The sequence below is a fragment of the Pantoea sp. Mb-10 genome (assembly GCF_021272205.1).
GTDB lineage: Bacteria > Pseudomonadota > Gammaproteobacteria > Enterobacterales > Enterobacteriaceae > Pantoea.
The window spans coordinates 56,974-172,316 of sequence record NZ_JAJSDX010000008.1 but is presented as its reverse complement, the minus strand read 5'-3'; the positions used below and the strand labels follow the sequence as shown (position 1 = coordinate 172,316).

The window sequence follows — 115,343 nt, the reverse complement described above, 5'->3', positions numbered from 1 at the left end:
GCACCTTGCGATTGCGCAAAATGATTTTATTGGTGATATTGCCTAGCGCCCACGAGAGCGCGGCGGCCAGCGTCAGCATCATGGTGGTCAGCGTTATTCCCGCGGTGCCTTGGCCCTCCATGCCGGAAGTCGCCAGCAAAAACATGCCGAGCGTGGCGATGAGGATGCCCGCAATGTGATTCCAGCGCAGCTTTTCTGCCAGCAGCAGTGCGCCCAGCAGCAGCGTAAAGAAGGCCTGCGCCTGAAGCACCAGCGAAGCCAGCCCGGCGGGCATCCCCAATTTAATGGCGAGAAACAAAAAGGCAAACTGGCCAAAGCTGATGGTGATGCCGTACACCACTAGCCAGCGCAGCGGAATGTGCGGGCGTTTCACCAACAAGATCGCGGGAAACGCCACCAGCGTGAAGCGCAATCCGGCCAGCAGAAACGGCGGCATGCCGTGAAGTCCCAGTTTAATCACCACAAAATTGACGCCCCACGCCACCACCACGCACAGCGCTAACAACATATCTTTTACAGGCATACATAATCCTTGAGCGGTTTCACGCCGCTGCCGTCATTGGCGTCGCAATGTCTGCACAGCACGCATCACCCACAATGCGGAAGAAATCCGCCACGTCCAGCGCCACAGAGCGATCCAGCGTACCGGCGTTAAACCACAGCGTGCCAACATCGCGCAGGCGCGCATCCACGCGCAGCGCCAGTCGGTCATCAAAACTCAACGGCGGCACTGCGCCCATCACGCATTGCGTTAGCGTCTGCGCGGTTTCCGCATCGGCAAAACTCGATTTCTTGCCGCCAATGGCTCGCGCCGCGCTTTTGAAATTAATCTTGCAGTCACCGGGCACAATCGCCAGCAGGTAACGCGTCCCGGCACCTTCCGGCAGCGTCACGTCAAGCACCATTGCTTTGGCGGCTTGATGCAGCGCATTGCCGCGTATGGCGCTAATCACGTCGGTTTGGCCGACGGCTTCATGTTCCACCACCTGATATCGGGCGTGGTGTTCATCCAGCAGGGCAATCACTTTCTCAAAGGTGGTCATCACGGTTTCCTCGTTTAAAGCCGGGCACTAGCTCCAGGCAATGGCGTGTTTCATTTTTTTGTCGGTCAGGCCAAAAAAGAAGCCCATGGTGATGCGCGTGTCGCCGTGCACGCGATCGATCTCGTGATAAAACGCCGGGTTGAAAAGATAGATATCGCCGCTGCGCGGTGAGAAGGTGCAGATTTCGCTGTTTTCAACCACCGCTTGCTGATAGCCGAGCTCGCCGGGCGTTTTGAAGGCTTCATCCTCTGGCTGCCATTTTTTGTTGTAAATACGCAGCGCCCCGCCCGTATTGCACTCTTGCAGGCATACCACGCAGCTCAGCTGATGCAGAATTTGCGTAACCGCCAGGCCACTGCCGGCGGCATCGCGCACGATGCTGTCGTTATGCAGCGGATTCGCCACGCCGTCGGCATGAAAACGCACGATCGATCCGGCATAGCTGCCCAGCGTCGGTTCATTGGCAACGTGCAGGCTATCGAGACGCAAGGCGTGCTCGACCCAACCGTAGACCTGAGCGCGTAGCGCATCCAGCGAGGGCGGCAGCGCCGGTTGCAGATCGCGCAGCGCCGTAAAATAGTTTTCCGGCGCCGCCGTGTGCTTGGCCAAATAGGGCCCAAGGGTCGTCAGCGCGCCGTTGGGATAGTGCGAAACGCGCACCTGATCACGGCAGCGTTGTAAATCGGCGACCACGGTCTCACGCGTTTCGCGCGTCAGGAAGTTTCGCAATACCAGCAGCGGCACCCGTGCGGTGACGATGTCATCCAGCCATGTGCTTTCTACAAACATGGACGGATTAATAACGCGTATCTGATTGAAAATGGCCATGCTGGTCACTCCTCAAGCGAGATTTCATGAAGTTCATGGTTATGCATTCGGCACCAGTCAGGTGCCGAACCGAGCGCGGTAATGGGTTCAGAGGAGATAAACGTGGCGTTGTGGCGCTGATAGCGATGCAGCGTGAAATACTCAGGATAGGGCGTGTCTTCTGGATGCCACTGCCACGCCCACGCTTTCTCTCGCGTGACGAAAATGGCATTGCCGGCGCTGCCGCCCGGCGCCACGCGCGCCATTTTGTTGCGCAGATAGTCGCGGGTAAAGTCAGCGGGCGTGACGTGATCCACTAAGTATTCAAGGTATTCGGCGGAATCAAAGCGTGAGGCTGTCATGCCCAACTGGGCATACACCGTGGGCAGAAAACCGTTATGCATCATGTACCAGTGCGTGCCGCCGCTGGCGCGCCACAGCGGATGTGAAAATTCCATGCCCTGATTTTTACTCAGCGTGGCGTGACGTACGTGCACCGCTAACAGCGGACTGTTCCGCATGGCATCGCTGTCAATGCCCGGCAGCGCGTCCGCAAAAGTGCCGGTACCGTGCAGCGTGTGAATACGCCCGCGCTCCCACCATAGGCAGCCCCAGCCGTTGGGATGGGCCTTGATCGGACCTTCATGGTTGGCGGTTTCGCCACAGCTCATGGCGCGCGCAGCGTCCAGCACCTTCACTGCATCAAACTGGCCGTGCGCCAGAATCATCCTGCACATAGGAGATCTCTCCGGGAGGTGAATGACGGAACGTCGAGAATGTGGTGAAAAATCGCCAGCACTTCTTCGCAACTGGCTGCCGTCAGGCTGAAGGTGGCCAGAATACCGGCGTGGCGCGTCAAATCGGCATACAGCGACGAACGCGGCGCGACCTCCAGCGCAGGGAGGCTGAGCGGCGGCAACAGTTCGCCGCGCTGCTGTGCGGCAATCCAGCGCGCGGCGGCATCCTGATGCCGAGGCTGACGCAGGCGCAAGCGGCCCACCGCCTGGCGCTGCGGTGGAAAATGCAGCGCGGGCATACCGTGACCTGCTTCAATGTGAAAAGCGATCTCGGCCCAGTTCAGGCCAGTGACCTCTTCCACTAAATTCACGATACCCATACCGGAGAGGCGGAAGCCCATTTCAAGGAACCAGGCGTTACCGTTCACCATAATGAAGTCGATATGGAAAGCGCCCTGGCGATAACCAAAGGTATTGCAACAAAGGTGCATCAGACGCGCGTAAGCGGGCGGAAGCTGCGCGGCTGCCATCGCGACGTGGCCGGATTCGTAGAAGCTGATACAGCCATCTTCCGTGGTCTGTCGCTCAATCACTTTTTGACAGCAGGTCAGCGCCACCGCCTGGCCATTATTCACCACGCCTTGCAGCGAATATTCGTCACCGTTAAGCCAGCTTTCCACAATAAAACCGGTAAACCCGCGACCGCCATAATTGACCGTTTCTTGCAGCTTGCTGATGACATTATCCAGCTGATGCGCGGCCTCAACCAGCCAGACGCCCAGCCCGCCACCGCCGTCTACCGGCTTAATGACGCAAGGGTAGAGCAGCGCGTCACGCGCATCCCGGATACTGAGCGGCGAGGCGAAAAAACGAAACGCAGGCTGCGGCAAATGCGGTGAGATTTTATGCAGCGCCATACGCTGCGCATACTTGTCCGGCGGGATAAAGCCGGGACCGGCATCGGGCCCGGCCAGCAGTTCACGCACGCGTCCGGCGCTGGTGTTATAGGCTTCAAAACCTGCCAGCACCACCTGCGGATGTTCCAGCATGCCGGCATGCAGATACGCTTGCAGCACGTCCCACGGGTTTTCTGGTCGGTCAAGGCGCACGATCAGATCGAACGGCAGCGAAAGGCTCAGACTTTGATAGTCGATAAAATCGCTCATCTCCGCCAGTACTGTGAAATAGCCTTCACGCTTGGCCACGGCACAGTAGGGATTTTGTCCGTCGCGCGTGGCGCCGATTTGCAGAAAAATCTTTTTCATCGTGTCGCCTTACCGGGTTAGCGCCCGGAGATCACTTCAGTGACGATGTCTTGTAAGGCACCGTTGTGGACCTGAATCACCGCTTTGTGCGGGTCGAAACGCAGCACGCGCGACAGCGCGTCGCCGCGCCCGCCTTCCAGCAGAGAGCTGACCTGCGCGCTACGCCAGCAGTGACGCATCTGCGCCACGGTCAGGCCGGAGAGCGCGGTCAGGCGGTGCGCCAGCGCTGGGTCGTCGCTCTCGCCGCCCAGCAGCGCGCGCACCGCCGCTTCATCAGGGGCGTTGTCCAGCTGCTGCAGCCAGCGGGCAAGCTGTTGGCCTTCGGCCACAAAGGGTGAAAAGATCATGCACACCAGCTGCGTTTCATTCAGCTCAAAGGCCTGCAAGGCAAAACGCTCGGCCCGCTGGCGCGCCTGGGCGATCGCCGCATCATCTTGATAGCGTGCCGCCATTTCATCGATAAGCGGGGGCGGAAAATCTTTCTGCACCATCAGGCCAAGCGCGAAGCGCACATACTCGCGGATCCCTTCGGCATAGCTGCGCTGCAGCAGGGTTTCCGCCCGCAGACCGCGCAGATGGGCCATCAGCGTAGGATTGCCGCAGTCCGACTCAGAGAAGCTGAACATCAGCTCATCAAACTGAAAATGCATAAATTCCGTGAGTAACGCCCAGTGCGCGCCGGCTTCATAGGCGGTGTCTTGATAGATATTGAAAAAGCGCGGATCGCGCGCCAGTTGCCAGGTGATACGGTGCGCAGGGGCCACCGGATCGGTGCCGTAAACGTCGGCGGCGTACCGCTCGGCAACGCCATCCAGCGTCTGTAAAAAGCCGCTGAAGCCGCGTGACTTATCGGCGGTAGGCGCGTTAAACAGTCGGGAAAGATGGCGCGCCCACGCGAGATAGGCGGTCTGCTCCTGCGGCGAATCGCCGGTGATGATCACATCCACGCCGCCGTCGTAGTGTGCCGTCAGCCCAAATGCATTGACCATGCTGAGGTTGCAGGCATTGCAGAACGTTGAGCGCGCATCGGCGCGGAAGCGGTGACCATTCATCAGCACATCACAGCGGTTTTGCTGCCGCACGCTGTCTGGCAGGAGAAGATCGCGTGCGAAAGGACGAATTTGCAGGCCGTCAGTCACCAGGCATTCGGTGCACGCATCGCCGTGAATGCGGAGTGCGTGATAGACGCGATCGATGTTAGCCATCACGCTATCGTTCATGGCGGCGTGGCGGTTAGTGGCGATGCGCAGCTGGAAGGTGCTGCCGTGCTGCTGCCAAATCAAGCCCTGAAGGTAGCGCACGTAGGCCACCATATAGCTGCTGTCCTTGCCGCCGCCATAGGCCAGCAAAACGCGGTTTTCCTCCGGCCGATGGGGGGAGGGCAGTGTGGCCAGCAGGCGTTGCGCACAGCGCTGCGCAGAAGCGATGATCTGGGGGGTAAGATACCCTTCAATGTCGGCCATCATGACGGACAGATTATGCATTTTTCACTTCATCCTTTGGCGAATAACAGCGCTGTCGAGGGTTAACAGGACGCGGGCTACAGCAGGGAAACGTGAAGCTGAATTAACAGATGCAGCTTAAAGTACTTTGAATGTAATCTGATGAATACGCACAGATGTGTACGATATGGGGTGGAACAGATGGCGGGTGAGACCGTAGAACAGGAGAGTCAGGGTAGCCGTTACCGTCACATTGCGGAGCAAATTAAACAGGCGATTCACAGCGGATCGCTGCCGCCCGACACGCGGTTGCCCTCGGTGCGCACGCTGGCCGCACAGTACGGCGTGAGCATGACCACCGCGCTAAAAACCCTGCGTACCCTGGAGGACGAGCGCTACGCCGTGGCGCGCCCGAAATCGGGCTTTTTTGTTGCACCGCGCGGCACGCAGCTGGCGCAGCCCGCTGTCATCAGCGTGGAACAGCCACGAGAAGTGGCGCCACTGGACGAACAAACTGAACTGCATCTGGCGATGCTCGGCTCCGATTGTCGCGTGCGGCTGGATTTGGCGAATGGCGATATCTCGCTCTATCCGGTCAAGAAGATTGGCCTGCTCATGCGGCAAATGGGCTACAGCAAACCGGCGCTGCTGGGCAACACCGTTAAAGGCACCGGTTATGCGCCACTCAAAGCGGAAATCGCGCGCCGCGCGGTGGATTATGGCTGCACCATCAGCGCCGACGACATTTTGATCACCAACGGGTGTATTGAGGCTATCTCGCTGGCGCTGCGCGCCACCACCCGACCCGGTGATATCGTGGCGGTGGAATCGCCCTGTTATTTTGTGCTGCTGCAGATGCTGCATAACCTCAACCTGCGGGTAATTGAGGTGGAAGCGGGGGCAGAGGGCTACGTGAACGTCGAGAAGCTCACGGCGCTGTTTCAGCGCAAAGCGGTGCAGGCCTATCTCACCATTAACAACATCAACAATCCGCTGGGCAAAAGTATTCCCAACGAGCAAAAAGCCTATATCGCGCGCCAGGCGGATGAAAACGATGTGGTGATCATTGAAGACGATATCTTCGGTGACACGGCTTTCGGCGATCGCCGTCCCTTTCCCATGCGGGCGTTCAGCCCAAACGCGATTTTGTGCAGCGGCTTCTCCAAAACCGTTGCGCCCGGCATACGTATTGGCTGGGTACACAGCAGCAACTACATGCGCAAACTGGCTTCGCTGAAATACACCACCAGCATGGGCACGTCGGTGCTGTCGCAGGCGGCGATTGCCGAACTGTTACGCAGCGGTGGCTACGACGCCCACCTGCGTAAACTGCGGCGTGAATTGAAAAGCCAGATACAGCATATGCGCCAGGCGGTGCTGCGCTATTTTCCCGCCGGCACGCGCGTCTCTAACCCGGAAGGCGGCTACGTGCTCTGGGTGGAAATGCCGCGCCAGTCGTTGAATGTGCGCGCGCTGTTTCTCAAGGCGCGCAACGCGGGCATCGGCATCGCGCCGGGCCATATTTTTGCTACCGATCACCGCTACGACCACTGTTTCCGGCTCAACGCGGGGTTTGGCTGGAACGCCGAAGTTGAACAGGCGATCAAGCAGCTGGCCCAGTGGTGTCAGCATTCGTTATTAACGTGAGTGTTACGCGCGTTTTTTGTTATGTCTCTCGCAAAAAGAAATGTTGCCGCGGTCATAACAGGAGACGATCTTTTTGCCGTTAACCCGCATGAATGTATTTGTTAGTTTTTGATTTTTCTCGTTATTTAAAGTTTTAACCCTCACCCGTCATGCACGATATTGAGGTGCTTCATGCCTTTCAATTAGCGGCCTCGCTAATTTTTTCTGTGTGGTTACTGGTTATAGTGGCCACCTGTTCATCACGGACAATGAGCACGCGCAACTAAGCGCGTTACGTCATCCGGGCTGGCAGCGCAGCGCATCCTGAAGGACGTCTTTTACGCCGTGTCTCACGTCACATAAAAGAAAACCGCCCGGCACGAAGCGGGGCGGTTTTTCATTAATGCAGATGGCTAACGCGTAAACCGACGCTTAGGGTACCGCGTTGAGCGCATCCAGCTCCTCAGCCAGAATCTGAGCCGCTCGCTCAATTTGCGCCGCATCAGGGACATAATTCATACGCATACATTGATGCGTATGCGGCCAATCCTGGTCCAGACCGGGAAAGAAAAAGTGGCCGGGTACCATTAAAACGCCGCGCGCTTTCAGGCGCTGATAGAGCGTTTCCGTGCCCACGGTTAACTCGCGGAACCACAGCCAGAGGAAAATGGCCCCTTCCGGCTTGTGAATCAAACAGCGATCTTCCGGCAGATAGCGGCGGAGGATCGCGATGGTTTCACTGACTTTGGCCTGGTAAAACGGCTTAATCACCTGCTCCGACAGGCGCAGCAGATCGCCACGCGCCACCATTTCATTGGCGATGGCCGGTCCGATGCTGCCGGGGGCGAGGCTGATAATGCCATTCATGTTGCCCAACGCGGCGATAGTGCTTTCCTCTGCAATCACGATGCCACAGCGCGCGCCCGGCAGGCCGAGCTTGGAGAGGCTCATACAGAGAATCGTGTTGGGATTCCACAGCGGCCGCGCGTCACTAAAAATAATGCCGGGGAACGGCACGCCGTAGGCGTTATCAATCAGCAAGGGAATACCGTGCTGCTGCGCCAGCGCATCAAGTTGCAGTAGCTCGCTATCCGTAATCACGTTGCCGGTGGGATTGGTGGGGCGCGACACACAAATCAGACCGATATCGTCATGCAGCGGCAAATGGTCGAAATCCACGTGATATTTGAATTGCCCCTCAGGCAGCAGTTCGATATTGGGCCTGGCGGAGACAAACAGATCGGCTTCCAGACCGGCATCGGCATAGCCTAAATATTCCGGAGCCAGCGGAAAGAGCACGCGTTTTTTACTGCCGTCGGCGCGCCGTCCGGCAAACAGGTTAAACAGATAAAAGAACGCGCTCTGGCTACCGTTGGTCAACGCGATATTTTTGGCGCTAATCGGCCAGTCCAGCGTCTCGCGCAGCATCGCTGCCAGCGCGTCAAGCAGCAGTGCTTTACCGCGTGGACCGTCGTAGTTGCACAGGGCTTCGCTGAGCTTGCCTGTTTGATGCATCTCCAGCAGCAGCTGATTAAAGTAATCCGTCATGGCGGGGATCTGCGCGGGATTGCCGCCGCCCAGCATAAGGGTGCCGGGTGTGCGCAGGCCTTCCCCCATGTCCTCCATCAGACGTGAGATACCGGTAGGCTGCGTAAATTTGTCGCCGAACTGAGAAAAGGACATAGGACGTTAATACATTGTGAAAGCGAATGAGGGGGATCACCATAGCGCCCGCTGCGGGCAGGCGCAATGGCAAAAGCGGCAGAATTAGGCTTGAATTTGCGGATTCACGCAGTTTTTTTCCACCTTGCCGCTGAGCGCGGCGATCAGGTTGTCCACCGCGTCGCGCGCCATACCGTAGCGGGTTTCGTGGGTGGCGGAACCGATGTGCGGCAGCGTGACCACGTTAGGAAGCGTGAGCAGTTCGGCATCTGCGGCAAGCGGTTCTTTTTCAAACACGTCAAGCCCGGCGGCCAGAATCGTGCCCTCTTTCAGCGCGGCGGTGAGCGCCTGCTCATCCACCACGGGGCCGCGTCCTGCATTGATCAGAATCGCGCTTGGCTTCATGAGCTGGAGCTGGCGGGGCCCGATCAGATGGTGTGTCTCCTCGGTCAGCGGCAGGGTGATACAGACAAAATCACTCTCTTTCAGCAGTGTCTCCAGATCGCAGGCGCGTGCGCCGAAGCGCGTCTCCGCTTCCTGATGCTGACGGCGGGCGTTGTAAAGAATGTTCATGCCAAAGCCAAAATGCGCGCGCTGCGCCAGCGCTAGCCCAATGCGGCCCATGCCGAGAATACCCAGCGTTTTATGGTGCACATCAACGCCAAACTTCGCCGGGCCGATGCTCTTTTTCCACTCGCCCGCTTTGACCCATTTATCCAGCTCGGGAATGCGGCGTGCCGTGCTGAGCACCAGCGCCATCAGGGTATCCGCCACGGTTTCGGTGAGCACGGTTGGCGTGTGCATCAGCAGCACGCGGCGCGCGCTGAGGGCCGGAACGTCAAAATTATCGAAGCCCACCGACACGGTGGAACAGGCGCGCAGCGCCGGCATCTTTTCCAGCAGGGTCGCATCGACCTTACCGCCGGAGCCAATCATGCCTTGCGCCTCGGCAAACTGCGCGGCGTGCTGCTGCACGGTTTCCGGCGTCACGTCTTTTACTTCCGTCACGGTGAAATGGGTATCCAGCCTGGCGCGCAGGTCATCGGGCAGGCTTTTGTAAAGGATCACAGCAGGTTTCATCGTTTGCTCCCTGTAGAACGTGTGACGGGCGACTGACGTCGCCCGGAAAAAATTATCGCTTACGCTTTCAGGCGTGCCTGGCACCGTGCACCGGCGTCGCTGTGTTCTCCGCCGGTTTCACAATCAGGGTGAGCCACACCGACACCAGCAGCGCCGCGCCCATGAAAATATAGGAGGCGGCAGGGCTGCCGGTCGCACCATTCAGGTAGCCGACGATCCATGAGCCGATGAACGAGCCCAGCGCACCCATGCTGTTGATCAGCGCCATGGCGCCACCGGAGACGTTGCGCGGCAGCATTTCTGGAATGATAGCGAAGAAGGGGCCGTAAGGCGCGTACATGGCACCGCCCGCGATCACTAGCAGCGCATAAGAGAGCCAGAAGTTATTGGTGCCCACCAGATAAGAGCCCAGGAAGGCCAGCGCGCCAATCAGCAGCAGCGGCCAGACAAACAGCTTGCGGTTCTGCGTCTTGTCCGACGCCCACGACACCACCACCATGGCGATGGTCGCCACCAGATACGGCACCGCCGACAGCCAGCCCGCTTCTACCATGCCCATCTGCGTGCCGTTACGCAGAATCGAAGGCAGCCACAGCACGAAGCCGTATACGCCGATGCTCCAGGCGAAGTACTGCATGCAGAGAATAATCACGTTGCGGTTGCGGAAGGCTTCACTGTAGTTGCGTACCGCCTTGATATTCTCCTGCTCTTTTTGCAGCTGTGCCTGCAGCACGGCTTTCTCTTCGTCGCTCATCCACTTGGCCTGCGCGGGCTTGTCCTGCACCAGGAACCACCATGCAACGGCCCAGATCACCGCGGGAAAGCCTTCAATGATGAACATCTCGCGCCAGCCAAACGCGTTGATCAGGTAGCCGGAAACCACCGACATCCACAGCACGGTCACGGGATTGCCCAGAATCAGGAAGGTATTGGCGCGCGAGCGTTCAGACTTGGTAAACCAGTTACTGATGTAAATCAGCATCGCGGGCATTACCGCCGCTTCGACCACGCCCAGCACAAAGCGGATGGCGGCCAGCATCGGAATATTACTGACGATACCGGTCAGCGAGGCGCAGCCGCCCCACAGAATCAGGCACCAAAAAATCAGTTTCTTCACGCTGCGGCGTTCGGCGTAGACCGCCCCTGGGATTTGGAAAAAGAAGTAGCCGAGGAAGAACAGGGCGCCCAGCAGCGATGACATGCCCTTGGTGATACCCAAGTCGTCATTGATCCCGGCCGCAGAGGCGAAACTGAAGTTTGCCCGGTCCAGATACGCCAGACTGTAGGTGATAAACACGATGGGCATGATAAACCACCAGCGTTTTGGCGCGATTGTCTGCGATTTCATGGTTAACTCCTCTGGTTTGAGGCGGGCGCATTTCGTGGATGCGCCTCGGTGTTGTAGGGTTGCAGAAGCAGCGTCGTTGCGGCCGCGCCGATCGCATCGGCTAACCGCGCGTATGCGGATTAATAGTCACCCAGTGCCGCACGCACCGGCAGTCCTTCGCTGTCACCCGCCACCTGAATCGCCAGCGAGCCGATTTTATTGCCGCGCAGGATCGCCTGCGGTAACGCTTTCCCCTCCAGCAGCGCGCTGATCACCCCGACCGCAAAGCCATCGCCTGCGCCCACGGTGTCCACCACGTTCTCGACGCGGATTGGCGCCACCTGGCCTTTTTCGCCGTCGGCGGTTTTATACCAGGCGCCATCGCAGCCGGTTTTAATGATTACCGCTTTCACGCCTTTGTCGAGGTAGAAGTCGGCAATGGCTTCTGGCTGCTGATAGCCAGTGAGGATCAGCCCCTCTTTTTCGCCGGGCAGCACCCAGTCCGCGTATTCGGCCAGCAGATTGAGCTGCTTACGCATCTCGTCCGTGCTGCGCCACAGCACCGGACGCAGGTTGGGATCGAACGAGATGGTTTTACCGCGCGCGCGCATCTCTTTCGCGGCGTGCTGGCACAGCGCCAGAGAACTGTCGGACAGCGCCGCCGCCACGCCGCTCAGGTGCAAATGGCGGGCCGCACCAAAATAGTCGGCGTCAAAGTCATCGGGCGACAGGTAACTGGCCGCCGAGCCTTTGCGGAAATACTCCACTTCGGGATCGGAGCCGTCATCGACGCTCGCTTTAAGCTGAAAACCGGTACGGTAGCGGGCATCGGTGGTGACGCAGTGGTGATCAATGCCCTCTTTTGCCAGCTGCTGCAGCGTAAACCGCCCAAAGCTGTCGTCGCCAACACGGCTGACCCAGCCCACCTGCAGGCCGAGGCGCGACAGGCCAATCGCCACGTTCAGTTCCGCGCCCGCAATGCGTTTGATAAAGCGGTCCGCCGCAGCCAGATCGCCGGTCTGCTGCGCAATGAACATCGCCATCGCTTCGCCAACAGTGACCACATCAAGTTGCTTCATGGTAATTCCTTATGCCGCACGTAATAAGTCGACGTAATGGCGCGTGACCGCCACGAGGTCGGCGCCTTCCAGCGGAAATTCAATGCCGCGCGGCGCGTCAGCAGGCAGCGCCTGCAGCAGCGTCCGCCAGCTGCCGTCGCTCTCATCCAGTGCGATAGCGCGGAAGCTTGCCTGGTGCGGCACCGCGGCCTTGACGTGAATGTAGCTCACGTAGCGGCTGAGCTGCGCTGCGGCGTGCAGGGCGTCTTCGCCGGTCCACAGCCAGTTGCCCATATCAAAAGTCATGTCCAGCGGCAGCGCGGCATCGCAGGCGCGATGGAAAAAGGTCTGCAGGGCAGCCAGCGAACTGCTGGGGGTTTGATCGTTCTCAATCACCAGCGTTACCGAGGTGTTCGCCAGTATGTGCGCCAGCTCACCGTTATCCAGCGCCACAAAGTGGCCCAGCGCCAACTTGAGACGCTGCGCGCCAATCTGCTCCGCTTCCAGCAGGAACTGCGACAGACGAGGGTTGAGTGTGCCGTCCTCCAGCCACAGCGCTTCCGGCACCGAATAACTGGCGCGTAGTGCGTGCTGAGACAGGGCATCCGCCAGCGTATGTAGCTGCACAAACTCGTCGGCACTGAAAAGCTCGCGCCGGATTTCAACGCCATCAGCACCCGCTTGCTTAATAAGGGGGATCAGGGCTCGCTGGCCGCCAAGCTGTGCGACCTGGTGCGCGCCGTAAGCGGCTGTCACGACGATGATTTCAGGTGTAGCCATAATTCCTCCGCAGACGCCAGCGCCACATTTGGGCGATTACTGACGCGTTTTACCGTCCAGTTACCTTAAAAAAGCTAAATGGAACCGGTTCCAAAGGAAAGTGGCATAACTGGAAATTATGATCGTGCTCACGAAGTGAGCCTGCGTTTGAGAATTACCTTAGAGGCTGACTGGAGCCGCGTTCTATCAGTTCCCCTGAAAAGACGTGCTCGCACACCGCGTCGTCACTGCCTTCAATGCGGGCAATGACCCGCTCCAGCGCGGCGTAACCAATCTGCCAGGTGGGCTGCTTGAGCGTGGTGATGCCGACGCCCGCCAGCGCGGCCCACTCCAGCTCATCAAAGCCCAGCAGACCGATCTCTTCGCCCCAGCGTAACGCCAGCGACTGCAGAGCGCGCGCCACCTGGAGCGTAAGCGCACCGTTGGCGGCAATCACCGCACAGCGTTTGTCGCGATGGCGCTGGTAAAAATCACGCAGGCGCGCCGCCAGCAGCGGGGCGTCGTGCAGGGGCACTTCGACATTTTCCGCGCTCACCTGCGGGTAACGCTCGCAGCAGGCGCGGAACGCGGCGAGGCGCTCGCGACGGGTGTTCACGCTGCCGAGCGGTTCACTCACAAACAGCAGCGCGTCGTAGCCGTTATCCAGCAGATGCTGCGTCGCGTTTTGCGACGCTTCAGGGTTATTCAGGCCCACCACATCGCAGGCAAAATCGGGAATTTTTCGGTCAATCAGCACCATCGGCAGCATGGACTGCTGCAGACGGTTGAGCACTTCTTCGTGCATGCCCACCGCATTGACCACAATGCCTTCGACCTGATAGCTGCTCAGCAGCTGCAAATAATACTGCTCACGATCCACTTCGTTATTGGTGTTACACATCAATAGCGTAAAACCGCGGGCGCGGCAGGCGGCTTCGATCCCGCTGAGCACATCCACTGAATAAGGATTGGTGATATCGGCAATGATCAGGCCAATCAGCCGGGTACGGCCGCGCTTAAGGCCGCGCGCCATTTGGCTGGGGCGGTAGTTAAGTTCGGCGATTGCCTGCTCAATGCGGGCTTTGAGGTCGGGCGAGAGTACATTCACTTCGCCATTCAAATAGCGGGAAACGCTGGTTTTGCCGGTTTTTGCCGCGCGGGCAACGTCACTGATTGTGGCTCGTGGCGGCCTTGTTTTCATTACTTACACCTGATTGATTTGCGCTGGCGAAGACTATCACAGCGAGCTTCGTACGCAATCATTGCGCGTCAGAGGTCAGCTGCAGTCGAGGCTGCCACAGCGTTTGCAGCTCGCCCGGCGGCACGTCATTCAGCAGCTGCAGCACCATTTCCGCAACCCGCTCGCCGAGGCGCTGCTGCGTTAACTGCAAAATGGCATTAACCGGATGGTCGATAATCGAATCATGCGGCAGCCCGTCGTAAACAAACAGCGGAATGGCCTGAGGACCCTGGAGATAACCGGCCTGCGAAAGCGCAATTGCCGCGCCTTCGCCCAGCGGGGCGCAGTCGGTCACAATCGCCTGCGGCGGCTGCGCCTCCGCCAGCCAGGCCAGCGTTTGCTGATACCCTGAACGGCGGGTAGGCGGCAACGCTGCCATGCGATCCGGGTTCTGCGGCGTGTGATGCTGCGCCAGCGCGTCAATAAAGCCCTGGCGGCGATCGAGGATATAGGTGCTGGCCTCGCAGCCGCCGAGATAGGCGAGCCGCGTCAGCCCCCGCTGCAGGCAGTGCTCAGCAGCCAGCAGCGTGCCCGCGTGATTGTCGTAGTCGAACCACGCGTAGGGCTGCGGCAGCTGGCTACGGCCCAGCGTGAGAAAGCGATAGCCTTTTTGCTGAAGCCGCACCAGCCGCAGATCGTAAGGGGTTGTGTGGGTCATGATCAGCGCGTCCAGCGCGCCGCTGCGCAGCATACGCATCGGCGGGCGCAGCTGATCCTGCGGCTTCTCCGGCAGAATCATTAAATCAATGTCGTGCTGGGCAAGGCGCTGATCGAGCGTGAGCAGCATGTCGCTGTAATAGCTGTCGTTAAGCGAGGCGGTGCTGACGGGAAACACTAAACCCACCGCGTTGGCGCGCCCGGTTTTCAGGCGGCGCGCAGCGGCATTGGGCCGATAGCCACGCAGCGCGGCTTCATGTTCAACGCGTTTCCGCGTGACATCTGCCACATCGTCATAGCCATTCAGCGCACGACTCACCGTCGTGACCGAAAGGCCGAGAGCAGCAGCAATGGCTTTAAGCGACATAGGGAGGTGTCCGACCAGCTAATTTTTCTCACGCTAGCACAAAGTGTTCGTATGCTCTATGCGTTGGAAATATTCGTGCGATCTGGGGTGAAAATCGCGTAAGGGACGAGATAAAACGCGATAAAAAGCCGAACTGCTAGCACAGTTCGGCTGTCTGCGGTTAGCCCAGCGGGCTCAGCGTGATCTCTACGCGGCGGTTTTGCGCTTTGCCGGCTTCGGTGCTGTTGGTGGCGATAGGGTTATCCGGACCCATGCCCTGCGTGCGCAGGCGATTCTGCGCCACGCCCTGCGTAATCAGGGCGCTGGCCACGCTGTCCGCGCGCTGCTGCGACAGGCGCATATTCAGCGCACGCGAGCCGGTGCTGTCGGTATAACCCAGCACGTTAACGGCGGTTTTCGGATACTCTTTCAGCACCATGGCGACGCCGGTCAAGGTGTTGGCACCTGCAGGCTTGAGGTTGCTGCTGCTGCTGTCAAAGGTGACGTTATTTGGCATGTTGAGCACGATGTTGTCGCCCTGGCGCGTGACGCTGACGCCGGTACCGCGCATTTTGTCGCGCAGTTTCGCTTCCTGCACGTCCATGTAATATCCCACGCCGCCGCCCAGTGCGGCACCCGACGCGGCGCCAATCAGCGCGCCTTTGCCGCGATCTTTTTTCGACGACGACAGCACGCCCACTCCAGCCCCCACCAGCGCACCCAAACCGGCACCCATGCCCGATTTACCGGCCTGCGATTCGCCGGTGTAAGGGTTGGTGGTACAGCCTGACAGCGCCAGGCTGCCGCTCACTAACAAGGACAGCGCGAACATACGCTTTTTCATGATAATTCCTCACAACGGAAAAAGGGGCGAACGCCCAAAACGCCGCTATTATGCCGTTCAATATTGAGGAAATTCGTGAGGCCAATTCTTAAAGTGTAAATTATTGCCTTAAAGATTATCGGGATGGCAGAAACAGGTGGTTTGATGATCGTTAATTAAGCCGCAGGCCTGTAAAAATGCGTGGCAGATTGTGGGACCGACGAATTTAAAACCACGCTGCTTGAGCGCCTTTGAGAGCGCAATAGCGGGAGCCGAGGTGGTCGGCGCCAGTGCATAGTCGGCATAACGGTGCAAAATAGGCTGGTTATCCACAAACGACCAGATAAAGCGTGAAAAGTCTTCTCCGGTCGCTTCCAGCGCCAGCACCGCTTGGGCGTTAGTGATTATCGCCGCGAGCTTGCCCCGATGGCGAATCAGTCCGGCGTCCTGTAACAGCCGTGCGAGATCCGCCTCATCCATTAACGCGACCTGCTGCGGGTCAAAATGATGAAACGCGCGCCGATAGTGCTCACGCTTTTTGAGCACGGTGATCCACGACAAGCCCGCCTGCTGTCCCTCAAGGCACAACATTTCAAATAAGATGCGCTTATCTGTTTGCGGAATGCCCCACTCCTTGTCGTGGTAGGCAATATAAAGCGGATCCTGCGTGACCCAACCACATCTCTGCATTGGTGCGCTCCTGATATCAGAGGAAAACCGTATCGGTCCCTTGACGTATTGTGGAATAGATTAATAGTTAAGCAACGTGTGCCGATATCTCTCATTATACGTTTAGGTGTCACTCCTTTCAGTGCGTCAGGAGCGTCTCATGGTGCAGAAAAGTCAGCGTTCAGGCCAGCGTATTTACGCGTGGCTTGTGGGGGGCGGGTGGCTGCTTTTCGCGGCCGGGCATGCTTGTGCGCAAGATTATCCGGTCTCGCTCGCCCCGCTAGATTACAACGCGCTACTGGCTGAAAAGCTGTCCGTTAGCCCTCCGGTATGGCGTGAAAATAGCGATGGCAGCCTGATGGATGCGGTGCTCAGCGCGGCGAGCGATCGCACGATGATCTATAGCGAAACCGCCAGCGTAGGCAGTGCACCGCTGGTCAACCGCTATTCGGCAGGCTGGCCGATCCCCGTCAGCACCACGGTACGTACCGGTCCGGTGGCGCAGTTCGCCGTGGATGACTCCACGCTGAGCTGCCCGAGATGCGCATGGGTGGACAGCAACAACGCCGGACATATCGCCTCGTTGGGTTGGCGCATCGACGCGGCACAGGGCTGGATCACGCCGTGGGCGCAGGTGAGCTATAGCCATCAGCTCACGGAGGAGAATCCCACGCTGGTGCGCGATCGTCCCGCCAGCAGCGACGACCGCGATACGCGCTGGGTGGATGTTAGCGTGGGGGCGACGCTGCCGTTTGGGCCGCACCTCGCCGCCTTTGCTTCCTTTTCGCAATCGGGTGCGGTGACGGACGGCGAGCCGTTTATTTACAGCCTGGGCGTCAGCGCCAGTTTCTGACGCGGCATGAAATGAGAAGTGAGGAACAGTAAGGAACTTATACTAAGCGCGCTAATTATTATTAAGGTTACATGATGCGCGAAAATCTTCTTATTATCGGCCGCGAAGCCGCGGCTTTTCTCACCAGCGGCCTCATCCTGCTTTTCTGTATGGCGATGGTCTATATCGACGTCAACTGGATGAACAATGCGTTACACGAAAACTCGTTCACCGAAATCACTCAAGAGCTGGTGCTGGCGCTGATCGCGGCGCTGTTCTTTACTGCCGCCTGGCAGCGCCCCGCACAACGCAGTGCCCTGACGCTGGTGGGCGGCTTTTTCAGCTGCATGCTGATCCGCGAAATGGATTTCCTGTTTGACCCGATCGAGCACGGCGCCTGGCTGACCTTTGCGCTCGCCACCGCGGCGGCGTCGCTGGCCATTGCGCTGCGCACGCCGCGCCAGATTCTCTCTGGCCTGGCGGCGCTGCTGCAGCATCGCCAGTGGCAAACCATGGCGGCAGGCTTGCTGGCGGTTCTGGTGTTTTCTCGCCTGTTTGGCATGCATCAGCTTTGGCAGCAGCTGATGCTGGATGGCTATCACCGTGTGGTGAAAAACATGGCGGAAGAGGTCACGGAGCTGTTTGGCTACAGCCTGTGTCTGACGGCTTCTGTGCGCTACCTCTGGCACACCCGACCCGCACGGGTCGCCCAGCGCCAGGCGCAGGCGCACTACGCGGCGCAGTCGTCTCCGCTCTCATCACACCGCTCGACCTTTTAGGCGATCCCTGCCGTTAAAACAGGTACACTTGTTCTCCTGCGCCGGGCAAACCGGCGCACCGGATTGAACAACGTCAGGTTTCTTCATGTCAGTTAAAATCTTATCTTCAACGCTGGTGGGGCTGGATGGCTTTTGCCAGGCGCCGCTTGCCGCACTGCAGCAGGCAGAAAACGGTACGCTCGCGGTGCTGCAGCACAATGCGCCCGCCTTTTATGCGCTGACGCCGCAGCGTCTGGCGCAGTTGCTGGCGCTGGAAGCCGCGGCGCAGCAGCCGAGCGACGTCACGCTGGATGACAGCCTGTTCCAGACCGATCGCCCGCCGGTGGCGGTGCCTGCCGGAAAATTTGCCATGTATCCCGACTGGCAGCCAGATGCTGATTTTCAGCGTCAGGCCGCCATTTGGGGCGTGGCGTTAAGTGAACCGGTGACAGCGGCTGAACTGGCCGCCTTTGTGGCCTACTGGCAGGCAGAGGGGCGCCTGTTTCACCATGTGCAGTGGCAGCAGAAGCTGGCGCGCAGCGTGCAGATGAACCGCGCGGCCAACGGCGGTCAGCCCAAGCGCGATAGTACGCAGGTCAGCAATACTGATTACGATATTCCCGATGGATTCCGAGGTGAGTAATGAAAACGCCGAACGATCTTTTCAGTCGCCTGAAAAAAATGATGCCGTCCGATGTGCAGCCGAAATTTAAAAACGGCGCGGAACTGCTGGCCTGGAATCAGGAGCAGGGTCGACTGCGCTCGGAAGCGATTGTGCGTGAAAATCGCGCCATGAAGATGCAGCGCATTATGGGGCGCTCCGGTATCCGCGAGCTGCACATGAACTGCTCGTTCGACAATTACCGCGTGGAGAATGACGGCCAGCGCAAAGCGCTGGCGCTGGCGCGGGAATATGCCGCCGAATTTGAAAACAGCATCGCCAGCTTTGTGTTTTCAGGCCGCCCTGGCACCGGTAAAAACCATTTGGCCGCGGCCATAGGCAATGATCTGATTCTGCGCGGCAAAAGCGTGTTGATTGTGACGGTTGCCGACCTGATGTCGAGTATGAAAGGCACCTTCAGCGGCGGCAGCGATCTCACTGAGGAGCGTCTGCTGCAGGATCTGAGTCTGGTGGATCTGCTGGTGATCGATGAGATCGGCATGCAGAGCGAGTCGCGCTATGAAAAAGTGATCATCAACCAAATTGTTGATCGCCGCTCGTCATCTAAACGGCCTACCGGGATGCTGTCTAACCTCGATCCGGCGGGCATGAATGCGCTGCTGGGCGAACGCGTGATGGACCGCATGCGATTGGGCAAGAGTCTGTGGGTGCGCTTTGATTGGGATAGTTACCGCAGCCGCGTGCGCGGCGACGAATATTAGCTCAGACGACGTCTGCTGATTCGCGCTGACTGCTACACTGCAAACGTCAATCATTTGCAGATGAGCGCGCGATGAGAACAGCCGGCAAAGGCCCTGCATTACTCCGACTCAACAACCTCAAGCGGGTGATGGCACAGCTGCGCACCGCCCGCATCACCTCCCGCCAGGATCTGGCGCTGGCGCTCGATCTGAACAAGAATACCGTCTCGCTGATTGTGGACGATTTGCTGGCGCAGGGCCTGATCCAGGCGCTGGGCCCGGTGAGCGTGGCAGCGGCGGGACGCCCCAAAATCGAGATCGCCCTGCGACCAGAAAAGCTGAAAACCGTCGGTATCATGGTGGAACGCAACGCCGTGCATTGGCGGGTGGCCGACTACTTTTCTCAGGTGCTCGCTGAACAGACCTGGCAAACCGATACGCGCGACCCGCACGCGCTGATGCATGAGTTGAAAGAAGTGTGCCAGACGCTGCACGCAGCCCATCCAGAGCTGCTGGGGATTGGGGTGGGCTTTCCCGGGATCATCGACCCGCAGCGCGGTCGGGTACACTTTTCCGCCCAGCTCGGTTGGCAGGAAGTGGATGTGCTCACGCCGCTGCGCAATGCCGTACCGCTGCCGCTCTACGTGATGAATAACGTCAAAGCGGCGGCGCTGCTGGCGGTGCAGCAACGTGGCCTGCGGCAATCCCACAGCCACTTTTATTTGCGCATTGGGGAAGGGCTGGGCGGGGCGCTGGTGGAGCAAGGCTCAGTGTTGACCGGCAGTAGCTGGACCGCTGGCGAGATTGGGCATATGCAGGCGCAGCCGAACGGACTGCGCTGTGACTGTGGCCTGCATGGCTGTCTGGAAACGCTGCTCAGCCTGCCGGCCATTCGCCAGCAGCTGGGTAAGCGCAAAGCGGGGCTGACGCTGCGCAACCTCGACTCCGCGCCCGCCATCGTGCAGGACGTGATGCAGACTGCGGGCAGTCACTTAGGGCAAGCGTTGAGTCAGGTGATGCAGCTGATGAATCCGACCAGCATCATCGTGGATGGCCCGTGGAATGCCTATCCGGCTTTTACTCAGGCGGTGCGCGATGCCGCGCGCGCCAGCACGTTGGCTTATACCTTCAACCATACCGCGCTGCACTTTTTGCCCGAGCGTATCGATCCGGCCAATGGCCTGGCGCTGGCAGTGATTACGCAGTATGAAAAAACCGAAGCCTGACGAGGGTGCCGTTTCATTTTTCAGGCCGCGCCGGGCATAATACGTTGATTACAGGCCTTCTTTGCGGATACCGCCGTGAAAACGCAGCGCATTACTCTCGACGACATTGCCACCCTGGCGGGCGTGACCAAAATGACGGTAAGCCGCTATTTGCGCACCCCGGAAAAGGTCAAACGTGAAACCGCCGAGCGCATCGCCAGCGTTATCGCTGAGATTGGCTACGTGGCCGATCTCAGCACCGCCAGTCCTCCCCAGCCGCAGCCGCGAATTGGGGTGCTGATCCCCTCGTTTAATAACCAAATTTTCGCTGACCTGTTGGCGGGTATCGAATCGGTGACCAGCGCACACGGCTACCAGACGCTGGTGGTGAATTACGACTACAACGCGCAGCGCGAGGAGGAGCAGATCGCCACCGTGCTGGCATTTAACGTAAAAGCGCTGATTCTCACCGAGTCAGCGCATACGCTGCGGGCGGAAAAGTACCTGAATGCCGCAGCCATTCCCGTGGCAGAAGTGATGGGGTTAACGGAGAACCGCGGGCGTATCAACGTCGGCTTTGATAACTACCGCGCGGGATTTGATATGACGCAGCTGCTGTTGGCCAGCGGCAAGCAGCGGGTCATCTATTTTGGCTCAATGTCCGATCGGCGCGATGAGCAGCGCTACGCGGGCTATTGTGACGCCGTACAGGCCGCGGGCTTGCCCGCAGGCCGCATCGTGCCCAATAAAGTCTCTTCGGTGTCCATCGGCACCGGCATGATGACGCTGGCGCGTCAGCTCTATCCGGATATGGATGCCATTCTCTGCACCAATGACGATTTAGCGGTAGGGGTGTTACAGGAGTGTCAGGCGGCGGGCATCGCCGTGCCGCAGTCTATGGCGATCGCCGGTTTTCACGGATTGGACATCGGCCAGGTCACGACGCCGCGCCTGGCCAGCGTGATTACGCCGCGCTTTGAAATGGGCAAAATCGCCACGGAGATTGTGCTGAAAAAGCTGCATCAGCAGCCCACCATTGAGCAGGTCAATCTGCACTATCAGCTCTCGATGGGCGCCACCATCTAAAATAAAAAGCCCCCTGTTTCCGGGGGGCTCAGTGTGTGCGTTAGTCGCGTGCGGCGGTCGGCGGCGCAATCGACGGCTGCGCATGGTGCGTGCGCTTCAGGAAGCGACTCTCCAGCAGGTTCCACGAGGTGTAAGCCAGCGCCAGCGTGATTGCAATCGTCAGCCCCAGGCCCAGGAACGCATTGGCGTCGAACACGCCAAAATGTTGCAGCACCTGAATAATCGGCCAGTGATACAGGTACATGCCATAAGAGAGGTCGCCGTACTGGCTGATTTTAATCTCTTTGCACAGATTGGTGCAGAACAAGATCACCACTGACGAGAAGGCAACCGGCTCAATCACAAAGGCGTAATCGGTATTTTTAAACAGCAAGAACACCACCAGCGACACAATGGCGATCTCTTTCAGGCGCTCAAACGCGGGCTGATGCACTGCCAGCAGGCTGCCGAAGAAGAAGTAGGACGAGAGCGACACAAACTGCTTAGCCAGCGTATCGGCTTTCGCACCGGTGTAGACCATGGTGAAGTAGAAGAACCAGGCGCAGGCGATAACGTAGATGGCGCCCCACACTTTCAGCGGGCTCTTCTTCAGCATCGGCACGACAAACGGCAGCAGCACATAGAGCGTCAGCTCGGCTTTGATGGTCCACAGTGAGCCGTCCAGCGGCTGGTTGGGGTTATCGGTAAACACGCCGGGCAGCGATGCCTGAATGAAGTTCAGGAACGAGAAGTTGGCGATCAGGTACTTGATGGTCTCTTTATGTTTCAGGAAGTCCATCAGCGGCAGGGTGGTTAAACACATGCCAATGACAAAACAAAGAATAATGACGAATATATAGGCGGGCAAAATACGCTGCGCACGCTTAATAAAATAAGATTTAAGCGATTTACTTCTTAAGTAACTTTTTGCAATAAGAAATCCGCTTATTGCGAAAAATCCTTTTACAGCGAAATCACTATTGAGAAAGTGTGCCAAAAAGCGAATATCAGCGTTTCTCGTCACTTCGGCGGCATGCACCAGCATGACGATAAAGGCGAGCGAGAATCGGACGATATCAAAATTATTTTTTTCGTTCATGTTAGCATTCTTTCAATGAGTGACGAGTCACCAGGGAAAGCCGTAAAAGACTTTACGTCGGCGTTAGGAATATTCTGAGCAACTGCGGAGGCAGATGTCCACCTATTAGATGTGCTCCGATATCAAAAATCAAGCAATGCACCGGGCACTCAAGATATTCAGACTTTCCTCAGGGATCTATCAGTCTTATCTTAGAAATAAAAAAGCGCTAACTGACGTTAGCGCTCTGGCATTTAGTTGAACATTTTAAAGGTTTGCGAAACCTCGTAGCCGGTGATCGATTGTTTGCTGGCGACGGTGTTGTAGTAGAGGTAATAAAGCACCATTAAAATGGTAACCGCAACGGCAGCCATTTTTTTCACCTTTTTGGTTTCCCAAATACACAGGGAAATCAGCACCGGTTCCACCTGTAATAAATAGTTCGCAAGACGACCACCCGACGCGTAATCCTGTAGCGCCATCCTTAAGCCCGCACCAATGGCGAAAGTGATAACCATAATATAATAGGTATTGAATTTAACCGGATCGGCATTTTTAATTTTATCGGCTAGCAGCATAAAGCTAAAAATAAACACGAAGCCGATGTTCTTCAGGTTGGACAGCGTAACGATACCCTGTTCCTGCGCCGAATCCTGATTGGCGTAACCCATGGCGCGGTCGCCCAGCCCGCCCAGATGGCTGGAGACCAGGGCAATCAGCGCCGAACTGCCCATAAAGGCCAGCGGCAAGCTGACCAGCACGATAGCGATCGGGATGTACTTATTCTTTCTGACAATCATCGCCAGCGGAATCAAAATCGCGACAATGGCCGTGGCGTGGCTGATAAAGGAGAGTATAAAAGTGGTGAACATGCCGGACTTACTGCGCCGCGACATATGGTAAACAAAGCCCATCAGGAAGGCGGAGCACAAGCCAAAGCGGATCTGGTTCATGTCCTTGTTAATGAACAGGTGCGCAGAATAGACCGCCAGCGCCACAATCGGCAGCGGCGTCAGCTTGCGGAAATACCACGCGTTGACGCCCACGGCGATGACCGCGAACACAAAGATAAAGATATCCGGGTTGGCAGTGAAGATGCGCGTAAAGCCTGCGATGGCGAAAATACCGGGTTCATAGCGGAACTCTTCGACGGTACGCCAGAATCCTTCAATAACGATTTTATCAACAAAGTGAACAAAGAAATCGCGATACTGGAAATCATCAAGGCCGGTACCTAAGCCACGAATGCCGCCGAAAGTAAAAAGTACGACAACGGCAATAAAATAAACATACGATCTAATTTGCGCTGTGTTCTCATTTTTACTTAACATGACTTCGACGATGGCCACGAAAGTCAGGCTAAGACTTATGATCCAGTAAATTCCCATGGTCACATATTCTTATAGTTTAAAATTTACTTATAACATATGGCCTTGTTAACGTAAACATGAGAAAAGTCTAATTTTTCCTGGTCCGATATTATATTGCTGCCGGGAAAGATAATAGTTTGCTATCCTGGTTAAATAATACGTTTACATTTTTTGGCCTGTTCATTATCTCTTGGGTAAGTATTGTGTTGTGGCGCTAATGTTTTTTACGCAATTTCACAGTTTATCACTGTTTTTACTCAGGTTATGGAGCCCGTGAGATGAAGTTTTCTACACTGTTTTCGCTGGTTGTTGCGCTGTATCTGCCGGCTGCTTTTGCCAATCAGGAAATTCCGATCTGGCCAAAAGAAAATGCCGGTAATAATAAATTCGTTAATTTTAGTAAGCGCTCGAATAATAACAATCGCGCGGTTACAAATGTTAATAATCCCGAAATGATTTACGTGCCTGCTGCTGAAAAAAATAATCACGCCGCCGTGCTTATCATTCCAGGCGGGGGCTTTTCTTATATTATGCAGGACGCTGAGGGGCTGGATGTGGCGCAGCAGCTGAGTCAAAAAGGCTATGCCTCATTCGTACTGCTTTATCGCATGCCGCACGGCGGCACCGAGGAGAACCGCACCCACGCCTTTGCCGACGTGCAGCGCGCGATGCGTCTGATTCGCGGCAACGCCGCGCAGTACCACATTGCGCCCAACCAAATTGGCGTGATGGGCTTCTCGGCGGGTGCGTATCTCGCCGCCAACCTCAGTAACGATCCCAACGCCGCCAACTACCCCGCCGCCGATGCGCAGGATAGCGTCTCTGCCCGGCCCGATTTCAGCGCGCTGATCTATCCGGTGCTGTCGCTGAAACCGGGTATTACGCACGTCGGTACGCGCACGGCGATGTTTGGCAAAGATGTCAGCCCAGACACCATCGCGCGTTATTCGCAGGAAGATCGCGTCAGCGCCGCGACGCCACCGACGTTCCTCGCCCAGGCGCTGAACGACAACACCGCTTCCCCACAAAACACACTCGGCATGTTTGCCGCGCTGCGCAAGAACAAGGTGGACGTGGAGATGCATCTGTTCCAGCAGGGTGGACACGGCTTTGGCACGGCGCAGAATAAAAACATCCCGGCGCGTAACTGGATCACCCTGTTCAGTGATTGGCAGGCGAATCTGGCGCAGAAGAAGTGAGGTGAGGGCAATGCCACGTTAACGCCGCTTCGCCGCCGCGTTAACGCCTTTACGCCCCGTTGCCTACGTGATCGCGCCGATACTCTTTCGGCGTGGTGGCATAGCTTTTCTTAAACACCGAATAGAAATATTGTAGCGACGGATAGCCGCACATTTGTGAAATCTCGTTGATGTTCAGCGACGAGGAGGCCAGCAGCTCGCGCGCTTTTTCCAGCTTCTCGCGGTGGATCATCGCGTGGATGGTGTCGCCGGTTTCATCGCGGAAGCGCTTTTCCAGGTTAGAGCGCGACAGGCCAATGGCATCCAGCACCTGCTCGACCTTAATGCCTTTACAGGCGTTAAAACGGATGTAGTGCATCGCCTGAATCACCGCCGGATCGTGCAGCGAGCGGAAGTCGGTGGAGCGGCGTTCAATCACTTTGACCGGCGGCACCAGCACGCGCTGCAGCGGTAGCGCGGGATTGTGCAGCAGGCGGTGCAGCAGCTTGGCGGCCTGATAGCCCATCTGCCGCGTGCCCTGCGCCACGGAAGAGAGCGCCACGCGCGACAGGTAGCGCGTCAGCTCTTCGTTATCGATTCCGATCACCGCCAGCTTTTCCGGCACCGGAATTTTCAGGTATTCGCAGGCTTGCAGCAGGTGGCGCGCGCGCGCGTCGGTCACGGCGATAATGCCGGTTTGCGGCGGCAGCGTTTGCAGCCAGTCGGCCAGGCGGTTCTGGGCGTGCTGCCAGTTTTCCGGCGCGGTCTCCATGCCTTGATAGACCACGCCCTGATAGCGCTCGCGCCGCACCAGCTCGCGAAACGCCTGCTCGCGCTCCTGCGCCCAGCGCTTGCCGCTGGCGGCAGGCAGGCCATAAAAGGCGAAGCGATGGATGCCTTTCTCTTTCAGATGCAGAAACGCGCTCTCCACCAGCGCGGTGTTGTCGGTGGCGATGTAGTGCACCGCCGGATAATCCTGTGGCTGATGATAAGAGCCGCCGACGCCGACAATCGGCACGTGGACGTTAGCCAGCAGTGATTCAATCTCCGGGTCGTCGTAGTCGGCAATCACGCCGTCGCCCAGCCACTCACGGATATTGTCGACGCGGCAGCGAAAATCCTCTTCAATAAAAATGTCCCAGTCGGTTTGCGACGCCTGCAAATACTCGCCGACGCCTTCCACCACCTGGCGGTCATACACTTTGTTGGCATTAAACAGCAGCGTAATGCGATAACGTTTCTCATGCATGATGGCGCTTTCCTCTCAACCCACTGCGCCATGGATAGCACGCGCGCGGCGACAGCAGAAATGGTTCGCGCCACAGTGTGATCGCACCCGCGATTACACCCGGCGGCGCGTCGCGGTATCCATCCATACCGCCAACAGCAAAATGGCCCCTTTAACGATGTACTGCCAGAAGGTGGGCACATCCATCATGCTCATACCGTTGTCCAGCGAGGCCATGATAAACGCCCCCATTACCGCGCCCGCCACGGTGCCCACGCCACCCGCCAGGCTGGTACCGCCGATCACACAGGCGGCAATCGCATCCAGTTCGGCAATGTTCCCGGCGGAGGGCGAACCCGCACCGAGGCGGGAGCTGAGAATCAGTCCGGCAATCGCCACCATCACGCCGTTGATAGCAAACACCGCGAGCTTGGTGCGCGCCACGTTGATGCCGGAAAGCCGCGCGGCGTCGATGTTACCGCCAATCGCATAAATGCGGCGGCCAAAGGCGGTGCGCGTTGCCATAAACATCCCGGCCAGCAGCAGCAGCCCCAGCAGCAGCACCGGCGTTGGCACGCCGCGGTAATCATTCAGCAGCCAGATGGCGCCCAGCACCAGAACGGCGGTGATCGCCTGGCGCGCCACCGCGCCGCTGGCGGCGTTCTGCTGCAGGCCGAGCTGCTGACGGCGCAGCCGCAGCCGCCACTGCCACAGCATAAACAGCGCCAGGCCGGCGATACCGAAGCCAAAGCCGACGCCGCCCGGTAAGTAACTCTGACCAATCTCTGACATGGCCGGGCTGGTCGGCGCCACGGTGGTGCCGTCGGTGATGCCCACCAAAATGCCGCGAAACGCCAGCATGCCGGCGAGCGTCACGATAAACGACGGTACTTTGCGGTAGGCGACCCACCAGCCGTTCCAGGTGCCCAGCAGCAGGCCCAGCAGCAGCGTCACCGCAATGGTCAGCGGCAGTGGCCAGCCGAGCCACACGTCAAAGATCGCCGCCACGCCGCCCAGCAGCCCCATCATGGAGCCGACAGAAAGATCGATTTCGGCGGAAATAATCACAAACACCATGCCTACCGCCAGAATGCCGGTGATGGCGGTCTGGCGCAGCAGGTTCGAGACGTTACGCGGGCTGAGCCAGGCGCCGTCGGTCGTCCAGCTAAAGAACAGGGCGATCAGCACAATGGCGCCGAGCATGACCAGCACCTGTAAATTAAAACGGGAAAGGTGGCCCGGTGTGGGTTTGCGCGGCGTGCCGGGCACGCTTTGAGTGCGCTCAGTTTTAAGCATAGTGTTCACTCCGCAGGGCAGCTTCCATCACCTGCTCCTGAGTCAGGTTGTTGTTGATCAGGTCGGCTTTGATCCGCCCTTCATGCATCACCAAAACGCGATCGCTCAAGCCCAGCACTTCCGGCAGCTCAGAGGAGATCACGATCACCGCGATGCCCTGCTGCACCAGCGCGTTAATCAGCAGGTAAATCTCCTGGCGGGCGCCTACGTCGATCCCGCGGGTGGGCTCGTCCAGAATCAAAATTTGCGGATTCAGCATCAGGCACTTCGCCAGAATCGCTTTTTGCTGATTCCCGCCGCTCAGGCGGCCAATGGCCAGATCGGGGGAGGAGGTTTTCACGCGCAGACGGCGAATGGCGTCATTGATTGCCTGCTCTTCGGCGGCTTCGTTCAGCGTCAGGCCGCGTTCACGAAACTGATCCAGCGCCGCCAGCGTAATGTTTTTCCCCACGCCCATCAGCGGCACGATGCCATCTTTTTTACGATCTTCCGGCACCATCGCGATGCCGTGCGCGATAGCGTCACGACAGTCGCGGATGCGAATCACCTCGCCGTTCAGACGGATCTCGCCCTCCCAGCGGCCGGGCCACACGCCGAACAGGCACTGGACCGTTTCGGTGCGTCCCGCGCCCACCAGCCCGGCGATCCCTAATATTTCACCGCGCTTCAGGCTGAATGAAATGTTATCCACGCGCCGAATATGGCGATTTACCGGATGCCACGCCGTGAGGTTGTTGACCTGCAACAGCGTGTCGCCGATGTCGTGCGGGGCGTGCGGGTAGAGCGCGGTGAGTTCGCGTCCGACCATCATGGTGATAATGTCATCTTCGCTCAGGCCCGCCGCCGGGCGCGTGGCGATATGCTGCCCGTCGCGGATCACGCAGACGGTGTCAGAAATGGCTTTCACCTCATTGAGCTTGTGCGAAATATAAATACAGGCGATGCCGTGGTCGCGCAGGTTGTTGATGATGCTCAACAGCACCTGCGTCTCCTGCTCGGTGAGCGAGGAGGTGGGCTCGTCCAGAATCAGCAGGCGCACCTGTTTATTCAGCGCGCGCGCAATCTCCACCAGCTGCTGCTGGCCCAGCCCCAGTTCGCCGACTTTGGCGTGCGGGCTGATGTCTAACTGCACGCGCGCCAGCAGCTGCTGACAGCGCAGCGTCATGGTTTCATCATCCACCAGACCGAAGCGACCCAGTTCGGCACCGAGAAAAATGTTCTCCATTACCGTCAGCTGGCGCACCAGCGCCAGCTCCTGGTGAATAATGACAATCCCTTTGCGCTCGGTATCGCGAATGGTCTGCGCCTGAATACGGTCGCCAGCAAAATGGATCTCGCCGTCAAATTCATTGTGCGGGTAAAGCCCGCACAAAATTTTCATGAGCGTGGATTTTCCGGAGCCATTCTCACCGCATAGCGACATCACTTCGCCCGCCTCAAGCTGCAAGCTGACGTTATCGACAGCCGTCACCGCGCCAAAGCGCTTGGTGATGTGGTTCATTTCCAGCAGCATCACTGTTCCCCTTGCGCCAGGCGCTTAGAGCTCGCTCTTTTTATGGAAACCGTCTTTCACCACGGTGCTTTCAATATTGTCTTTGTTGACCGGAATCGGCGTCAGCAGGCGTGAGGGCACCTCTTTCAGGCCATTATTCAGTTTGCCGTTGCTGGCAGGCGTTTGATTGTTGCCCAGCTCCACGGCGATTTTCGCCGCTTCGGTGGCGAGTTCAGTGATCGGTTTGTACACCGTCATGGTTTGTGTGCCGTTCATGATGCGCTTGATGGCCGCGAGGTCGGCGTCCTGACCGGAAATCGCCACTTTGCCCGCCAGCCCTTGGGCACTCAGTGCCTGAATCGCGCCGCCCGCCGTCGCGTCGTTGGATGCCACCACCGCGTCAATATGGTTTTTATTGGCAGTGAGCGCGTTTTCCATGATTTTCAGCGCATTTTCCGGCAGCCAGGCGTCAACCCACTGATCGCCCACGACTTTGATGCTGCCGTTATCGATGTAAGGTTTCAGCACTTTCATCTGGCCCTCGCGGAACAGACGGGCGTTATTATCCACCGGCGATCCGCCCATCAGAAAATAGTTGCCCTTCGGCACTTGCTTCACCAGGCTTTCCGCCTGCAGTTCGCCCACTTTTTCATTATCAAAAGAGATATAGAAATCGATATCCGCGTTATTAATCATGCGGTCATAGGCCAGCACTTTAATTCCTTCGCGCTTGGCTTCCGCCACTACATTACTTAATACCTGGCCGTTATAGGGAATGATCACCAGCACATCGACGCCGCGATTAATCATATTTTCAATTTGCGACATCTGTGTTTCTTCATTGCCGTTCGCAGACTGTACAAACACGCTGGCGCCCAATTTTTCAGCCTGTTTGACAAAAATATCGCGATCTTTCTGCCAGCGCTCCAGGCGCAAATCGTCAATCGCCATGCCGATCTTAATGTCTTTTGCTGCGCCCGCTTGACTAAACAGGGCCAGCGCCGCACAGACCGCTAACAGCGTGGTTTTCATTTTCATCATGGTCATCCTGTAGGGTGAGGTTATTGTCATTTACCAGTACGAACCAGGCGGATGAATTGTTGCCCTGAGTTTCCGGCAACATCAATTACTGATTTTTATCCTGCTATTACGTTTTTTTGTTTATTTCCTGTTTTATGAGCGCGATCGAAATTCGCCGTTTTTTGCGAGACAGAGCACAATTAATAATTATCTTAATTTGAGTGTGAAATATCATAATTGAGCCTGCGGCGGCCTCCTTAGCAAAATAGCGCCATCGGCTGACCATCCCGGTCTCACGCTAAGGAGCGAAACATGCACGCTTATTTCGATCAGATCGATCGCGTTCACTATGAAGGCCCCACCTCGACCAATCCGCTGGCGTTTCGCCACTACAATCCTGATGAAGTGATCCTCGGCAAGACCATGGCGCAGCACCTGCGCTTTGCGGCGTGCTACTGGCACACCTTCTGCTGGAACGGTGCGGATATGTTTGGCGTGGGTGCGTTTGATCGCCCGTGGCAGAAAAACGGGGACGCGCTCCAGCTGGCGAAACTCAAAGCCGACGTCGCCTTTGAGTTTTTCCACAAGCTCAACGTGCCCTATTACTGTTTCCACGATGTGGACGTGGCGCCAGAAGGCGATTCCCTGCGCAGCTACCACGAAAATTTCGCGGTGATGACCGATAAGTTGCTGGAAAAGCAGCAGGAAACCGGCGTGAAGCTGCTGTGGGGCACCGCCAACTGCTTTACCCATCCACGCTACGGTGCGGGCGCGGCGACCAACCCCGATCCGGAAATCTTCGCCTGGGCCGCCAGCCAGGTATGCAGCGCCATGCAGGCCACCAAAACGCTGGGCGGTGAAAACTACGTGCTGTGGGGCGGCCGTGAAGGGTACGAAACGCTGCTAAACACCGATTTACGCCAGGAGCGCGAACAGATTGGGCGCTTTATGCAGATGGTGGTGGAGCACAAGCATAAAATTGGTTTCCAGGGCATGCTGCTGATTGAGCCGAAGCCGCAGGAGCCGACGAAGCATCAATACGATTACGATGTGGCGACGGTGTACGGCTTCCTGAAGCAGTTTGGTCTGGAAAAAGAGATCAAAGTGAACGTGGAAGCAAACCACGCCACGCTGGCGGGTCACGCGTTCCATCACGAAATTGCCACCGCCATTGCGCTGGGCATTTTTGGCTCGGTGGATGCCAACCGCGGTGACGCGCAGTGCGGCTGGGACACCGACCAATTCCCGGTCAGCGTGGAAGAGAACGCGCTGGTGATGTACGAAATTCTCAAAGCGGGCGGCTTTACCACCGGCGGTCTTAATTTTGATGCCAAAGTGCGGCGGCAGAGTACCGATAAATATGACCTGTTCCACGGCCATATTGGCGCGATGGATACCCTGGCGCTGTCGTTGAAAGTGGCGGCGCGCATGATCGCCGACGGCGAGTTGGATCGCCGCGTCGCGCAGCGCTACAGTGGCTGGAACGGTGAGTTTGGTCAGCAAATTTTAACAGGCGAGTTTTCCCTGGCGTCGCTGGCCGCGCATGCCGATCGGCAGCAGTTGAATCCGCAACATCGCAGCGGGCGCCAGGAGCAGCTGGAAAATCTGGTGAATCGCTACCTCTACGATTTCTAGCCTTATCAGGAGCAGAGCATGGTTATCGGCATCGATCTGGGGACCTCAGGCGTCAAAGTCGTCCTGCTGGACGCGCACGGGCAGGTGAAGGGGTCAGAAACGGCGCCGCTACAGGTGACGCGCCCGCACCCGCTGTGGAGCGAGCAGGACCCGGAAAGCTGGTGGCAGGCCACCGATCGCGCCATGCAGGCGCTGGCGCGGCAGCACGATCTGAGCACGGTTCAGGCCATTGGCCTGAGCGGGCAGATGCACGGTGCGACGCTGCTGGATGCGGACAACCATGTATTACGTCCGGCTATCTTGTGGAATGACGGGCGCAGCGCCGAGCAGTGTCGGGAACTGGAGCAGCGCGTACCGGATGCCCGCCAGATCACGGGCAATTTGATGATGCCTGGTTTTACCGCGCCCAAGCTGCTATGGGTGCAGCAGCATGAGCCGGCTATTTTTGCCCGCGTCGCCAAGGTGCTGCTGCCGAAGGACTACCTGCGCTGGCGCCTGAGCGGCGTCTTTGCCAGCGACATGTCCGACGCGGCGGGCACCGCGTGGCTGGACGTGGCCCAGCGGCGCTGGAGCGACCCTCTGCTCAGCGCCTGCGGTCTGACGCGGGCGCAGATGCCCGAACTGTACGAAGGCGATGCCATCACCGGCACGCTCCGAGCTGACATCGCCGCGCGCTGGCAGATGCCCACGGTGCCGCTGGTGGCAGGTGGGGGCGATAATGCAGCGGGGGCCGTGGGCGTGGGCATGGAGGCGCCGGGCCAGGCGATGCTGTCGCTCGGCACGTCGGGCGTCTATTTCGTGGTAAGCGACGGCTACCTCAGCAATCCGCAGCGGGCGGTGCACAGCTTCTGCCATGCGCTGCCGCAGCGCTGGCATTTGATGTCGGTGATGCTCAGCGCCGCCGCCTGCCTTGATTGGGCCGCTGCGCTGACCGGCTGTGCGGACGTGCCGCAGCTGTTGGCGGAAGCGGAGCGAGCAGACGACAGCGCGCCGCCGCTGTGGTTTCTGCCTTATCTTTCTGGCGAGCGTACGCCGCACAACAATCCGGCGGCGAAAGGGGTGTTTTTTGGTTTTACCCATCAGCACGGCCGCCCGGAACTGGCGCGTGCGGTGCTGGAAGGCGTGGGGTACGGGCTGGCGGAGGGCATGGATGCGGTGCACGCCTGCGGCGTAAAGCCCGAGAGCGTGATGCTGATTGGCGGCGGCGCACGCAGTGCTTACTGGCGGCAGATGCTGGCTGACATCAGTGGGCTGACGCTGGATTACCACCGCGGCGGAGAAGTGGGCCCCGCACTGGGCGCGGCGAAGCTGGCCCAGCGCGCGATCGATCCCGATGCGCAGTGGCCTTCGCCCGAGCGGGTGCAGCGTCATCAGCCCGATGCGGCGCGGCACAAGACGTATCAGGCACACCGCGAGACCTTTGCCCGCCTCTACCAGCAGCTTCAGCCGCTGATGTCCTGACGCACGCAACGCGACCCGTCAGCTTACGAACTGGCGGGTATCCAGCCGTTTTAATCCCATCGCCAGCACAAGGCTGCCCGCCAGCGTCACGCCAAATACCCACGGCATATCCAGCCACGGACGTGACATGTCGTCGTAATGATGGGTGCGCAGATAATGAATAAACAGCGCGTGAAAACCGTAGATCGGCAGCGAATAGCGGGAAATGGTCACCAAACCGGGCAGCGTGCGCTGGTTAAACACGTTTTTAAACAGCACCAGCAGGCTGACGGCGGCAATAAACACCAGCGGTCCGCAGTAGAGATACCAGGTGTCATTAAACGCGCCGTTGATTTTCAGCAGCGCGCGCGTGCCGAGTGCGATCCCAATCACGCAGGCAACAAAGCCCAGTCCCGCCAGCCAGCTGATGCCGCGCTTTTGCGTGTCCATACAGCCAATGGCCCGGCCCAGCAGCGCGTAGAGCAGGTAATAAATACTGTCGCCGCTCAGATAGAGGTTCACCGGCAGCCAGCGAAACGGCCCCAGCGATTGCGGCACGGTATTGGGATTGGCCAGCACCGCCAGCACCAGCACCAGCAGTGCCACGTAGCGCGGCGCCACGCTTTTGACCTGAATCAGCGGCGACAGCAAATAGATGCCAATAATGGCGAAAAAGAACCACAGGTGATAGAACACCGGCTTTTGCAGCAGCTTCAGCAGCGATCGCCCTTCGCTGATCGGCGTCAGCCACGTGATGTACGCCAGCGCCACCGCGCTGTAGAACAGCAGGCACAGCACGATGCGCAGCAGATGGCGGCGCTGGGCGCTGCGTTCGCCAAAAAACAGGTAGCCGGAGATCATGAAAAACAGCGGCACGCACACGCGCGACGCGGAGTTAAGCAGGTTTGCTACATCCCAGCTTAGGCCGGTTGTCGCCATCGGGCCGGTGATATACCAGGTGGTGGTATGAATAACGATCACCATCAAACAGGCGACGGCACGCAAGTTGTCGATCCAGTAAATCTTGGCAGACATGGCTTCCTCACAGCAAAACAGTGCGCAAAGGGTAGCCAGTGCGTGACGCGTCAACAACCTCCGAGACGGAAATTCAGAGCTCTCTGTCAATCAAACGGCAACCGCCGCGCCGCGCGGCGGGATTTCCGGCTGCACAATCCACGGTCAAAGGGTATACTGTCGCCCTCTTTTTTCATCCACCCCATCGCGTGCGAATTCAACATGCAAAAGTTTGATACCAAGACCTTTCAGGGCCTGATCCTGACCTTGCAGGATTACTGGGCGCGTCAGGGCTGCACCATTGTTCAACCGCTGGACATGGAAGTGGGCGCTGGCACTTCACACCCTATGACCTGCCTGCGGGCGCTGGGGCCAGAGCCCATGGCCAGCGCGTACGTGCAGCCTTCGCGCCGTCCAACCGATGGCCGCTACGGTGAAAACCCGAACCGTTTACAGCACTACTACCAATTCCAGGTCGTGATCAAGCCGAATCCCGATAACCTTCAGGAGCTGTATCTGGGATCGCTGAAAGAGCTGGGTATCGATCCTGGCATCCACGACATCCGCTTCGTGGAAGACAACTGGGAAAACCCCACGCTGGGTGCCTGGGGACTGGGCTGGGAAGTGTGGCTGAACGGCATGGAAGTGACCCAGTTTACCTACTTCCAGCAGGTGGGCGGACTGGAGTGCAAACCGGTGACCGGCGAGATCACCTACGGTCTGGAGCGCCTGGCGATGTACATCCAGGGCGTGGACAGCGTCTACGATCTCACATGGAGCGACGGCGCCTTTGGTAAAACCACATACGGCGACGTGTTCCACCAGAATGAAGTGGAGCAGTCCACCTACAACTTCGAATATGCCGACGTGGACTTCCTGTTCAGCTGCTTCGAGCAGTATGAAAAAGAAGCCCAGCAGCTGCTGGCGCTGGAAAAACCGCTGCCGCTGCCGGCCTACGAGCGCATTCTCAAAGCCGCGCACAGCTTCAACCTGCTGGACGCGCGCAAGGCGATTTCAGTCACGGAGCGCCAGCGCTACATCCTGCGTATTCGTACCCTGACCAAAGCCGTGGCGGAAGCCTACTATGCGTCACGCGAGGCGCTTGGTTTCCCTATGTGCAACCGTAATAAGTAAGAGGCAGCCATGACCGATAAAACTTTCCTGGTGGAAATTGGCACCGAAGAGCTGCCTCCTAAAGCGCTGCGTAGCCTGGCCGAAGCCTTTGCTGCGCACGTTACCGCTGAACTGGACAGCGCCGGGCTTGCCCACGGCGAGGTCAGCTGGTTCGCGTCGCCGCGCCGACTGGCGCTCTCCGTGGCGAACCTGGCAGCGGCCCAGCCCGATCGCGAAGTGGAAAAGCGTGGCCCGGCGATCGCCGCCGCGTTTGATGCCGACGGCAACGCCACCAAAGCGGCGGAAGGCTGGGCGCGCGGCAACGGCATCACCGTCGATCAGGCCGAGCGTCTGAGCACCGATAAAGGCGAATGGCTGGTGCACCGCGCGTTGGTGAAAGGCGAAAGCGCGCAGGCGCTGCTCCCCGCGATGATCAACAGCGCGCTGGGCAAGCTGCCGATCCCGAAACTGATGCGCTGGGGCGCCAGCGACGTACAGTTTGTGCGTCCGGTGCACACCGTGACGCTGCTGCTGGGCGACGAGCTGATTCCTGCCACCGTACTGGGCGTGCAGTCGGATCGCGTGATTCGCGGCCACCGTTTTATGGGCGAACCGGAAATCACGCTGGATCACGCTGACAACTACCTGTCGCAGCTGCTGACGCGCGGTAAGGTGATGGCGGACTACGCGGCGCGTAAAGCCAAAATCAAAGCGGATGCGGAAGCAGCCGCACAGCAGCTCGGCGGCAAAGCCGATCTCAGCGATAGCCTGCTGGAAGAAGTGGCGTCGCTGGTGGAGTGGCCGGTGGTGCTCACGGCGAAGTTTGAAGAGAAGTTCCTCGCGGTGCCGGCAGAAGCGCTGGTGTACACCATGAAGGGCGACCAGAAATACTTCCCGGTGTATGGCCACGACGGCGCGCTGCTGCCGCACTTTATTTTCGTGACCAACATCGAATCGCGCGATCCGCAGCAGATTATTGCCGGTAACGAGAAAGTGGTGCGTCCGCGTCTGGCGGATGCCGAGTTCTTCTTCAATACCGACCGCAAACAGCGTCTGGAAGATAACCTGCCGCGTCTGGAAACGGTGCTGTTCCAGAAAGAGCTGGGCACGCTGCGCGACAAAACCGACCGCATTCAGGCGCTGTCAGGCTGGATTGCCGCGCAGATTGGGGCGGATGTCAATCACGCCACGCGAGCGGGCCTGCTGTCGAAGTGCGACCTGATGACCAACATGGTGTTTGAATTCACCGACACGCAGGGCGTGATGGGCATGCACTATGCGCGTCACGACGGCGAAGCAGAAGACGTGGCCGTGGCGCTAAACGAGCAGTATCAGCCGCGCTTTGCTGGCGACGATCTGCCGTCCAGCCCGGTGGCTTGCGCGGTGGCGATCGCCGATAAAATGGATACGCTGGCGGGCATTTTCGGCATCGGCCAGCATCCTAAAGGCGACAAAGACCCGTTTGCGCTGCGCCGTGCGGCGCTGGGCGTGCTGCGCATTATCGTCGAGAAAAACCTGCCGCTGGATCTGCAAACCCTGACCGAAGAGGCAGTACGCCTCTACGGCAGCAAGCTGAGCAACGGCAAGGTGGTGGATGACGTCATCGACTTTATGCTGGGCCGCTTCCGCGCCTGGTATCAGGAAGAGGGCCACAGCGTGGATACGCTGCAGGCGGTGCTGGCACGTCGCCCAACCCGTCCGGCGGATTTCGATGCGCGTATGAAAGCGGTGTCGCATTTCCGCACGCTGGAGTCCGCGGCCGCGCTGGCTGCCGCCAACAAGCGCGTGTCCAACATTCTGGCGAAATCCAACGAGCCGCTAAACGAAACCGTCCAGGCTTCGCTGCTGAAAGAGAACGCGGAAATCCAGTTGGCGACCTTTGTGACCGCGCTGAGCGACAAGCTGCAGCCTTACTTCGCCGAAGGCCGCTATCAGGATGCGCTGGAAGAGTTGGCGCAGCTGCGTGAAGCGGTGGACAACTTCTTCGACAAAGTGATGGTGAACGCGGACGATCAGGCGGTGCGAATCAACCGTCTGACGCTGCTGGCGCAATTACGCGCGCTGTTCTTGAAAGTCGCGGATATTTCACTGCTGCAGTAAAGGCCGTGTTAACGTGAAAAAGGGACGCTTTAGCGTCCCTTTTTTATGCGCTGCGTGACCGTCAGCTCACCGGCGGCACGGTGCGGGCAAAGCTTTCACGCTTGAACAGCGTTTCTGCCAGTTTGACCAGCGTGGGGCGCTCAACGCACCAGTTAGGCAGCACGCGGCGGAAATTGAGATAGCCGAGCATGCAACCGGTGGCGATATCCGCCAGATTCAGCGTGCCGCTGTTGAGATGCTCGCCCTCTGCGGCAGCGACTTCCAGCCTGTCCAGCCCGCGACGAATTTTGTCGCGGTTGCGCACCAGCACCTCTTCTGACTGCGCATCGCCAGGGCGCAGCTGTTCGCGCACGATCATGAGCGCGGCTTCGCTGATGCCATCGGCCAGTTTCTCCAGCTGGCGCACCTGCAACGCCTGCAGCGCATCGTTGGGCAGCATCGCCGGCGCGTCGCCGCGCAGCTCAATTGCTTCGGCAATAATGGCGGAATCGAACCAGGTGCGCTGCGCATCGTCAATAAACGCCGGGACTTTACCCAGCGGATTGTACTGCGGGACGTGGCTCTCTTCGCTCCACGGCGACTGATTGGAAAATTCGAATACCAGCCCTTTTTCGAGCAGGATCACCGAGATTTTGCGCACAAACGGGCTGGTATAGCTGCCAATCAATTTCATTGAGGATCTCCGTGAGGCCAAGAGTGGGCGAATGGGTCGCGCTTATTCGCCGGGAAACATAAACGGGTTAATGCTGCTGCGGGCGAAGCCTTCCTGCTCCATGCGCGCATCCAGCACCAGCGAGGCGAGGTCGTCTGCCACCGGCTCAACGGCCGGATCGTGCTCCTGACAGAGCAGTTTCAGATAGGTACCGCAGTCGCCGCAGCTCTCGGTTTTCACGGTAGCATGGGCGTTGTCCAGCGACCAGCTGTGCAGATCGCGCGTTTGTTCGCAGTTGGTGCACTTGCCGGGCGCGACGTACCATTCACTTTCGCACAGATTGCAGTGCAGGTAACGCAGCCCGTGCGGGTCGGCGTCCATGTGTAGCACGCCGGTCACCGGCACGCTGGCGCACACCGGACAGAACTGGCGGTGCTCGCCGGATTCCGCGCGGGCGTTGCCGGGGATCAGCGCCGCCATTTGCGCCCAGTAGATCGACAGCGCTGCCCAGATAAAGGGCGACGTGTCGCTGCTGACTTTGGCAAAATCGCTCGCCAACAGCGCTTGGGCGAGGTTTTCCAACTCGCTGGACGAGGCTTTCTCCAGATTCTCCAGCACCGCCAGCGCCTGGCCGCTCATCTCCGGCTTAAGCTCGGCGATCAGGGAATGCAGCAAACGCTGCCAGTGCGCACTGCGCGGTAAGGTGTGGATATCCAGCGGCGGCTTGCCCTGCGCGGCGCTCTCCGCGATCCGCTGGCGCAGATCGATATGCAGCGGATGGTCGTACAGCACAATGTCCTGCGCCTGCGCGATCACGGCGGCAAAGCGCAGATAATCGCCCAGCGGATTTTTAGGTGCCAGCTGGCGCAAGCGCGCCGCACGACGGCTGTAAATGTTTTTTAAGCGCGGAAAAAGCAACGGGGGAATCGTCTCCACCGCCTGTTTATCGCTCGTCTCCCGCTGTTCCTGTGGAATGATGCGAATAGTCATCAGGGACGGTTTTCCTGTTGTGTTGGGCAGTAGCGCTGACGATGATCATAGCAGCCCAGGGCCAACACTTCAGCCGAAGTGCGGTTAACCGGCCTCACTCACTTCGCAATGCGAGCGGTTTTCTCTTGTTCGGCGTCGTTTTATTTTGCGCGTGCGCGCAACGGGGTTCAGAATAACGGCGGCGGCAAATCCCCACCTATTTCTCTTTAACCGATGCGCGAGACCCTCACGTGACAGCGAAACAGCACTTTTCTCAACAGCCTGAAACGGCCCCTGCAGGCGTACGTGACGCGCAGGTATGGCAGTGTCGCCCCCTTGATCAGGCCGAGCATGATTGGCTGGCAGAAGAGGTGCCGGTGGCGCTGGTGTACAACGGTATTTCGCACGTGGTGATGATGGCCACACCCGGCGACCTTGAGGCGTTTGCGCTCGGTTTTTCCCTCTCCGAAGGCATCATTGAGCGCCCCACGGACATTTTTGGTATGGACGTGGTGCCGGGCTGTCACGGCATTGAAGTGCACATTGAACTCGCCAGCCGACGCTTTATGGCGCTAAAAGAACAGCGTCGCGCCATGGCGGGCCGCACCGGCTGCGGCGTGTGTGGCGTTGAGCAGCTCGAACAAATCGGCAAGCCGTTGCAACCGCTACCGTTTAGCCAAACGTTTGATCTGGCGAACCTCGACGCGGGGCTGGCGCAGCTGCGCGATTTTCAACCGATTGGCAATCTCACCGGCTGCACGCACGCCGCCGCGTGGATGTCGCCGCAGGGCGCGCTGCTGGGCGGCTGTGAAGACGTAGGACGCCACGTGGCGCTGGATAAACTGCTGGGCCACCGCAGCCAACAGGCGTGGCAGCAGGGCGCGGTGCTGGTGTCGAGCCGCGCCAGCTATGAAATGGTGCAAAAAAGCGCCATGTGTGGCGTTGAAATTCTGTTTGCGGTCTCGGCGGCTACGCAGCTGGCGGTTGAGGTTGCGGCGCGCTGCAATTTAACGCTGGTGGGCTTCAGCAAACCGGGCCGGGCCACAATTTACACCCATCCACAGCGCGTGCGTTAAACCACCATCACCTGCGGCAGCGCCTGGCGAAGCGCGCTGAGCGCACCCGGTTTCGCGGGCCCGCCGTCGCAAATCAGCAGATCCACGTCGCTGACAGCCGCATAGGTAGTGCGGCTGACCACGCCCAGCTTGCTGTGATCTGCCAGCAAAATGGTGCGTGTGGCCTGCTGCACCATGGCGCGCGCGATAGCGGCTTCATGAGGGTGGAAACTGCTGGCGCCGCTGCGCGCATCAATGCCCACCGGTGAAAGCAGCGCCACGTCCGCGTGGTAACGGTAAATCTCCGCCAGCGTCATCTCTCCGCGCGTCTGCTGCGCGCCCGCCATCATGGTGCCACCCAGTAAGATCACCTGATTGTTCAGCGTTTCATGTTCCTCGGCCGCACTCAGGGCCAGCGCGGCCTGCAGGCTGTTGGTGACAATGGTTAAGCCCGCTACTCCACGCAGCGCTTCGGCCAGCATGGTGGTGGTGGTTCCGGCATCCAGAAACAGCGTCTGGCCCGGCTGCAGCTGCTGCGCCGCCGCATTAACGATGGCGCGCTTTTCTTTCGCCTGCGCGTTACGGCGCACCTGCAGCGGCGGCTCCGGCTGGCTGTTCACCGCCACCAAACCGCCGTGCACGCGACGCGCTAACCCCTGGGCTTCCAGTTCAATGATGTCGCGCCGCGCGGTTTCCCGCGAAATCCCTAATTCATGAATGATGCGCTCGGTGCTGAGTTGATGCTGGGTGGCGAGCAGCGCGCGAATACGGTGTAAGCGGGTTTCCTGCAGCATGACGTTTCCCGGTGGTGAACAAGAGCGCCAGCTTACCTGAGCGCGCGCGCGACGTCATGTGTATTTTGTTGCATTTGTGTATTTGGTTGCATTTGACGCAAAAGCAGGCATGATAGTGGCAGCGGTTTATCCTCGATCCCTTTACCTTCGCAGCGGGAGTGATTATGGCTACACGTTCCACCATCATGGACACCAACAGTTTTCGTGCTGAACACGCCGACGGCCTTGACGCCGCCACCCGACGTTTAACCGACAAGCGCAGCAAAGTGTTGGGCGAGTCTTATCGCCTGTTCTACCGTAAGCCGGTGCATCTGGTACGCGGCGAAGGGCAATATTTATGGGATGCTGCCGGAGAGAAATATCTCGACGTCTATAACAACGTGGCGAGCATTGGTCATTGCCATCCGGCGGTGATTGAGGCGGTCACCCAGCAGATGAAAATGCTGAACACCCACACGCGTTATCTGCATGAGCGCATTTTGGATTACACCGACGAACTGCTGGCGACGACGCCGGACGCGATCGATCGCGCGATGTACATGTGTACCGGCTCGGAGGCGAACGATCTGGCGATCCGCGTGGCGCGCGCCTTCAGCGGCGGCACCGGCATTATCGTGTCGCAGGAGGCGTATCACGGCACCAGCGAGCTCACTTCCGGCGCGTCGCCTGCGCTGGGCAGCGGTCAGCCGCTGGCGGCCACCACGCGCCTTGTCCCGCCGCCGGATGCGTATCGCGTTGATGCGCCCGATTTGGGCGAGTGGTTCGCCGGACAGATTCAACAGCAGATTGACGACATGAAGGCGCACGGCATCAAATTTGCCGGTTTCCTCGCCGATTCGATTTTCTCCTCGGACGGCGTCCTGCCGAATCCGCCCGGGTTCCTGAAAAAAGCGATTGAGGTGGTGCACGCTAACGGCGGCATTTTTATCGCCGATGAAGTGCAGCCTGGTTTTGCGCGCACCGGCGACGCGTTCTGGGGCTTCGCCCGCCACGGCGTGGTGCCGGACGTTATCACCACCGGCAAGCCGATGGGCAACGGTATCCCGGTCTCCGGCCTGCTGGCAAAAAGCGACGTGCTGGCGGCGTTCAGCGACAGCATTCCGTATTTCAACACCTTTGGTGGCAACCCAGTGGCGATGGCGGCGGCACAGGCGGTGCTGACGGTCATTAAAGAAGAGCAGCTGCAGGCGCACAGTCAAAAGGTGGGGGCGCTGCTGCTGGCTGAGCTGCAAACGCTGATGGCGCGGCACGATTGCATCGGCGATGTGCGCGGTGCCGGGCTGTTTATCGGCTTTGAGCTGGTACGCGATCGCCACAGCAAAACGCCGGACAAAACCCTGGCGCTGGACTTAATTGAAAAGCTGCGCGAACACCGCGTGCTGACGTCGGTGGCGGGGCCTTACGGTAACGTGCTGAAGCTGCGTCCGCCTTTGGCGTTCCAGACTGCGGATATTGACTGGCTGGTGGGGGCGCTGGATCGGTCGCTAACCGAGCTAGGGCGCTAGGATGGAAGGGGGGAGGCGCGGCGCTTTTTCCAGATTCATCAAATCCTTATCATTACTAAGGCATTGATAACCCTTTTCCGGATCATGTTTTTAACTATAATGATCCGACTGCTTACGCGGCACACCATCGCGGTTGTGCTGCCAAACTATAAATGGAGAGGAAGAACATGAGTTATTCACTGCCATCCCTGCCTTACGCCTATGACGCGCTGGAACCACACTTTGACAAGCAGACGATGGAAATCCATCACACTAAACATCACCAGACTTACGTCAACAACGCCAATGCGGCGCTGGAAGGTACTGAATTTGCCGATCTGCCGGTTGAAGAACTGATCGCTAAACTGGATCAGCTGCCAGCAGACAAAAAAGGCCCACTGCGCAACAACGCGGGTGGCCACGCTAACCACAGCCTGTTCTGGAAAGGCCTGAAAACGGGCACCACGCTGCAGGGCGACCTGAAAGCGGCGATCGAAAAAGATTTCGGTAGCGTAGAAAAATTCCAGGAAGAGTTTGAGAAAGCAGCAGCAACGCGCTTTGGCTCGGGCTGGGCTTGGCTGGTTAAAAAAGGCGACAAGCTGGCGGTGGTGTCTACCGCTAACCAGGATAACCCGCTGATGGGCGAAGCGATCGCCGGTGTGTCCGGTTTCCCTATCCTTGGCCTGGACGTGTGGGAGCACGCTTACTATCTGAAGTATCAGAACAAGCGTCCTGACTACATCAAAGCGTTCTGGAACGTAGTGAACTGGGACGAAGCTGCAGCGCGTTTTGCTTCGGCAAAATAAGCGCGAGCGCGTTTGTCACAGCAACCGGTGAAGCGATTCACCGGTTTTTTTTTGCACAAAATAAACCTTTCTTAAACGATGGCTTTTTTTTCTGGCGCTGTTAAGCGCAGTGGCGTTGTTATTAACGCGCCGTTGATATTTTGGGGCATACAGTAGCCGCAATTGACCCCACAACGTAAAAAAATATCATGTCTATTATTACAACACCTGAGGCGAATAATGATTCGTCAGCTTCTCTGTTTGTACAGTTAATAACAGGTAAAACCCGTCCAGATAAATTGTGGAACAGTAAAATGTTTCGCTTTAAATTTGCGTTAAGGTCACTGGTCTTTCCGGTTTCTACCTTTAATTATCTTAATGAGTTGGCGAAATTACCTTTTTTGCCTCAGCTGATGCGCATGCAGGGGTTATTACCGGCTAAGCCACATCGCCCTTACTTACGCGCAGGTTTTAGCGTGGCGCAGCGGGCGCAGGCGCTGCTTGATCATTACACGCTGGTGGGAAATTTAGAGAATGTGCAACTGCGTCAGCTGCTGCTGAGTTCATCCTCGCAGGTTATCGCCAGCTTTAGCGGTAAAAACGACGAAGCCTTTGTTATTCACTGCTGTCCCGGTCATTTTGACCGCGAAGGCGAAGTGACGTTAACGCTGCATTATCAAGGTCATAATATTGCGTCGCTCTCGTTTTCTATTATTCAGGAAAACGGTAAACGCACATTATTAATTGGCGGATTGCAGGGGCCGCGTAAGCATATCTCCAATGACGTTATTCGCGATGCAACGAAAGCCGCGCACGGGGTATTCCCTAAGCGTTTGTTAATGGAAGTGGTATTTATTTTAGGGAAACAGCTTGGCGCGCAGGCGATTCATGCCGTAGGCGATACCACGCACGTATTCCGCAGCATGCGCTATCGCCACAGCAAGAGCGACAAGTTCTTTGCCAGCTATAGCGAGTTTTGGCTGTCGCTCGGCGGCGAAGCCCGTGCAGATGAACTCTTTGCGCTGCCGCTGCACATAGTGCGTAAAGATCTGGAAGAGATTGCCAGTAAGAAGCGGGCGGAGTACCGCCGCCGCTATGCGCTGCTGGATACGCTGAACGAGCAGGTCCTGCTGGCCGCTGGCGTGACGCCAGCGCCCGATTCGCAGGCGTCACGCGACGTATCACACGCCGCGTAATTTGCGGTCTTAGAACGGCTGCTTCGCGTAGCCGGTCATCGCTGTCAGACCCATCTCACGTCCCAGCGCGGTCATTGGATGCACCACCACTAGACCGCGCACGCTTTTTTTCAACGCGCCCAGATTGGCCTGCTCTTTTTTGGTGATCTCGCGGCTGAAGCCCAGCTTTTGCAGCTGTTGCGCTTCTTTACTCAGCTTCTCAGTGCGCACGTTGCGCAGGCGATCGATCTCCTGCACCAGCTTCTCTTTTTCACGCAGCAGTTCGCCGAGCTTTTCCGCATCGCCGGATTCCAGCAGCTGCGGTTCTTTACGGTTAAGCGCGTCCAGTTGATCGCTGAGACGTTTGATCTCAGCTTTTTCTTGTTCTTTCATCAGGGAAAACTCATTTAGGAAAACAGGCAAAGGATACATCAAATTGGCGCGGCCTGGCAGCGAAGAGGCGATGCTATTGACGCCTGGCGCTGTAAAAGCGGGTGTTAGCGCGGTTCGAGGCCGGGTTTTTTAAACGCCTGCTTGTGGGAAATGCGCGCAATCAGCTCGGTCAGCGACAGCACCATGGTAGAGCGCACCATTTGTAAGTAGCGCTGCTGCTGCATGCTGCGCAGCGCCTCATCATCCTGCGTGAAGTCAGGGCGAGGCGGCCAAGCCAGCACGCAGTGCAACTCCCGGAACGGTCCGAGAATCTCGTCATCGGTAAAGCGGTACTCGGTTGAGTCGTGATTCAACTCTTCGCGCAGCGCCAGCAGCAGCTCGCAATCTTCATACTCGTGTCGACTGAGGATGCCAAGGCCGTAAACCAGCTTCAAACGCACCGAAAGCTCACCCAGCGGACCATCGCCCAGCAGCAACGGCTCTACCGCGTACTTCACGGCGTAATCGTCTTTGCGAAAAACCTGGAGCACCAGCAGGTTCACCGCTTCAGCCAGCAGGTCGAGGGTGGCGATCAGAAAGCTTCTCACCGAACGACCGGCGTTCAGGCGCTCAAGCACCCGGTTTTCAAAAGCCTGCTTCTCTTCCATTATTGCCTGCATCGTTCTGATACCGCCAACGGGCGCGGCGTGCACCGCGCCCGGGTTTCGCTTATAGGGCGCGCATTATGCCATAGCGTGGTAAGCGCTCACCACTGAGGACACCACTTCACTGTCGGCTGCCAGGCCAGAGATCTTTGCCAGCGTGGTCTGCGGGCCGTTTTCCGCCAGCAGTGCGGCCAGCTCTTGCGCTTGGGGATCGGCTTCGCTGCGGTAGTGCATCGCGGCGGCAATGCCTTGCACCAGGTTGTCGTGCGGCAGCTGGTACTCCAGCGTGCCCAGCAGCGGTTTTATCAGGCGATCGCCCGCGCTCAGTTTACGCAGCGGCTGGCGGCCCACGCGCTCAACGTCATCTTTCAGGTAGGGGTTTTCAAAGCGCGTCAGGATTTTTTGGATATAGGCCGCGTGCTTTTCGGCATCAAACCCGTAGCGCTGAATCAGCACCGCGCCGCTCTCGTGCATGGCACCCTGCACCACAGCACGCACCTTGGCATCCAGAATCGCCTCACGAATGGTGGCGTGGCCCGCCAGTTGACCGAGGTAAGCCGTGATGGCGTGGCCGGTATTCAGGGTAAACAGCTTGCGCTCCACGAACGCGATCAGGTTATCGGTCAGCTCCATGCCGGGAATGCTCGGCGGGGTGCCCACAAACTGGGTTTTATCCACAATCCACTCGCTGAAGGTTTCAACCGTAACTTCCAGTGGATCGCTGCTGCCCGCTTCCGAAGGGGGCACGATGCGGTCAACGGCGGAATCCACGAAGCCAACGTGCTGCTCAACCCACGCGTGAGACGATGCGGGCAGGGTTTTGAAGACGTGCTGTTTTAGCTGGCTGGTGCCGCGCACCATGTTTTCACAGGCAATGATATTCAGTGGACGGGTGTTACCCGCCTCGTGACGTTTAATCAGACCTTGCGCGATGCCGCTGGCAATACGCTCCAGAATCTGCGGCCCGACGGCGGTCGTCACGAGATCGGCTTCGGCCACGTGGGTCATCACCGCGTCGCTGGTGCTGTTGATGGCGCTGACGCCGCGTACGATTTCAACGTTCGCCTGCTCGCCCACCACGCGAACCGGATATTCATGACGGGCGTTAAGGGCATCGAGCACGACCTGATTTACGTCCGCAAACACCAGCTCAATGCCGGCGTCTGCCAGCAGTTTACCGATAAAGCCGCGACCGATGTTTCCGGCTCCAAAATGTAACGCTTTCATAAAGTTGACCCATATCAAATAGCGAAAGGGCGGGCATGTCCGCCCCAAAACAGGGGACGGGCTTGCCCGCCCCGGGGAAAATAACGCGGTGCGTCAGGCTTTGGCTGTGCTGCCTGACAGCAGTTCCAGCACGTCCTCGACGCGGGTAGTGTGCGCCAGCTTCTCAATCACGCTGTCGTCGTCCAGTGCGTTGGTGAGGCTGGTGATCACCTGAATGTGTTCGTTGTTGCGCGCGGCAATACCGATCACCAGGCGGGCAATGTCATCCGGCTCGTCGCCAAACTGCACGCCAGCCGGATACTGACAGAACACCACGCCGGTTTTCAGCACACGATCTTTGGCTTCTACGGTACCGTGCGGCACGGCAATCGACTCGCCGAGATAGGTTGGCGTCAGTTTTTCACGCGCCAGCATCGCGTCCACGTACTCGGGCTGCACATAGCCGCCTTTCACCAGCTGCTCACCGGCAAAGCGGATAGCCTGCTCTTTGTGCGTCGCGCTCAGATTCAGGAACACATTGTCTGGCCCCATTTTAAACAGATTCGCGCTGCCGTCGTCATAGCTGTCGCCGAGCGTGGTCTGCACGGCGGTGCGGTGCGCTTCGCTGCGGTTGGCCGCGGCGAGCCGTTCGGTCAGGTTGCTGTACAGCGCGCTGTCGAGGAAATTGCTCAGCGAAATGTGCTGGGCATGCGGCGCCTGGCGAATGGCACGTTCGGTGAGATCGCGGTGCGTAATCACCAGATCGACATCGCCCGGCAGCGCGTTAATGGCGCTGTTAGTCACGGAGATGCTGCTCAGGCCCGCGTCCTGCACTTTTTTACGCAGTACGCCTGCGCCCATGGCGCTGGAGCCCATACCGGCGTCGCAGGCCACGATGATTTTGCGCACATGGCTCACGTCCACGCTGTTGGCATCGGTGACGGCTGGCGTGCCGCCTGCGCTCTGGCCTTTTGACTGCGCTTTCATGTCGTGCATGCGCTGCGTTGCCGCTTCGATATCGTCGCCTTCTTTCGCTTTGCTGGTTTTCAGCAGAATCGACGACACCACGAAGGAGACCGCGAAGGCGGCGACAATGGCTGCAATATTGGCGAAGTAAGCGCCTTTTGGCGTCATCGCCAGCACCGCGAGGATAGAACCCGGCGAGGCAGGTGATACCAGGCCGCCGTGCAGCACGGTCAGGGTGAACACGCCGGTCATACCGCCGAGGATCACAGCCAGCAGCAGACGCGGTGCCATCAGCACATACGGGAAGTAAATTTCGTGGATACCGCCGAGGAAGTGAATGATGGCGGCACCGCCTGCAGACTGTTTGGCGCTACCGCGACCAAAAATCATGTAGGCCACCAGCACGCCCATGCCAGGACCGGGGTTAGCCTCGATCAGGAAGAAGATGGATTTACCGGCTTCGCTCGCCTGCTGAATCCCCAGCGGCGAGAAGATGCCGTGGTTGATGGCGTTGTTCAGGAACAGAATCTTCGCGGGCTCAACGAAAATGGAGGTCAGCGGCAGCAGGTTGTTCTGCACCATCAGGTTTACGCCGGCCGCCAAACCGTGTGACAGTCCTTCCACCAGCGGGCCAATAGCCATAAAGGCCAGCAGCGCCAGCAGCATACCGATGATGCCCGCCGAGAAGTTGTTGACCAGCATCTCGAAGCCGCTTTTGATCTTGCCGTCAACGGCGCGGTCAAACGCGCGGATGGCCCAGCCGCCCAGCGGACCGGCCAGCATCGCGCCGAGGAACATCGGCATATCGGCACCGACAATCACGCCCATGGTGGTGATCGCACCCACCACACCGCCACGATCGCCACCCACTAAGCGTCCGCCGGTAAAGCCAATCAACAGCGGCAGCAAATAAGTGATCATCGGGCCGACCAGTTTGGCCAGCGTGGCGTTCGGGATCCATCCGGTTGGAATGAACAGCGCTGTGATGATACCCCAGGCGATAAACGCACCGATGTTAGGCATCACCATGTTACTCAGAAAGCGACCAAAGCTCTGAACCTTGACCTTGACTGATGAGGACATAAACCCACCCCTTATTGAGACGCGCTGCAATAAGAGCGCGCGTTTGTTTTTGTTTGAGACGTTACGGCGGGGGCCGTGGCATTACTGTATGCACGCGGACTCTAGCACTAGTTTATAGGCCTGCGTAGCGTCTGGATAAAGTGTGATTTGTGTCACATAAACACGGGGTGCTAAGGGGGATATAAAGTGACATTGATCACATAAAAGGCGCCAAAACCGCGTAATGTGTACAAAAAAACACCCATTACGGCAGAGTTACGTGATGTTAATCACAGTTTCAGAGGGCGGGTTTATAACGTAAATGTGATAAAGGTCACAAAATATTTTTGGTCATAAATGCGCCAGATCACACTCTCTTCGCTACAGGGCAACGCGCGCTGTCAGCAACGTGAAGCGGCGATAACGCGCGCATAAAAAAGGCAACCCGAAGGTTGCCTATTCAACGCCTGCACCCAACGCTTACAGTCCGCCCTGGACCGCATTCTGCGCCTGAGACAGCGTTTGCGCATTATTGGAGAGATCGCTCATCAAGCTGTTGTACTGCGTTGCCTGCTCTTGGGTAGGGAACTGCACGCCGCTATCGTTAAAGGTCACGCGTGCACCCTGCGACTGCAAGTAATCGCCAGTCTGTACCGCGGTCTGGCTCAGCGCCTGCAGTTTCGGCAGCAGCGGCAGCAGCGTGCTGGCAGGCTGCGTCACCACTTTCTCGTACACGCTGTCATACACTTTTTTCACATCATCTGGCTGCTTAAGCGCGGCTTTGCTGCTGTCCGCCTGCATTTTTGCGCTCTGAATTTGCTGGGTCAGCACGCTCAGGTTGCCGCTCGCCTGGCGCAGACTGTCGCGGCGCGTCAGATAATCCTGCGGCACGCGAATCGCCGCCAGCTCATCGACCACGGGACGCATGCCTTGTTCAACGGCCTGATTCACCTGCTGCGAGAAGCCGTACAGGATCGCATAGTCGCCCGCGTAGTTACCGAACGTCTGTTTCTGATTTTCGCTCAAACTGGGCAGATGCTGACCGCTGCGCATCACGGTGTTTTGCAGGAAATCGGTAAAGGCTTTGCGCTGCTCGCCTTCTTTATCGCCACAAGCGGTAAGTTGCAGCGCAACCAGTGCACCGATCATCAGCATGCCGGTACGCATCCAGATGCGAGAGAGACCTGACGCCATAATTCAACTCCTGTGATAATGGCCGTTTCCTTTCATACTTCAGCCGCGCGCCAACCGGACACTGCCCGGCGGTTGAAGACGTTCAGCCGCCGGGATTTCCGCGTTGTCGCCGTGATGCAGCGCGAATTATTCAGGAAGATTTTAACGAAAAGGGTCCTCAAGGATAGTGCAATGGTCTGGCGTGTACAACGGGCGCGCCGGGCAAATTAAAACACCAGCGCTTGCCCGTCCTTACGGCTTTCCGTGGCGGCAATATAGAAACCCTGTTCGTCCCGCACGATGGCCTGCGCGCCACCGAAGTTATAGCCCAGCAGCGGGTCCTCCAGCGTAATGGCATGCCCCATCTCACGCAGTTTGGCGAGCACGTTGCGGTCGATGCCGGTTTCTACCACCACCTCGCGCCCCTGCACCACGCGCCAGCGCGGCGCATCGATGGCCGCCTGCGGGTTCTGTTTGTGCTGCATGATACGCAGCGCCATCTGTACGTGGCCTTGCGCCTGCATCGGGCCGCCCATCACGCCAAACGACATCAGCGGCTGGCCGCGCGCATCGCGCGCGAAGGCGGGAATAATGGTGTGCAGCGGTCGCTTGCCGCCCGCCACCACGTTGGGGTGCTGTGGGTCGAGTGAAAAGCCACAGCCGCGATTTTGCAGGCTGATGCCGGTATCCGGTACGACGATGCCGGAACCAAACCCCATGTAGTTAGACTGGATGAATGACACCATCATGCCATTGGCGTCGCCGGTGGCGAGATACACCGTGCCGCTCTGCTGCGGTGAACCGAAGGTAAAATCACCGGCTTGGTCGGGATCGATCAGCTGCGCGCGCTGCTGCAAATAGCGCTCGCTCAGCAGCAGCTCTGCCGGGAATTCGAGGTGATCGTAATCACTGACGTAGCGGTCGAGATCCACCAGCGCCAGCTTCATCGCTTCAATGCACAGGTGCAGCCACGGTGCTGAATCGGGCTGATAGCGGCCAATATCCCACTGCTCCAGAATGCCCAGCGCAATCAGCGTCGCAATGCCTTGCCCATTGGGCGGCAGCTCCTGCACCGATCCGCCCGCAAACGGACATGAGAGCGGCTCGACCCAATCAACGCGGTGATTGTGCAGGTCGGCGAGACTCAGCGCCGCACCGTGCTGTTCCGCAAACGCCACCATCTGCTGCGCCAGCTCGCCGCGGTAAAAGGCCTCACCGCGCGTGTCGGCGATTTTTTGCAGCGTCGCTGCCTGCGCCGGATTACGGTAGATCTCCCCGGCGCGCGGCGGTCGGCCTGTGGGCGCAAAACAGTCAGCAAAGCCGGGCTGCTGGTGCAGCTTGTTGTAGCCGCGCTGCCACAGCGTGGCAATCAGCGGCGAGACGGGAAATCCGTCGCGCGCATAGTCAATGGCGGGCTGCGCCAGCGTCGTGAGCGGCAGAGTCGCGAAACGTTCGGCCAGCGCGACCCACGCCGAGACTGCGCCGGGCACGGTCACCGCTTCCCAGCCAATTTCGGGCATCGCCGAGAGGCCAGCGAAGCGCTGCGGTGACCACGCGGCCGGCGCGCGGCCAGAGGCGTTCAGGCCGTGTAGCTTTTGGCCATCCCAGACCAGGGCAAAGGCGTCGCTGCCGATGCCGTTGCCGGTGGGCTCCAGCACTGTCAGCGCCATGGCGCTGGCGATGGCGGCGTCTACCGCATTGCCGCCCTGCTGCAGCATGCGCATGCCTGCCTGCGCCGCCAGCGGCTGCGAGGTGGCAATGGCATTGCGGCCCATCATCGGCACGCGATGTGAGGCATAGCTGACGTGGTAATCCAGTTCACTCATAATCGTTCCTTACTGTGAGTCATTGCGCGGGTCGAGCGCATCGCGCAGGCCGTCACCCAGCAGATTAAATCCCTGCACGGTGAGAAAGATTGCCAGGCCGGGGAAGATCGACATCCACGGAGCCTGTTCCAGGAAGCCTTTGGCCGTATTCAGCATAGCGCCCCACGAAGGCGAAGGCGGCTGCTGGCCTAAGCCCAGAAATGACAGGCTGGCCTCGGTGATAATGGCGGAGGCAATCGCCAGCGTGGCCTGTACCAGAATGGGCGATAGCACGTTCGGTAAGACATAACGCAGGATAATCCAGCGGTCGGGCAAACCAATGGCGCGGGCGCCGTCGATATACTCTTCGTGGCGAATGGCGATCACCTGGCCGCGCGTCAGGCGCGCGAAGATCGGCATCGCGGAGAGGCCAATGGCGATCATCGCATTGGACAAACTGGGGCCAAGAAACGCCCCCAGCGCAATGGCGAGAATCAGAAACGGACAGGCCAGTAGCGCTTCGATCACGCGCGAAATCAGCCCATCGCACCAGCCTTGCCAGTAACCGGCAATGAGCCCGAGCGGCACGCCAATGAAAATGGCGATCAGCACCGAGATACAGCCCGCCAGCAGCGACGTGCGTGCGCCCCACATCAGGCGGGACAGCATATCGCGGCCCAGTTCATCGGTGCCAAGCCAGTACAGCGCTGAAGGCGCTTTACGCACCGCCAGAAAGTTGGCTTTCAGCGGGTCGGCGGGCGCCAGCCACGGTGCCAACAGCGCGATGGCCACAAACAGCAGCACAATCGCCGCCCCAATCACGGCGCTTTTATTGCGCAGAAACTTTTTCAGTACCCGATGCCGTGAACGGGGTGCAGCGGCGAGTGTCCCGGTGGTGAATACCTCGCTCATGATTAGCCTCGCATTTTCGGGTTGATCAACACATACAGTACGTCGGCCAGCAAATTCAGCAGTAGAAAGCCGATGGCCACCACCAGCACGACGCCCTGCACCACGGCGTAATCGCGATTAAACACCGCATCGACGATCATCTTGCCGAAGCCGGGCAGGGTAAAGACCTGCTCGGTGAGCACCGCCCCGCCGAGCAGTTCGCCAAACAGCAGCGTCGTCAGCGTCACTATCGGCATCAGGGCATTGCGCAGGGCGTGTTTCAGCACCACGCGCGGCGGTAGCAAGCCTTTGGCGCGGGCGGTGCGAATGTAATCCGCCTGTAGCACACCGATCATGGCGGCGCGGGTATGGCGCATCAGCGTGGCAGCCAGGCCGCTGCCCAGCACCAGCGCGGGCAGCAGCAGCGTTTTCAGGTTCTGCATCACGTCCTCGCTGAGCGGCACGAAGCCCGAGGCGGGCAGCCAGCGCAGGTGCACGGAAAACAGCATAATCAGCAGGATCCCTAGCCAAAAGTGCGGCACAGAGATGCCCGAGAGCGCCACCACGTTGGTGGTATGGTCGATCCAGCTGTCTTTGCGTACCGCGGCGACAATGCCCATGCTGATGCCAATCGCCAGCGCGATCAGCATCGCCAGCAGCGACAGTTCGAGCGTCACCGGCAGCTTGCTGGCAATCAGCGACGTGACGGGCGTTTTGGTACGCAACGACATCCCCAAATCGCCGTGCAGCGCGTTGCCGACCCACGCCAGATATTGCGTGGGCAGCGGATCGTCCAGATGGTACTCGGCGCGCAGTTGGGCGATAACCGCGGGATCGCGCTCCTCGCCCGCCATGGCCAGCACGGGATCGCCCGGCAGCAGCTTTTGCAGGGCAAACACCATGATGCTCACCAGCAGCAGCGTGGGGATTGCCAACAGCAGGCGTTTTACAATCAGTTCCAGCATGGTCGCTCTCCGAGGGGTTACGGCGCGAGGCTGACGCCAGCCAGACGCACCAGCCCATCCGGCCACGGCGTAAAGCCCTGGAGTTTCTTCGTCATGCCAAAGATGCGCGGCTCAAAGTAGAGGTAGGCAATCGGCATGTCGGTTTGCAGTTGGTTCACAACCTGGGTGTAAAACCCCTGGCGCGCGGCCCGATCGTTAGTCAGGCGCGCCGCGTTCAGCCAGTTGTCCACCTGCGGATTGCTGTAATGGCCATCGTTTAGCGCGCCCTTGCTATTGATAAAGGCGTAAATGCTGCCATCAGGATCGGGGCGTCCCGACCAGCCCGACAGGCTGAGCTGGTAGTCGCCGCGCTGCTGACGATCCAGCAGCGTCGCAAATTCGCTCATTTGCAGATTCAGGTTAAAGCCCGCTTCGCTCACCATCGCCTGGATCACCTGGCCAACCTGCTGTGCGGTCGGATTATTGGTGACCAGCAGCGTCAGCGAGAGCGGCGTGGTGACGCCCGCCGCCTTGAGCAGTGCTTTGGCTTTCTCCACGTCGCGCGCGGCTACCGGCAGCGGGACGTGATAGGGGCTGACCGGCGAAAAGGCCTGATTGGCGGGCGCGTATTGCCCTTCAAAAGCCACCTGATTGAGGGCGTCGCGATCGATGGCCAGCGAAAACGCTTCACGTACCCGCGCGTCTTTCAGCGGGCTGTTGGCATCGACCTTACCGTTGTTGATGTTAAAGGTGATGCCCTGATAGCCGAGGCCGGTGACCTTCGCCAGCGCCAGCTTGCTGTCCTGCTCCACGGTCTTCACATCGCTCGCCGCCACGCCTTCGGTGAGATCCAGATCGCCCGCTCGCAGATTCGCCAGGCGCACGGAAGCGTCCGGAATCGGCAGGAAAATCACCTTATCAAAGTGGTAATCGGCTTTGTTCCAGTACTGCTCGAAGCGCGTGAGCACAATGCGATCCTGCTGCACGCGGCTGGCAAACTTATAGGGGCCAGAGCACACCGGATGAGCGGCAAAGTCCGCTTTTTTGGCCGCTTCAGGGGCCAGCATGGCACCCGCCCGATCGGTGAGCTGGCTCAGCAGCGCGGCATCGGCGTTTTTCAGGTGCAGTTTGACCTGCAGCGGCCCCGTCACCTCAATGCTGTCGATGGAGGAGATTTCGCTTTTGCGCAGCGAACCCGGCAGGGTTAGCGCACGTTCCAGGTTGAACTTCACCGCGTTGGCGTCAAATTTTTCGCCGTCGTGGAAGGTCACGCCTTCGCGCAGGTCGAGCGTCAGGGTTTTCCCTTCATCGCTCCAGGCCCAGCGGGTCGCGAGGCCGGGCACCACGTTGAGGTGGGCATCCACGTCCACCAGGCGGTCGCACAGCGCGGCAAACACAAAACGGCCGTAATAGGTGCGGGCCAAATGCGGATCGAGCATATCCGGGTCGGCACCGAGGCCAATACGGATCACTCTTTCGGCGTGGCTTTGCGCACTGGCGCCGAGTAACAGCAGGCCGCTCAGGGCGGTAAGTAACGTAACGCGGGCTTTTTTCACGGACAGATCTCCCCAGAAGAGGCATGTTGATGTACCGCCTGCTCAAACAGCGCGCGGCGACGTAAAAAGGCGTCCGACGGCGGCGCAATCACAATCACGCTGCGGTCACGGTTGATCTCCTGCCAGCGGTGGCAGGCAATGCGCCGACCGTTCTCCAGCACCTGCTGTATCGGTTCAAACTGGCGGCAGTCGGCGGTGGCCCACGGGCAGCGGGTATGGAAACGGCAGCCGGCGGGCGGCTGGGCGGGGTTGGGCAGATCGCCCTGCAGCATCGGCAGCGTGCGTTCCACGCCGGGCTGCATCTGCGGCGCAGAGGCGATCAGCGCCTGGGTATAAGGGTGCAGCGGCGCATCAAAAATATCGTCCACGCTCGCCACCTCGACGATTTGGCCGAGGTACATCACCGCCACGCGGTCGCTCATGTGGCGGATCACCGCCAGCCCGTGCGCCACGATAATCAGCGTCAGACCAAATTGCTGCTTAAGATCTTCCAGCAGGTTGACCACCTGCGCCTGCACCGAGACGTCCAGCGCTGACACCGGCTCGTCACCCAGCAGTAACCTGGGCTGCGAGGCAAGGGCGCGCGCGATGCCGATGCGCTGGCGCTGGCCGCCGGAAAATTCGTGCGGGTAGCGCGTGGCCCAGGCGTCAGGCAGACCCACGGTGCGCAGCAGCTCGGCCACGCGCGCCCGGCGCGCATCGCGGCTCAGCGTGTCATGCAGCCACAGCGGTTCGCCAATAATGTCCTGCACCGTCATGCGGGGATTCAGGGAGGCAAAGGGATCTTGAAAGATAATCTGTAACTCTCGGCGTAGCGCGTTAAGGCGTACACCGCTGGCCGCAGTAATGCTTTCCCCCTGATAGAGCACTTCCCCCGCGCTGGCCTGCAACAGGCGCAGCAGCAGGCGACCCAGCGTAGATTTGCCGGAGCCGGACTCGCCGACGATCGCCAACGTTTCTCCCGGCATGACCGAGAGCGACACGCGGTCGACGGCGGTAACGCCACGATTGCGCGTGAACAGGCGCGGCGGTCCGGCAAAGGTTTTGCTTAAATCGCGGCATTCCAGAATCGGTTTCATGCGCAGGCTCCTGAGGTGACATGCTGCTCCAGCGGCGCGCGAAAGCAGGCGACCTGATGATCGGGCTGCAGCGCGCGCAGCGGCGGACGCTGTTGATGGCAGCGCGCCTCGGCAAAGGGGCAGCGGGTAGCGAAGCGGCAGCCCGCGGGCATCTGCTCCGGCAGCGGCACCTGACCGGGAATGGTCGCCAGCGCGCCGTGGCGCGCGCCAAGCGAGGGAATAGAGGCCATGAGCCCAATGGTGTAAGGGTGCTGGGGATCGTGGAACAGGGCGGTGACGCTGCCGCTCTCTACCACCTGCCCCGCGTACATCACCGCTACGCGCTGCGCCACGTCGGCCACTACGCCAAGGTCGTGCGTGATCATCAGCACGGCGGTGCCCGTCTCCTGCTTCAGGGTGTTGAGCAGGGCCAGAATTTGCGCCTGAATGGTGACGTCGAGCGCGGTGGTCGGCTCATCGGCGATCAGCAGCTTAGGGTGGTTGATCAGCGCCATAGCAATCATCACGCGCTGACGCATGCCGCCGGAGAGCTGATGCGGATAAGCGTTAAGACGCATCTCCGCCGCCGGAATTTGCACTTTTTGCAGAATGGCGAGGGCCGCGTCGCGCGCGGTGCGACGGTTGACGCGGCGGTGACGCATCACCGCCTCACTCAGCTGATCGCCCAAGGTAAAAGCGGGATTGAGTGAGGTCATCGGCTCCTGAAAGATCATCGCCAGCTGGTTGCCGCGCAGGCTGGCGTAGTCGCCCGCGCTCAGGGTGCGTAAATTGTGTCCTGCAAAGGTCATCTCACCCTGCGTTACGTTGGCGCCTTTGGGTTGCAGGCCCATCAGCGTCAACGAAGTAATACTTTTACCGCAGCCGGATTCGCCCACCAGCGCCAGGGTTTCACCGGCGTGCAGCGACAGCGAAATATCGTCCAGCACCGGAACGGGCGAGCCGTGAAACTGCACGCGCAGCTGGCGCACCGTGAAGATCGGTTCGGTGTTCAAGGGGTTTCCTCCTGTGGGCTATGGAGCGCTTCCGTCATGGCCTGTTGCAGCGCCGTCAGGTGTTCGCGCATGGCGGCGGCGGCCTGCTCGGGCTGACGCTGTGCAATGTGCTGCACCAGCCGAAGATGATGATGGTCGTAGGCGTTGAGGCGCGCGGGCGTGCGCGCTTCATCGCGCAGATGCTGCCAGCCGGGATCGCGGCGCACCGCATCTATCGCGTCAAACAGGCCGAGCATCAGGCGATTGCCCGCGGCCTCCGCAATGGCGCGATGAAAGGCGCTGTCCCACAGCTCATGCTGATCGCCATCCTCCGCCGCGCGAATACCCTGCATGCGTTCCAGTAGCCGCTGCATCAGCGCGATTTGCTCTTTACTGGCGCGCAGGGCGGCGAGATGCGCCAGTCCCGGCTCCAGTTGCAGACGGGCTTCCATTACCTCCAGCAGATTCGACTGCTGCGGCAGGGCGTGCAGCATCAGGGGTTGCACCGGAGCGGCGGGCCCGACAAACGTGCCTTTGCCCTGTTTCCGCCAGATACGGCCTTCCTCTTCCAGCACGTCCAGCGCCCGACGGATCTCGCGGCGGCCGACGCCAAAGCGCTCCGCGAGTTCGCGTTCGGTGGGGAGCGCGCGGTCGGGCTGCTGCTCGTGCTGTGAAATCAGCTGTCGTAGCTGCTCCAGCGCGGAGCTGGAGTTACGGGCGTTGTCGGGTACGTCACTCATGCGGTATCGCCTGTTCACGCGTGCTGAAGATGAGCTTGCCGCCACCGTAAGGCCGCAAGGGGATGAACCAATCAGGCAAGAAGCGAACCAATTTTTAATTGGTTCGGACCAGGCAGGCGCGATACATCCATTAACAATCTGAAAAGTCGTGATAAATTTTTTTTCAGCGCGGGCAAGCGCGGAGAGACGCGTCACCTGGCTGCGCCAGCGTGGTGCGCCACTGCTGCATAAATGTGCAGCGCGGCGCCAGCGCGGACACACGGTCTTCGGCTTTTAGCATGATTTCAGTGAGATAGCAGATTGGCATCCATTTTGAATGGCTTAACGCAGATGCAGGAGCGATAGCGGGCAACCGGGTCGCCAAACAATTTGCAATGGGTCACTAGGGTTCCGGTCGCGAGATGCTGGTCCGAGAGTGACCGACCGTTCTCTGACGGTTACACGGCGGGAAAAAAGCCCGGGAGGAAAGCGAGAAATGTGCTCGCCGCCTCCTGCTTTTTTGTTCGTTAACGCCAGAGGAATCATCATGTTCAAAGCCTGCCTTCGCCTGCTGTTGCTGTGCAGCGTCGCGTTATTCAGCGTCAACACGCTCGCCGCTGACAAACCTGCTTTCAAGATTTGCTGGTCGATTTACGCGGGCTGGATGCCGTGGGACTACGCACAGCAGAGCGGTATTATCAAAAAGTGGGCCGATAAATACGGCATCTCCATCCAATTTGTGCAGGTTAACGACTATATCGAGTCGGTGAATCAGTACACCGCTGGCGGATTCGACGGCTGCACCATGACCAACATGGATGCGCTGACCATTCCGGCCACCGGCGGTGTCGACAGCACCGCGCTTATCGTCGGCGACTACTCCAACGGCAACGACGGCATTTTGCTCAAAGGGGCAGGCAACGTTGCGTCACTGAAAGGCAAGCCCATTAATCTGGTGGAACTCTCGGTCTCGCACTATTTGCTGGCGCGCGCGCTGGAAAAATCGGGCATGAGTGAGAAAGACGTGAAAGTGGTGAACACCGCCGACGCCGATCTGGTGGCGGCCTTTGGCACCCAAGATGTGCACGCCATCGTCACCTGGAATCCGCTGCTGGCCGAAGCGGAAAAACAGCCTGATAGCCACCTCATCTTTTCATCGGCGCAAATTCCTGGCGAAATCCTCGATCTGCTGGTGGTCAACACCGCCACGCTCAATAAATACCCGCAGCTGGGCAAAGCGTTGACTGGCGCCTGGTATGAAACACTGCAGGCGATGTCAGGCAACAGCGACAGCGCCAAAGCCGCGCGCAGCCAAATGGCACAGGCTTCCGGCACCGATCTGGCGGGGTTTGATCAGCAGATTGCCGCGACCCACCTGTTCAGCGATGCCAAAACCACGCTCGATTTTATCGACAGCCCGCAGCTCAAGGCCACCATGCAGATGGTCGCCGAGTTCTCCTTTAAGCACGGCTTGCTGGGTGAGGGCGCGCCCGGTGCCGACGCCGTGGGCGTCTCGACGCCTGCCGGGAATTGGGGCGATGCCAATAACCTCAAACTGCGCTTTACCGACGCGTACACCAAAATGGCCGCCGCCGGGCAGCTGTAACGGAGGCAAAGCCGATGCGTAAATTGATTAATGCGCAACCGGTGGCATCGAGCCGGCTGCTGCTCGGGATCTTGCCGCTGGTGGCGCTGCTGCTGATCTACCTGTTCGCCTCGGATGCGCGCCTTAGCGTGAACGCGGCGGATAAGCTGCTGCCGGGCTTTAACGCCATGGGCGATGCCATCAGTCGCATGGCGTTTCAACCCAGTCCGCGCACCGGTGAGTATCTGCTGTGGAGCGATACCGCCGCCAGTCTGCTGCGCTTGTTAAGCGGGGTGCTCATTAGCGCAGTGCTGGCGCTGGCGATTGGCCTGTTCACCGGCGCACTGCCGGTGGTGCGCGCGGTGTTGGCACCGCTGGTGACGCTGTTTGCGCTGGTGCCGCCGCTGGCGATCCTGCCGATTCTGTTTATCTGTTTTGGGCTGGGCGAAGTGTCGAAAGTGGTGCTGATTATCGTCGGTATTACGCCGCTGATTGCGCGCGACCTTCAGCTCCAGGTGCAGAAAATTCCGCGTGAACAGCTGGTGAAAGCGCAAACCCTGGGCGCCCACAGCGCGCAGATCTTGTGGCGGGTGATCCTGCCGCAGCTGATGCCGCGCCTGTTTGACGCGGTGCGCCTGTCGCTGGCCTCAGCCTGGCTATTTCTCATTGCCGCAGAAGCCATCGCCGCCACCGAGGGGCTTGGCTACCGCATCTTTCTGATGCGCCGCTATCTGGCGATGGACGTCATTCTGCCTTACGTGGCGTGGATCGCGCTGCTGGCCTTCATGCTCGACCTGCTACTGCGGCTGATAAGCCGCCGCTGCTGGCCGTGGTATCACGCACAATAAGGAGCCAGCCATGCCCCTGCTGCAACTGAAAAATCTGGAAAAACACTACGGCGACCAAGTGGTGCTGGAGCGGCTCACGCTGAACGTCGAAGAGGGGGAGTTTGTGGCGATTGTCGGTGCCTCCGGCTGCGGCAAAACCACCTTCCTGAATATGCTGCTGGGCACCGAGTCGCCCAGCAAAGGGGCGCTGTTGCTGGATGGCGCGCCGATACGCGATGAGCCGGATGCGCAGCGCGGCGTGGTGTTTCAGCGCTACTCGGTGTTTCCCCATCTCACGGTGCTGGGCAACGTGATGCTGGCGGAGGAGTTCACGGCGGCGCGCTGGCTGGGCCGCGTCTGGGGGCGTCGTCGGCAGGCCATCCGCCAGCGCGCGCAGGCGATGCTGGCGCAGGTGGGGCTGGAACACGCGCAAAGCAAATATCCTCATCAGCTTTCCGGCGGCATGCAGCAGCGGCTGGCGCTGGCACAGGCGCTGATGAAGCAGCCGCGCATTTTGCTGCTGGATGAGCCGTTTGGTGCGCTCGATCCGGGCATCCGCAGTGAGATGCATCAGCTGATCAGTACGCTCTGGCAGCAGCACAAGCTCACCATTTTTATGATCACCCACGACTTGAAAGAGGGATTCAGCCTGGCGTCACGCCTGCTGGTGTTCGACAAGCTGCGTCACGATCCGCATGCCCCGCACGCCTGGGGCGCCACCATCACTTACGACCTGCCGCTGGATCGCGCACAGCCTGAGGCTGTGCTGCGCGCCGCGTCGCAGGTGGCCTGAAGGAGAACGCAATGCAAAGCTATCAAACCCTGCTGCCCGCAGGATCGCACTGGTCATTTGTGATGCGCAGCGGTACCGCACTCACGCTGACCGACGTGCAGGGCGGTGCCAACGTCGGCATGCTGTTTTACAACCCAGAAAACCTGCTGGAGCGCTATAACGCGCCCGATACCCTGAAGTGCCAGCATACCTTTCGCCTCACGGCGGGCCACTGCCTCTATTCCGACATGGGACGCATTTTTTGCGGCATTGAGCACGACAGTTTCGGCTGGCATGAGAGCGTCTGCGGCACGCTGAACGCGACGCAGACGGCTGAACGCTTCGGTGACTCCCGCTATCAGCAGGCACGCAATGAACGCCATCAAAACGGCTACGACAGTTTTCTTGTTGAGCTGGCGAAATATGGGTTAGGCCAGCGCGACGTGGCCGCATGCCTCAATCTTTTTGCCCAGGTCCGCGCCGACGATAACGGCACGCTACAGCGTGAACGGCAGGGTGCCGCCGGCGCCGAGGTGCGGCTGCGTTTTGCCATGGATACGCTGGTGGTGCTGCATACGTGCCCCCATCCGCTGACCCCCGCAGGCGACTATCCACGCGCGCCGCTGCAGCTCACGCTGGATGCGCGACGTGCTCCGCTCTCTGCGGCGTGCCTGACGCGCGCGGAAAATCAGCGCGGCCTGCGCAACAACGCGCTGTATCAACTGAAGGAGGAAGCGTGATGATCAAAGAGAGTGCCTTACAGCCTGCGCAGGCGGCCTTTCAACAGCAGATAGACGCCGGTGATTACTGGCTGCACCGCATCGCCGCCGGACAGACGCTGCGCATCACCGATCTGGAGGGCAATCAGGCTGCCGATACGCTGTTTTTTAATGCGGATGACACCGCCGAGCGTTACAGCATGAGCGACACGCTGCGCGGTCAGCACAACGTCTTTTTGACAGCGGGCAGCGTGCTGCGCTCTAACCGCGATCGCGTCATGTTGACCCTAACCGCCGATACCTGCGGTCGGCACGATACGCTGGGCGGCGCCTGCTCCTGCGAGAGCAACACGGTGCGCTATGACCTGGAAAAACGGGCGATGCATTCTTGCCGCGACAGCTGGATGCTGGCGGTGGCGCAGCACCCGCAGTATGGCCTTACGCGCCGCGATATCACCCACAACATCAACTTCTTCATGAACGTGCCGGTGACGCACGACGGCGGCTTACAGTTTGCCGACGGCATCTCTGCACCGGGCAAATACGTGGAGATGGTGGCTGAGATGAACGTTCTGGTGCTGATCTCTAACTGCCCGCAGCTCAACAACCCCTGTAACGGTTATAACCCAACGCCGATTTTAGTCAGCGTCTGGTAATGCATTGACGCAACGGGACGACCCGTTACCCACCGTCATGTTCCGCGCAGGACGACCTGCCGCAACGAGAGTATTCAGTCATGATTGATCGCGTATTGATTGCCAACCGTGGCGCGATTGCCGTGCGCATTATCCGTACCCTGAAAGCCATGAATATCCGCGCCATTGCGGTGTATGCCGAAGCCGATCGCCAGGCGCGTCACGTCCGCCTGGCGGATGAGGCCTGGTCGCTGGGCGAAGGTCAGGTACGTGATACCTATCTCAACCAAGAAAAGCTGCTGGCGATTGCCGCCGAATCGGGCGCCCAGGCGATTCATCCCGGCTACGGCTTTTTGAGCGAGAACCCGGCGTTTGTCACGCGCTGTGAAGCGGCCGGGCTGCATTTTCTCGGGCCGACCGCCGCGCAGATGACGGCGTTTGGCCTCAAGCATGAAGCGCGTGCGCTGGCGCAGCAAAATGCAGTGCCGCTGCTGCCGGGCAGCGGACTGCTGACCTCGCTGGACGAGGCGCGGGCGCAGGCCGCGGAGATTGGCTATCCGGTGATGCTAAAAAGCACCGCAGGCGGCGGGGGCATCGGCATGCAGCGCTGCGACGATGCGGCGCAGCTTGAGAACGCTTTTACCCGCGTGAAGCGCCTCGCGGGTAATAATTTCGCCGACGATGGCGTTTTTTTGGAAAAGTTCATCGCTCGTGCTCGGCACATTGAGGTGCAGATTTTTGGTGACGGTGCGGGTAACGCCATCGCGCTGGGGGAGCGCGACTGTTCAGCGCAGCGCCGTAATCAAAAGGTGCTGGAGGAGACGCCCGCGCCTGGCCTGAGCGAGGCGGTGCGCACGGCACTGCATGAGACGGCAGTGCGGCTGGCGCAGGCGGTCAACTACCGCAGCGCGGGCACCGTGGAATATGTGTTTGACGACCTTAGCCAGCAATTCTGGTTCCTGGAGGTGAACACCCGCCTGCAGGTCGAGCACGGCGTGACCGAAATGGTGTACGACGTGGATCTGGTGCGCTGGATGGTGGCGCTGGCGCAGCAGCAGCTGCCGCCGCTGGCGAGCCTGCAACCGCGCGCGCGCGGCCACGCGATTCAGGTGCGCCTTTACGCGGAAGATCCCGCGAAGCAGTTTCAGCCCAGCGCCGGGCTGCTGAGCCACGTGCAGTTTCCGACGGCGCTGGCTGCGGCGACGCTGCGCATCGACAGCAGCGTAGAGAGCGGCATGGACGTCTCGCCGTTTTACGATCCGATGTTGGCAAAAATGCTGGTGCACGCCGCCGATCGCCTTGCGGCGCTGAACGCCATGACGCAGGCATTGGCTGAGACCACGCTGTACGGTATCGAAACCAATCTGGCGTGGCTGCGCCATCTCTGCACGCTGCCGGCGGTCCGGCAAGGCCGCATTATTACCGCCACGCTGAGCGAGGTGGCGTGGCAGCCGCCAACGGTGGATATCCTGAGCGGCGGTACGCTGACCACGGTACAGGACGCACCGGGCCGCGTGGGCTACTGGCACGTGGGCGTTCCGCCCTCCGGGCCGTTTGATCGTCGCGCGTTCGAGCTGGGTAATCGCCTGCTGGGCAACAGTGCGGACGCCGCCGGGCTGGAGATCACGCTGCGCGGCCCGACGCTGCGCGTTAATCAGCCGTGCAGCGTGGTGCTGACTGGCGGCGTGATTGACGCCCGGCTGGATGAGCAGCCGCTGGCGATGAATCAGATTATTAGCGTGCAGGCTGGGCAAACGCTCACGCTGGGCGAGATTCAGCGCGGCTGCCGCACCTATTTACTGCTGGCGGGTGGACTGGAGACACCGCATTACCTCGGCAGCCGTAGCACCTTTACCCTGGGTAAGTTTGGCGGGCACGCCGGGCGCGCGCTGCGCGCGGGTGATGTGCTGCACCTTGCCGCCCCGCAGCTGCTGCCCACCGCCGCACTGCCTGAAGCGCTGCTGCCTGCGCTAAACGGCACTTGGGAGCTGCGCGTCATTTATGGGCCGCACGGTGCGCCCACGTTCTTTACCGATGACGATATCGCCACCTTCTTCGCGGCCGACTGGCAGGTGCACTATAACTCGAGCCGCACCGGCATCCGTCTTATGGGGCCGAAGCCGACGTGGGCACGCAGCGATGGTGGCGAAGCGGGGATGCATCCTTCGAATATTCACGACAACGCTTACGCGTTCGGTACGGTGGATTTCACCGGCGACATGCCGGTGATTTTGGGACCGGATGGTCCCTCGCTGGGTGGATTTGTGTGTCCAGCCACGGTGATCGACGCCGATCTCTGGAAGCTGGGGCAGTTAAAAGCCGGGGATCGCGTGCGCTTCGTGCCGATCGCGCTGGACGCGGCCGATCAATTGGCACGGGCGCAGCGCGATGAGATCGCACATCTGCACCCTCAACCCATTAACACGGCACCCGTGCTGCCCCTGCACGATCCACGTTTGCACCACCATGATGCAGCGGCGGGACGCCCCTCCCTGACCGTGCGCGCGGCGGGCGACCGTTTTCTGCTGATCGAATACGGTGAGTTAACGCTGGATATCGCCCTGCGCTTCCGGGTGCATGCCCTGATGCAGTGGCTGGAAGCGCATCCGCTGCCGGGACAGCTGGAATTAACGCCGGGGATCCGCTCACTGCAAGTGCATTTCGATGCGCGGCAGTGTGCGAGAAGCGAGCTGTTGGCGCACATTTTGCACGCTGATAAGACGCTGGGTGACTTACGCGATGCCGTGGTGCCTTCTCGCACCGTGTGGCTCCCGCTGAGCTGGGATGACGATGCCTGTCGCGAGGCCATCACCCGTTATACGCAGTCGGTACGGCCTGATGCGCCCTGGTGTCCAAGCAATATTGAATTTATTCGTCGCATCAACGGGTTGGCTGACATCGATGCGGTAAAAAACACCGTGTTTGAGGCCGCCTATTTGGTGATGGGGCTGGGCGACGTCTATCTTGGCGCGCCGGTGGCCACGCCGCTGGATCCACGTCATCGGCTGGTGACCACCAAATACAACCCGGCGCGCACCTGGACGGCAGAAAACTCGGTGGGCATTGGCGGCGCTTATATGTGCGTCTACGGCATGGAAGGGCCGGGGGGCTATCAGTTTGTGGGACGCACGCTGCAAATGTGGAATCGCGATCGCCAGACGGCGGAGTTTATCCAGCCGTGGCTGCTGCGCTTCTTTGATCAGATCCGCTTTTATCCGGTGAGCGCCGCAGAGCTGCTGACGATTCGCGAGCGCTTTCCCTGGGGCAATTACCCGCTGCGGGTGGAGCACGGCGAGTTTCGACTGGCGGATTACCAGGCGATGCTGGCAGCGGATGCACCCGCTATCGAGGCTTTTCAGCAGCAGCGTCAGCAGGCATTTGATCAGGAGCTGGCGCGCTGGCGGGCAGACGGGCAGTTTACGTTTGATAGCCAACTGCAAGCGCAGAGCAGCGATACCCTCGAAGTGCCGGAGGGATGCCACGGCGTAGAGAGTCAGGTGGCTGGCAGCGTGTGGCAGTGGCTGGTGGCTGAAGGCAGTGCGATCAACGAGGGTGATACCGTGGGTATTCTTGAATCCATGAAGATGGAAATCCCGATTGTGGCGCCGGTAAGCGGAAAAATTCAGTATTTTTATCGTCAGGCCGGACAGCAAGTTCACGCAGGTCAGTTACTTATGGCGATTGTGCCTCAAGGGCATAAGTAAAGAATAAAAAATAATCAAGGATCGGGCTGCAAAGTTTGAGATATGTCCCATAATTAAGTCCCGGTCAATTATTGCATCGCACAGGCATGTTTTGCGACGCGCAGCAGGCTGTGTCCCGCAACGGTTTATTTCGCCTAGACGCCCGTTCTGCCTGGCAGGACAACAAGGGTTAAACCGCTCCGGGATACAGCCTGACATGGTCGGTTTTCAGCGCCGGGTGGCGCTTACCTCTCTACTTTACTTTCACGTGCTTCATAGTGAGTTTTAAGGAGTTCTCTATGGAAATTAAAGATCCAATGGTCGAGTTGCTTAGTAGTCTTGAGCAGATTGTTTTGACACGTGATGCCACGTCTTCCGTATCAGAAATTTCAGTCAATCAAGTTTCAATTCCCGAGCCGCAGCGCTTACGTGAGATGACCGGCATGCAGGTGGACGAATTTGCCCGTGTAATGGGGGTGAGCGTTTCATCGGTGAAAAGCTGGGAGGCGCAGCGTACGCGTCCATCCGCTACGGCACGCAAATTGATGAAGCTGTTGCAGGCCAATCCTTATCTGGGCCGGCAGCTGCTCGAATGATCGCTTTAGCGAATCGGTTCTCACCCGCCTTGATGGCGGGTTTTTTATGGCTGAAGCCCGCTGTATTTCGCCGCCTGCTTATCAAACCAGCTCGCCGGAACGTTGTGCGGTGGCTGAGTAAGCTGATGTAGCCCTTGGGCGATATTCTGGCTGGCCAGCTGCCATAGCGCGGGGTTGCCCTGCTTCAGCAGTTGAATCTGAATCTTTTTCTCCACCAGATAGATGCGCGCAAAGTCGGGATCGTACTGCACAATGGCGCGCGTATTGTCGATGATGTCAGCAAGTTTGATGGTTTGCGCGTCGGGAGAGGCGTCGGCGGTGTGCTGAAAGTGCGCGAGCTTACGCGCTACGCGGTTTTTTGCCGCTGGCTGCGCGTTATCGGTGAGCATTGCCACCAGCTGCGCCACGCGTGCGCCAAAATGGCGTTCAATATCCTGCAGCGTGTTGGAGGTATCCTCCACGATGTCGTGCAGCCAGGCGGCGGCCAGCATCGCGTCATCATCGGTGACGCTGCGCACCAGTTCCACCACCGCAGCCGGATGCACAATATACGGCTCGTCGGTGTACTTGCGGCGCTGCCCTGAGGCAGCGTGTGCCTCAGTGGCATAGCGGCGCGCTTGTTCTTCCAGTGAATCACGCATTTTTCACTCTCCGGAATAAAGTTGCTTGCAATTATCTAGCGCGCTATTTATATTGAGTCCTATGAACAGTAAAGATGACAAAAAAGTGAAGCGGATGCCACTGCAGGTTGATCAACATCTCTGCTTTGCCCTCTACTCGGCAAACCTGGCGATGCATAAAGTCTATCGCCAGCTGCTGGCGGACTTATCGATCACCTATCCACAGTATCTGGTGATGCTGGTGCTGTGGAATCAGGATGATGTGACGGTGTCCGAGATTGGCGAGCAGCTGTTTCTCGACTCGGCGACGCTGACACCGCTGCTAAAGCGTCTGGAAAGTGCCGACCTGCTGCGCCGCCAGCGTTCGCGGCAGGATGAGCGTCAGGTGGTGGTCACGCTGACGGAAGAGGGACGGGCGCTGCGCGAGCGTGCCAGCAGTATTCCCGAGGCGATTCAGTGCGCCACGGCCTGCGACGATGACGCGCTCCGCGCATTGAAGCATCAGCTCGATCAGCTACGCGACAATCTCAACCGTAGCAGCTAACGTTATTGATGCTGCTAAGGCGGCATCGTCAATGCATCATTGGATGTGCGCTAAACGTAGCGCGCGATTATATAGTGAATAAGTGAGGGTTTCATGTCCTTAGAGAAAGTTGTTTACACTGCCAAAGCCAAAGCAACCGGAGGCCGTGATGGCCGTGCCACCTCCTCTGACAACGTGCTGGACGTCAAGCTCGGCGTACCCAAAGAGATGGGCGGCGCTGGCGGCGAAGCCACTAACCCTGAACAGCTGTTTGCGGCGGGCTATTCCGCCTGTTTCCTGGGCGCGATGAAGTTTGTTGCCGGTCGCGATAAGATCACCATGCCAAAAGACGCCTGGATTGAGGGTGAAGTGGGCATCGGTCCGATTCCTACCGGTTTTGGTATCGAGGCGAAATTGAATATCCATCTGCCCGGTATGGACGCGGCAGAGGCGCAGAAGCTGGTGGATGCGGCACACATTGTTTGCCCTTACTCAAACGCCACGCGCGGCAACATTGATGTAACGCTGAACATTATCAACGCATAATGCTTATCGATAACAAGCGCCTGCGGGCGCTTTTTTATTGTCCGCGACGCCCTGCATAATTCGCTGGCCTTGCCATTGGTTAAATGTTCTACTATCGGCCCTCGTGCGCCATTACCGCCGTTCCGGTTCAGAATCGTCCCGTTCCTGCTGGTTGCCTCACGCTTTTCTCAACGATCAACGAACTCTACTGCGTTTTAACAGTCACATTTAGCGTTGGTTTATTGACACCAGTTCAGGACTTGATAACTCGATGAATTACATTAAAACATTAACGCAGCAAAAGCTGTCGTTATTGCTTGCGCTTTATCTCGGCATCTTATTGAATTTGCCCATCTTTTACCGCCGATTCGACGGTTTTCTCACCAAGTCCACTGTCACCAATTGGCTCTCTGCCGCCGCAGAAGTGATGGCGGCTGTGCTGCTGACCTTCTTCCTGATGCGCTTGCTGTCGCTGGGCGGAAAATGGTTTTACCGCATTATCGCCAGTCTGCTGGTGATTATTTCCGTTGCGGCGGCTTACTACATGGCCTTCTTTAATGTGGTCATTGGCTACGGCATTATCGCGTCGGTGATGACCACTGATATGGATCTTTCCAAAGAAGTGGTGGGCGTGCATTTCATCCTGTGGATGGTTCTGGTGAGCGCGCTGCCGCTGCTGATGATTTGGCGCAACAGCCTGCGCATGACGCTGGTCGAACAACTTAAAACGCCTGGGCAGCGTCTCAAGCCCGTGTTGATTATGCTGCTGAGCGTGGCGCTGGTATGGCTGCCGATCCGCTATTTCGACAAGCTGCAAAAAGCCAACGAAGAGATTTCCAATATTGACCTGCCCAGCTACGGCGGCGTGGTCGCGCACTCCTATCTGCCCTCTAACTGGATTGCGGCGCTGGGGCTGTTTACCTGGACAAAAATTGATGAGGAGATCGACAGCAAGGCGCTGCTCGACCCGGCAAAAAAATTCACCTACGTGGCGCCCGCTGGCCTTGATGACACCTACGTGGTGTTTGTGATCGGCGAAACCACTCGCTGGGATCACATGGGCATGTTGGGATATGACCGCGATACCACGCCTAAGCTCTCGAAAGAGAAGAACCTGGTCGCCTTCCGCGGCGAATCGTGCGATACCGCCACCAAGCTGTCGCTGCGCTGCATGTTTGTGCGTGAGGGCGGCACCATGGATAATCCTGGCCGCACGCTTAAAGAGCAGAATGTGTTTGCCGTGATGAAAGAACTCGGTTTTACCTCCGAGCTGTTCGCCATGCAGAGCGAAGTCTGGTTCTATGATAACGCCGACGTGAATAACTTCTCTTTCCGCGAGCAGATTGGCTCAGAGAAGCGCAACCAGGGCAAGGCCGTGGACGATATGCTGCTGGTGCCGGAGCTGCAAGCCTCGCTGCAGCGTTATCCCAAGGGCAAACATTTAGTGGTGCTGCATACCAAGGGGTCGCATTACCTGTACTCACAGCGCTATCCGCGTAGCTTTGCACGCTATCAGCCCGAGTGTATGGGCGTCGATGAGACGTGCAGCAAAGCGCAGCTGATTAACGCCTATGACAACTCCATTTTGTACGTGGACAGCATGTTAGACAGCGTGCTGGATCAGCTGCGTGATAAAAAAGCCATTGTGTTCTACGCCGCCGATCACGGCGAGTCCATCAGCGAGAATATGCACCTGCACGGTACGCCGCGTGAGATGGCGCCGCCAGAGCAGTTCCGCGTGCCAATGATGGTGTGGGCTTCCGATAAGTATCTGGCCGATCCTGGCAACCGCAGCAATTTTGAACGCCTGCAGGCCCAGCAGCGCGTGGGTAAAACCCACCGGCACGTTGAGCTGTTCGACACGATTCTGGGGTGCCTGGGCTACACGTCGCCCGACGGTGGGATCAAGGCCGCCAATAACTGGTGCCAGGCTCCGGCCACGGCGGCGCCAGCGAAGCCGCTTTAAAACAGTGAAGCGGGCACGCGTTTAAGGCGTTGCCTGCTTTTCACTCGATTAGCGGGAATTCGCCGAAAAGAGATTGACGCTCTAAATCCGCAGAAGTAATATTCGCCCCCATCGGCGAGTAGCGCAGCTTGGTAGCGCAACTGGTTTGGGACCAGTGGGTCGGAGGTTCGAATCCTCTCTCGCCGACCATATTCGAAAAGCCTGCTTGAAAAAGCAGGCTTTTTTCGTTCGTGCGCTACAAAGAGGATGAGAACCTCCGAAGGAGGTTTGCGCCGAGCGTAGCGAGACAACGCTGCGCCAGCAGCGGCCCGAAGGGCGCTTACCAACGGTAAGCGTCATCCTCTCTCGCCGACCCTATTCGAAAAGCCTGCTTGAAAAAGCAGGCTTTTTTTATTGCGAGTGGTGGCTTAAACGCAGCGCGTTAAACCGCGCCTTCGCATAAGAAAGAGTAATCCGTGTACGCATCACTGCGCGCAATCGTGAGTATTAACGCGGCGCGTTCACACCGTCATGCGAAAGCATGCCTGGCGATCGCACCGTAAAGACGCAAACTCTTATATTCAGCGGTTACATTCCTGAAAGCCTGCTTACCGACCATTATTCTCACTTTCAGCGGGTCATCCCTTGCTGCATCAATAAGTCCTGCTTATTTCGCAGCGCAGTCTGCTTATGACCGCTTTTTGCTTTTTGCTGATTTCTTATGCCATAAAGCCAGCATTTTCCGCTGCCTGAACGTGATAACGCACGGTCAATCGTTCAGATAATCAACATTTATCGAATCATTTTGCAGGTTTTTTAACGATGCAAATCACTAAAGATAAGGCTGATAGCCAGATAATTGCGCGGTGTTGCGCGCTTTATCACCTTTTTAAATTTCGGCTTTAAGCGCTAACACTGTTTTTTATCGTTGCTTGCACTTTCTCACACTCTGTGTAAATAACCCCACCTTGTATTGACGTTCTTTGCAACTGTTGACAAATTGATGCCTCAATACGATGAGAGACGGCCGCGTTTGATCGATCCCCCGGTATCAGCGCAATCCTCAATACCGCTCACATTTGGTCGCCGTAATATGGCGTGACCGTAGTACTGACCAGCCCGAACCGCATAAAAAAATCAGAGGTCGGGCGACGCACACAACATCACATCACAATGGAGCAAAACATGATTAACTCCCTGGCTAAATCCAGGATGCTGAAGGTCGGTCTCAGCCTGATTGCTTTGACCGTTGCCGCCGGCGTCCAGGCGAAAACCCTCGTTTATTGTTCTGAAGGTTCGCCGGAAGGCTTTAACCCGCAGCTCTTTACCTCTGGCACCACGTACGATGCCAGCTCCGTGCCGATCTACAACCGTTTGGTTGAATTCAAAACGGGCACCACTGAGCTGCAGCCTGGCCTGGCTGAAAAATGGGACGTTAGCGAAGATGGAAAAACGTATACCTTCCATCTGCGTAAAGGCGTGAAGTGGCAGACCACCAAAGATTTTAAGCCCACGCGCACCTTTAACGCTGACGACGTCGTGTTCTCCTTTGAGCGCCAGCTCGACAAAAACAACAAGTACCACGGTGTTTCCGGTGGCAGCTACGAATACTTCGAAGGCATGGATATGCCGAAGCTGATCGCCAAAATCGAAAAAGTGGACGACAACACCGTGCGCTTTACGCTGACCCGTTCAGAAGCCCCGTTCCTGGCTGACCTCGGTATGGACTTCGCCTCTATCCTCTCGAAAGAGTATGCCGATAACATGCTGAAAGCGGGCACGCCGGAGAAACTGGATCTCAATCCCGTCGGTACCGGTCCATTCGTGTTGCAGCAGTATCAAAAAGATTCCCGCATTCTGTACAAAGCGAACCCGGATTTCTGGGGCACCAAGCCGAAGATCGATCGTCTGGTGTTCTCCATCACGCCTGATGCGTCCGTGCGCTATGCCAAGATGCAGAAAGGCGAGTGCCAGGTGATGCCGTATCCGAATCCGGCTGATATCGCCAGCATGAAGAAAGACAGCAAAATTAACCTGATGGAACAGCCAGGCCTGAATGTCGGTTATTTGTCGTTCAATACCGAGAAAAAACCGCTGGATAACGTCAAAGTGCGTCAGGCACTGACCATGGCAGTGAACAAGCAAGCCATCATTGATGCGGTTTATCAGGGGGCGGGTCAGGCGGCGAAGAACCTGATTCCACCGACCATGTGGGGCTACAACGACGAGGTTAAAGACTACGCTTACGATCCTGAGAAGGCCAAAGCGTTGTTGAAAGAAGCGGGCATGGCTGACGGCTTCTCTATCGACCTGTGGGCGATGCCGGTCCAGCGTCCTTACAACCCGAACGCACGCCGTATGGCTGAGATGGTCCAGGCTGACTGGGCGAAGATTGGCGTGAAAGCCAAAATCGTCACCTACGAGTGGGGTGAATACCTCAAGCGTGCCAAAGCTGGCGAACACCAGACCGTGATGATGGGCTGGACCGGTGATAATGGGGATCCAGACAACTTCTTCGCTACGCTGTTTAGCTGCGCGGCGGCTAAAGACGGTTCCAACTACTCACGCTGGTGCTACAAGCCGTTTGAAGATTTGATTCAGCCAGCCCGTGCTGAATCCGATCACAACAAACGCATTGCGCTCTATAAGCAGGCTCAGGTGGTCATGCACGATCAGGCGCCTGCGCTGATCATCGCGCACTCAACCGTGTATGAGCCAGTGAGTAAGAAAGTGAGTGGTTATGTGGTTGATCCATTAGGCAAACATCACTTCGAAAACGTCGATATTCAGGAATAACCTTTCGGATCATCGCGGTCAGGGCCAGCGTTGCTGGCCCTCGGGCGACACCTTTGTTGCCCGTGTTCCGCCCTTTTTTTCCGGCTTGTTTTTATTGAAGCGCTTCTTGCGTCGCGTCCGGCTGCGCCGGTTGCGTGTTGTGAGCAATGTAGTCCCCGGCTAACGCGCGGGGAAATGACTGAGAATCCGGCTTATGCTGCAATTCATACTTCGACGTCTGGGCCTTGTCATCCCAACGTTTATCGGTATCACCCTTCTGACCTTTGCGTTCGTCCATTTGATTCCCGGCGATCCGGTGCTCATCATGGCAGGCGAACGCGGTATTTCGCCCGAGCGTCACGCTCAGCTGATGGCGCAGTTTGGCCTCGACCAGCCGATGTGGAAGCAGTACATCACCTATATCAACGGGGTACTGCACGGCGATCTGGGGATTTCACTCAAGAGCCGTATCCCGGTGTGGGACGAGTTTGTTCCGCGCTTTAAAGCCACGCTGGAGTTGGGTATTTGCGCCATGCTGTTTGCCGTTGCCGTGGGGATTCCGGTCGGCGTGCTGGCGGCGGTTAAGCGCGGCTCCGTGTTTGATCACACCGCCGTCGGCATCTCGCTGACGGGTTATTCTATGCCCATTTTCTGGTGGGGCATCATGCTGATCATGCTGGTGTCCGTGCAGCTTAACTTAACGCCGGTGTCCGGCCGCGTCAGTGATGCGATCTTTCTGGACGACAGCCATCCGCTTACCGGCTTTATGCTGATCGATACCCTGCTATGGGGCGAGCCCGGCGATTTTAAAGACGCGGTGATGCACATGATCCTGCCCGCCATCGTGCTGGGAACTATTCCGCTTGCGGTGATTGTCCGTATGACGCGTTCGGCGATGCTGGAAGTGTTGGGAGAAGACTATATCCGTACCGCACGCGCCAAAGGCTTAACGCGCATGCGCGTGATTGTGGTGCACGCGCTGCGTAACGCCATGCTGCCGGTGGTCACGGTGATCGGTTTGCAGGTAGGTACGCTGTTGGCTGGCGCCATCCTCACGGAGACCATCTTCTCCTGGCCGGGACTGGGTCGCTGGCTGATTGAAGCGCTGCAGCGCCGTGACTATCCGGTGGTGCAGGGCGGCGTGCTGCTGGTGGCGGTCATGATTATCGTGGTCAACCTGCTGGTTGATCTGCTGTATGGCGTGGTGAATCCGCGCATTCGTCATAAGAAATAAGGGGGAATCATGTCTGCTGTCGATCCCGCAAGCGTAAGCGCTGCACCCAAGCCGATGACCCCTCTGCAGGAATTCTGGCACTATTTTAAACGTAACAAAGGCGCGGTTATCGGCCTGGTTTACATCGTTGTGATGCTGCTGATTGCCATCTTTGCCGATCTTGTGGCCCCGCACGGCCCTGCGGAGCAGTTCCGCGACGCGCTGCTGCATCCGCCGGTCTGGCAAGAGGGCGGCAGCTGGAGCTATATCCTCGGCACTGATGACGTGGGCCGTGACATCCTGTCGCGCCTGATGTTTGGCGCCCGCTTGTCGCTGCTGGTGGGCTGTTTAGTGGTGGTGCTGTCGCTGATCCTCGGCATCGTTTTTGGCCTGATGGCCGGCTATCTCGGTGGCGCCGTGGATGCCACCATCATGCGTTTAGTGGACATCATGCTGGCGCTGCCAAGCCTGCTGTTGGCGCTGGTGCTGGTGGCGATCTTTGGCCCGTCGATTGTGAACGCCTCGCTGGCGCTGACCTTCGTGGCGCTGCCGCACTATATTCGCCTGACGCGCGCCGCCGTGCTGGTGGAAGTGAATCGCGACTACGTGACGGCATCCAGCGTCGCGGGCGCGGGCACGCTGCGTCAGATGTTCGTGAATATCCTGCCTAACTGCCTGGCACCGCTGATCGTGCAGGCGTCCTTAGGTTTCTCCAACGCCATTCTGGATATGGCGGCGTTGGGCTTTCTCGGTATGGGGGCGCAGCCGCCGACGCCGGAGTGGGGCACCATGCTCTCCGACGTGCTGCAATATGCGCAAAGTGCCTGGTGGGTTGTGACCTTCCCCGGATTGGTCATTCTTCTCACGGTTCTGGCATTTAACCTCATGGGCGATGGCTTACGTGATGCCCTTGACCCGAAACTCAAGCAGTAAAGAGGCACCGAGATGGCGTTATTAAATGTAGAAAAATTGTCGGTGCACTTCGGCGACGAAAAAGCACCGTTCCGTGCGGTGGACCGCATCAGTTATCGCGTTGAGCAGGGACAAGTGCTGGGTATCGTGGGCGAATCCGGCTCCGGTAAGTCGGTGAGTTCCCTGGCGTTGATGGGGCTGATTGATTATCCCGGTCGGGTGAAGGCGGAAAAACTGCTGTTCTCCGATCGCGACTTGCAAACCGTCTCTGAAAAAGAGCGCCGCCAGCTGGTGGGGGCGGAAGTGGCGATGATTTTCCAGGATCCCATGACCAGCCTGAACCCCTGCTATACCGTGGGCTTCCAGATCATGGAAGCGCTTAAGGTGCATCAGGGCGGTAACAAGCGTACGCGTCGACAGCGTGCCATCGACCTGCTGGATCAGGTTGGTATTCCCGATCCCGCTTCGCGTCTGGATGTGTATCCGCACCAGCTTTCGGGCGGCATGAGCCAGCGCGTGATGATCGCCATGGCCATCGCGTGCAAGCCCAAATTGCTGATTGCCGATGAACCTACCACGGCGCTGGACGTGACCATTCAGGCGCAAATCATCGAACTGCTGCTGGAGCTCCAAAAGCAGGAGAACATGGCGCTGATTCTGATCACGCACGATTTGGCGCTGGTCGCGGAAGCGGCACAGCACATCATTGTGATGTACGCCGGACAGGTGGTAGAGAGTGGCAAAGCGGTCGATATTTTTAAAGCGCCGCGCCATCCGTATACCCAAGCGCTGCTGCGTGCGCTGCCGGAGTTCGCGGTAGACAAGGCGCGACTGGCCTCGCTGCCGGGCGTGGTGCCGGGCAAATACGATCGTCCATCCGGCTGCTTACTCAATCCGCGCTGCCCCTACGTGACCGATCGCTGCCGTACTGAAGAGCCTGAACTGCGCGACATTCCAGGGCGTCAGTCTAAATGTCATTTCCCACTGGATGATGCCGGGAGACCCACCTATGAGTCTTGATACTACACAGCAGAATTACCTGCTGCAGGCGATTGACCTGAAAAAACACTACCCGGTGAAGAAAGGCCTGTTTGGCCAAGAGCGTCTGGTTAAAGCGCTGGATGGCGTCTCCTTTAACCTTGAGCGCGGTAAAACGCTGGCGGTGGTTGGCGAATCCGGCTGTGGTAAGTCCACCCTTGGCCGCCTGCTGACCATGATTGAAACGCCAACCGAAGGCCAGCTTTACTGGCACGGTCAGGATCTGCTCAAGCACGATCCCCAGGCGCAGAAGCTGCGTCGCCAGAAAATTCAGATCGTGTTTCAGAACCCCTACGGTTCACTGAATCCACGCAAGAAAATCAGCCAGATCCTGGAAGAGCCGCTGGTGATCAATACCACCTTAAGCAAAGCCGAACGCCGCGAAAAAACGCTGGAGATGATGGCGAAGGTGGGCCTGAAAACCGAGCATTACGATCGCTACCCGCACATGTTCTCGGGCGGACAGCGTCAGCGTATCGCGATTGCGCGCGGCCTGATGCTCGATCCGGACGTGCTGATTGCTGACGAACCGGTTTCTGCGCTCGATGTGTCGGTGCGGGCGCAGGTGCTTAACCTGATGATGGACTTGCAGCAGGACTTGGGCTTGTCCTATGTGTTTATTTCACACGATCTCTCGGTGGTGGAGCACATTGCGGATGAAGTGATGGTGATGTATCTCGGTCGCTGCGTAGAAAAAGGCAGCAAAGAGGCGATTTTCAGCAATCCACGCCATCCGTATACGCAGGCGCTGCTGTCAGCCACGCCTCGCCTGAATCCGGACGACCGTCGCGAACGCATTAAACTCACGGGCGAGTTACCAAGTCCGTTGAATCCGCCGCCAGGCTGTGCGTTTAACGCGCGCTGCCGCCGTCGTTTCGGCACCTGCGTTCAGCTGCAGCCAAAATTGCAGCAGTACGGCGAACAGCAGATCGCCTGTTTTGCCGTGGATCAGGACGAAAACCAGGGATTGCCGATGCGCTAATCGGGCGTCAAACACAGCGAAAGGCTCCTGCGGGAGCCTTTTTTATTGCGATACGCTGAGGAAACCGCGATCTTCTCTCCTGTTGTATATTTCAAGAACGTCACGGCCATACGCTGCGTCCCCTGACGCACGGTTAATCAATAGGATGCTGCAATGAAGATGATGCGCTTCGGGTGTCAATGGATGCTCGGTTTCATGATGATGTGCATGAGTGCCCACGCGCTGGCGGACGGCTGGAGCAGCTATAAAAGCCGCTTTTTACAGCCGGATGGCCGCATTATTGATACCGCTAACCACAACGTTAGTCATACCGAAGGACAGGGCTACGGGATGCTGCTGGCCGTCGCCAATCACGATCGTCCCACCTTTGATTTGCTGTGGCAGTGGATGCGCACGCATCTGCGTAATGCGGATAACGGGCTATTTTACTGGCGCTATACGCCAGAGGCTGCCGATCCCGTAGCGGATAAGAACAACGCTTCCGACGGCGATGTGCTGATTGCCTGGGCGCTGCAGCGTGCAGCACGGCAGTGGGGCGGAGAGTATCAGGCGGCCTCTGATGCGATTCAACGCGCCATCCTGGCGCATAACGTGACGACTTACGCCGGGTATCGGGTCATGCTGCCGGGTGCGCAGGGCTTCAATAAAACCGACTATGTGGTGCTCAACCCCTCCTATTTCCTGTTTGCCGCGTGGCAAGCGTTCGCCGAACACGGCCAGCCGCGCGAATGGAACCGGCTGATCGCAGATGGCATGGCGCTGCTGGGTAAAATGCAGTTCGGTAAAACCCATCTGCCGCTGGATTGGGTGGCACTGAACGCCGATGGCACGATTTCGCCGGCTGCCGACTATTCCAGCCGCTTCAGCTACGATGCGATTCGCGTGCCGTTGAATGTCTGGTGGTACGATCCGCGCAGCCCCCAGCTGGCACCGTTCCAGCAGCTGTGGCAGGGATATGGCCGTGACAACACGCCCGCCTGGTTTGATGTGCTCAAGAACACGGTTGCGCCCTATCCGCTGAGCGGGGGATTGCTGGCGGTCAGGGATCTGGTGTTGAGTGAGAGCGGGTATCTCAGCGATCGCCTGACGCCGGATCAGGACTATTTTTCCGCCAGCCTGCAGTTGCTGACGTGGATGGCGTATCAGGAAAATTAGCCGCAGGCAGCGGCACGGTGCCTCTTTCGTTCGCCATGGCACTGGCAGGTGCTTTTGCCGCAGGCAGCGGCACGGTGCCTCTTTCGTTCGCCAATGGCACTGGCAGATGCTTTTGCCGCAGGCAGCGGCACGGTGCCTCTTTCGTTCGCCATGGCACCGGCAGGTGCCTTTGCCGCGTTGCGGCGACCGAGCAGAGGGCGCCAGGCCGCGCCCTCTGCACTCCCCGGCCCTGCGCCAGCCCCACTCGCCGCTGCGCGGTGCCTTCACTCCCTCAGCCTTCCTGACGGACCGGCGTCGATTCGCTCCTGCTCAACGCCGCCTCTCGCGGCATCCATGCCGCTCGTCCTGGAAGCCTTCAGTCGTTCAGCGAGTGGGGATGGCGCTTCACACCCCCCGCTGCACGCCATGATTTTTTTCGCAGCCGCCGCGCGGCGGGAAGATTTTTTAAGGTGCATTCATACCGCGCGGCGTTAAGCAAAACCCTTCTTTACGTGTTTTTTCGCCTTTTAAGGTCACTGCGTGGCGGTAAGACTTTTAAGTACCATCCCGCCCGCGCGGTGTTCACCAGAAACCTTTTGTCTTCTGTCTTTTTCCGCCAGCCGCTGTCTTGGCAAACCGGTCAGCAGCCACCCAGACAACACCAGACAAAAAAACAGAAAAGACTCTTAAAGGCGGGGTTTGGAGCGCCATCCGGAGCGCCGAACGGAGCGTGACGGCCAGGACGAAGCGGCAGGGATGCCGCTGAGAGGGCGGAATGAGCCAGGGATGGCGAATCCGCGCGGTCCGTGAGGCCGTTGCGGCGGAGTGAGGGAACAGCGGAGGCTGGCGCAGGGCGCGGATTGCAAAGGGCCGCGCCCATCGGCCCTTTGCCCGTACGCCGCAGCGGGGCGGATGAAACTGCCGCAGGGTTAGCGGGCGGAACCCGCTCAGGGTTCAGTAAAGACCGGCATAGCGGGCTGGACCCCGCTCAGAATCGGCCCTTTGCCCGTACGCCGCAGCGGGGCGGATGAAACTGCCGCAGGGTTAGCGGGCGGAACCCGCTCATAGCCATGCCGGCATAGCGGGCCGGGCCCCGCTCACAAATCACCGGCTCTGCGGGCCGGACTCCCGCAGCGAACGGCCTGCGCCCTGGCCCACGCTCTTTATTTAAAATTCGCGTAGGGCTCCAGCGGCTGCGGCGGCATATCCAGATCGCCTTCCCATCCGGCCATCGAATAACGCAGGTAAAGCAAGCCGTGGCTTGGGGTGTAATCCTTCGCCTGCTGAATATCCATGGCCAGCCCGACAGACCAGTGCGCGGTGACGCGACGCTCGATCAGCGCTTGCAGGGTATAGCCGAAACCGCGACCGGAACTGCTGGATGACGTGGGATTCGACGCCAGCGTAAAGCCCGGATTCACCGGATAGCGCTGCTGGCCCTGCGTATGGGACTGCGACCAGGAGAGCGAACCGCCGAGGTCGAATGACCAATTTTCGGTGCGCTGGCGGTAGGTCACCGGCACGGAGAGCGACAGGTAGCGCTGCGGACTGTAATAACCGCCTTGGCCAAAGGTGTAGTCGCTTAAATCTTTTTGGTAATGCCACAGCATGCTGTTGAGGCCCACGGTGGCGCGGCGGTTATCCTCGTTGAGCAGCTTGTAGTAATAGCCCGCCATCAGCCGTTCACGGCTGTTATCCGCCACGTTTTCACCGGTGATTTGATGCGCGCTGATATCGGCCCAGACGCCGTGCGCGCCGCCGGTATCGTAACTCAGGCCAATTGCGCCGCCGGTTGCGACCACGCCGCCCCAGGTCTTACCGCCGTTTGCTGACGGATCGCGCGCGCCTGCGTAGGCCAGCAGCGAGCTGGAGATGGGGCGCCGTGAAGCGCTAAGCGTGACGCCAACATCGCGCACATCCGTTTTCCAACTCACGCCGCCGACCCAGTTTGTGACGGCAAAACCCAGCGGCGTGGTGCCGATATCACCCGACCAGCGGCTATTTTGCCAGCCTGCACCCAGCGCGATCCCTTGCTGGCGCTGGGTGAGATCGCGGCTGCATCCGCCCGAATTGGCATCGTTACAGCTGCCAAACTGCGCGGTGTTGCCGCCGTCCGTGGTGGCGAAGGTGCCCGCTGACAGCTGAACGCGATCGAGGCGCACAAAGCTGCGTCCATCGGCCAGCGGCGTTTCGGCCTGCAGCATCGTGGTGTGGGCGGTAAAATCAGAGGTGCCGCCGGTGCCTTTGTTACGCGAGTAATCCTGCTCCAGCGTCAGCGTGGTGTCCTGCTGGCGATAGAGATCGGCGGCGTCGCTGCGGATGCTGCGTTTGAGCCAGTCATCGGCGATGTCATTGCGCGTTAGACGCGTGTAGCTGTCGTTGTCCGTGGGCGCCGTGCGGCTGATGCCACTGGCCGCCATGGCGTCGGCGTAATCTTGCCGCGCCGCGTCCGGCTGCTGGCGCTGGGTTTCCAGCCTGGCGGCATCGCGGAATACCAGCGCCTTGCCCTGTGAAGGCGGCTCTGTGGCGGCGCGACGCTTGAGCGTGTCAAACAGCTGCTGCGCCTGTGCGCGTTCGCCGCTGTTTTGCCACGCCAGCGCTACGCGGCGGCCACGGTTGAGGCTTTGCTGTGCCACCGCGGCGGGCAGTGTTTCCAGCGCCTGGCGCGCCTCGGCAAGACGCTGCAGGGCAATCAACGCCTCGATGCGCCCCAGCGCTGCGTCGGCATTTGGCGCATCCTGTTGCAGCACGTGTTGATACCCGGCCAGCGCCGCAGAGGCGTCACCGCGCGCCAGTGCCCAATCGGCCAGCGTGATGTCGCGCCGTGGTGACGGCTGCTGCTGCTGTAGCAGGGCCACGGCGGCGGCCTCGTTGCCTTGTTCGCGCAGGGCATCCGCGCGGGCAAAGACTTTGTCTGCGCTTAAGCGCTGCGCCAGGGCGCGCATGTCGGCATCCCAGCGCGCGTCGGGTAGACGATGGAGGACTGCCAGCGCGTCGTCATTACGGTCGCCCGACGCCAGCCACAGCGCCCACGCGTAAAATGCCGCCGGATCCTGCGAATGTCGATCCGCCATGGTTTGCAGGGTTTGCGCGCCCTGAGCTTCTGCGCCGCTGTTGCGCAGCGCCCCCGCCAGACGATAAGCCAGCCAGATATCATCGGGCGTGGCTTGCGCGGCCTGGCGGTATTTCTCCACGGCTTGCGGCCACAGGCCCTGCTGGGCCAGCGCATCGGCCTCGGCCAGCAGCGCGCTGACGCGCATATCGCTGAGCCGACGCTGGGCGGTGCTGTTGTCGGGCTCCAGGCGCAGCGCCTGTTGCCACCAGCGCGCTGCCTCGGCGCTGTTGTGACGCGCCTGCGCCACATCGCCCAAGCCAATTAGCGCCCAGCTATCACGATTATCGAGCGCCTGCGCGCGCCGGTATTGCTGCTCCGCACCCGCCGCATCGCCTTTTTTCAAGGCTTCGTCGCCCGCATTAATCGCGAGCCAGTAGCGATTGGTTTGCAGCAGCGACTGCCACTTGCCGACCTGCGTACTGGCCTGTCCGGCCTGGATGGCCTTTTCCAGCCAGCTGACAGCCGCCGCACGGTTATTCGCGCGCGCCTGCGCCTGGCCCATTGCGCCCATTAATTCGGCATCGTTGGGGTTATCTTTGAGCGCGGCGTTCAAGCTGGCAATTGCCTCTGCGCCGCCGCCGGCATCCACCAGCGACAGGCCGCGCATACGCGCCTGATACGCCGGGTCGGCGAGCAGTTTTTGCTGGCGCGCCAGCTCATCCTGACCGCGCGTCTGCGGATCGCCGCTGGTGAAGACCTGCAGGTAGCGCTGAAGGCTCGCAACGCTGCTGGCGCTGACCGGCTGATTTTGTATCTGCTGGAGCCACAGCTCGGCAGCCGCGTCACGGCCGCCGTCGCGGTTCGCCAGCTGGCGCAGCTGCGTTACGGCGGCGTCAGGCTGATTGTTGTCGAAGGCCATGCGCGCCAGCTGCAGCTCAACGCCAATGTTGCCGGGATAGCGCTGCTCCAGCGCCTGAAGCTGCTGATAGGCGAGAGGCTGCTGGCCCGGCAGACGCGCCACCAGCCGCCAGTATTCCAGGGCGCTGTTAACGTCCGGGAATACACCATTGAACAGCGCGTCCCACGCCGCTTTGGCCTCCACGACATGTCCGGCGGTGGCCAGCAGGCGCGCCTCCTGCAGCTGCTGGCGTCCCGCATCGCTTGTCAGGCGCAGCGCCGTCTCCGATTCGCGCGTGGCGGCATCCTCGGGCGCTGCCTGTTTCAGTTTCGCCAACAGCGATTGCGCGCGCGCCACGTCGCCCTGGCGCAGCGCCATACGAATCTGTGCCGCCTGCACCTGAGGGTTATCCGGGTCCATCTTTTCCAGCCGATAGAGCGACTGCTGCACCAGGTCATATTTGTTGGTGGATTCACCGGTACGAACCTGCATCAGCAGCCACGCCACCGGTGACACCTGCGGCGCGGGCTCAGCGGCAAGGGCGATCGGCAGCCCCATCAGGCTGCTGCCCAGTGCCATGCCCATCCGCAACGCGCGTAGCTTATTCATCGTCATCCTGCCCGGCGAGACGACGGCGCGTCACGATGCGCATCAGACGCCAGGTCATCAGGGCAAACAGAATCACCACCGCGACGGCAAACAGCGCCAGCCACACCGGATGCGTCGCCAGCAGGGTCCATACGCGCTCCCACCACGGCAGATGCCCAACGTAATACGTGTCGCCCACGCGCACGCTGCTGACGCCGGATTCGCGCACAACGGAGACCGCACCGAAGATCGCGGCGCGTTTACCGCTGTCAAGCATGGCCGCGTTCAGCAGTTCCCAGCCGCGCGGGCTGTCAGCCATCAGCGCAATCACACTGCGCTGATCGTGGAACGGTGACTGGAAGCCCACCATTGCCCCGATGGGGCCGCGCGAACTGATGCCGGTTTGACTGGCCACCGCCCCATCGCGGCTGCCCTCGGTAGGCATAGATGCTGCGACGGCGCGGGTCGGCGTATTAAGCCAGCTGCGCGTGCCTTCAATCAGCAGATTAAGGCGGCTATCGTCACGCAGGGCATCCGGCAGGCGGCCAATCATCAGCAGATCGGCATCGCTGTTTTTGGCTTGATTCCAGTCGTCGCTCACCTGCACGCGCAGCGCCGGGTAGCCGGTTTGTGCGCCGATGGTGCCCAGCGTATTCAGCAGCGTGCTGACTTCACCGCTGTTGGGGTTCGGCTGCACCAGCACCAGCGTCTGGGCGAGATCGGCGTAGCGGCTATAGGGGAAGCCCGCGTTGGCGAAGGCGTTGAGCGACGGCATCTCGATATAGTGGCGATAGCCAGAGAAATCGATGCTGGAATTTTCGTCGATCACCGCATGGTGGTTTACCGGCGTAACCGTTTCGCAGCGCCCGTCGGCGGTGCCGCCGATAATGGTGTTGGCGTAGTCAAAGTCAAAGCGCAGCTGGTTCACCGCGCCGAGGCGCAGCGCCGGGATCGTCAATTCGCGGCTGCTGTCCTGCACGCTTTGCAACAGGGGAATGCGCATCAGCTGCTGTCCGACGGTACTTTTTGACGTCAGCGGATAGTCCTGCAGGAACTGATTATTCAGGTAAACCGCCAGGCGCGAACCGTCCGCCTGATTGGGCGAGGTGTAGCGATAGCTCAGATCCATATCGATGCCGCGCGCGCGCACCAGGAACAGATCGGGCGGCAGGTTCATGGTGATGCTAAGCGGATTAAGTTGTACGCCGTCGGCCTGCAGCTGGTTTTGATATTGCGTCAGTTCGCCAAAGCGCGTGCGGCGATCGGTGCGAACCCAGTTTGGTGCATCGTAAGGCTGACGCGCCGCCAGCTGTTTCACGCTGTCCACGGTGGCGGTATCGCCGCGCAGCAGCAGTTCGCCTTGGGCAATGCCCTGCACGGCGGTGAGCAGATCGTTGTCATCGCGGCCGAGCACCAGCAGCATTTTCTCATACGGATTGTCTGGCTGGCTGACCATCTCAATCGTCGGTTTCTCTACCGGCGGCAGCGTTTTAAGAAAGTCCGGGCGATGGTCGTTGGTGGCAAACACCACTGCATGCTGGCCGGTGGGCAGCTGGTTGAACAGCACCGGGAAGGTCTGTCCGCGCCACTGCGCTTTGCTGCCGAACCACGAGGCCAGAATACCGGCGGCGCGCTGCTGTTGCAGGCTTGGTGGTTGGCTAAACACCATCGGCAGCTGCAAAGGACGGTTGTCACGTGCGTCAAAGAACGGCTCCGGGAAGTGTGACAGATCGTTTTTCAGCGGCAGCTTTTGTAAGGTCAAATCGAGCGCGCTCTGTTTGCCGATGTCCAGCCAGATGGTGGTATTGGTCGGATTTTCACAGACATTCGCGTAGTGGCCCACCAGCTCCAGCCGCACGCGGTTGAAGTCGCTGATGAAGCGGGGATCCAGCGTGAGCTCAGTTTGGTTCTCTTTGCCTAACTGATCGGCGGTGATCGTCACCAGACCCACCAGCTCATCGTTGAGGTACACCTTAAGCTGAGAAAGCGTAGGCAACAGCGCCGGGGAAGGGCGATAGTTCAGCGTGAGCTGCGCGCGGGTGACCACCTCGTCACTGCGCACGCCAAACTCAATTTGATTGGTGTTTTGCGTGCCGCGCAGTGTCATGCTGCCAGGCGGCGGGGCAACCTGCGCAAACGGCAGCTGGCTGTCGCGCAGGGGAGCCGAACTGTCGAGCGGTTGACTGGCCGCCGGCTGCGCGGTCTGCGCGTCGGAGCGCATCGCATCGGGCGTCAGGGAGGGCAGCGCGGCTTGGACCAGCGTTGTGGTGCCCAGCAGCAGGGCAGTGAACCAGCTCAATTTTCTTGTCATGGTCATATCATCAATTTATGAAAAATCGGTTTTAGGCGCGGCAGGCTGTCGCGTCACGCCCTTGGGCAATAAGCTGGCCAGCCAGCCCGAAAACGCCGTCAGTCCGCGGAACAGCTTGCGCAGCGGGGCCGGGCCATATTCAGCGAGGCGCAGATAACCTTTAAATCCCAGCACCATAATGTCGGCGAGGCTCTGCACCGGTTTGTCTTCCGGGAAGCCGTCCTGCCACAGCGCCCACGTATCGGCGCGGGCAAAGGTGCACTGGATAAATTCAATGTGCTGGCGTGTGGTGAGCTGGTGTAAGCGGATCCCGGCGCGGCGGCCAAACACGCGTTGAACCTGACACGGGAAGCTGAATTCCTGCTGACCGCGCCGGAGCAGCAACCAAACGGACTCATTCTCTTTCAGCGCACCGGCTTCACGCAGCTCGACGCCCACGCCACCGTCGGAGTAGTCACGCAGCGTGCACGGCACCATATGACCATCCTGACGCGCCAGCGCCGCAGGCATAGCGATTTCCACGCGATGCGCCTCACGAATTTGCCGCGCTTCCACCGAAACCGCCACGGCGCCGCCGAGGATGATCATGTTGTAAATCACCCAAACCAAACTGACCCAGATCGTCAGGATTTCATTGGCAGGCCCATAAGCCATGCGCCAGAACGCCATAATGACGCCTGCGACATTAAGCAGGACCAGCATCATGTAGGGCTTGGTGATGACCCAATCGAGATGGCGCGCCTCGACCAAACCGCCTTTGGCGGTGACGTTGAATTTGCCTTTGTGCGGATTAAACAGCGCCACCGTGGTGGGCCGTGCGATGTACCACGCCAGCACGGTCTCATACACTTCACTCCAGAACGAGTGACGCCAGCGCCCCTGAATGCGGGAGTTGGTCATGCTGGTGTGCAGCATGTGCGGCAGCACGTAGATGGCGATCGCCAGCGCGGGCGCGTAAATGATGTACGCGTGAAACAGCAGAAACGCCAACGGCGCCAGCAAAAAGATCAGTCGCGGAATACCGGCAAGGAAGTGCAACATGGCGTTGGCGTAGCAGAGGCGCTGAACCAGCTTAAGCCCTTTGCCAAACAGTGGGTTGTCCAACCGGAAGATTTGCACCATGCCGCGCGCCCAGCGAATACGCTGACCAATGTGCGCGGATAAACTTTCGGTTGCCAGCCCTGCTGCCTGTGGAATGCGAATATAGGCGGAGGTATAGCCTTTGCGGTGCAGGCGCAGCGAGGTGTGCGCATCTTCCGTAACGGTTTCAACCGCAATACCCCCGATTTCATCGATGGCCGTGCGGCGCAAGATAGCGCAGGAGCCGCAGAAGAAGGCCGCATCCCACGTGTCGTTACCGTCCTGCACCAGGCCGTAGAACAGCGAACCCTCATTGGGCGTTTGACGGAAGCGGCCAAGGTTGCGCTCAAACGGATCGGGCGAGAAAAAGTGGTGCGGCGTTTGCAGCATCGCCAGGCGTGGGTCTTTCAGGAACCAGCCCATGGTCAGCTGCAGGAAGGAGCGCGTTGGCACATGGTCGCAGTCAAAAATGGCGACAAATTCACTGCGGCAGACGCTTTTCAGCGCGTGGTTGATGTTGCCCGCTTTGGCATGTTCATGCGTAGCACGTACGACATAATGCACGCCGACGCTGGCGGCAAACTCGCGGAAGGCATCGCGGGTGCCGTCGTCGAGAATATATATGTTGATCTTGTCCCGCGGCCAGTCGATACCCAGCGCGGCATAGACGGTGGGTTTTACCACGCTCATGGGCTCGTTGTAGGTTGGGATCAGGATATCCACCGTAGGCCATGTGGTGATCTCGGGCGGCATGGAGACTGGCTGGCGATTCAGCGGCCAAAGCGTCTGGAAATAGCCCAGCACTAATACGGTCCATGCATAGGTTTCGGCGCCAATGAGCAGCAGGCCAAAGATCAGGCTCAGCGGATCGTCCCAGTTCAGCGTTTCGGTATAGCGCCACCACAGGTAGCGGCACGAGACGGTGAGCGACAGCACAATCAGCATCATGGTGGAGAAGCGGCCCGGTACGCGACGCACCAGCATCGCCAGGCCCCACAGCAGCAGCACAAACACAAATTGCGTCGCAATGGTAAACGGCTGTGATACACACAGCAGCGCGAGCAGGGCGGTGAACAGCGACACCACAATAAACCCCGCCTGACGCACGCGGCGCGGCAGACGCTGCAGCTGGCGTTCTGCCCGTTCGGGCACGCCGGTATGGAGAATGCGATCGGGGAGCTTACCAAGCCACTGGTTAAACCACTGGCGCCAGCGGAACAGTGGGCCAAAGGCGTTCAGGCGTTGACGCTCGCTGCGCGGGCTGGCGTCGAGCGGCAGCACCAGCATTAACCACAGCGTTTGCAGCGTATAGCGCAGGGGGTCCAGCGGACGCGGGCGCAGCGGCGAAATGTGCGGATAATAGCGCGCACGCTGCTGCAAAATACGCTGCCAGGCGGGCGTCTCCAACCGCAACAGCGTCCAGGCCAAAACGCACCACAGCAAGTGGAGCGCGGTGGTCAGGCGTCCAGCCCCGTGCTGACGCGCGGCGTGGGCGCGCTGCTGCAACGCCTGCCACGCCTGCGGCATCAGCAACCAGCGAAGCGGATTCACGCCGCACCTCCGGCGACGTTTAACATCAGCCAGTTCGCGAGGGTGTTGATCTCTTCGCTGACCAGCGCGTGCGGACGGTATTCGCCTACCGGCTGTTTCATCATGGGCGCTTCGGCCAATGCTTCGTCGCGATGAATCACCTGCGGAATAAGGTTTTTCAGCGCACGCAGCCAGAATTGATGCAGATCCTGCTGCAGCTGACTGTTGGCATTGAACTGGTTAATCAGGAACAGCGTATTCGACGCAAAGCGGGCGTGCTGCAGGCGCAGCTGGCAGTTGGCATCCAGCGTCAATAATTGCAGCAGGCGATCCACGGCGGGCAGGAACGCCTGCTGCCACGGCAAGAGATCCGCCGGAAGGTCGAGAATCACCCACTGATACTGTTTTTTCAGCGCCGGAAGTGCCTGGAGTAGCGATGTGGCGGCGCGTTCGTCAACAGTGGACATACTTAACGATGATTGATGACTTAGCGTGCCGAACGGCAAAAAATCGAGTCCCGGTAGATAGCGCTGCGCGGCTTGTTGCCACGGCTGCTGGCTGAGCTGCGCAGTAGCCCAGCCGTGCGGTGAGCTCAGCGGCAGGTTAAAGTGTGCAGCGAGTTGATTTGCAGGGGAAAGATCGATCAACAGCACCGATTCCTGCAGCGCGTTGAACGCCCAGCCCAATGCCGCGCTCAGGGATGTCGCACCGGCACCGCCGCGCAGACCCTGCAGGGCAATAACGGCCATTAACGTTCACTCTCCTGCTGGTGCTGTATTTCTTGCAGGAGTGGCCAGCGCGATAACAGGCGCTGTAAGCGTTCTTCGCGCGCGATATCAATATAGTGAAACGCCTTGATAGAAAAGGCTTCGCTCAGTGCGCTAATGTCATCCTGATCTTCACTGGGCGCAGCGATCAGCGAAAAGGCATTTTCGGTTTTCATTACGTTATGCCACCAAAAAACTGCAACGGGAATGAGGGTTGCCGCTGTTACACGTTTAACCCCGATGAAATGCTGCCACTATGCAGAAATCAAAATGATTTGAGACAGCACAGGTTTTATTTATTTCAGCAGTTCCAATTAACGCCGTCTATATTAAACTAGCCTGGACGGTAAAGAACGCGAATCCTTTATGAAAAATATCTATGCGCTCGGCTTGCAACAGGTTCAGCAGGAATTAATCAGCCTGCAAACGCCAGGCTTTTATTGGCTGTCTATCCAGCGTCCAGAGGATGCGCGCGTCCTGCTGCGTCAGGTCATTAGCCATCAAAAACAGGCGACACTCGTAAGCGCCGCGGAAAGGCCGCAGCAGCTATTAACGCCCGATCCATCCAGCGGACCGTCGCGCATCCCTCTCTATTCCCTACCCGCAAATAAAAGCAGCCTGCATCATTTTGAACGCGACTTTGCGCGCGTAATGACGCCGCGTAACGGCTTGGTGATTTTTAACAGCGATGCCGAGTTGTGGAGTAAATTATCGCAGGATGAGCTGACCAAGTGGATTAAAGGTATGCGGCGTTTGTTATTAAAAAAACAAATGACGCTGCTAATGATAACGTCAGGAACAGCAATAATTCACTTGCGTAATCATCTTCAACGTTATTTTCGTCAGCTTGACGGCGTGGCACATTTAGATTTCCAGCAGGACAGTTGGCAATATCGAATTAACTGGTGGTACGCTGCCGACAAATTGCTCGCTGACCGCGCGCTGCGGCTAAGCTGCGCGGAGGAACAATTTAGCGCCATCTTTGAAGCCGAGCAGAGTACACCGCTGAGCCTTAACGACGAAACGCACTTCCTTGCACAGGCCGATGTGCTGGAGGGCGCGCCCCCCCTCTCCAGCCAGTGGCAACTGTTTAGCGATAATGAAGCAGTGTTTGCGCGTGCGCAGCAGGCCAATGCCGCCACCGTCATCTTTACGCTGGCCCATAATCAAAATATCAGCGCTCTGGCGAACATGGTCCACAGTTTGCGCCGCTCACGTGGCAATGCGCTAAAAATCGTTATTCGCGAAAAAAATACCAGTCTTCGCTACAGCGATGAACGACTGCTGCTGGCCTGTGGGGTCAATGCGATTGTTCCAACGGCGGCCAGCCTCTCACGCATGCTTACCATGCTCGAAGGGCTTCAGGGGCAGCAATTTGCGCGGCACGTGCCCGCCAATCTGTCGGCGCTGATTGAGGCGATGCAGCCGCTGCAAGAGAAAGGGTATCTGCCGGTGGCCGCGTTCTGTGGTGCAGTGCAGCAGTTAATGAACAACACGCTGCTGCCAGAAAATGACAAGGGCTTGCTGGTGGCGCTGCGCCCGGTGCCACAGTTGAAAGCGGTGCAGATCCTCACGCTGTGTAAACCACGTCGCTACGGTGATTTGGTCACGCAAATCAACGATCGCATCTATCTGTTCCTCTCGTCGTGCCGCTTCAACGATTTGAACATTGCGCTTAAATCGATTTTTTCGCTGCCGCACGACGAGCTGTTTAGTAATCGCATCGTCTGGTTTGAAGACAACCAGATTCTGGCCGAGGTGCAGAACATTCGACAGCTGACGCCAATTACGCAGCGTGAGGCGGCTGTTGAATCTGAGCAGGCCAGGCTTTCCCCGGTCACTGCGCCTGCCGAGCGCGAGGCGCGAACGCCGCAGCCTGTGACCCTTAACCTTGATGGAGCTCGCCACGAATGACGCTAATGGATTGGGTGCAGGTGGCGATCCTGCTGATGCTCATTTTACTGTTTCTGAAATCCTGGTTTGTGCGCTGGTTACCCAACAGCAGCAGTAGCCTGCTGCTGCGTTTGCTGCCGACGCGTGCGCTGAAATCAGAAGGGCAGTGGCAACGTCAAACAGCTAAAACGGATAATAAAGCCCCATGAGTCAATCTACTCCTCCAACGCTGAACGGTTCATTGTGGCGCGGTCTCGGCGGCTGGAACCTTTACTTCCTGATCAAATTTGCCCTGCTGTGGTACGGCTACCTTAACTTTCATGCGCTGAGTAACCTTGTGTTTCTGGCGTGGCTGCTGCTGCCGCTGCCATCATACCGCCTGCACCGCCTGCGCCACTGGCTTTCGCTGCCGATTGGCTTCGCACTGTTTTGGCACGACACTTGGCTACCGGGCCTCAACTCCATCATGAGCCAGGGCAGCCAGGTCGCGGGATTTTCACCGGCTTATCTGCTGGATCTCACGGCGCGCTTTATTAACTGGCAGATGATTGGTGCAGGCTTCGTGCTGCTGGTGATCTACCTGTTTGTGTCACAGTGGATCCGCGTTACCGTGCTGGTTTCGCTGGCGCTGATCTGGCTAAACGTGTTGACGATTGCCGGCCCGTCGATGAGCCTGCTGCCGGAAAAAGCCGCCACGCCGCAGGTTGCGCTCACCAATAAACCGGCGGCCGGCAGCGTGCCGGAGGGGCTCGATCAATCTGCTCCGCCCACCAGCGCCAATCTCACTGCCTGGCTCAATCGCTTTTATGACAGCGAGCGCAAGCGCGTTACGCACTTCCCCGAAGCACTGCCCGCGGATTCGCAGCCGTTTGATATTTTAGTCATTAATATCTGCTCGCTCTCCTGGTCCGATATGGATGTGGCCCAGCTGCGCAATCATCCGTTGTGGCAGCACTTTGATATTATGTTGAATAACTACAATTCGGCGACGGGCTACAGCGGACCGGCGGGCATTCGCCTGCTGCGCGCCAGCTGCGGCCAAACGTCGCACAGCGATTTGTACAAGCCCACGGATGCGCAATGCTATCTGTTTGATAACCTGGCGAAACTGGGCTTCAAGCAAGAGCTGATGATGGATCACACCGGGGTGTTCGGTAACTACCTAAAAGAGTTGCGCGAAGACGGCAATATGCAGGCGCCGCTGATGTCTCAGGCCGGCATTGCACCCGAACTGACCTCGTTTGATGGGTCGCCGGTGTTTAATGATGGGCAACTGATGCAGCGCTGGCTCGACGATCGCAGCAAAAGCAGCGATGCGCGCAGTGCTACCTTCTATAACCTGATTCCGCTGCACGACGGCACCCGAGAACTGGGCAAAACCGGCACCGCAGAGTGGCAGCCACGCGCAAAAGTCTTGTTTGATCAGCTGGATACTTTCCTGACTAATCTCGATAAATCGGGACGTCGCGTGATGGTGCTGGTGGTGCCGGAGCACGGCGCGGCGCTGCAGGGTGATAAAATGCAGATGTCCGGTTTGCGCGATATCCCCAGCCCGAACATTACGCACGTGCCGGTCGGCATTAAGTTTGTGGGCATGAAAGCGCCGCATCAGGGACAGCCGCTGACGATTGATACGCCGACCAGCCTGCAGGCGCTGTCGGAGTTGATCTCACGCGTGGTTGATGGTCAGGTATTCAACGCCCCGAACGTCAATATGGCGGTGCTGACCGACAAGCTGCCGCAAACGCCCGTGGTGTCAGAAAACGACAACGCCGTGGTGATGATGTATCAGGGTAAACCCTGGATACGCCTGAACGGCGGCGATTGGGTCGCCTACCCGCAATAATGCCTTTTGGCGCGCGGCGGCCTCGCGGGTCGCCGCGCGCCGCGCCTCTCACTCTCGTGTCAGGGATTATCTTGCGCGAACCCGCTATTTTCGACTTTATCCTGACGCCAAAAAAGTGTGATCTGGGATATACTTGCTGCGATTTTCATCGAACAGGTTACTGAGCCAGGAGAGGTTGAATTGCGCGTTAGTCGTTCCTTAACGATAAAGCAGATGGCCACGGTTTCCGCTGTTGCGCTGATTACCATCAGCGTATTTATCGTCATCCAGCTTTTTCACTTTGTGCAGCAGCGCAGAATCGACTACGCCCAGCAAATGGAGAATATCGCGCATACCGTGCGCCAGCCGCTCTCTGAAGCGGTGCTGAAAGCCGATATTCCGCAGGCCGAACATATCCTGAATACCCTGAAACCGGCCGGTATATTATCGCGCGCGGATGTGGTGCTGCCGAACGCCTTTCAGGCGCTGCACGCCGACTTCGTGCCGGAAAAATCGGTGCCACGCCTGGTCGCGCGTCTGTTTGAGCTGCCAGTGCAAATTACCTTGCCGCTCTACTCGGTGGAGCATCGCGGCTTGCCCAAGCCCATCGCGTATTTGGTGCTGCAGGCGGACTCGTCACGCGTTTACCAGTTCCTGCTCAGCACCTTGTCCACCATGATCACTACCTATTTGCTGCTGGCGCTGATTTTGTCAGTCGCGATCAGCTGGTGCATTAATCGATTAATTGTGCATCCGCTGCGCCATGTGTCACGCGAGTTGCAGGCGCTGCCGCCGTCCACCATTTTGACGCATAAACTCACGCTGCCGCCCAATCACCGTGATGACGAAATCGGCATGCTGATCCGCAGTTACAACCGCAATCAGCAGGTGCTGGAGTCGATTCATGATGAGATGAGTCGCATGACCACGCACTTTGCCGTCACCGATCTGCCCAACCGCGCGCTGTTTTTGGCGCTGCTTGATCAGCATATCCGCCATCAGCATCGCCAGCCGTGGGGAGTGATGGTGATTCGCATTGAGACGCTTCAGGAAGGCAATGGCGTGTTAAGCGACGATCAGCGCGATACGCTGATGCTGACGCTGGTCGAGAAAATTCGCAGTACCGTGGACGACCACACGCTGCTTGCGCAGACCGGGCCAAGCGATTTTGCGCTGTTAATGAAGCGTGCGCACACGCCTTTCCGCGCCCTGCGGCTGGCGCGTAACCTGATGCTGCGCATCAATCAGCCGGTCACGCTGCATCAGCTGCAGCTGCGTCCCAATGCCAGCATGGGCCTGGCGCTGTACGACAGCGACGCGATCGGTGCCAGCGAACAGTTGGACCGCGCGACCTCGGCGATGATGTCGGCGCGTCATCAGGGCAAGAACCAGATTCTGTTTTTCGATCCGCAGCTGACCGAGCGCGCGCAGAAGCGCCTCACCCAAGAGCACGACATTTTGCAAGGCTTGCAAGACGGCCAGTTTGCCCTGTTTCTACAGCCGCAAATCAATATGCAGACCGGCGAGCTGGCCGGCGCGGAAGCGCTGCTGCGCATGCGCATGCCGGATGGCAGCTATGGCTTATCGGAAGAGTTTATCGCCAGCGCGGAAGAGATCGGCGTGATTGCCGCGATTGGCCGCTGGGTGTTTGAAGAAGCGTGTCGCATTCTCGCCGCGTGGCAGAAGCAGGGCATCACCTTGCCGCTCAGTGTCAATATCTCGGCGGTGCAGCTGCGTGACGTCAGCATGGTCAGCCATTTACAAGGCTTGCTGGCGCTGCACGGCATTGCGCGCGGCAGTTTGGTCCTGGAAATTACGGAAACGGCGCAAATTGGTGACGCGGAGCAGGCTATGTCGCTGTTGCGTTCGCTGCAGCAAACGGGCGTGTCCGTGGCGCTCGACGATTTCGGCATGGGGTATTCCAATCTTAACTATTTGCACCAGTTTAAAGCGCTGCCGGTAGACAAGCTAAAGATGGATCGCAGTTTTGTCGCTGCACTGCCGAACGATGACACCATGGTGCGCATCGTGGCGGCCATCGCCGATATTCTTCATTTAGAAGTGATTGCCGAAGGGGTGGAAACCGCAGAGCAGCGCGACTGGCTACTGGCGCGCGGCATCACCCTTGGCCAGGGCTATTTGTATGCGGAGGCGCTCCCACTGTCTGCCTTTACTCCCCGCTGGTTAGAGAAGCCGTCCCACCCTGAATAGTTGCGTGATTTATTGATTTTTCTAATGAATTTTTGGCTGCGCGTAAAGCTGAAGCGTTTCAGTTCATACTTAGAGTTTTGTAACTTTTGTAAGGAATGTAAGGGGATACTAATCCTGTTAACAGGGTGTTATTTTTCGGCAATCGGTAAGGTTTTACGCTTTGAAGCGGCTTGCCGCATGCGTTCTCCCTAATAATGGCGGTGAATTCCGTCTCTACCTGGACACCTGTTATGAAACTTTTCAAAAGCCTCTACTTCCAGGTGCTGGTTGCCATCGGCATCGGCGTCCTGTTGGGACATTATTATCCTGAGTTAGGCGCACAAATGAAGCCGCTCGGAGATGGGTTTGTTAAGTTGATCAAGATGATCATCGCCCCCGTGATTTTCTGTACGGTGGTGACCGGTATTGCCGGCATGGAGAGCATGAAAGCCGTTGGGCGCACCGGTGCGGTGGCGCTGCTCTATTTTGAAGTGGTGAGTACCATTGCGCTGATCATCGGCCTGGTAGTGGTTAATATCATTCAGCCTGGCGCGGGCATGAACGTCGATCCTGCGACGCTGGACGCCAAAGCCGTCGCGGTTTATGCCCAACAGGCAGAACAGCAAGGCGTTGTGGCGTTCCTGCTGGACGTGATCCCGAACAGTGTAATCGGCGCGTTTGCCAGCGGTAATATTCTGCAAGTGCTGCTGTTTGCCATTCTGTTTGGTTTTGCGTTACACCGTTTGGGCAGTGCCGGTACCGTGATGTTCAACGTTATCGAAAGCTTCTCCAAAGTCATTTTCGGCGTGATCAACATGATCATGCGTCTTGCACCGATCGGTGCGTTTGGCGCCATGGCCTTTACCATCGGTAAATACGGCGTAGGTTCGCTGGTGCAACTGGGCCAGTTGATTATCTGCTTCTACATTACCTGCGTGCTGTTTGTGGTGATTGTACTGGGAGCGATTGCGCGCTGGGCGGGCTTCAACATCTTCAAATTTATCGGCTACATCAAAGAAGAGCTGCTGATTGTACTGGGCACGTCTTCCTCTGAGTCGGCACTGCCGCGCATGCTGGACAAAATGGAGAAGCTCGGCTGTAAAAAATCGGTTGTTGGCCTGGTGATCCCCACCGGTTACTCCTTCAACCTTGACGGCACCTCGATTTACCTCACCATGGCGGCGGTATTTATTGCGCAAGCGACCAATGCGCATATGGATATCTTCCATCAGATCACCCTGCTGGTGGTGCTGCTGCTGTCGTCGAAAGGCGCTGCAGGCGTGACCGGTAGCGGCTTCATCGTTCTCGCGGCAACCTTGTCTGCCGTCGGACACTTGCCGGTGGCCGGTTTGGCGCTGATTCTCGGTATTGACCGCTTTATGTCAGAGGCGCGTGCGCTGACCAACCTGGTCGGTAATGGCGTGGCTACCGTGGTGGTGGCGAAATGGGTCGGTCAGCTGGATGAGCAACAGATGAAGTCGACGCTTTCCTCCTCTAAAAAGGTAGCTAGCGCTTCACAAACCAGCATATAACCTGCAATTTGCGCTAATTTCCCAGTAAATGCCCGCTGTCACTTGCCCTGACAGCGGGCATTTGCATAATAAACCCCATTGATTTTTTTCCTGATTTTTTACCTCGTGGCGCGACTTCCTGACCTTATTGTGGTCAAAGAGTCTGTCGTTGAATAAACGTGGCGGTAATGTACCGCGCCGGTCGCATTCTTCGTGACCGTAAAGGCCGCGCTAACGAGCGTTTATCTGTTTGAGTAGGGGTTCACATGCAGGGCACCATAATTCGGCTTATGGCTGGCGGATTGATCCTTGCGGCATCCGGCTTTGGCGTACACGCTGAAACACTCCAGCCCGATCCCGCCTGGCAGGAAGGCAAACTGGATAATGGGTTTAGCTGGCAGCTGCTGACCACGCCGCAGCGTCCAAGCGACCGTATCGAGCTGCGCTTAATGATTAACACCGGCTCACTGGTGGAGAGCGCACAGCAAACCGGCTATAGCCATTTATTACCGCGTCTGGCGATGGTGCACAACACCGCGCTGGATACCAACCAGCAGCGCGCGCTGTGGCAGCAGGCGATGGATCCGCAGCGGCCTTTACCGCCCGCCATCACCTCTTACGATTACACGCAATACAACCTGAGCCTGCCCAACAACCGTCCCGAGTTGCTGAAAGAAGCCCTGAGCTGGCTGGCGGCAACTGCAGGGAAAATGGACATTAACGAGCAGGTGATCACCGCGGCGTTGGGCGCCACCGATCCGATTGCCACTTGGCCAGCCAACACCCAAGATGTTTGGTGGCGTTATCGCCTGAAGGGTTCCACCATGCTGGCGCACGACCCCGGCGAAGCCCCGCGCGCGCCCGTCGATATTGCCCAGCTGACGCGTTTTTATCAGCAGTGGTATACGCCCGATAGCATGACGCTCTATGTGGTAGGGAATGTGGACGGTCGCAGTATGGCGGAGCAGATTAACAAGGCCTTCTCACCGCTCACCGGCAAGCGTGCCGCGCCGGCGCCGCTCCCGACGCTGTCGCCGCTGCCAAACCAGCCGGTGAATTTAGTGAACGGCGCAATCAATCAGGATCGCTTATCGCTGGTGTGGGATACCGCCTGGCAGCCGATTCGTGACTCGCAAAACTTGCAGCGCTACTGGCAGAGCGATTTGGCACGCGAAGCGCTGTTCTGGCACGTACAGCGCGCCCTGGCCGATAGCAAGGCGCAAAACGTGCAGGTGGGCTTTGACTGCCGCGTGCTGTACCAACGTGCGCAATGCGCTATCAATATGGATAGCCCGAACGCGTCGCTGGCACAGAACCTGAATCAGGTGGCGAAAGAACTGGCGACTGTGCGTGATAAAGGGCTGCCGCAAGAGGAGTTTGATGCGCTGATGGCGCAGAAGCTGCTGGAGCTGAACAAGCTGTTTGCTACCTATGCGCGCACCGATACCGATATTCTGGTCGGGCAGCGTTTGCGATCGCAGCAGAACGCGGTCGTGGACATTGCGCCGGAGCAGTACCAGAAGTTGCGCCAGACCTTCCTGGGTGAACTCACGCGTGAGCAACTCAATCAGGAACTGCGTCAACAGCTGACGCAGGAGCTTACCATGGTGCTGATTCAGCCGCAGGGTGAGGCGGAGACCAACGTAAAATCGCTGCAAGAGAGCTGGGACAAGCTGATGGCGCCACCCGCCAACGCGCCTGCTGCTGAAGAGGCCAAGCCCGATACCAGCGGCAGCGCGAGTGCCGCGGAAGTCGCGCCGCCGTCAGCCTGATAAGGCGCTATAGGCGTGCACCCTGCGCTCCTCGTAAGCTTTAAACATCCCTCCCCAAAGGGGCTGATTCCCGGTCGCTTACACAGGTAAGTGACCGGGGCGAACCCGCGCAGTCAACGCCGCTGTGGCGCGACCTATAAAGGGGATCAGGTTTTGGCGCGCAGCCACTCTGTCACCAGCATCGGCCAGCTCGCGAGCGGATAATCCGCGACCCCGCGAATGCCAAAACCATGCCCGCCTTTCTGATAGAAGTGAATCTCTGTGGGTATCTTGTGCTCGCGCAAGGCGCTGAAGAACACCATGCTGTTGTTCACTGGCACCGTCTCATCATCGGTGGCGTGAATCAGCAGCGTAGGCGGCGTCTGGGCATGGACGCGCGTCTCCAATGAATAGGCATCAATCTGCTTTTGGTCAGGCCACGCGCCCAGCAGACGAGTGCGTGAACTTTCGTGCGCCAACCCGTCGCGCATACTGATTACCGGATAGATCAGCACCATGGCATCAGGGCGCGGGGAGAAGCTGTCTGCTTGATCCTGAACGGGATAGATCTTCTCGCCGAAGCGGGTACCCAACGAGGCTGCAACGTGGCCGCCCGCAGAAAAACCCATCATCACAACATATTTGCCGTTCATGCCGCGCTGCGCCCGTTCGCGCAGCACGCGCACCGCACGTTGCGCATCCGCCAGCGGCGCGTCGGGTCCTTCGTGGTGGCCATCGTACGGCAGGCGATACGTCATCACCGCCAGCGTATAGCCCATGGAGGTGAAGAACGTCGCGAGCGCGCTGCCTTCTCGGTCGATCAGCACGCGCTGGTAGCCGCCGCCAGGCGCGACCAACAGGGTAATGCCGTTAGAGGTTTCCGGGTGCCAAATGGCCATTTCCGGGCAGCGCACGCCCGTGGCGGCGCGGTCATAAGGTTCGTACTCTTTGGCAAGATCGACAATCTGCGGCTGCGCGCGCGAGTCACTTGCGCCTGGCGCATCACCGTGCGGCCAGATATTGATAATTTCTGTGTGCATAAGCCTGTCCTAACGGGAGGGTCATCATTTTTATGTTCGCGGCCAGCGTCACAGCGTCCTGCTGTTATTGATTAAAACATGGTCTTTTTTATGGCTGGCGTCCAGCGATGGCAGGCGGTTTTACGCAGTTTCGGACTATGCCTGGCGGCAATATTTTCTGACGTAATGCATTGAATTTAAATCATTCACTTAAGCAGACGTGAACCAAATGACACAGTAAACAGGCGCAGATGAACAGTGGGCGGTGCTAGCCAAAACTGACAGAATAAAATGCGCGATTAAGCCAAATTTTCCGTCTCGCTGCGTTAGCAAAAATGAAGGTTTTATTGCGGGTGACACCGCGCCACCCGCGCGGGGTTTACGGCATGGCGCTGCGGGGAATGATCGCGCCGCGGTGCTGGATCACCGTGCTGGCGATAAGATGCCCGCGCGCCGCGGCGTCCGCTGCACTGCCTCCGGCTAAACGCACAGCGAGATAGCCTGCACTAAAGGAGTCGCCTGCGGCGGTGGTATCAATGACCTTTTCTTTTGCCAGTTGCAGCGCCGGAATGGTCTGTGGCGGTTCATCGTCCACCGCGACCAAACAGGCTTCGGCACCGCGTTTAATCACGATCTCCTTAACGCCTGCCGCGCGCGCGCGGGCAAAGACCGCTTCCAGCGGCTGCTCGCCCCACAGCAGGTGCTCGTCATCCAGCGTCAGAAACGCGATATCGGTGTGGCGTAGCATCGCGGCATACGCGTGCTGTGCGTCGCGCGGGTCTGCCCAAAGTCGCGGACGATAATTGTTGTCGAAAATCACGTTGCCGCCATTTTGCCGACAGGTATGCAGGAGCGACATCAGCTTTTCGCGGCTCGCGGACGGGAGAATCGCGAGGCTTATCCCGCTGAGGTACAAAAAATCGTAGTGGACTAATTGCGCGCAGATTGCCTCAGACTCTGGGCCTTCCAGCCAGAAGCGGGCGGCCGCGTCGCTGCGCCAGTACCAGAAGGTACGTTCACCCGCATCGTCCGTTTCAATGAAGTACAGGCCTGGCATTTTATGGTCCAGGCGCTGAATCAGAGCGGTCTGCACATTCTCCTGCTGCCACGCGGCGAGCATGCTCTCGCTGAAACTGTCCGTGCCCAGCGCGGTGACATACGCAACCTGCAGTTGCTGTTGATCGCACTGACGCGCCAGATAAACGGCAGTATTTAACGTATCCCCCCCGAATCCGCGTTGGATGTGCTGCCCTTTCTCAGATAACTCAATCATGCATTCGCCGATGATAGCGATTTTTTTCTGCGTCATGGTCCGTGGCCCCTGATGAAGTCTGCTCCGAGTCTCGCGTCTGGTATGGCAGCTGTCAATAATATTTAAAACGGTGTTTTAATTTAACTTAAGGTGGCAATTTCGGCGTATAGCAGCGATTTAACGGAAAAAGTGGGGCCTTATTCAGCGATTAGCGGTGTATCACGCTGCTAAACTCAACAGCCCTGTGGTCGCTTTGGTTAATCAGTTATCCGGTATAAGCCGGAACTTGCCGCTAAGATACGCTTTGCAGGCAACCCTCCACCTATCAGGAAAAAACCATGGTGATGAAGAATCTGCGTCATCGGCTGCCTGTGACATTTGAACTGGAGCAACAAAGGGAGACGCGTCGCTTCTGGCAGCAGTGCCAACGATTCTATACCTTCCAGCCCATTTACCAGGTTTCCGGTCGCTTGCTGGCCATTGAATTGCTCACGTCGGTGAGCCATCCTGGCGCACCCGGAAAATCCCTGTCGCCTGAAGCCTATTTTGACGCCCTGACGATTGCACAACGGCTGAGTATCGTTGAGGAACAGCTGCAACTGCTGTGGCAGCACGCCGCGTTCTTTATTACGCATCAGCTGGTGGCGTCGGTGAATATTGACGGGCCGACGCTGATGGCCATCCAGCATCATCAGGCGATCCGTGCGCGAATTACGCAGCTCCCATGGGTGCGCTTTGAGTTAACGGAACACCATGCGCTGCCCCAGGAAGAGATGGTCGCGCAGATGCCCGAGCTGGGGCCGCTGTGGCTGGACGATTTTGGTTCCGGGATGGCGAACTTTTCGGCGCTCACGGAATTGCGCTACGACTACATCAAACTCTCACGCGAGCTTTTCATGCTGCTGCGCGCGACCGATGAAGGCCGCTCGCTGTTTTCCATGCTGCTGACGCTGATTAATCGCTACTGTAACGGCGTGATCGTCGAGGGTGTAGAGACCGAAGAGGAGTGGCAACATGTCTGCTCTTCACCGGCGATGGCGGCGCAAGGCTACTATTTCTCACGCCCACAGCCGTTTTCTGAGCTGGAAACGCTGGTACTCGCGCTCTGCTAAATCCCAAGCGCAGGCGTCTCGACTACAGTTAACAGAGACGCTATGGCCAAGGAGGAAGCAGCATGTCGCGTACGGGAAAAATAGTCAGCATAACGGCGGGCATTATTGCGTTGCTGGTGGTAATACTCGCCATCGTTATTGCGACGTTTGACTGGAATCGCCTAAAACCCACCATCAATCAAAAAGTTTCCGCAGAGCTGAATCGACCTTTCGCGATTCGCGGCGATCTGGGCGTTAACTGGGCGCGAAACCGCGAAGAGCATGGCTGGCGGAGTTGGGTGCCTTGGCCGTACATTCATGCCGAAGACATTATGCTGGGCAATCCCCCCGGCGTGCCCGATGTCACCATGGTCCATCTGCAACGTGCTGATGCCACCCTGGCGCCGCTGGCGTTACTGCATAAAGAACTCTACCTGCCGTGGATAAAATTGCAGCAGCCGGACGCGCGACTGGTGCAGACCGCCGATAAAAAAAACAATTGGACCTTTACCCTCGCCAGCAGTGAAAACAGCGATCCCAACGCGGCCCCCTCCGCATGGTCATTCCGCCTCGATAATGTGCTGTTTGACCAGGGGCAAGTGCGCTATCGCGATGCGGTCAATAACGCGGATGTGACCGTGCAGATCAATCCGCTCGGCAAGCCGGTGCCTTATGGCCAAGTGGCGGGCGGAGACGACCAACAGAAGGGGGCGGGCGATTTTGTGTTTGGCTGGCAGGCCAAGGGCACGTACAACCAGCAAACGCTGAGCGGGGAAGGCAAGATCGGGGGCATGCTGTCGTTGCGCAGTCAAACCACGCCGTTCCCGCTGCAGTTTGATGTGCGTAACGGCACCACGCGCGTGCGCGCCGCCGGTACGCTGCAAGATCCGCTGAACCTCGGTGGATTGAATGTGCGTCTGCGCTTTTCGGGTGACACGCTGGCCAATTTGTATGGCCTCACCGGCGTGCTGCTGCCCGACACGCCGCCTTATGAAACCGACGGCCATCTGATTGCCCGCTTTAATGATCAGAAAGGCGCGCTTTTCCGCTATGAGAATTTCAACGGGCATATTGGCGACAGCGATATTCATGGCTCGCTGGCGTATCGCCAGGGCAAACCGCGTCCTCTGCTCACGGGCGAGCTGCGCTCGGATCAGCTGAGAATGGCTGATTTGGGGCCGCTGATTGGCGTAAATTCCGGCAAGGGCAGCGAACAAACGCAGCGCGCGAAAGCACAGCGCGGCGAAGCGGCGGCGCAGCCTGCGGACCGCGTACTGCCACATGACCGCTTCGAAACCCAAAGCTGGGGCGCGATGGACGCCGACGTAAAATTCAGCGGCAAACGCATTGAGCACAGCAGTAAGCTGCCTCTGAGCGATCTGTATACCCATCTGCAGTTGAAGGACAGCACGCTGCTGCTCGATCCGCTGCGCTTTGGCATGGCGGGCGGCAGCATCAATACCACTATTCGGCTGGAGGGCGATCGCTCGCCGATGCGGGGTCGCGCGGATCTGCACGCACGTAAGCTGCAACTGCGTCAATTGTTCCCGGGTGTCACGGCGATGCAGCGCAGCCTGGGGCAGCTCAACGGTGATGCCAGCCTGAGCGGAAGCGGCAACTCCGTCGCCGATCTGCTCGGCACCAGCAACGGCGAGCTCAAGCTATTAATGAACGACGGGCTGATTAGTCGCAGCCTGATGGAGATTGCCGGCCTGAATGTGGGCAACTACATCGTCGGCAAACTGTTCGGGGATGACGAGGTACGCATTAACTGCGCCGCCACCGACCTGAATGTGCGTCAGGGCGTGGCCACGCCGCGCATCTTCGTGTTTGATACGGAAAACGCCGTGATCAACGTATCTGGCAACGCCAATTTTGCCAGTGAGCGGCTGGATTTAACCGTCAATCCCGAAAGCAAAGGCGTGCGTGTTATCACACTGCGCTCGCCGCTGTATGTGCGCGGCACCTTTAAAAATCCCGATGCTGGCGTGAAAACCGGGCCGTTGCTGGCACGCGGTGCCGCTGCCGTGGCGCTGGGCACGGTCCTGACGCCCGCGGCGGCGCTGCTGGCGCTGATTTCGCCCAGCGATACGGATGATAACCAGTGCAGTCGCGTACTGCAGCAGATGAAAAATCAGAAGTGATCAGGTGCGCCACAGCACTTTAATGATGTGATAGCCAAAGGCGGTTTTTACCGGTCCATAAGGTTGCAGCAACGGGCAGGTAAACACCGCCTTATCAAAGGCGGGCACCATTTGACCCTTACGAAACTCACCTAAATCACCGCCGTTGCGTCCTGACGGGCAGGTAGAGTGCTTTTTGGCCAACTGTTGAAAGTTGGCGCCCTTCTCCAGCTGCGCCAGCAGCGCGTTGGCCTGTGCTTCCTGTTTCACGAGGATATGTAAAGCTGCCGCTGTTTTCGCCATCTTGAGGTCTCGCTATGTATAATGTGCGGCGCATTATAGCCGCCTTTTGTTCGATCCAACTGAGTGAAATTTCAATATGCGTTTAAACCCCGGCCAACAACGAGCGGTTGAATTTGTCACCGGCCCCTGTCTGGTACTGGCGGGTGCGGGGTCCGGTAAAACCCGCGTGATCACCAACAAAATTGCCCACCTGATTCGCGAATGCGGTTATCAGGCGCGCCACATCGCGGCGGTAACGTTCACCAACAAAGCCTCGCGCGAGATGAAAGAGCGCGTGGCGCAAACGCTGGGGCGCAAAGAAGCGCGCGGGCTGATGATCTCCACGTTCCATACGCTGGGGCTGGAGATCATCAAGCGTGAATATGCCGCCTTGGGCATGAAATCGACCTTTTCCCTGTTTGACGATCAGGATCAGCTGGCGCTGTTGAAAGACCTGACTAAGCAGTGGCTGGAGGAAGACAAAACGCTGCTACAGCAGCTGATTTCCACCATCTCTAACTGGAAAAATGATCTGATCGATCCGCAGGGCGCGGCCGGGCTGGCCAAATCGCAGCGCGATCAGATTTTCGCGCACTGCTATCAGCTCTATGACCAGCATCTCAAAGCGTGCAACGTGCTGGATTTTGACGATCTGATTTTACTGCCGACGCTGCTGTTGCAGCGCAATGAAGCCGTGCGTGAGCGCTGGCAGCAACGCATTCGCTATCTGCTGGTGGATGAGTATCAAGATACCAACACCAGCCAGTATGAACTGGTCAAGTTGCTGGTGGGTGCGCGGGCCCGCTTCACCGTGGTGGGCGACGACGACCAGTCGATTTACTCTTGGCGCGGTGCGCGCCCGCAAAATCTTGTGTTGCTAAAACAGGACTTCCCCGCGCTGGAAGTGGTGAAGCTTGAGCAGAATTACCGCTCTACCCAGCGCATTCTCAAGGCGGCCAATATTTTGATCGCCAACAATCCGCACGTGTTTGAAAAACGCCTGTTCTCCGAACTGGGGCAGGGCAGCGAGCTGAAAGTGCTGAGTGCGAATAATGAAGATCATGAAGCCGAGCGCGTGGCGGGTGAGCTGATTGCCCATCACTTTGTGAACAAGACCGCATACAAAGATTACGCCATTCTTTATCGCGGTAATCATCAGTCGCGGGTGTTTGAAAAGCAGCTGATGCAGAACCGCATCCCTTATCGCATCTCCGGCGGCACCTCTTTTTTCTCACGTCCGGAGATCAAAGATTTGCTGGCCTATCTGCGCGTATTAACCAATCAGGAAGATGACAGTGCCTTTCTGCGCATTGTGAATACACCACGGCGGGAAATTGGCCCGGCGACGCTGCAAAAGCTGGGCGAGTGGGCCACGCTGCGCAGCAAGAGCCTGTTTCATGCCAGCTTTGACATGGGGCTGGCGCAAACGCTGAGCGGTCGCGGGCTGGAACACCTGCAGCGCTTTACACACTGGCTCAATGAGATCATTCAGCTGACCGAACGTGAGCCGGTGAATGCGGTGCGCGATCTGATTCGCGGTATCGATTATGAAAGCTGGCTGTTTGAAACCTCACCCAGTCCCAAAGCCGCAGAAATGCGCATGAAAAACGTCAACACGCTGTTCCAGTGGATGACGGAAATGCTGGAAGGGGATGAGCTCAACGAGCCGATGACGCTGGCGCAGGTGGTCACGCGCTTTACGCTGCGCGACATGATGGAGCGCGGTGAAAGCGATGAAGAGCTGGATCAGGTGCAACTCATGACGCTGCACGCCTCCAAAGGATTGGAGTTCCCCTATGTGTATCTGGTGGGTATGGAGGAGGGGCTGCTGCCGCATCAAAGCAGCATCGATGAGAACAACATCGAAGAGGAGCGGCGGCTGGCTTACGTCGGCATCACGCGTGCGCAAAAAGAGCTGACGTTTACGTTGTGCCGTGAGCGGCGCCAGTATGGCGAGCTGGTGCGGCCCGAACCGAGTCGCTTTTTGCTGGAGCTGCCGCAGGACGACGTGACGTGGGAGCGCGAGAAGAAAGTGGTGAGTGCGGAAGAGCGGATGAAAACCGGGCAAACGCGCGTAGCCGGTCTGCGGGCCATGCTGGAGAAGGCAAAGAAGAGCGAGTAAGCGCAGCCCGGTTCGTTGAGAACAGCGTAGCCTGGCATTAAGACGCTGCGTGCAGGCTGCGCCGGGGCGTAGCCTGCGTTATCAGGAAAGGGTCAGAAGCCAGTGCACGTAAGACTGGTAGTGGCTTTCTTGTTCCAGGAGTTCGGCGCGCAGCGGGTGCGCTTCCAGCCAGCCAGCGGGCAAGGTCAGGTGCAGAGCATCGTCATCGGCGTGCAGGCGCACGGCGGGCAAGGTGTCATCGCGGCGGCGGGTTGAGAAGATAATGGCCAGACGCAGCAGGCGGCTCAAACGTTCAGCCATGCGCGGTGGCACCGCATTTTGCTGCGTCAACAGCGCCAGATCGATACTGCCGCTCTGATTTTGCAGCAGGCAAGCCAGCATTTTTTTCTGCGCTGGGGTGAACCCCGGCAGATCGAGATGGCGAATCAGGTAGGCTGCGTGCTGAGGTGCCTGACGAAAGTCTACGCTGAGGCCGATTTCATGAATCGCACAGGCGCTCATTAGCAGCTCGCGGCTGCGCTGGTCCAGCTTCCAGCGGGTGCTCACCTGGCGGAAAAAGCTCTCTGCCAGCTGCTGAACGCGGCTGGCTTGGTCGACATCGATGGCAAAGCGGCGCTGCACAGTTTGCAGCGTGCGCGTGCGGATATCGCGATCGATAGGCTGGTGTAGCATGCCATAGACCAAGCCTTCACGCAGCGCACCGCCAGCCAGCATCATGCTGTCGATGTTCAGCTCCTGAAAAATGGCGATCAGAATCGACAAGCCGCTGGGGAACACCAGCGCACGCTCCAGCGTTAAGCCTTCAATCTCCAGCTCCTCCAGCTTGCCGCACTGAATGGCGCGCTGCTTGAGCTGCTGCAACTTATTCAGGGTGATGCGCTCATCCATGCCCTGCGCCACCATGATCTCCTGCAAAGCTTGCACCGTGCCGGAAGCGCCTACGCAAATCTGCCAGCCGTTTTCGCGCAGCGCGCCCGCGACAGGGCGGATCATGTCACGCGCGGCGTGTTCGGCTTGGGCAAAATTCTCTTTGGCCAGATGGCGATCGCTGAAAAAACGCTCCAGCCAGGTCACGCAGCCCATCGGCAGGCTAAATAACGAGGTTGCATGCGAGGCAACGCCAGTGACCAGCTCTGTGCTGCCACCGCCGATATCTACCACCAGACGCTGATCGGAACCGCCGGTGGTATGCGCCACGCCCTGATAGATCAGGCGCGCTTCTTCCTCACCGCTGATCACATTGATAGGGCAACCGAGGATCTGTTGTGCCGTAGTGAGAAAGTCCTGCGCGTTCAGCGCGATGCGCAGCGTAGCGGTCGCCACCACGCGGATTTGCGCAGAAGGAATATCCTGAAGCTGCTCAGAAAAAAGTTTAAGGCATTGCCATCCACGTTGCATTGCCTCAATCGAAAGCTGATTGTCTCGATTGAGGCCGGCAGCCAGACGCACTTTGCGCTTAATGCGCGCCACGGTCTGAATACTGCCTGAGACTTCGCGCACCACCAACATATGAAAGCTGTTAGAACCTAAATCAATCGCTGCATAAAGTGACGATGCGCTTAGCATGTGTGCTTAACTCGAACGTTTGCGGTTGTTATTGCGGGGGGCGCCGCGACGGCTGTTGTTGTTCCCACCGCGACGAGGGCCGTTGCCAGAACGGCTGCGCTGCAGGCGTTTCGGTGGCGGCAGATCGTCCAGCAGCGCGTCGCTGTTGTATTTGCTCACGGGAATGCTGTGACCAATATACTCTTCAATCGCTGGCAGGTTGAGCGCGTACTCTTCACAGGCCAGGCTGATAGAGTGCCCGCTGGCACCGGCGCGGCCGGTACGTCCAATGCGATGGACGTAATCTTCGCGATCGTCAGGCAAATCGTAGTTAAACACGTGGGTGACGGCAGGAATGTGCAGACCGCGCGCGGCAACGTCAGTGGCCACGAGGATATCAACATCCCCCTTGGTGAAATCATCCAAAATGCGCAGGCGTTTTTTCTGCGCAACGTCGCCGGTGAGCAGGCCCACGCGATGACCATCGGCCGCTAAATGGCCCCAGATATCTTCACAGCGATGCTTGGTGTTAGCAAAGATAATGGCGCGATCCGGCCACTCTTCTTCTACTAACGTTTGCAGCAGGCGCATCTTCTCTTCGTTGGACGGATAGAAAAGTTCTTCTTTAATGCGGTGGCCGGTTTTTTGCTCCGGTTCCACTTCAACATATTCCGCGTTGTTCATGTGCTCGAACGCCAGTTCCCGCACGCGGTAAGAGAGCGTGGCGGAGAAGAGCATGCTCAGACGCTGCGTAGCGGGCGGCATGCGGCGGAACAGCCAGCGAATGTCTTTAATAAAGCCGAGATCGAACATGCGATCGGCTTCGTCCAGCACCACGACCTGAATGGCGCCCAGGTTGACGTGGTTCTGTTTAGCATAATCGATCAGGCGCCCGGTAGTTCCAACCAGGATGTCCACGCCGTCTGCCAGCACTTTCAATTGCTTATCGTAGCCATCGCCGCCGTAGGCGAGCCCGAGCTTGAGACCAGTTGAGTGTGCCAGTGGCTCCGCATCCGCGTGGATCTGTACGGCGAGCTCACGGGTCGGCGCCATGATCAGCGCGCGCGGCTGATTAATTTGGCGGCCTTCTGCTGGCGGGTGAGAGAGAAGATGATGAAACGTTGACGTCAGAAACGCCATCGTTTTGCCGGTACCGGTTTGCGCCTGACCCGCTACATCACGCCCTGAAAGCGCAAAAGGCAATGCGAGCGCCTGAATAGGCGTGCAATTAGAAAAGCCTTTTGTATCAAGGGCTTCAATTACCTGTGGGTGCAGGGCGAAGTCGGAAAACTTCTGTTCTGTTAAGTGTGTTTTGCTCATAGTGTGGTAGAATATCAGCTTACTATCGCTTTACGAAAGCGTATCCGGTGAAATAAAGTTAACCTAGATGGTTTATTTTACGCCAATTCGCCAGGCATAATTTTTGGAGTTAAACATGAGCAGCGATAAAATCGTTCACTTGACCGATGACAGTTTTGAGACTGACGTGCTGAAAGCCGACGGTGTCACTCTGGTTGATTTTTGGGCTGAGTGGTGTGGTCCTTGCAAAATGATCGCCCCGATTCTCGATGAGATCGCCGATGAGTACGACGGCAAGCTGACTATCGCCAAGTTGAACATCGATGACAACCCGGGCACCGCGCCAAAATATGGCATCCGCGGTATTCCGACCCTGCTGCTGTTTAAGAACGGTGAAGTGGCCGCAACCAAAGTCGGCGCCCTGTCAAAAGGTCAGCTGAAAGAGTTTCTCAACGCAAATCTGGCATAAGCCAGCTGCCGCGTTTTCCAGCAGCGGTGAATTTTTTCACCACTGCTGGACGCCATCCTTTTGACGTGTTAATTTGACGACACTGCATTACGCACTTACCTTGTAGTTTGCATCTAAAGTTTTCCCTTGTCAGACCCTACTCGCTTTGAACGTTTTCGTGGTTTGGCAATCTGACGGCTAGCATCATTCGGCATCACCTTTCGACCGTCTCCACATTTCCTGTCGCCACATCTGACGATAACTGTTGAGCAGAGTCGAAAAAGAGCCATTAACAGGCATGGAATTTTTGCCATACCATTCACGACAAACATTTCGAGAATTACCCCGAGTTTAAGAACCCATCACTATGAATCTTACCGAATTAAAGAATACGCCGGTTTCTGAGCTGATTGTCCTCGGCGAAAATATGGGGCTGGAAAACCAGGCACGTATGCGTAAGCAGGATATTATTTTCTCTATCCTCAAGCAGCACGCGAAAAGTGGCGAAGACATCTTTGGTGATGGTGTGCTGGAGATACTTCAGGATGGATTTGGTTTCCTCCGTTCTGGAGACAGCTCCTACCTCGCCGGTCCTGATGATATCTACGTTTCTCCCAGCCAAATTCGCCGCTTCAACCTCCGCACTGGTGATACCATCTCGGGCAAAATCCGCCCGCCGAAAGAAGGTGAACGCTACTTTGCGCTGTTGAAAGTTAACGAAGTTAACTACGACAAGCCGGAAAACGCGCGCAACAAGATTCTGTTCGAAAACCTGACGCCGCTGCACGCCAACAACCGTTTGCGTATGGAGCGCGGTAACGGCTCTACCGAAGATCTGACCGCTCGCGTGCTGGATCTTGCTTCGCCGATTGGGCGTGGTCAGCGTGGCCTGATTGTCGCACCGCCAAAAGCCGGTAAAACCATGCTGCTGCAGAACATTGCGCAGAGCATCGCTTACAACTATCCAGACTGCGTGCTGATGGTGCTGCTGATCGATGAGCGTCCTGAAGAAGTGACCGAAATGCAGCGTCTGGTGAAAGGCGAAGTGATCGCGTCGACCTTTGACGAACCCGCGTCTCGCCACGTACAAGTTGCAGAAATGGTGATTGAAAAAGCCAAGCGCCTGGTTGAGCACAAAAAAGACGTTATTATCCTGCTTGACTCGATTACCCGTCTGGCGCGCGCCTACAACACCGTGGTACCGGCTTCTGGTAAAGTGTTGACCGGTGGTGTGGACGCGAATGCCCTGCACCGCCCGAAGCGCTTCTTTGGTGCGGCACGTAACGTCGAAGAGGGCGGTAGCTTGACGATCATCGCCACCGCGCTGGTCGATACCGGCTCCAAGATGGATGAAGTCATCTACGAAGAGTTTAAAGGTACAGGTAACATGGAACTGCACCTGTCGCGTAAAATTGCAGAGAAGCGCGTCTTCCCAGCCATTGACTACAACCGCTCAGGTACGCGTAAAGAAGAGCTGCTCACCTCGCAGGAAGAGCTGCAGAAGATGTGGATCTTGCGCAAAATTATCCATCCAATGGGTGAAATTGACGCGATGGAATTCCTCATCAACAAATTGGCAATGACCAAAACCAATGACGAATTCTTCGACATGATGAAGCGCTCGTAAACGGCGCTACACAGGGCGCTTAACCGCGCCCACGCGCTTGCACAATTTGCTAATTTTTTGCTAACGCCACGCCTTAACGTGGCGTTTTTCATTTATGGGCATTAGGATTAGCCCAGTCAGGAAGCACTATAATGATTGTGCCGAAAGCGTGCTGGTTTTTTATACAATCAGACGCCTCGTCGGCAGAATTCGGACTAAGGATATAGGGCAATGGCTGCGACCTTGCGTATGGTTGCCCATGATTTTAGCTGAGAGCGTTAACGTGAATTTACTCACTATGAGTACTGAGCTTGGTTTAGTTTTCCTTTTTACTTTAGCGTTTCTGTTTTTTGCTCGTAAAGCAGCTAAAAAAATTGGGCTTGTTGACACGCCAAACTCCAGAAAACGCCATCATGGTGCTATCCCGCTCGTGGGAGGCATCTCTGTGTACGCCGGGATCTGCTTCGCTTTCGCTATTACCAATTATTATCTGCCGCACGCGCTGCTTTACTTGAGCTGCGCTGGCGTACTGGTGCTGGTCGGCGCACTGGACGACCGCTTTGACATCAGCGTGAAGATTCGCGCCATGGTACAGGCCATTGTCGCCGTAATCATGATGGTGGGCGCCAAACTCTATCTGTTGAGCCTCGGATTCATCATTGGCCCCGTTGAGCTTATTGTCGGGCCTTTCGGCTATGTGCTGACGCTGTTTGCCGTGTGGGCAGCCATCAACGCGTTCAACATGGTCGACGGCATTGATGGCCTGCTGGGCGGGCTCTCCAGCGTGACGTTCGCCGCCATGGGCATCATTCTTTATTTCGACGGGCAAACCAGCCTGGCGATGTGGTGCTTTGCCATGATTGCCGCCACGATACCCTATATTTTATTGAATCTTGGGCTGATTGGTCGGCGCTACAAAGTGTTCATGGGCGACGCCGGCAGCACCATGATTGGGTTCACCATTATCTGGATCCTGTTGGAAACCACCCAGGGTCTGAGCCATCCTATTACGCCCGTCACGGCGCTGTGGCTGATCGCGATCCCGCTGATGGACATGGTTGCCATCATGTATCGTCGCCTGCGTAAAGGCATGAGTCCCTTCTCGGCCGATCGCCAGCACATTCACCATTTGATCATGCGCGCGGGGTTTACTTCTCGTCAGGCGTTTGTACTGATTACGGCTGCGGCAGCCATTCTGGCGGGCATTGGCGTCTTGGGCGAATACCTCGCGTTTATCCCCGAATGGGTCATGCTGATGCTCTTCCTGCTGGCCTTTCTGCTGTATGGCTACTGCCTGAAACACGCCTGGCGCGTGGCGCGTAAAATTCGCCGCATTAAACGTCGCTGGCACAGCAGTAGCGAAGATAAAAATAAATTACCCAGATAAGTACCTGAATAAGGACGCATTATGACCTCTGTCGTTGTGGAGAACGAACTGGATGTGCGTGGCCTCGGCTGCACACTGTGGCGTGGTAAGCGCTGGATTATCGGCTTTGCGCTGCTCTTTGCCCTGCTCGCATGGCTGGCCTCTATGCTGATGAAGCAGGCCTGGAGCACCACCGCCGTCACCGATCGCCCCACGGTAAACATGCTGGGCGACTTCTTCGTACAACAGCAGTTTTTAAATAATCTGGATATGCGCACCAACACGCTGAATCTCAGCACGCCTGCGCCAACGGTCATGGATGAAGTGTATCAGGAGCTCACCATGCAACTGGCCTCGTGGGATACGCGCCGCGACTTCTGGCAGCAAACCGATTATTACAAAAGCCGTAAAAGCGGCAACGCGCACAACGATGCCGCGCTGCTGGACGATCTCATTAACAATATTCAGTACACCCCGGCTGACGCCGCCCACAACGTGCGCGACACCATCAAACTGGTGGCCGAAACCGCCAGCGATGCCAACAATCTGCTGCGTCAATACGTGGCGTATGCCAGCGAGCGTGCAGCTCGCCACTTGAACGCAGAGTTACAGGGAGCATGGCAAGCACGCAGCGAGCAGCTGCAGGCGCAGGTCAAGCGGCAGCAGGAAGTGGCGCAGGCCGTTTTTGACCGCCAGCGTCAGCGCATTGAACAGGCGCTCAGCGTGGCCAGCCAGCAGGGTATTGAAGAAAATCGCGCCCCCGTTTCAGGGGATGCCCTGCCAGACAGCGATCGCTTCCTGTTGGGCCAGCGCATGTTACGCGCACAGCTGGAAACACTGCAGGCCAGCGGGCCTGCCTATGATTTGAGCTATGATCAAAACAGAGCGATGCTGAGCACGCTTCAGGCGGGACCGCGTCTGGATAAACAGTTCCAGACGTACCGCTATCTGCGTACGCCAGAAGAGCCGGTATCGCGCGATAGCCCGCGTCGCCTGTTCATGATGGTCATGTGGGGCGTCATTGGCGCGCTGTTCGGTGCAGGCGTGGCGCTGGCGCGTCGGCCGCGCGCTGCCTCCACCCCCAGCCATTAAGAGAAGCCACGTGAAAGTTTTGACCGTATTTGGCACCCGCCCTGAAGCAATCAAGATGGCGCCGCTGGTGCAGGCGCTGGCGGAGGATGCGGCGTTTGAATCGCGTCTGTGCGTCACTGCTCAACATCGCGAAATGCTCGATCAGGTGCTTCGTCTGTTCCAGCTGCGTCCCGACTATGATCTCAATATCATGCGCCCGGAGCAGGGTCTGACAGAAATCACCAGCCGCATTCTGCTGGGCATGAAAACGGTACTGGCGGATTTCCAGCCAGATGTCGTGCTGGTTCACGGCGACACCACCACCACGTTGGCCGCCAGCCTGGCGGCGTTTTATCACCGTATCCCGGTGGGCCACGTTGAAGCGGGCTTGCGCACCGGTAACCTGCTGTCGCCGTGGCCGGAAGAGGCCAATCGCACGCTAACGGGGCACCTGGCAAGCTACCACTTCACGCCTACCGCAACCTCGCGGATGAATCTGCTGCGTGAGAATTTGCCCGACGGCAGCATTTTTGTCACCGGTAATACGGTAATTGATGCATTACTGTGGGTGCGCGATCGGGTGCTGGACGACGCTGATATCAATGCGCGTTTGGCGGCACGCTATCCTTTCCTCGACGCCGAAAAGAAGCTCATTCTGGTTACAGGACACCGACGTGAAAGCTTTGGTGGTGGCTTTGAGCGTATCTGCAGCGCGCTGGCGCAGATTGCCCGTCAGCATCCGCAGGTGCAAATCGTCTATCCGGTGCACCTCAACCCTAACGTCAGCGAGCCGGTAAACCGGATTTTAAGCGGCATTGATAACATCATCCTGATCGAGCCGCAGGAGTATCTGCCGTTTGTCTGGCTGATGAACCGCGCATGGTTAATTTTGACCGACTCCGGCGGCATTCAGGAAGAGGCGCCCTCGCTCGGCAAGCCGGTGCTGGTGATGCGTGAAACCACCGAGCGCCCCGAAGCAGTGGACGCTGGCACGGTGAAACTGGTCGGCACTGACGTCAACAAAATTGTGGCGGAAGTCAGCGTGCTGCTTGACGACGCCGACGCCTGGCACAGAATGAGCCGCGCCCACAACCCGTACGGCGATGGCACGGCGTGCGCGCGTATTTTGCAGGCCCTGAAACAACACAGAGTAAAAACATGAGTTTTGAAACCATTTCCGTAATCGGACTGGGCTACATTGGGCTGCCAACCGCAGCCGTTTTTGCCTCAAAGGGAATCAACGTCATTGGCGTGGACATCAACGTTCGCGCCGTCGAGACCATCAATCGCGGTGAAATCCACATCGTTGAGCCAGAGCTCGGTGACGTGGTGCGTGCGGCGGTGCACAGCGGGCATCTGCGTGCCACCACGCAGGTTGAAGCGGCGGACGCTTTTTTGATTGCCGTACCCACGCCGTTTATGGGCGACCACCAGCCGGATCTCAGCTATGTGAAAGCCGCCGCGCTGTCGCTGGCACCCGTACTGAAAAAGGGCGATTTGGTGATTCTTGAATCCACCTCGCCGGTGGGCACCACCGAACGCATGGCGACGTGGCTGGCCGAGGCGCGCCCGGATTTGCGCTTCCCGCATCAGGGCGACGATGTCGATGTGTTTGTCGCTTACTGTCCTGAACGCGTTCTTCCAGGCAATGTTATGGTGGAACTGCTGGAAAACGATCGCGTTATCGGCGGAATGACGCCCGCCTGCTCGGCGCGCGCCAGTGCGCTTTATCGCCTGTTCCTGCGCGGTGAATGTGTGGAAACCCACGCGCGCACCGCCGAGCTGTGCAAGCTCACGGAAAACAGCTTTCGCGATGTGAATATCGCGTTTGCCAATGAGCTGTCGCTGATCTGCGCCGAACAGAACATCAACGTCTGGGAATTGATTGCGCTGGCGAACCGCCATCCGCGCGTCAATATTTTGCAGCCCGGACCGGGCGTCGGCGGCCACTGTATCGCGGTCGATCCCTGGTTCATCGTGGCGCAAAATCCGCAGCAGGCGCGCCTGATTCGCACGGCCCGCGAAGTGAATGACAGCAAGCCCGGCTGGGTGCTGGACCGCGTAAAGCAGGCGCTGGCGGAGTGTCTGACCCAAAGCGGGAAACGCGCCAGTGAAGTGACTATCGCCTGCTTCGGCCTGGCCTTTAAACCCAACATCGACGATCTCCGGGAAAGCCCGGCGATGAC

General features: G+C 58.5%; 95 protein-coding genes, 1 tRNA gene, 1 other RNA gene and 1 riboswitch (2 of these 98 only partly in view). Of the genes, 49 read left to right on the top strand and 48 right to left on the bottom strand.

The features are described from left to right. The 6 genes in view from LU196_RS17160 to LU196_RS17135 are tightly spaced (at most 27 nt apart) and all read right to left on the bottom strand, a layout consistent with a single transcriptional unit that may run on beyond the window. A protein-coding gene (locus LU196_RS17160; RefSeq protein WP_232760729.1) for an EamA family transporter crosses the window boundary here: on the bottom strand, nucleotides 1-523 show its 5' portion. It extends 383 nt beyond the left edge of the window; 523 of the gene's 906 nt are visible here — the first part of the coding sequence; its start codon is at nucleotides 521-523; its stop codon lies off the left edge, out of view. Nucleotides 524-542: 19 nt separating this feature from the next. Beyond that, a complete protein-coding gene (locus LU196_RS17155) occupies nucleotides 543-1,043 on the bottom strand; it encodes a YbaK/EbsC family protein (protein ID WP_232760728.1) in 501 nt (166 codons plus the stop codon). 27 nt (nucleotides 1,044-1,070) lie between these two features. Then, entirely contained in the window at nucleotides 1,071-1,871 is an 801-nt protein-coding gene (locus tag LU196_RS17150; RefSeq protein ID WP_232760727.1) for a hypothetical protein, read from the bottom strand. Nucleotides 1,872-1,876: 5 nt separating this feature from the next. Further along, a complete protein-coding gene (locus LU196_RS17145; RefSeq protein WP_232760726.1) occupies nucleotides 1,877-2,587 on the bottom strand; it encodes a class II glutamine amidotransferase in 711 nt (236 codons plus the stop codon). Next, nucleotides 2,575-3,852 carry an acetyl-CoA carboxylase biotin carboxylase subunit family protein gene (locus LU196_RS17140; RefSeq protein ID WP_232760725.1) on the bottom strand — a complete coding sequence of 426 codons (1,278 nt, stop codon included), beginning with the start codon at nucleotides 3,850-3,852 and terminating at the stop codon, nucleotides 2,575-2,577. Before LU196_RS17140 ends, LU196_RS17145 begins: the two co-directional genes overlap by 13 nt. A gap of 17 nt (nucleotides 3,853-3,869) precedes the next feature. Beyond that, on the bottom strand, nucleotides 3,870-5,336 hold the full coding sequence (locus tag LU196_RS17135; RefSeq protein WP_232760724.1) for a hypothetical protein: 1,467 nt from the start codon (nucleotides 5,334-5,336) through the stop codon (nucleotides 3,870-3,872). A gap of 159 nt (nucleotides 5,337-5,495) precedes the next feature. Here LU196_RS17135 and LU196_RS17130 point away from each other — a divergent pair, with 159 nt between their 5' ends. Continuing rightward, complete coding sequence (locus LU196_RS17130; protein WP_232760723.1) at nucleotides 5,496-6,941, top strand: PLP-dependent aminotransferase family protein; 1,446 nt, start codon at nucleotides 5,496-5,498, stop codon at nucleotides 6,939-6,941. A gap of 411 nt (nucleotides 6,942-7,352) precedes the next feature. Here LU196_RS17130 and LU196_RS17125 read toward each other — a convergent pair whose 3' ends face one another. The 9 genes from LU196_RS17125 to LU196_RS17085 all read right to left on the bottom strand — a co-directional run bounded on the left by LU196_RS17125 (nucleotide 7,353) and on the right by LU196_RS17085 (nucleotide 16,562). Then, complete coding sequence (locus tag LU196_RS17125; RefSeq protein ID WP_232760722.1) at nucleotides 7,353-8,603, bottom strand: valine--pyruvate transaminase; 1,251 nt, start codon at nucleotides 8,601-8,603, stop codon at nucleotides 7,353-7,355. An 84-nt stretch (nucleotides 8,604-8,687) separates the two neighbouring features. After that, nucleotides 8,688-9,662 carry a glyoxylate/hydroxypyruvate reductase GhrB gene (gene ghrB, locus LU196_RS17120; protein WP_232760721.1) on the bottom strand — a complete coding sequence of 325 codons (975 nt, stop codon included), beginning with the start codon at nucleotides 9,660-9,662 and terminating at the stop codon, nucleotides 8,688-8,690. Nucleotides 9,663-9,729: 67 nt separating this feature from the next. After that, the gene (locus LU196_RS17115) at nucleotides 9,730-11,010 is read right to left on the bottom strand and encodes an MFS transporter (protein ID WP_232760720.1); all 1,281 of its coding nucleotides are present in this window, start codon (nucleotides 11,008-11,010) and stop codon (nucleotides 9,730-9,732) included. Nucleotides 11,011-11,129: 119 nt separating this feature from the next. Continuing rightward, nucleotides 11,130-12,068: a sugar kinase gene (locus LU196_RS17110; protein ID WP_232760719.1), complete on the bottom strand. Its 939-nt coding sequence runs from the start codon at nucleotides 12,066-12,068 to the stop codon at nucleotides 11,130-11,132. A 9-nt stretch (nucleotides 12,069-12,077) separates the two neighbouring features. Then, nucleotides 12,078-12,827, bottom strand: a complete 750-nt coding sequence (locus tag LU196_RS17105) for a sugar phosphate isomerase/epimerase (protein ID WP_232760718.1) — start codon at nucleotides 12,825-12,827, stop codon at nucleotides 12,078-12,080. A 154-nt stretch (nucleotides 12,828-12,981) separates the two neighbouring features. Beyond that, a complete protein-coding gene (locus LU196_RS17100; RefSeq protein ID WP_232760717.1) occupies nucleotides 12,982-14,007 on the bottom strand; it encodes a LacI family DNA-binding transcriptional regulator in 1,026 nt (341 codons plus the stop codon). Nucleotides 14,008-14,065: 58 nt separating this feature from the next. Continuing rightward, the gene (locus tag LU196_RS17095; protein ID WP_232760716.1) at nucleotides 14,066-15,070 is read right to left on the bottom strand and encodes a LacI family DNA-binding transcriptional regulator; all 1,005 of its coding nucleotides are present in this window, start codon (nucleotides 15,068-15,070) and stop codon (nucleotides 14,066-14,068) included. Between the two features lie 160 nt (nucleotides 15,071-15,230). Further along, nucleotides 15,231-15,893: an OmpA family lipoprotein gene (locus tag LU196_RS17090; RefSeq protein WP_232760715.1), complete on the bottom strand. Its 663-nt coding sequence runs from the start codon at nucleotides 15,891-15,893 to the stop codon at nucleotides 15,231-15,233. Between the two features lie 108 nt (nucleotides 15,894-16,001). Then, nucleotides 16,002-16,562: a DNA-3-methyladenine glycosylase I gene (locus tag LU196_RS17085; RefSeq protein ID WP_232760714.1), complete on the bottom strand. Its 561-nt coding sequence runs from the start codon at nucleotides 16,560-16,562 to the stop codon at nucleotides 16,002-16,004. 139 nt (nucleotides 16,563-16,701) lie between these two features. Here LU196_RS17085 and LU196_RS17080 point away from each other — a divergent pair, with 139 nt between their 5' ends. From LU196_RS17080 to LU196_RS17055, 6 genes are all read left to right on the top strand, one after another. Further along, nucleotides 16,702-17,394 carry an autotransporter gene (locus LU196_RS17080; protein ID WP_232760713.1) on the top strand — a complete coding sequence of 231 codons (693 nt, stop codon included), beginning with the start codon at nucleotides 16,702-16,704 and terminating at the stop codon, nucleotides 17,392-17,394. A gap of 74 nt (nucleotides 17,395-17,468) precedes the next feature. Then, entirely contained in the window at nucleotides 17,469-18,152 is a 684-nt protein-coding gene (locus LU196_RS17075) for a hypothetical protein (RefSeq protein ID WP_232760712.1), read from the top strand. Between the two features lie 85 nt (nucleotides 18,153-18,237). Beyond that, nucleotides 18,238-18,774: a primosomal protein DnaT gene (dnaT, locus tag LU196_RS17070; protein WP_232760711.1), complete on the top strand. Its 537-nt coding sequence runs from the start codon at nucleotides 18,238-18,240 to the stop codon at nucleotides 18,772-18,774. Further along, complete coding sequence (dnaC, locus tag LU196_RS17065) at nucleotides 18,774-19,514, top strand: DNA replication protein DnaC (RefSeq protein WP_232760710.1); 741 nt, start codon at nucleotides 18,774-18,776, stop codon at nucleotides 19,512-19,514. Before dnaT ends, dnaC begins: the two co-directional genes overlap by 1 nt. Nucleotides 19,515-19,585: 71 nt before the next feature. Further along, the gene (locus LU196_RS17060) at nucleotides 19,586-20,719 is read left to right on the top strand and encodes an ROK family protein (RefSeq protein ID WP_232760709.1); all 1,134 of its coding nucleotides are present in this window, start codon (nucleotides 19,586-19,588) and stop codon (nucleotides 20,717-20,719) included. A gap of 75 nt (nucleotides 20,720-20,794) precedes the next feature. Further along, complete coding sequence (locus LU196_RS17055; protein ID WP_232760708.1) at nucleotides 20,795-21,784, top strand: LacI family DNA-binding transcriptional regulator; 990 nt, start codon at nucleotides 20,795-20,797, stop codon at nucleotides 21,782-21,784. A 40-nt stretch (nucleotides 21,785-21,824) separates the two neighbouring features. Here LU196_RS17055 and LU196_RS17050 read toward each other — a convergent pair whose 3' ends face one another. Then, nucleotides 21,825-22,862, bottom strand: coding sequence for an acyltransferase (locus LU196_RS17050; RefSeq protein ID WP_232760707.1), 1,038 nt, complete (start codon nucleotides 22,860-22,862; stop codon nucleotides 21,825-21,827). 233 nt (nucleotides 22,863-23,095) lie between these two features. After that, complete coding sequence (locus LU196_RS17045) at nucleotides 23,096-24,229, bottom strand: EpsG family protein (protein ID WP_232760706.1); 1,134 nt, start codon at nucleotides 24,227-24,229, stop codon at nucleotides 23,096-23,098. A 260-nt stretch (nucleotides 24,230-24,489) separates the two neighbouring features. Here LU196_RS17045 and LU196_RS17040 point away from each other — a divergent pair, with 260 nt between their 5' ends. Then, the gene (locus LU196_RS17040) at nucleotides 24,490-25,410 is read left to right on the top strand and encodes an alpha/beta hydrolase (RefSeq protein ID WP_232760705.1); all 921 of its coding nucleotides are present in this window, start codon (nucleotides 24,490-24,492) and stop codon (nucleotides 25,408-25,410) included. 49 nt (nucleotides 25,411-25,459) lie between these two features. On the opposite strand, the gene xylR is transcribed toward LU196_RS17040, so the two are convergent. The 4 genes from xylR to xylF all read right to left on the bottom strand — a co-directional run bounded on the left by xylR (nucleotide 25,460) and on the right by xylF (nucleotide 30,443). Further along, nucleotides 25,460-26,638: a D-xylose utilization transcriptional activator XylR gene (xylR, locus tag LU196_RS17035; RefSeq protein WP_232760704.1), complete on the bottom strand. Its 1,179-nt coding sequence runs from the start codon at nucleotides 26,636-26,638 to the stop codon at nucleotides 25,460-25,462. Between the two features lie 93 nt (nucleotides 26,639-26,731). Beyond that, entirely contained in the window at nucleotides 26,732-27,913 is a 1,182-nt protein-coding gene (gene xylH / locus LU196_RS17030; protein ID WP_232760703.1) for a xylose ABC transporter permease XylH, read from the bottom strand. Beyond that, nucleotides 27,906-29,426, bottom strand: a complete 1,521-nt coding sequence (locus LU196_RS17025) for a xylose ABC transporter ATP-binding protein (RefSeq protein WP_232760702.1) — start codon at nucleotides 29,424-29,426, stop codon at nucleotides 27,906-27,908. Before LU196_RS17025 ends, xylH begins: the two co-directional genes overlap by 8 nt. Before the next feature lie 24 nt (nucleotides 29,427-29,450). After that, the gene (xylF, locus tag LU196_RS17020; RefSeq protein ID WP_232760787.1) at nucleotides 29,451-30,443 is read right to left on the bottom strand and encodes a D-xylose ABC transporter substrate-binding protein; all 993 of its coding nucleotides are present in this window, start codon (nucleotides 30,441-30,443) and stop codon (nucleotides 29,451-29,453) included. Nucleotides 30,444-30,737: 294 nt separating this feature from the next. Between xylF and xylA the strand changes: the two genes are divergently transcribed. Together xylA and xylB are read left to right on the top strand one after the other, a co-directional pair. Next, entirely contained in the window at nucleotides 30,738-32,060 is a 1,323-nt protein-coding gene (gene xylA, locus LU196_RS17015; RefSeq protein WP_232760701.1) for a xylose isomerase, read from the top strand. An 18-nt stretch (nucleotides 32,061-32,078) separates the two neighbouring features. Next, a complete protein-coding gene (gene xylB / locus LU196_RS17010) occupies nucleotides 32,079-33,521 on the top strand; it encodes a xylulokinase (RefSeq protein WP_232760700.1) in 1,443 nt (480 codons plus the stop codon). Between the two features lie 18 nt (nucleotides 33,522-33,539). Here xylB and LU196_RS17005 read toward each other — a convergent pair whose 3' ends face one another. Then, nucleotides 33,540-34,535, bottom strand: coding sequence for an acyltransferase (locus LU196_RS17005; RefSeq protein ID WP_232760699.1), 996 nt, complete (start codon nucleotides 34,533-34,535; stop codon nucleotides 33,540-33,542). 201 nt (nucleotides 34,536-34,736) lie between these two features. Between LU196_RS17005 and glyQ the strand changes: the two genes are divergently transcribed. Both glyQ and glyS read left to right on the top strand, forming a co-directional pair. Further along, the gene (glyQ, locus tag LU196_RS17000) at nucleotides 34,737-35,648 is read left to right on the top strand and encodes a glycine--tRNA ligase subunit alpha (protein WP_232760698.1); all 912 of its coding nucleotides are present in this window, start codon (nucleotides 34,737-34,739) and stop codon (nucleotides 35,646-35,648) included. Nucleotides 35,649-35,657: 9 nt separating this feature from the next. Next, nucleotides 35,658-37,727: a glycine--tRNA ligase subunit beta gene (gene glyS, locus LU196_RS16995; RefSeq protein ID WP_232760697.1), complete on the top strand. Its 2,070-nt coding sequence runs from the start codon at nucleotides 35,658-35,660 to the stop codon at nucleotides 37,725-37,727. Between the two features lie 61 nt (nucleotides 37,728-37,788). On the opposite strand, the gene LU196_RS16990 is transcribed toward glyS, so the two are convergent. Both LU196_RS16990 and fdhE read right to left on the bottom strand, forming a co-directional pair. Continuing rightward, on the bottom strand, nucleotides 37,789-38,400 hold the full coding sequence (locus LU196_RS16990; RefSeq protein ID WP_232760696.1) for a glutathione S-transferase: 612 nt from the start codon (nucleotides 38,398-38,400) through the stop codon (nucleotides 37,789-37,791). Between the two features lie 42 nt (nucleotides 38,401-38,442). Next, entirely contained in the window at nucleotides 38,443-39,369 is a 927-nt protein-coding gene (gene fdhE, locus LU196_RS16985; RefSeq protein WP_232760695.1) for a formate dehydrogenase accessory protein FdhE, read from the bottom strand. 230 nt (nucleotides 39,370-39,599) lie between these two features. On the opposite strand from fdhE, the gene fdhD reads away from it, so the two are divergent. Beyond that, nucleotides 39,600-40,424: a formate dehydrogenase accessory sulfurtransferase FdhD gene (fdhD, locus tag LU196_RS16980; protein WP_232760694.1), complete on the top strand. Its 825-nt coding sequence runs from the start codon at nucleotides 39,600-39,602 to the stop codon at nucleotides 40,422-40,424. Here fdhD and LU196_RS16975 read toward each other — a convergent pair. Beyond that, nucleotides 40,421-41,197, bottom strand: a complete 777-nt coding sequence (locus tag LU196_RS16975; RefSeq protein WP_232760693.1) for a DeoR/GlpR family DNA-binding transcription regulator — start codon at nucleotides 41,195-41,197, stop codon at nucleotides 40,421-40,423. The genes fdhD and LU196_RS16975 overlap by 4 nt on opposite strands. Before the next feature lie 164 nt (nucleotides 41,198-41,361). Between LU196_RS16975 and LU196_RS16970 the strand changes: the two genes are divergently transcribed. The 3 genes from LU196_RS16970 to LU196_RS16960 all read left to right on the top strand — a co-directional run bounded on the left by LU196_RS16970 (nucleotide 41,362) and on the right by LU196_RS16960 (nucleotide 44,662). Further along, a complete protein-coding gene (locus LU196_RS16970; protein ID WP_232760692.1) occupies nucleotides 41,362-42,702 on the top strand; it encodes an aspartate aminotransferase family protein in 1,341 nt (446 codons plus the stop codon). A gap of 167 nt (nucleotides 42,703-42,869) precedes the next feature. Next, on the top strand, nucleotides 42,870-43,487 hold the full coding sequence (sodA, locus tag LU196_RS16965) for a superoxide dismutase [Mn] (protein ID WP_232760691.1): 618 nt from the start codon (nucleotides 42,870-42,872) through the stop codon (nucleotides 43,485-43,487). 188 nt (nucleotides 43,488-43,675) lie between these two features. Then, complete coding sequence (locus LU196_RS16960; protein WP_232760690.1) at nucleotides 43,676-44,662, top strand: VirK/YbjX family protein; 987 nt, start codon at nucleotides 43,676-43,678, stop codon at nucleotides 44,660-44,662. A gap of 9 nt (nucleotides 44,663-44,671) precedes the next feature. Here LU196_RS16960 and LU196_RS16955 read toward each other — a convergent pair whose 3' ends face one another. The 12 genes from LU196_RS16955 to LU196_RS16900 all read right to left on the bottom strand — a co-directional run bounded on the left by LU196_RS16955 (nucleotide 44,672) and on the right by LU196_RS16900 (nucleotide 58,071). Beyond that, nucleotides 44,672-45,034: a YibL family ribosome-associated protein gene (locus tag LU196_RS16955; RefSeq protein ID WP_232760689.1), complete on the bottom strand. Its 363-nt coding sequence runs from the start codon at nucleotides 45,032-45,034 to the stop codon at nucleotides 44,672-44,674. 104 nt (nucleotides 45,035-45,138) lie between these two features. Further along, nucleotides 45,139-45,693, bottom strand: coding sequence for an MltR family transcriptional regulator (locus LU196_RS16950; RefSeq protein WP_232760688.1), 555 nt, complete (start codon nucleotides 45,691-45,693; stop codon nucleotides 45,139-45,141). Nucleotides 45,694-45,756: 63 nt separating this feature from the next. After that, complete coding sequence (mtlD, locus tag LU196_RS16945; protein ID WP_232760687.1) at nucleotides 45,757-46,905, bottom strand: mannitol-1-phosphate 5-dehydrogenase; 1,149 nt, start codon at nucleotides 46,903-46,905, stop codon at nucleotides 45,757-45,759. A gap of 93 nt (nucleotides 46,906-46,998) precedes the next feature. Continuing rightward, nucleotides 46,999-48,933, bottom strand: coding sequence for a PTS mannitol transporter subunit IICBA (locus LU196_RS16940; RefSeq protein WP_232760686.1), 1,935 nt, complete (start codon nucleotides 48,931-48,933; stop codon nucleotides 46,999-47,001). A 459-nt stretch (nucleotides 48,934-49,392) separates the two neighbouring features. After that, nucleotides 49,393-50,106 carry a DUF3053 domain-containing protein gene (locus LU196_RS16935; protein ID WP_232760685.1) on the bottom strand — a complete coding sequence of 238 codons (714 nt, stop codon included), beginning with the start codon at nucleotides 50,104-50,106 and terminating at the stop codon, nucleotides 49,393-49,395. Nucleotides 50,107-50,312: 206 nt separating this feature from the next. Continuing rightward, nucleotides 50,313-51,911 (bottom strand): gamma-glutamyltransferase family protein, encoded by a 1,599-nt coding sequence (locus LU196_RS16930; protein ID WP_232760684.1) that lies wholly within the window; start codon nucleotides 51,909-51,911, stop codon nucleotides 50,313-50,315. A gap of 9 nt (nucleotides 51,912-51,920) precedes the next feature. Next, nucleotides 51,921-52,802 (bottom strand): ABC transporter permease, encoded by an 882-nt coding sequence (locus LU196_RS16925; protein ID WP_232760683.1) that lies wholly within the window; start codon nucleotides 52,800-52,802, stop codon nucleotides 51,921-51,923. A 2-nt stretch (nucleotides 52,803-52,804) separates the two neighbouring features. Further along, nucleotides 52,805-53,746: an ABC transporter permease gene (locus tag LU196_RS16920; protein ID WP_232760682.1), complete on the bottom strand. Its 942-nt coding sequence runs from the start codon at nucleotides 53,744-53,746 to the stop codon at nucleotides 52,805-52,807. A gap of 17 nt (nucleotides 53,747-53,763) precedes the next feature. After that, nucleotides 53,764-55,236, bottom strand: coding sequence for an ABC transporter substrate-binding protein (locus LU196_RS16915; protein WP_232760786.1), 1,473 nt, complete (start codon nucleotides 55,234-55,236; stop codon nucleotides 53,764-53,766). Nucleotides 55,237-55,277: 41 nt separating this feature from the next. Continuing rightward, nucleotides 55,278-56,360: an ABC transporter ATP-binding protein gene (locus LU196_RS16910; RefSeq protein WP_232760681.1), complete on the bottom strand. Its 1,083-nt coding sequence runs from the start codon at nucleotides 56,358-56,360 to the stop codon at nucleotides 55,278-55,280. Next, complete coding sequence (locus LU196_RS16905; RefSeq protein ID WP_232760680.1) at nucleotides 56,357-57,352, bottom strand: ABC transporter ATP-binding protein; 996 nt, start codon at nucleotides 57,350-57,352, stop codon at nucleotides 56,357-56,359. The genes LU196_RS16910 and LU196_RS16905 overlap by 4 nt, the downstream gene beginning before the upstream one ends. Beyond that, entirely contained in the window at nucleotides 57,349-58,071 is a 723-nt protein-coding gene (locus LU196_RS16900) for a FadR/GntR family transcriptional regulator (protein ID WP_232760679.1), read from the bottom strand. Before LU196_RS16900 ends, LU196_RS16905 begins: the two co-directional genes overlap by 4 nt. 371 nt (nucleotides 58,072-58,442) lie before the next feature. Beyond that, nucleotides 58,443-58,537, top strand: a riboswitch (guanidine-I (ykkC/yxkD leader). Between the two features lie 60 nt (nucleotides 58,538-58,597). Here LU196_RS16900 and LU196_RS16895 point away from each other — a divergent pair. From LU196_RS16895 to LU196_RS16865, 7 genes are all read left to right on the top strand, one after another. Continuing rightward, nucleotides 58,598-59,656, top strand: coding sequence for a putative urea ABC transporter substrate-binding protein (locus tag LU196_RS16895; RefSeq protein ID WP_232760678.1), 1,059 nt, complete (start codon nucleotides 58,598-58,600; stop codon nucleotides 59,654-59,656). Nucleotides 59,657-59,670: 14 nt separating this feature from the next. After that, complete coding sequence (locus LU196_RS16890) at nucleotides 59,671-60,483, top strand: ABC transporter permease (RefSeq protein WP_232760677.1); 813 nt, start codon at nucleotides 59,671-59,673, stop codon at nucleotides 60,481-60,483. Nucleotides 60,484-60,493: 10 nt separating this feature from the next. Beyond that, on the top strand, nucleotides 60,494-61,255 hold the full coding sequence (locus tag LU196_RS16885) for an ATP-binding cassette domain-containing protein (RefSeq protein WP_232760676.1): 762 nt from the start codon (nucleotides 60,494-60,496) through the stop codon (nucleotides 61,253-61,255). A gap of 11 nt (nucleotides 61,256-61,266) precedes the next feature. Beyond that, nucleotides 61,267-61,974: an urea amidolyase associated protein UAAP1 gene (locus LU196_RS16880; protein ID WP_232760675.1), complete on the top strand. Its 708-nt coding sequence runs from the start codon at nucleotides 61,267-61,269 to the stop codon at nucleotides 61,972-61,974. Next, nucleotides 61,974-62,609, top strand: a complete 636-nt coding sequence (locus LU196_RS16875) for an urea amidolyase associated protein UAAP2 (RefSeq protein ID WP_232760674.1) — start codon at nucleotides 61,974-61,976, stop codon at nucleotides 62,607-62,609. Before LU196_RS16880 ends, LU196_RS16875 begins: the two co-directional genes overlap by 1 nt. 80 nt (nucleotides 62,610-62,689) lie before the next feature. Then, complete coding sequence (gene uca, locus LU196_RS16870) at nucleotides 62,690-66,292, top strand: urea carboxylase (protein ID WP_232760673.1); 3,603 nt, start codon at nucleotides 62,690-62,692, stop codon at nucleotides 66,290-66,292. A gap of 278 nt (nucleotides 66,293-66,570) precedes the next feature. Beyond that, on the top strand, nucleotides 66,571-66,867 hold the full coding sequence (locus tag LU196_RS16865; protein WP_232760672.1) for an HTH-type transcriptional regulator: 297 nt from the start codon (nucleotides 66,571-66,573) through the stop codon (nucleotides 66,865-66,867). A gap of 44 nt (nucleotides 66,868-66,911) precedes the next feature. Here LU196_RS16865 and LU196_RS16860 read toward each other — a convergent pair whose 3' ends face one another. Next, on the bottom strand, nucleotides 66,912-67,508 hold the full coding sequence (locus LU196_RS16860; protein WP_232760671.1) for an HD domain-containing protein: 597 nt from the start codon (nucleotides 67,506-67,508) through the stop codon (nucleotides 66,912-66,914). A gap of 61 nt (nucleotides 67,509-67,569) precedes the next feature. On the opposite strand from LU196_RS16860, the gene LU196_RS16855 reads away from it, so the two are divergent. The 11 genes from LU196_RS16855 to LU196_RS16805 all read left to right on the top strand — a co-directional run bounded on the left by LU196_RS16855 (nucleotide 67,570) and on the right by LU196_RS16805 (nucleotide 78,555). Then, on the top strand, nucleotides 67,570-68,031 hold the full coding sequence (locus LU196_RS16855) for a MarR family winged helix-turn-helix transcriptional regulator (protein WP_232760670.1): 462 nt from the start codon (nucleotides 67,570-67,572) through the stop codon (nucleotides 68,029-68,031). A gap of 93 nt (nucleotides 68,032-68,124) precedes the next feature. Further along, nucleotides 68,125-68,556: an organic hydroperoxide resistance protein gene (locus tag LU196_RS16850; RefSeq protein ID WP_232760669.1), complete on the top strand. Its 432-nt coding sequence runs from the start codon at nucleotides 68,125-68,127 to the stop codon at nucleotides 68,554-68,556. Nucleotides 68,557-68,806: 250 nt separating this feature from the next. Further along, on the top strand, nucleotides 68,807-70,501 hold the full coding sequence (eptB, locus tag LU196_RS16845) for a kdo(2)-lipid A phosphoethanolamine 7''-transferase (RefSeq protein ID WP_232760668.1): 1,695 nt from the start codon (nucleotides 68,807-68,809) through the stop codon (nucleotides 70,499-70,501). 112 nt (nucleotides 70,502-70,613) lie between these two features. Then, nucleotides 70,614-70,690: transfer RNA gene (locus LU196_RS16840), tRNA-Pro, on the top strand. A gap of 36 nt (nucleotides 70,691-70,726) precedes the next feature. Further along, nucleotides 70,727-70,856: non-coding RNA, RtT sRNA (locus LU196_RS16835), on the top strand. Nucleotides 70,857-71,665: 809 nt separating this feature from the next. Beyond that, nucleotides 71,666-73,276: a dipeptide ABC transporter periplasmic-binding protein DppA gene (dppA, locus tag LU196_RS16830; RefSeq protein ID WP_232760667.1), complete on the top strand. Its 1,611-nt coding sequence runs from the start codon at nucleotides 71,666-71,668 to the stop codon at nucleotides 73,274-73,276. Between the two features lie 193 nt (nucleotides 73,277-73,469). Further along, nucleotides 73,470-74,489 carry a dipeptide ABC transporter permease DppB gene (dppB, locus tag LU196_RS16825; protein WP_232760666.1) on the top strand — a complete coding sequence of 340 codons (1,020 nt, stop codon included), beginning with the start codon at nucleotides 73,470-73,472 and terminating at the stop codon, nucleotides 74,487-74,489. A 9-nt stretch (nucleotides 74,490-74,498) separates the two neighbouring features. Next, nucleotides 74,499-75,401 (top strand): dipeptide ABC transporter permease DppC, encoded by a 903-nt coding sequence (gene dppC, locus LU196_RS16820; protein ID WP_232760665.1) that lies wholly within the window; start codon nucleotides 74,499-74,501, stop codon nucleotides 75,399-75,401. A gap of 12 nt (nucleotides 75,402-75,413) precedes the next feature. Next, nucleotides 75,414-76,400 carry a dipeptide ABC transporter ATP-binding protein gene (dppD, locus tag LU196_RS16815; RefSeq protein WP_232760664.1) on the top strand — a complete coding sequence of 329 codons (987 nt, stop codon included), beginning with the start codon at nucleotides 75,414-75,416 and terminating at the stop codon, nucleotides 76,398-76,400. Continuing rightward, nucleotides 76,390-77,400: a dipeptide ABC transporter ATP-binding subunit DppF gene (gene dppF, locus LU196_RS16810; protein ID WP_232760663.1), complete on the top strand. Its 1,011-nt coding sequence runs from the start codon at nucleotides 76,390-76,392 to the stop codon at nucleotides 77,398-77,400. Before dppD ends, dppF begins: the two co-directional genes overlap by 11 nt. A 153-nt stretch (nucleotides 77,401-77,553) precedes the next feature. Next, nucleotides 77,554-78,555, top strand: a complete 1,002-nt coding sequence (locus tag LU196_RS16805; protein ID WP_370641015.1) for a glycosyl hydrolase family 8 — start codon at nucleotides 77,554-77,556, stop codon at nucleotides 78,553-78,555. Nucleotides 78,556-79,697: 1,142 nt separating this feature from the next. Here LU196_RS16805 and bcsC read toward each other — a convergent pair. Genes bcsC through bcsR form a run of 5 tightly spaced genes read right to left on the bottom strand, consistent with a single transcriptional unit; the run spans nucleotide 79,698 to nucleotide 88,939 of the window. Beyond that, nucleotides 79,698-83,096 carry a cellulose synthase complex outer membrane protein BcsC gene (bcsC, locus tag LU196_RS16800; protein WP_232760662.1) on the bottom strand — a complete coding sequence of 1,133 codons (3,399 nt, stop codon included), beginning with the start codon at nucleotides 83,094-83,096 and terminating at the stop codon, nucleotides 79,698-79,700. Next, nucleotides 83,089-85,386 carry a cellulose biosynthesis cyclic di-GMP-binding regulatory protein BcsB gene (gene bcsB, locus LU196_RS16795; protein WP_232760661.1) on the bottom strand — a complete coding sequence of 766 codons (2,298 nt, stop codon included), beginning with the start codon at nucleotides 85,384-85,386 and terminating at the stop codon, nucleotides 83,089-83,091. The genes bcsC and bcsB overlap by 8 nt, the downstream gene beginning before the upstream one ends. Nucleotides 85,387-85,401: 15 nt before the next feature. Further along, entirely contained in the window at nucleotides 85,402-88,017 is a 2,616-nt protein-coding gene (bcsA, locus tag LU196_RS16790; protein WP_232760660.1) for a UDP-forming cellulose synthase catalytic subunit, read from the bottom strand. Continuing rightward, the gene (gene bcsQ / locus LU196_RS16785) at nucleotides 88,014-88,745 is read right to left on the bottom strand and encodes a cellulose biosynthesis protein BcsQ (RefSeq protein WP_232760659.1); all 732 of its coding nucleotides are present in this window, start codon (nucleotides 88,743-88,745) and stop codon (nucleotides 88,014-88,016) included. The genes bcsA and bcsQ overlap by 4 nt, the downstream gene beginning before the upstream one ends. Further along, the gene (bcsR, locus tag LU196_RS16780) at nucleotides 88,745-88,939 is read right to left on the bottom strand and encodes a cellulose biosynthesis protein BcsR (protein WP_232760658.1); all 195 of its coding nucleotides are present in this window, start codon (nucleotides 88,937-88,939) and stop codon (nucleotides 88,745-88,747) included. Before bcsR ends, bcsQ begins: the two co-directional genes overlap by 1 nt. Nucleotides 88,940-89,129: 190 nt before the next feature. Between bcsR and bcsE the strand changes: the two genes are divergently transcribed. From bcsE to LU196_RS16750, 6 genes are all read left to right on the top strand, one after another. Next, nucleotides 89,130-90,677 carry a cellulose biosynthesis protein BcsE gene (gene bcsE / locus LU196_RS16775; protein ID WP_232760657.1) on the top strand — a complete coding sequence of 516 codons (1,548 nt, stop codon included), beginning with the start codon at nucleotides 89,130-89,132 and terminating at the stop codon, nucleotides 90,675-90,677. Next, nucleotides 90,674-90,865, top strand: a complete 192-nt coding sequence (gene bcsF / locus LU196_RS16770; protein ID WP_232760656.1) for a cellulose biosynthesis protein BcsF — start codon at nucleotides 90,674-90,676, stop codon at nucleotides 90,863-90,865. Before bcsE ends, bcsF begins: the two co-directional genes overlap by 4 nt. Further along, a complete protein-coding gene (gene bcsG / locus LU196_RS16765; RefSeq protein ID WP_232760655.1) occupies nucleotides 90,862-92,502 on the top strand; it encodes a cellulose biosynthesis protein BcsG in 1,641 nt (546 codons plus the stop codon). The genes bcsF and bcsG overlap by 4 nt, the downstream gene beginning before the upstream one ends. Nucleotides 92,503-92,682: 180 nt before the next feature. Beyond that, the gene (gene hmsP, locus LU196_RS16760) at nucleotides 92,683-94,692 is read left to right on the top strand and encodes a biofilm formation regulator HmsP (RefSeq protein ID WP_232760654.1); all 2,010 of its coding nucleotides are present in this window, start codon (nucleotides 92,683-92,685) and stop codon (nucleotides 94,690-94,692) included. A gap of 230 nt (nucleotides 94,693-94,922) precedes the next feature. Beyond that, nucleotides 94,923-96,203: a dicarboxylate/amino acid:cation symporter gene (locus LU196_RS16755; RefSeq protein ID WP_232760653.1), complete on the top strand. Its 1,281-nt coding sequence runs from the start codon at nucleotides 94,923-94,925 to the stop codon at nucleotides 96,201-96,203. Nucleotides 96,204-96,448: 245 nt separating this feature from the next. Continuing rightward, nucleotides 96,449-97,954, top strand: a complete 1,506-nt coding sequence (locus LU196_RS16750) for a pitrilysin family protein (protein WP_232760652.1) — start codon at nucleotides 96,449-96,451, stop codon at nucleotides 97,952-97,954. A gap of 146 nt (nucleotides 97,955-98,100) precedes the next feature. Here LU196_RS16750 and LU196_RS16745 read toward each other — a convergent pair whose 3' ends face one another. Continuing rightward, nucleotides 98,101-98,973: an alpha/beta hydrolase gene (locus LU196_RS16745; protein WP_232760651.1), complete on the bottom strand. Its 873-nt coding sequence runs from the start codon at nucleotides 98,971-98,973 to the stop codon at nucleotides 98,101-98,103. A 358-nt stretch (nucleotides 98,974-99,331) separates the two neighbouring features. Then, on the bottom strand, nucleotides 99,332-100,261 hold the full coding sequence (locus LU196_RS16740) for a sugar kinase (protein ID WP_232760650.1): 930 nt from the start codon (nucleotides 100,259-100,261) through the stop codon (nucleotides 99,332-99,334). Between the two features lie 281 nt (nucleotides 100,262-100,542). On the opposite strand from LU196_RS16740, the gene pdeH reads away from it, so the two are divergent. Both pdeH and LU196_RS16730 read left to right on the top strand, forming a co-directional pair. Beyond that, nucleotides 100,543-101,316 (top strand): cyclic-guanylate-specific phosphodiesterase, encoded by a 774-nt coding sequence (gene pdeH, locus LU196_RS16735; RefSeq protein ID WP_232760649.1) that lies wholly within the window; start codon nucleotides 100,543-100,545, stop codon nucleotides 101,314-101,316. 62 nt (nucleotides 101,317-101,378) lie between these two features. Further along, on the top strand, nucleotides 101,379-103,439 hold the full coding sequence (locus LU196_RS16730) for an AsmA family protein (RefSeq protein WP_232760648.1): 2,061 nt from the start codon (nucleotides 101,379-101,381) through the stop codon (nucleotides 103,437-103,439). Here the strand turns inward: LU196_RS16730 and ppiC are convergent, their stop codons facing one another. Further along, nucleotides 103,440-103,721 (bottom strand): peptidylprolyl isomerase PpiC, encoded by a 282-nt coding sequence (gene ppiC, locus LU196_RS16725; protein WP_232760647.1) that lies wholly within the window; start codon nucleotides 103,719-103,721, stop codon nucleotides 103,440-103,442. It abuts the gene before it with no gap. A gap of 76 nt (nucleotides 103,722-103,797) precedes the next feature. Between ppiC and rep the strand changes: the two genes are divergently transcribed. Further along, a complete protein-coding gene (gene rep, locus LU196_RS16720; protein ID WP_232760646.1) occupies nucleotides 103,798-105,822 on the top strand; it encodes a DNA helicase Rep in 2,025 nt (674 codons plus the stop codon). A gap of 81 nt (nucleotides 105,823-105,903) precedes the next feature. Here rep and gppA read toward each other — a convergent pair whose 3' ends face one another. Both gppA and rhlB read right to left on the bottom strand, forming a co-directional pair. Next, entirely contained in the window at nucleotides 105,904-107,388 is a 1,485-nt protein-coding gene (gppA, locus tag LU196_RS16715; protein WP_232760645.1) for a guanosine-5'-triphosphate,3'-diphosphate diphosphatase, read from the bottom strand. A gap of 6 nt (nucleotides 107,389-107,394) precedes the next feature. Then, on the bottom strand, nucleotides 107,395-108,687 hold the full coding sequence (gene rhlB / locus LU196_RS16710; protein WP_232760644.1) for an ATP-dependent RNA helicase RhlB: 1,293 nt from the start codon (nucleotides 108,685-108,687) through the stop codon (nucleotides 107,395-107,397). A gap of 115 nt (nucleotides 108,688-108,802) precedes the next feature. On the opposite strand from rhlB, the gene trxA reads away from it, so the two are divergent. From trxA to wecC, 6 genes are all read left to right on the top strand, one after another. Continuing rightward, nucleotides 108,803-109,135, top strand: a complete 333-nt coding sequence (trxA, locus tag LU196_RS16705; RefSeq protein WP_232760643.1) for a thioredoxin TrxA — start codon at nucleotides 108,803-108,805, stop codon at nucleotides 109,133-109,135. A gap of 346 nt (nucleotides 109,136-109,481) precedes the next feature. Continuing rightward, a complete protein-coding gene (gene rho, locus LU196_RS16700; RefSeq protein WP_232760642.1) occupies nucleotides 109,482-110,741 on the top strand; it encodes a transcription termination factor Rho in 1,260 nt (419 codons plus the stop codon). 277 nt (nucleotides 110,742-111,018) lie between these two features. Beyond that, a complete protein-coding gene (wecA, locus tag LU196_RS16695; protein ID WP_232760641.1) occupies nucleotides 111,019-112,107 on the top strand; it encodes a UDP-N-acetylglucosamine--undecaprenyl-phosphate N-acetylglucosaminephosphotransferase in 1,089 nt (362 codons plus the stop codon). A gap of 21 nt (nucleotides 112,108-112,128) precedes the next feature. Beyond that, nucleotides 112,129-113,178 (top strand): ECA polysaccharide chain length modulation protein, encoded by a 1,050-nt coding sequence (wzzE, locus tag LU196_RS16690; protein WP_232760640.1) that lies wholly within the window; start codon nucleotides 112,129-112,131, stop codon nucleotides 113,176-113,178. A 10-nt stretch (nucleotides 113,179-113,188) separates the two neighbouring features. Continuing rightward, nucleotides 113,189-114,319 carry a non-hydrolyzing UDP-N-acetylglucosamine 2-epimerase gene (gene wecB, locus LU196_RS16685; protein WP_232760639.1) on the top strand — a complete coding sequence of 377 codons (1,131 nt, stop codon included), beginning with the start codon at nucleotides 113,189-113,191 and terminating at the stop codon, nucleotides 114,317-114,319. Beyond that, nucleotides 114,316-115,343, top strand: the 5' portion of a protein-coding gene (gene wecC, locus LU196_RS16680; protein WP_232760638.1) for a UDP-N-acetyl-D-mannosamine dehydrogenase. Its footprint extends 232 nt past the window's final position; 1,028 of the gene's 1,260 nt are visible here — the first part of the coding sequence; its start codon is at nucleotides 114,316-114,318; its stop codon lies beyond the right edge, outside the window. Before wecB ends, wecC begins: the two co-directional genes overlap by 4 nt.

Bases quoted from the DNA above. Each gene is read 5' to 3' on its own strand.
- LU196_RS17155 (WP_232760728.1), bottom strand. From the start codon at position 1,043: ATGACCACCTTTGAGAAAGTGATTGCCCTGCTGGATGAACACCACGCC.
- LU196_RS17150 (WP_232760727.1), bottom strand. From the start codon at position 1,871: ATGGCCATTTTCAATCAGATACGCGTTATTAATCCGTCCATGTTTGTA.
- LU196_RS17145 (WP_232760726.1), bottom strand. From the start codon at position 2,587: ATGTGCAGGATGATTCTGGCGCACGGCCAGTTTGATGCAGTGAAGGTG.
- LU196_RS17140 (WP_232760725.1), bottom strand. From the start codon at position 3,852: ATGAAAAAGATTTTTCTGCAAATCGGCGCCACGCGCGACGGACAAAAT.
- LU196_RS17135 (WP_232760724.1), bottom strand. From the start codon at position 5,336: ATGCATAATCTGTCCGTCATGATGGCCGACATTGAAGGGTATCTTACC.
- LU196_RS17130 (WP_232760723.1), top strand. From the start codon at position 5,496: ATGGCGGGTGAGACCGTAGAACAGGAGAGTCAGGGTAGCCGTTACCGT.
- LU196_RS17125 (WP_232760722.1), bottom strand. From the start codon at position 8,603: ATGTCCTTTTCTCAGTTCGGCGACAAATTTACGCAGCCTACCGGTATC.
- ghrB (WP_232760721.1), bottom strand. From the start codon at position 9,662: ATGAAACCTGCTGTGATCCTTTACAAAAGCCTGCCCGATGACCTGCGC.
- LU196_RS17115 (WP_232760720.1), bottom strand. From the start codon at position 11,010: ATGAAATCGCAGACAATCGCGCCAAAACGCTGGTGGTTTATCATGCCC.
- LU196_RS17110 (WP_232760719.1), bottom strand. From the start codon at position 12,068: ATGAAGCAACTTGATGTGGTCACTGTTGGCGAAGCGATGGCGATGTTC.
- LU196_RS17105 (WP_232760718.1), bottom strand. From the start codon at position 12,827: ATGGCTACACCTGAAATCATCGTCGTGACAGCCGCTTACGGCGCGCAC.
- LU196_RS17100 (WP_232760717.1), bottom strand. From the start codon at position 14,007: ATGAAAACAAGGCCGCCACGAGCCACAATCAGTGACGTTGCCCGCGCG.
- LU196_RS17095 (WP_232760716.1), bottom strand. From the start codon at position 15,070: ATGTCGCTTAAAGCCATTGCTGCTGCTCTCGGCCTTTCGGTCACGACG.
- LU196_RS17090 (WP_232760715.1), bottom strand. From the start codon at position 15,893: ATGAAAAAGCGTATGTTCGCGCTGTCCTTGTTAGTGAGCGGCAGCCTG.
- LU196_RS17085 (WP_232760714.1), bottom strand. From the start codon at position 16,562: ATGCAGAGATGTGGTTGGGTCACGCAGGATCCGCTTTATATTGCCTAC.
- LU196_RS17080 (WP_232760713.1), top strand. From the start codon at position 16,702: ATGGTGCAGAAAAGTCAGCGTTCAGGCCAGCGTATTTACGCGTGGCTT.
- LU196_RS17075 (WP_232760712.1), top strand. From the start codon at position 17,469: ATGCGCGAAAATCTTCTTATTATCGGCCGCGAAGCCGCGGCTTTTCTC.
- dnaT (WP_232760711.1), top strand. From the start codon at position 18,238: ATGTCAGTTAAAATCTTATCTTCAACGCTGGTGGGGCTGGATGGCTTT.
- dnaC (WP_232760710.1), top strand. From the start codon at position 18,774: ATGAAAACGCCGAACGATCTTTTCAGTCGCCTGAAAAAAATGATGCCG.
- LU196_RS17060 (WP_232760709.1), top strand. From the start codon at position 19,586: ATGAGAACAGCCGGCAAAGGCCCTGCATTACTCCGACTCAACAACCTC.
- LU196_RS17050 (WP_232760707.1), bottom strand. From the start codon at position 22,862: ATGAACGAAAAAAATAATTTTGATATCGTCCGATTCTCGCTCGCCTTT.
- LU196_RS17045 (WP_232760706.1), bottom strand. From the start codon at position 24,229: ATGGGAATTTACTGGATCATAAGTCTTAGCCTGACTTTCGTGGCCATC.
- LU196_RS17040 (WP_232760705.1), top strand. From the start codon at position 24,490: ATGAAGTTTTCTACACTGTTTTCGCTGGTTGTTGCGCTGTATCTGCCG.
- xylR (WP_232760704.1), bottom strand. From the start codon at position 26,638: ATGCATGAGAAACGTTATCGCATTACGCTGCTGTTTAATGCCAACAAA.
- xylH (WP_232760703.1), bottom strand. From the start codon at position 27,913: ATGCTTAAAACTGAGCGCACTCAAAGCGTGCCCGGCACGCCGCGCAAA.
- LU196_RS17025 (WP_232760702.1), bottom strand. From the start codon at position 29,426: ATGCTGCTGGAAATGAACCACATCACCAAGCGCTTTGGCGCGGTGACG.
- xylF (WP_232760787.1), bottom strand. From the start codon at position 30,443: ATGAAAATGAAAACCACGCTGTTAGCGGTCTGTGCGGCGCTGGCCCTG.
- xylA (WP_232760701.1), top strand. From the start codon at position 30,738: ATGCACGCTTATTTCGATCAGATCGATCGCGTTCACTATGAAGGCCCC.
- xylB (WP_232760700.1), top strand. From the start codon at position 32,079: ATGGTTATCGGCATCGATCTGGGGACCTCAGGCGTCAAAGTCGTCCTG.
- LU196_RS17005 (WP_232760699.1), bottom strand. From the start codon at position 34,535: ATGTCTGCCAAGATTTACTGGATCGACAACTTGCGTGCCGTCGCCTGT.
- glyQ (WP_232760698.1), top strand. From the start codon at position 34,737: ATGCAAAAGTTTGATACCAAGACCTTTCAGGGCCTGATCCTGACCTTG.
- glyS (WP_232760697.1), top strand. From the start codon at position 35,658: ATGACCGATAAAACTTTCCTGGTGGAAATTGGCACCGAAGAGCTGCCT.
- LU196_RS16990 (WP_232760696.1), bottom strand. From the start codon at position 38,400: ATGAAATTGATTGGCAGCTATACCAGCCCGTTTGTGCGCAAAATCTCG.
- fdhE (WP_232760695.1), bottom strand. From the start codon at position 39,369: ATGACTATTCGCATCATTCCACAGGAACAGCGGGAGACGAGCGATAAA.
- LU196_RS16975 (WP_232760693.1), bottom strand. From the start codon at position 41,197: ATGCTGCAGGAAACCCGCTTACACCGTATTCGCGCGCTGCTCGCCACC.
- LU196_RS16970 (WP_232760692.1), top strand. From the start codon at position 41,362: ATGGCTACACGTTCCACCATCATGGACACCAACAGTTTTCGTGCTGAA.
- sodA (WP_232760691.1), top strand. From the start codon at position 42,870: ATGAGTTATTCACTGCCATCCCTGCCTTACGCCTATGACGCGCTGGAA.
- LU196_RS16960 (WP_232760690.1), top strand. From the start codon at position 43,676: ATGTCTATTATTACAACACCTGAGGCGAATAATGATTCGTCAGCTTCT.
- LU196_RS16955 (WP_232760689.1), bottom strand. From the start codon at position 45,034: ATGAAAGAACAAGAAAAAGCTGAGATCAAACGTCTCAGCGATCAACTG.
- LU196_RS16950 (WP_232760688.1), bottom strand. From the start codon at position 45,693: ATGCAGGCAATAATGGAAGAGAAGCAGGCTTTTGAAAACCGGGTGCTT.
- mtlD (WP_232760687.1), bottom strand. From the start codon at position 46,905: ATGAAAGCGTTACATTTTGGAGCCGGAAACATCGGTCGCGGCTTTATC.
- LU196_RS16940 (WP_232760686.1), bottom strand. From the start codon at position 48,933: ATGTCCTCATCAGTCAAGGTCAAGGTTCAGAGCTTTGGTCGCTTTCTG.
- LU196_RS16935 (WP_232760685.1), bottom strand. From the start codon at position 50,106: ATGGCGTCAGGTCTCTCTCGCATCTGGATGCGTACCGGCATGCTGATG.
- LU196_RS16930 (WP_232760684.1), bottom strand. From the start codon at position 51,911: ATGAGTGAACTGGATTACCACGTCAGCTATGCCTCACATCGCGTGCCG.
- LU196_RS16925 (WP_232760683.1), bottom strand. From the start codon at position 52,802: ATGAGCGAGGTATTCACCACCGGGACACTCGCCGCTGCACCCCGTTCA.
- LU196_RS16920 (WP_232760682.1), bottom strand. From the start codon at position 53,746: ATGCTGGAACTGATTGTAAAACGCCTGCTGTTGGCAATCCCCACGCTG.
- LU196_RS16910 (WP_232760681.1), bottom strand. From the start codon at position 56,360: ATGAAACCGATTCTGGAATGCCGCGATTTAAGCAAAACCTTTGCCGGA.
- LU196_RS16900 (WP_232760679.1), bottom strand. From the start codon at position 58,071: ATGAGTGACGTACCCGACAACGCCCGTAACTCCAGCTCCGCGCTGGAG.
- LU196_RS16895 (WP_232760678.1), top strand. From the start codon at position 58,598: ATGTTCAAAGCCTGCCTTCGCCTGCTGTTGCTGTGCAGCGTCGCGTTA.
- LU196_RS16890 (WP_232760677.1), top strand. From the start codon at position 59,671: ATGCGTAAATTGATTAATGCGCAACCGGTGGCATCGAGCCGGCTGCTG.
- LU196_RS16885 (WP_232760676.1), top strand. From the start codon at position 60,494: ATGCCCCTGCTGCAACTGAAAAATCTGGAAAAACACTACGGCGACCAA.
- LU196_RS16880 (WP_232760675.1), top strand. From the start codon at position 61,267: ATGCAAAGCTATCAAACCCTGCTGCCCGCAGGATCGCACTGGTCATTT.
- LU196_RS16875 (WP_232760674.1), top strand. From the start codon at position 61,974: ATGATCAAAGAGAGTGCCTTACAGCCTGCGCAGGCGGCCTTTCAACAG.
- uca (WP_232760673.1), top strand. From the start codon at position 62,690: ATGATTGATCGCGTATTGATTGCCAACCGTGGCGCGATTGCCGTGCGC.
- LU196_RS16865 (WP_232760672.1), top strand. From the start codon at position 66,571: ATGGAAATTAAAGATCCAATGGTCGAGTTGCTTAGTAGTCTTGAGCAG.
- LU196_RS16860 (WP_232760671.1), bottom strand. From the start codon at position 67,508: ATGCGTGATTCACTGGAAGAACAAGCGCGCCGCTATGCCACTGAGGCA.
- LU196_RS16855 (WP_232760670.1), top strand. From the start codon at position 67,570: ATGAACAGTAAAGATGACAAAAAAGTGAAGCGGATGCCACTGCAGGTT.
- LU196_RS16850 (WP_232760669.1), top strand. From the start codon at position 68,125: ATGTCCTTAGAGAAAGTTGTTTACACTGCCAAAGCCAAAGCAACCGGA.
- eptB (WP_232760668.1), top strand. From the start codon at position 68,807: ATGAATTACATTAAAACATTAACGCAGCAAAAGCTGTCGTTATTGCTT.
- dppA (WP_232760667.1), top strand. From the start codon at position 71,666: ATGATTAACTCCCTGGCTAAATCCAGGATGCTGAAGGTCGGTCTCAGC.
- dppB (WP_232760666.1), top strand. From the start codon at position 73,470: ATGCTGCAATTCATACTTCGACGTCTGGGCCTTGTCATCCCAACGTTT.
- dppC (WP_232760665.1), top strand. From the start codon at position 74,499: ATGTCTGCTGTCGATCCCGCAAGCGTAAGCGCTGCACCCAAGCCGATG.
- dppD (WP_232760664.1), top strand. From the start codon at position 75,414: ATGGCGTTATTAAATGTAGAAAAATTGTCGGTGCACTTCGGCGACGAA.
- dppF (WP_232760663.1), top strand. From the start codon at position 76,390: ATGAGTCTTGATACTACACAGCAGAATTACCTGCTGCAGGCGATTGAC.
- LU196_RS16805 (WP_370641015.1), top strand. From the start codon at position 77,554: ATGAAGATGATGCGCTTCGGGTGTCAATGGATGCTCGGTTTCATGATG.
- bcsC (WP_232760662.1), bottom strand. From the start codon at position 83,096: ATGAATAAGCTACGCGCGTTGCGGATGGGCATGGCACTGGGCAGCAGC.
- bcsB (WP_232760661.1), bottom strand. From the start codon at position 85,386: ATGACAAGAAAATTGAGCTGGTTCACTGCCCTGCTGCTGGGCACCACA.
- bcsQ (WP_232760659.1), bottom strand. From the start codon at position 88,745: ATGGCCGTTATTGCCCTGCAGGGTCTGCGCGGCGGTGCCGGTGCGACA.
- bcsR (WP_232760658.1), bottom strand. From the start codon at position 88,939: ATGAAAACCGAAAATGCCTTTTCGCTGATCGCTGCGCCCAGTGAAGAT.
- bcsE (WP_232760657.1), top strand. From the start codon at position 89,130: ATGAAAAATATCTATGCGCTCGGCTTGCAACAGGTTCAGCAGGAATTA.
- bcsF (WP_232760656.1), top strand. From the start codon at position 90,674: ATGACGCTAATGGATTGGGTGCAGGTGGCGATCCTGCTGATGCTCATT.
- bcsG (WP_232760655.1), top strand. From the start codon at position 90,862: ATGAGTCAATCTACTCCTCCAACGCTGAACGGTTCATTGTGGCGCGGT.
- LU196_RS16755 (WP_232760653.1), top strand. From the start codon at position 94,923: ATGAAACTTTTCAAAAGCCTCTACTTCCAGGTGCTGGTTGCCATCGGC.
- LU196_RS16750 (WP_232760652.1), top strand. From the start codon at position 96,449: ATGCAGGGCACCATAATTCGGCTTATGGCTGGCGGATTGATCCTTGCG.
- LU196_RS16745 (WP_232760651.1), bottom strand. From the start codon at position 98,973: ATGCACACAGAAATTATCAATATCTGGCCGCACGGTGATGCGCCAGGC.
- LU196_RS16740 (WP_232760650.1), bottom strand. From the start codon at position 100,261: ATGACGCAGAAAAAAATCGCTATCATCGGCGAATGCATGATTGAGTTA.
- pdeH (WP_232760649.1), top strand. From the start codon at position 100,543: ATGGTGATGAAGAATCTGCGTCATCGGCTGCCTGTGACATTTGAACTG.
- LU196_RS16730 (WP_232760648.1), top strand. From the start codon at position 101,379: ATGTCGCGTACGGGAAAAATAGTCAGCATAACGGCGGGCATTATTGCG.
- ppiC (WP_232760647.1), bottom strand. From the start codon at position 103,721: ATGGCGAAAACAGCGGCAGCTTTACATATCCTCGTGAAACAGGAAGCA.
- rep (WP_232760646.1), top strand. From the start codon at position 103,798: ATGCGTTTAAACCCCGGCCAACAACGAGCGGTTGAATTTGTCACCGGC.
- gppA (WP_232760645.1), bottom strand. From the start codon at position 107,388: ATGCTAAGCGCATCGTCACTTTATGCAGCGATTGATTTAGGTTCTAAC.
- rhlB (WP_232760644.1), bottom strand. From the start codon at position 108,687: ATGAGCAAAACACACTTAACAGAACAGAAGTTTTCCGACTTCGCCCTG.
- trxA (WP_232760643.1), top strand. From the start codon at position 108,803: ATGAGCAGCGATAAAATCGTTCACTTGACCGATGACAGTTTTGAGACT.
- rho (WP_232760642.1), top strand. From the start codon at position 109,482: ATGAATCTTACCGAATTAAAGAATACGCCGGTTTCTGAGCTGATTGTC.
- wecA (WP_232760641.1), top strand. From the start codon at position 111,019: ATGAGTACTGAGCTTGGTTTAGTTTTCCTTTTTACTTTAGCGTTTCTG.
- wzzE (WP_232760640.1), top strand. From the start codon at position 112,129: ATGACCTCTGTCGTTGTGGAGAACGAACTGGATGTGCGTGGCCTCGGC.